The 115,343-nt window shown below is 64.5% G+C and carries 88 protein-coding genes, 1 tRNA gene, 4 pseudogenes and 2 riboswitches (1 of these 95 running past the window's edge); of the genes and pseudogenes, 35 read left to right on the top strand and 58 right to left on the bottom strand.

The window, feature by feature from the left end; translation table 11 throughout:
- Positions 1 to 511: pseudogene (locus tag YH64_RS15015) on the bottom strand (DUF1016 N-terminal domain-containing protein); the annotation flags it as partial.
- Here YH64_RS15015 and YH64_RS15020 point away from each other — a divergent pair.
- Positions 428 to 1,258: an integrase domain-containing protein gene (locus YH64_RS15020; RefSeq protein ID WP_082134493.1), complete on the top strand. Its 831-nt coding sequence runs from the start codon at positions 428 to 430 to the stop codon at positions 1,256 to 1,258. The pseudogene YH64_RS15015 and the gene YH64_RS15020 overlap by 84 nt on opposite strands.
- A 50-nt stretch (positions 1,259 to 1,308) precedes the next feature.
- On the opposite strand, the pseudogene YH64_RS15025 reads toward YH64_RS15020, so the two are convergent.
- The 19 genes and pseudogenes from YH64_RS15025 to betI form a co-directional block, all read right to left on the bottom strand.
- Positions 1,309 to 2,991: pseudogene (locus YH64_RS15025) on the bottom strand (DUF262 domain-containing protein); the annotation flags it as partial.
- A gap of 95 nt (positions 2,992 to 3,086) precedes the next feature.
- A pseudogene (locus tag YH64_RS15030) lies at positions 3,087 to 5,931 on the bottom strand (TrlF family AAA-like ATPase).
- A gap of 64 nt (positions 5,932 to 5,995) precedes the next feature.
- The gene (locus YH64_RS15035) at positions 5,996 to 8,029 is read right to left on the bottom strand and encodes an N-6 DNA methylase (RefSeq protein WP_046805046.1); all 2,034 of its coding nucleotides are present in this window, start codon (positions 8,027 to 8,029) and stop codon (positions 5,996 to 5,998) included.
- 47 nt (positions 8,030 to 8,076) lie between these two features.
- Positions 8,077 to 10,182: a DEAD/DEAH box helicase family protein gene (locus YH64_RS15040; protein WP_370512752.1), complete on the bottom strand. Its 2,106-nt coding sequence runs from the start codon at positions 10,180 to 10,182 to the stop codon at positions 8,077 to 8,079.
- An 87-nt stretch (positions 10,183 to 10,269) separates the two neighbouring features.
- Positions 10,270 to 10,623, bottom strand: a pseudogene (locus YH64_RS30785) (type I restriction endonuclease); the annotation flags it as partial.
- A 90-nt stretch (positions 10,624 to 10,713) separates the two neighbouring features.
- A complete protein-coding gene (locus YH64_RS15045; RefSeq protein ID WP_046805134.1) occupies positions 10,714 to 11,775 on the bottom strand; it encodes a Fic family protein in 1,062 nt (353 codons plus the stop codon).
- Between the two features lie 410 nt (positions 11,776 to 12,185).
- Positions 12,186 to 12,773 (bottom strand): site-specific integrase, encoded by a 588-nt coding sequence (locus YH64_RS30560; protein ID WP_255444476.1) that lies wholly within the window; start codon positions 12,771 to 12,773, stop codon positions 12,186 to 12,188.
- A 90-nt stretch (positions 12,774 to 12,863) separates the two neighbouring features.
- Complete coding sequence (locus YH64_RS30565; RefSeq protein WP_255444477.1) at positions 12,864 to 12,998, bottom strand: hypothetical protein; 135 nt, start codon at positions 12,996 to 12,998, stop codon at positions 12,864 to 12,866.
- A 76-nt stretch (positions 12,999 to 13,074) separates the two neighbouring features.
- On the bottom strand, positions 13,075 to 13,332 hold the full coding sequence (locus YH64_RS30570; protein ID WP_255444478.1) for an Arm DNA-binding domain-containing protein: 258 nt from the start codon (positions 13,330 to 13,332) through the stop codon (positions 13,075 to 13,077).
- A 213-nt stretch (positions 13,333 to 13,545) separates the two neighbouring features.
- On the bottom strand, positions 13,546 to 14,637 hold the full coding sequence (ychF, locus tag YH64_RS15055) for a redox-regulated ATPase YchF (protein ID WP_046805048.1): 1,092 nt from the start codon (positions 14,635 to 14,637) through the stop codon (positions 13,546 to 13,548).
- Between the two features lie 95 nt (positions 14,638 to 14,732).
- On the bottom strand, positions 14,733 to 15,512 hold the full coding sequence (locus tag YH64_RS15060; RefSeq protein WP_046805049.1) for a type II CAAX prenyl endopeptidase Rce1 family protein: 780 nt from the start codon (positions 15,510 to 15,512) through the stop codon (positions 14,733 to 14,735).
- Positions 15,509 to 16,108, bottom strand: coding sequence for an aminoacyl-tRNA hydrolase (gene pth, locus YH64_RS15065; RefSeq protein WP_046805050.1), 600 nt, complete (start codon positions 16,106 to 16,108; stop codon positions 15,509 to 15,511). The genes YH64_RS15060 and pth overlap by 4 nt, the downstream gene beginning before the upstream one ends.
- A 97-nt stretch (positions 16,109 to 16,205) precedes the next feature.
- A complete protein-coding gene (locus YH64_RS15070; protein WP_046805051.1) occupies positions 16,206 to 16,817 on the bottom strand; it encodes a 50S ribosomal protein L25/general stress protein Ctc in 612 nt (203 codons plus the stop codon).
- A gap of 148 nt (positions 16,818 to 16,965) precedes the next feature.
- The gene (locus YH64_RS15075) at positions 16,966 to 17,916 is read right to left on the bottom strand and encodes a ribose-phosphate pyrophosphokinase (protein ID WP_006227587.1); all 951 of its coding nucleotides are present in this window, start codon (positions 17,914 to 17,916) and stop codon (positions 16,966 to 16,968) included.
- Between the two features lie 140 nt (positions 17,917 to 18,056).
- Positions 18,057 to 18,133, bottom strand: a tRNA-Gln gene (locus YH64_RS15080).
- 1 nt (position 18,134) lies between these two features.
- The gene (gene ispE / locus YH64_RS15085; protein WP_046805135.1) at positions 18,135 to 19,034 is read right to left on the bottom strand and encodes a 4-(cytidine 5'-diphospho)-2-C-methyl-D-erythritol kinase; all 900 of its coding nucleotides are present in this window, start codon (positions 19,032 to 19,034) and stop codon (positions 18,135 to 18,137) included.
- A 32-nt stretch (positions 19,035 to 19,066) separates the two neighbouring features.
- On the bottom strand, positions 19,067 to 20,740 hold the full coding sequence (betA, locus tag YH64_RS15090) for a choline dehydrogenase (protein WP_046805052.1): 1,674 nt from the start codon (positions 20,738 to 20,740) through the stop codon (positions 19,067 to 19,069).
- A 78-nt stretch (positions 20,741 to 20,818) separates the two neighbouring features.
- On the bottom strand, positions 20,819 to 22,285 hold the full coding sequence (gene betB / locus YH64_RS15095) for a betaine-aldehyde dehydrogenase (protein WP_046805053.1): 1,467 nt from the start codon (positions 22,283 to 22,285) through the stop codon (positions 20,819 to 20,821).
- A 17-nt stretch (positions 22,286 to 22,302) separates the two neighbouring features.
- On the bottom strand, positions 22,303 to 22,926 hold the full coding sequence (betI, locus tag YH64_RS15100; RefSeq protein WP_046805054.1) for a transcriptional regulator BetI: 624 nt from the start codon (positions 22,924 to 22,926) through the stop codon (positions 22,303 to 22,305).
- Between the two features lie 286 nt (positions 22,927 to 23,212).
- On the opposite strand from betI, the gene YH64_RS15105 reads away from it, so the two are divergent.
- Complete coding sequence (locus tag YH64_RS15105; RefSeq protein ID WP_221935905.1) at positions 23,213 to 24,799, top strand: BCCT family transporter; 1,587 nt, start codon at positions 23,213 to 23,215, stop codon at positions 24,797 to 24,799.
- 90 nt (positions 24,800 to 24,889) lie between these two features.
- On the opposite strand, the gene lolB is transcribed toward YH64_RS15105, so the two are convergent.
- Both lolB and YH64_RS15115 read right to left on the bottom strand, forming a co-directional pair.
- Positions 24,890 to 25,492, bottom strand: coding sequence for a lipoprotein insertase outer membrane protein LolB (gene lolB / locus YH64_RS15110; protein ID WP_046805055.1), 603 nt, complete (start codon positions 25,490 to 25,492; stop codon positions 24,890 to 24,892).
- Entirely contained in the window at positions 25,492 to 27,378 is a 1,887-nt protein-coding gene (locus tag YH64_RS15115; protein ID WP_104141967.1) for a tetratricopeptide repeat protein, read from the bottom strand. The genes lolB and YH64_RS15115 overlap by 1 nt, the downstream gene beginning before the upstream one ends.
- Between YH64_RS15115 and mutM the strand changes: the two genes are divergently transcribed.
- The 4 genes from mutM (at position 27,377) to YH64_RS15135 (ending at position 31,310) form a co-directional block, all read left to right on the top strand.
- A complete protein-coding gene (mutM, locus tag YH64_RS15120) occupies positions 27,377 to 28,204 on the top strand; it encodes a bifunctional DNA-formamidopyrimidine glycosylase/DNA-(apurinic or apyrimidinic site) lyase (protein WP_046805057.1) in 828 nt (275 codons plus the stop codon). The genes YH64_RS15115 and mutM overlap by 2 nt on opposite strands.
- 136 nt (positions 28,205 to 28,340) lie before the next feature.
- The gene (locus YH64_RS15125; RefSeq protein ID WP_046805058.1) at positions 28,341 to 29,294 is read left to right on the top strand and encodes an MBL fold metallo-hydrolase; all 954 of its coding nucleotides are present in this window, start codon (positions 28,341 to 28,343) and stop codon (positions 29,292 to 29,294) included.
- Positions 29,295 to 29,410: 116 nt separating this feature from the next.
- Complete coding sequence (locus YH64_RS15130; RefSeq protein ID WP_046805059.1) at positions 29,411 to 31,090, top strand: FAD-dependent oxidoreductase; 1,680 nt, start codon at positions 29,411 to 29,413, stop codon at positions 31,088 to 31,090.
- Between the two features lie 19 nt (positions 31,091 to 31,109).
- Positions 31,110 to 31,310, top strand: a complete 201-nt coding sequence (locus YH64_RS15135) for a DUF2783 domain-containing protein (protein WP_046805060.1) — start codon at positions 31,110 to 31,112, stop codon at positions 31,308 to 31,310.
- A 38-nt stretch (positions 31,311 to 31,348) separates the two neighbouring features.
- Here YH64_RS15135 and YH64_RS15140 read toward each other — a convergent pair whose 3' ends face one another.
- Entirely contained in the window at positions 31,349 to 32,263 is a 915-nt protein-coding gene (locus tag YH64_RS15140; RefSeq protein WP_046805061.1) for a LysR family transcriptional regulator, read from the bottom strand.
- Between the two features lie 163 nt (positions 32,264 to 32,426).
- On the opposite strand from YH64_RS15140, the gene hmgA reads away from it, so the two are divergent.
- A complete protein-coding gene (gene hmgA, locus YH64_RS15145) occupies positions 32,427 to 33,725 on the top strand; it encodes a homogentisate 1,2-dioxygenase (RefSeq protein WP_046805062.1) in 1,299 nt (432 codons plus the stop codon).
- A 162-nt stretch (positions 33,726 to 33,887) separates the two neighbouring features.
- Entirely contained in the window at positions 33,888 to 35,207 is a 1,320-nt protein-coding gene (fahA, locus tag YH64_RS15150) for a fumarylacetoacetase (protein WP_046805063.1), read from the top strand.
- Between the two features lie 158 nt (positions 35,208 to 35,365).
- Here the strand turns inward: fahA and YH64_RS15155 are convergent, their stop codons facing one another.
- Positions 35,366 to 37,261, bottom strand: a complete 1,896-nt coding sequence (locus tag YH64_RS15155; RefSeq protein WP_046805064.1) for an LTA synthase family protein — start codon at positions 37,259 to 37,261, stop codon at positions 35,366 to 35,368.
- A 266-nt stretch (positions 37,262 to 37,527) separates the two neighbouring features.
- Positions 37,528 to 38,256 (bottom strand): FadR/GntR family transcriptional regulator, encoded by a 729-nt coding sequence (locus tag YH64_RS15160; RefSeq protein WP_046805065.1) that lies wholly within the window; start codon positions 38,254 to 38,256, stop codon positions 37,528 to 37,530.
- Between the two features lie 127 nt (positions 38,257 to 38,383).
- On the opposite strand from YH64_RS15160, the gene YH64_RS15165 reads away from it, so the two are divergent.
- The 5 genes from YH64_RS15165 to YH64_RS15185 all read left to right on the top strand — a co-directional run bounded on the left by YH64_RS15165 (position 38,384) and on the right by YH64_RS15185 (position 43,059).
- On the top strand, positions 38,384 to 39,232 hold the full coding sequence (locus tag YH64_RS15165; RefSeq protein ID WP_046805066.1) for an NAD(P)-dependent oxidoreductase: 849 nt from the start codon (positions 38,384 to 38,386) through the stop codon (positions 39,230 to 39,232).
- An 8-nt stretch (positions 39,233 to 39,240) separates the two neighbouring features.
- Positions 39,241 to 40,125 (top strand): SMP-30/gluconolactonase/LRE family protein, encoded by an 885-nt coding sequence (locus tag YH64_RS15170; RefSeq protein ID WP_046805067.1) that lies wholly within the window; start codon positions 39,241 to 39,243, stop codon positions 40,123 to 40,125.
- 111 nt (positions 40,126 to 40,236) lie between these two features.
- Positions 40,237 to 41,214 carry a TRAP transporter substrate-binding protein gene (locus YH64_RS15175; protein WP_046805068.1) on the top strand — a complete coding sequence of 326 codons (978 nt, stop codon included), beginning with the start codon at positions 40,237 to 40,239 and terminating at the stop codon, positions 41,212 to 41,214.
- Between the two features lie 7 nt (positions 41,215 to 41,221).
- Positions 41,222 to 41,785, top strand: coding sequence for a TRAP transporter small permease (locus YH64_RS15180; RefSeq protein WP_082134494.1), 564 nt, complete (start codon positions 41,222 to 41,224; stop codon positions 41,783 to 41,785).
- Entirely contained in the window at positions 41,776 to 43,059 is a 1,284-nt protein-coding gene (locus YH64_RS15185) for a TRAP transporter large permease (protein ID WP_046805069.1), read from the top strand. Before YH64_RS15180 ends, YH64_RS15185 begins: the two co-directional genes overlap by 10 nt.
- Here the strand turns inward: YH64_RS15185 and YH64_RS15190 are convergent.
- The 5 genes from YH64_RS15190 to YH64_RS15210 all read right to left on the bottom strand — a co-directional run bounded on the left by YH64_RS15190 (position 43,011) and on the right by YH64_RS15210 (position 48,150).
- Positions 43,011 to 43,832 (bottom strand): phosphatase PAP2 family protein, encoded by an 822-nt coding sequence (locus YH64_RS15190; protein WP_046805070.1) that lies wholly within the window; start codon positions 43,830 to 43,832, stop codon positions 43,011 to 43,013. The genes YH64_RS15185 and YH64_RS15190 overlap by 49 nt on opposite strands.
- 72 nt (positions 43,833 to 43,904) lie before the next feature.
- Positions 43,905 to 45,248, bottom strand: a complete 1,344-nt coding sequence (locus YH64_RS15195; protein ID WP_143215397.1) for a HAMP domain-containing sensor histidine kinase — start codon at positions 45,246 to 45,248, stop codon at positions 43,905 to 43,907.
- The gene (locus YH64_RS15200) at positions 45,245 to 45,958 is read right to left on the bottom strand and encodes a response regulator transcription factor (protein ID WP_046805072.1); all 714 of its coding nucleotides are present in this window, start codon (positions 45,956 to 45,958) and stop codon (positions 45,245 to 45,247) included. Before YH64_RS15200 ends, YH64_RS15195 begins: the two co-directional genes overlap by 4 nt.
- A gap of 49 nt (positions 45,959 to 46,007) precedes the next feature.
- The gene (locus YH64_RS15205) at positions 46,008 to 47,423 is read right to left on the bottom strand and encodes an FAD-binding oxidoreductase (protein WP_046805073.1); all 1,416 of its coding nucleotides are present in this window, start codon (positions 47,421 to 47,423) and stop codon (positions 46,008 to 46,010) included.
- Between the two features lie 97 nt (positions 47,424 to 47,520).
- A complete protein-coding gene (locus YH64_RS15210; protein ID WP_046805074.1) occupies positions 47,521 to 48,150 on the bottom strand; it encodes a BPTD_3102 family carboxylase-like protein in 630 nt (209 codons plus the stop codon).
- Between the two features lie 321 nt (positions 48,151 to 48,471).
- Between YH64_RS15210 and YH64_RS15215 the strand changes: the two genes are divergently transcribed.
- Positions 48,472 to 49,866 (top strand): phosphomannomutase/phosphoglucomutase, encoded by a 1,395-nt coding sequence (locus YH64_RS15215; RefSeq protein ID WP_046805075.1) that lies wholly within the window; start codon positions 48,472 to 48,474, stop codon positions 49,864 to 49,866.
- Between the two features lie 8 nt (positions 49,867 to 49,874).
- Entirely contained in the window at positions 49,875 to 51,428 is a 1,554-nt protein-coding gene (pgi, locus tag YH64_RS15220) for a glucose-6-phosphate isomerase (protein WP_046805076.1), read from the top strand.
- A gap of 94 nt (positions 51,429 to 51,522) precedes the next feature.
- Here the strand turns inward: pgi and YH64_RS15225 are convergent, their stop codons facing one another.
- The 10 genes from YH64_RS15225 to coq7 all read right to left on the bottom strand — a co-directional run bounded on the left by YH64_RS15225 (position 51,523) and on the right by coq7 (position 64,356).
- A complete protein-coding gene (locus tag YH64_RS15225) occupies positions 51,523 to 52,665 on the bottom strand; it encodes a glycosyltransferase family 4 protein (protein ID WP_046805077.1) in 1,143 nt (380 codons plus the stop codon).
- The gene (locus YH64_RS15230) at positions 52,662 to 53,819 is read right to left on the bottom strand and encodes a glycosyltransferase (protein WP_046805078.1); all 1,158 of its coding nucleotides are present in this window, start codon (positions 53,817 to 53,819) and stop codon (positions 52,662 to 52,664) included. The genes YH64_RS15225 and YH64_RS15230 overlap by 4 nt, the downstream gene beginning before the upstream one ends.
- Positions 53,816 to 54,931 carry a glycosyltransferase family 4 protein gene (locus YH64_RS15235; RefSeq protein WP_046805079.1) on the bottom strand — a complete coding sequence of 372 codons (1,116 nt, stop codon included), beginning with the start codon at positions 54,929 to 54,931 and terminating at the stop codon, positions 53,816 to 53,818. The genes YH64_RS15230 and YH64_RS15235 overlap by 4 nt, the downstream gene beginning before the upstream one ends.
- Before the next feature lie 3 nt (positions 54,932 to 54,934).
- Positions 54,935 to 56,866, bottom strand: coding sequence for an asparagine synthase (glutamine-hydrolyzing) (gene asnB / locus YH64_RS15240; RefSeq protein ID WP_046805080.1), 1,932 nt, complete (start codon positions 56,864 to 56,866; stop codon positions 54,935 to 54,937).
- Between the two features lie 44 nt (positions 56,867 to 56,910).
- Positions 56,911 to 58,053, bottom strand: coding sequence for a glycosyltransferase family 4 protein (locus YH64_RS15245; RefSeq protein WP_046805081.1), 1,143 nt, complete (start codon positions 58,051 to 58,053; stop codon positions 56,911 to 56,913).
- The gene (murJ, locus tag YH64_RS15250) at positions 58,054 to 59,403 is read right to left on the bottom strand and encodes a murein biosynthesis integral membrane protein MurJ (protein WP_046805082.1); all 1,350 of its coding nucleotides are present in this window, start codon (positions 59,401 to 59,403) and stop codon (positions 58,054 to 58,056) included.
- 1 nt (position 59,404) lies between these two features.
- Complete coding sequence (locus YH64_RS15255) at positions 59,405 to 60,430, bottom strand: SDR family oxidoreductase (protein ID WP_046805083.1); 1,026 nt, start codon at positions 60,428 to 60,430, stop codon at positions 59,405 to 59,407.
- A gap of 10 nt (positions 60,431 to 60,440) precedes the next feature.
- Complete coding sequence (gene tviB, locus YH64_RS15260) at positions 60,441 to 61,718, bottom strand: Vi polysaccharide biosynthesis UDP-N-acetylglucosamine C-6 dehydrogenase TviB (RefSeq protein ID WP_120156990.1); 1,278 nt, start codon at positions 61,716 to 61,718, stop codon at positions 60,441 to 60,443.
- A 99-nt stretch (positions 61,719 to 61,817) separates the two neighbouring features.
- The gene (locus YH64_RS15265; protein WP_046805084.1) at positions 61,818 to 62,924 is read right to left on the bottom strand and encodes a glycosyltransferase; all 1,107 of its coding nucleotides are present in this window, start codon (positions 62,922 to 62,924) and stop codon (positions 61,818 to 61,820) included.
- A gap of 754 nt (positions 62,925 to 63,678) precedes the next feature.
- On the bottom strand, positions 63,679 to 64,356 hold the full coding sequence (gene coq7 / locus YH64_RS15270; protein WP_046805085.1) for a 2-polyprenyl-3-methyl-6-methoxy-1,4-benzoquinone monooxygenase: 678 nt from the start codon (positions 64,354 to 64,356) through the stop codon (positions 63,679 to 63,681).
- 123 nt (positions 64,357 to 64,479) lie between these two features.
- On the opposite strand from coq7, the gene YH64_RS15275 reads away from it, so the two are divergent.
- The 4 genes from YH64_RS15275 (at position 64,480) to YH64_RS15290 (ending at position 69,084) form a co-directional block, all read left to right on the top strand.
- Positions 64,480 to 64,923, top strand: a complete 444-nt coding sequence (locus YH64_RS15275) for an OsmC family protein (protein WP_046805086.1) — start codon at positions 64,480 to 64,482, stop codon at positions 64,921 to 64,923.
- An 8-nt stretch (positions 64,924 to 64,931) separates the two neighbouring features.
- Positions 64,932 to 65,903, top strand: a complete 972-nt coding sequence (locus tag YH64_RS15280) for a thymidylate synthase (protein ID WP_046805087.1) — start codon at positions 64,932 to 64,934, stop codon at positions 65,901 to 65,903.
- Between the two features lie 385 nt (positions 65,904 to 66,288).
- Positions 66,289 to 68,352: a bifunctional diguanylate cyclase/phosphodiesterase gene (locus YH64_RS15285; RefSeq protein ID WP_046805088.1), complete on the top strand. Its 2,064-nt coding sequence runs from the start codon at positions 66,289 to 66,291 to the stop codon at positions 68,350 to 68,352.
- 237 nt (positions 68,353 to 68,589) lie between these two features.
- Positions 68,590 to 69,084, top strand: a complete 495-nt coding sequence (locus YH64_RS15290; RefSeq protein ID WP_046805089.1) for a dihydrofolate reductase — start codon at positions 68,590 to 68,592, stop codon at positions 69,082 to 69,084.
- 19 nt (positions 69,085 to 69,103) lie between these two features.
- Here YH64_RS15290 and YH64_RS15295 read toward each other — a convergent pair whose 3' ends face one another.
- Complete coding sequence (locus YH64_RS15295; protein WP_046805090.1) at positions 69,104 to 70,522, bottom strand: PLP-dependent aminotransferase family protein; 1,419 nt, start codon at positions 70,520 to 70,522, stop codon at positions 69,104 to 69,106.
- Positions 70,523 to 70,684: 162 nt separating this feature from the next.
- Here YH64_RS15295 and YH64_RS15300 point away from each other — a divergent pair, with 162 nt between their 5' ends.
- From YH64_RS15300 to YH64_RS15345, 10 genes are all read left to right on the top strand, one after another.
- Positions 70,685 to 72,010, top strand: a complete 1,326-nt coding sequence (locus YH64_RS15300; protein ID WP_046805091.1) for an aspartate aminotransferase family protein — start codon at positions 70,685 to 70,687, stop codon at positions 72,008 to 72,010.
- Between the two features lie 116 nt (positions 72,011 to 72,126).
- Positions 72,127 to 73,620: a CoA-acylating methylmalonate-semialdehyde dehydrogenase gene (locus tag YH64_RS15305; RefSeq protein ID WP_046805092.1), complete on the top strand. Its 1,494-nt coding sequence runs from the start codon at positions 72,127 to 72,129 to the stop codon at positions 73,618 to 73,620.
- Positions 73,621 to 73,753: 133 nt separating this feature from the next.
- A complete protein-coding gene (locus tag YH64_RS15310; RefSeq protein WP_046805093.1) occupies positions 73,754 to 75,262 on the top strand; it encodes a M81 family metallopeptidase in 1,509 nt (502 codons plus the stop codon).
- Between the two features lie 81 nt (positions 75,263 to 75,343).
- Positions 75,344 to 76,909, top strand: a complete 1,566-nt coding sequence (locus tag YH64_RS15315) for an ABC transporter substrate-binding protein (protein ID WP_046805094.1) — start codon at positions 75,344 to 75,346, stop codon at positions 76,907 to 76,909.
- A 27-nt stretch (positions 76,910 to 76,936) separates the two neighbouring features.
- Positions 76,937 to 77,878, top strand: coding sequence for an ABC transporter permease (locus YH64_RS15320; protein WP_046805095.1), 942 nt, complete (start codon positions 76,937 to 76,939; stop codon positions 77,876 to 77,878).
- A gap of 9 nt (positions 77,879 to 77,887) precedes the next feature.
- Positions 77,888 to 78,793 carry an ABC transporter permease gene (locus tag YH64_RS15325; protein WP_046805096.1) on the top strand — a complete coding sequence of 302 codons (906 nt, stop codon included), beginning with the start codon at positions 77,888 to 77,890 and terminating at the stop codon, positions 78,791 to 78,793.
- A gap of 5 nt (positions 78,794 to 78,798) precedes the next feature.
- On the top strand, positions 78,799 to 80,496 hold the full coding sequence (locus tag YH64_RS15330) for an ABC transporter ATP-binding protein (protein WP_046805097.1): 1,698 nt from the start codon (positions 78,799 to 78,801) through the stop codon (positions 80,494 to 80,496).
- A gap of 62 nt (positions 80,497 to 80,558) precedes the next feature.
- Entirely contained in the window at positions 80,559 to 81,968 is a 1,410-nt protein-coding gene (locus tag YH64_RS15335; protein ID WP_046805098.1) for an amidase, read from the top strand.
- Positions 81,969 to 81,995: 27 nt separating this feature from the next.
- Positions 81,996 to 83,471: a M81 family metallopeptidase gene (locus YH64_RS15340; RefSeq protein ID WP_046805099.1), complete on the top strand. Its 1,476-nt coding sequence runs from the start codon at positions 81,996 to 81,998 to the stop codon at positions 83,469 to 83,471.
- Positions 83,472 to 83,711: 240 nt separating this feature from the next.
- The gene (locus YH64_RS15345; RefSeq protein WP_046805100.1) at positions 83,712 to 85,670 is read left to right on the top strand and encodes a DUF945 family protein; all 1,959 of its coding nucleotides are present in this window, start codon (positions 83,712 to 83,714) and stop codon (positions 85,668 to 85,670) included.
- Between the two features lie 91 nt (positions 85,671 to 85,761).
- Here the strand turns inward: YH64_RS15345 and gcvP are convergent, their stop codons facing one another.
- From gcvP to YH64_RS15370, 5 genes are all read right to left on the bottom strand, one after another.
- The gene (gcvP, locus tag YH64_RS15350) at positions 85,762 to 88,635 is read right to left on the bottom strand and encodes an aminomethyl-transferring glycine dehydrogenase (RefSeq protein ID WP_046805101.1); all 2,874 of its coding nucleotides are present in this window, start codon (positions 88,633 to 88,635) and stop codon (positions 85,762 to 85,764) included.
- A gap of 71 nt (positions 88,636 to 88,706) precedes the next feature.
- Entirely contained in the window at positions 88,707 to 89,084 is a 378-nt protein-coding gene (gene gcvH / locus YH64_RS15355; RefSeq protein ID WP_046805102.1) for a glycine cleavage system protein GcvH, read from the bottom strand.
- Between the two features lie 102 nt (positions 89,085 to 89,186).
- Positions 89,187 to 90,287: a glycine cleavage system aminomethyltransferase GcvT gene (gene gcvT / locus YH64_RS15360; RefSeq protein ID WP_046805103.1), complete on the bottom strand. Its 1,101-nt coding sequence runs from the start codon at positions 90,285 to 90,287 to the stop codon at positions 89,187 to 89,189.
- 91 nt (positions 90,288 to 90,378) lie between these two features.
- A riboswitch (glycine riboswitch) is annotated at positions 90,379 to 90,502 on the bottom strand.
- Positions 90,503 to 90,535: 33 nt separating this feature from the next.
- A riboswitch (glycine riboswitch) is annotated at positions 90,536 to 90,632 on the bottom strand.
- 116 nt (positions 90,633 to 90,748) lie between these two features.
- Positions 90,749 to 91,642 carry a ZIP family metal transporter gene (locus tag YH64_RS15365; protein WP_046805104.1) on the bottom strand — a complete coding sequence of 298 codons (894 nt, stop codon included), beginning with the start codon at positions 91,640 to 91,642 and terminating at the stop codon, positions 90,749 to 90,751.
- 29 nt (positions 91,643 to 91,671) lie between these two features.
- Positions 91,672 to 92,286: a superoxide dismutase gene (locus YH64_RS15370; protein ID WP_046805105.1), complete on the bottom strand. Its 615-nt coding sequence runs from the start codon at positions 92,284 to 92,286 to the stop codon at positions 91,672 to 91,674.
- A 191-nt stretch (positions 92,287 to 92,477) separates the two neighbouring features.
- Between YH64_RS15370 and YH64_RS15375 the strand changes: the two genes are divergently transcribed.
- On the top strand, positions 92,478 to 93,962 hold the full coding sequence (locus YH64_RS15375; RefSeq protein WP_082134495.1) for an SPFH domain-containing protein: 1,485 nt from the start codon (positions 92,478 to 92,480) through the stop codon (positions 93,960 to 93,962).
- 12 nt (positions 93,963 to 93,974) lie between these two features.
- Here YH64_RS15375 and YH64_RS15380 read toward each other — a convergent pair whose 3' ends face one another.
- The 3 genes from YH64_RS15380 to YH64_RS15390 form a co-directional block, all read right to left on the bottom strand.
- Entirely contained in the window at positions 93,975 to 95,177 is a 1,203-nt protein-coding gene (locus YH64_RS15380; RefSeq protein ID WP_046805106.1) for an NAD(P)/FAD-dependent oxidoreductase, read from the bottom strand.
- A 23-nt stretch (positions 95,178 to 95,200) separates the two neighbouring features.
- Entirely contained in the window at positions 95,201 to 97,462 is a 2,262-nt protein-coding gene (locus YH64_RS15385) for an arginine/lysine/ornithine decarboxylase (RefSeq protein ID WP_046805107.1), read from the bottom strand.
- 241 nt (positions 97,463 to 97,703) lie between these two features.
- On the bottom strand, positions 97,704 to 98,156 hold the full coding sequence (locus tag YH64_RS15390) for a hypothetical protein (protein WP_046805108.1): 453 nt from the start codon (positions 98,154 to 98,156) through the stop codon (positions 97,704 to 97,706).
- Positions 98,157 to 98,293: 137 nt separating this feature from the next.
- On the opposite strand from YH64_RS15390, the gene YH64_RS15395 reads away from it, so the two are divergent.
- A complete protein-coding gene (locus tag YH64_RS15395; protein WP_370512751.1) occupies positions 98,294 to 98,788 on the top strand; it encodes an N-acetyltransferase family protein in 495 nt (164 codons plus the stop codon).
- Positions 98,789 to 98,810: 22 nt separating this feature from the next.
- On the opposite strand, the gene YH64_RS15400 is transcribed toward YH64_RS15395, so the two are convergent.
- A complete protein-coding gene (locus YH64_RS15400; RefSeq protein ID WP_255444485.1) occupies positions 98,811 to 100,103 on the bottom strand; it encodes a diguanylate cyclase in 1,293 nt (430 codons plus the stop codon).
- Positions 100,104 to 100,213: 110 nt separating this feature from the next.
- Between YH64_RS15400 and YH64_RS15405 the strand changes: the two genes are divergently transcribed.
- Positions 100,214 to 101,083, top strand: a complete 870-nt coding sequence (locus YH64_RS15405; RefSeq protein ID WP_046805109.1) for a GNAT family N-acetyltransferase — start codon at positions 100,214 to 100,216, stop codon at positions 101,081 to 101,083.
- A gap of 18 nt (positions 101,084 to 101,101) precedes the next feature.
- Here YH64_RS15405 and dcd read toward each other — a convergent pair whose 3' ends face one another.
- Genes dcd through apbC form a run of 4 tightly spaced genes read right to left on the bottom strand, consistent with a single transcriptional unit; the run spans position 101,102 to position 108,708 of the window.
- Positions 101,102 to 101,665: a dCTP deaminase gene (dcd, locus tag YH64_RS15410; RefSeq protein WP_006221748.1), complete on the bottom strand. Its 564-nt coding sequence runs from the start codon at positions 101,663 to 101,665 to the stop codon at positions 101,102 to 101,104.
- A gap of 42 nt (positions 101,666 to 101,707) precedes the next feature.
- Positions 101,708 to 105,724: a translocation/assembly module TamB domain-containing protein gene (locus tag YH64_RS15415; RefSeq protein ID WP_255444487.1), complete on the bottom strand. Its 4,017-nt coding sequence runs from the start codon at positions 105,722 to 105,724 to the stop codon at positions 101,708 to 101,710.
- Positions 105,721 to 107,616: an autotransporter assembly complex family protein gene (locus YH64_RS15420; protein ID WP_104141915.1), complete on the bottom strand. Its 1,896-nt coding sequence runs from the start codon at positions 107,614 to 107,616 to the stop codon at positions 105,721 to 105,723. The genes YH64_RS15415 and YH64_RS15420 overlap by 4 nt, the downstream gene beginning before the upstream one ends.
- 3 nt (positions 107,617 to 107,619) lie before the next feature.
- Positions 107,620 to 108,708 carry an iron-sulfur cluster carrier protein ApbC gene (apbC, locus tag YH64_RS15425; RefSeq protein WP_046805110.1) on the bottom strand — a complete coding sequence of 363 codons (1,089 nt, stop codon included), beginning with the start codon at positions 108,706 to 108,708 and terminating at the stop codon, positions 107,620 to 107,622.
- 101 nt (positions 108,709 to 108,809) lie between these two features.
- Between apbC and YH64_RS15430 the strand changes: the two genes are divergently transcribed.
- Both YH64_RS15430 and metG read left to right on the top strand, forming a co-directional pair.
- Complete coding sequence (locus tag YH64_RS15430; RefSeq protein ID WP_006221752.1) at positions 108,810 to 109,085, top strand: hypothetical protein; 276 nt, start codon at positions 108,810 to 108,812, stop codon at positions 109,083 to 109,085.
- A 202-nt stretch (positions 109,086 to 109,287) separates the two neighbouring features.
- Positions 109,288 to 111,408, top strand: coding sequence for a methionine--tRNA ligase (gene metG / locus YH64_RS15435; RefSeq protein WP_255444494.1), 2,121 nt, complete (start codon positions 109,288 to 109,290; stop codon positions 111,406 to 111,408).
- A gap of 76 nt (positions 111,409 to 111,484) precedes the next feature.
- On the opposite strand, the gene YH64_RS15440 is transcribed toward metG, so the two are convergent.
- From YH64_RS15440 to YH64_RS15450, 3 genes are all read right to left on the bottom strand, one after another.
- On the bottom strand, positions 111,485 to 112,222 hold the full coding sequence (locus YH64_RS15440) for a sulfurtransferase (protein ID WP_046805112.1): 738 nt from the start codon (positions 112,220 to 112,222) through the stop codon (positions 111,485 to 111,487).
- A gap of 114 nt (positions 112,223 to 112,336) precedes the next feature.
- Complete coding sequence (locus YH64_RS15445) at positions 112,337 to 113,134, bottom strand: META and DUF4377 domain-containing protein (RefSeq protein WP_046805113.1); 798 nt, start codon at positions 113,132 to 113,134, stop codon at positions 112,337 to 112,339.
- Positions 113,135 to 113,252: 118 nt separating this feature from the next.
- Positions 113,253 to 113,783, bottom strand: coding sequence for an META domain-containing protein (locus tag YH64_RS15450; protein ID WP_046805114.1), 531 nt, complete (start codon positions 113,781 to 113,783; stop codon positions 113,253 to 113,255).
- 305 nt (positions 113,784 to 114,088) lie between these two features.
- Here YH64_RS15450 and YH64_RS15455 point away from each other — a divergent pair, with 305 nt between their 5' ends.
- Positions 114,089 to 115,255, top strand: a complete 1,167-nt coding sequence (locus YH64_RS15455; RefSeq protein ID WP_046805115.1) for an acyltransferase — start codon at positions 114,089 to 114,091, stop codon at positions 115,253 to 115,255.
- Here YH64_RS15455 and YH64_RS15460 read toward each other — a convergent pair.
- Positions 115,236 to 115,343 carry the 3' end of a helix-turn-helix domain-containing protein gene (locus tag YH64_RS15460; protein ID WP_082134496.1) on the bottom strand. Its footprint extends 297 nt past the window's final position, so 108 of the gene's 405 nt are visible here — the last part of the coding sequence; its start codon lies off the right edge, out of view — the gene reads right to left on this strand; the stop codon is at positions 115,236 to 115,238. The two genes, YH64_RS15455 and YH64_RS15460, sit on opposite strands and share 20 nt — an antisense overlap.

The following is a 115,343-nucleotide window of genomic DNA, read 5'->3' on the forward strand; positions in this document are numbered from 1 at the left end:
GCAGAAAGTCGGTAACGTGCTGCACAAGCGCGTTTTCGATCTCGCGTTCCTGTGCCTCCTCGCCCAGGCCGAGGAAGTCAAAGCGGTAGGGATCTTTCAGCGACTCAATGGCCAGATCGGACTGCGGTGCAGGCAGACGCTGTTCAAAGTTGGTAACAGCGTTGCCCCTGCGTTCCAACAAGCGGGTTTCGATGTGGATGTTCAGCACGTTGCGCGACCAGCCATGTTCAATGGCGACGCGGGCATAAGCCAGACGCTCCGTTGGCTGTTTAAGCCGATCCAGTAGCACTAAGTTATGCCCCCAGGGCAATTGTGCAGCAGCCTGCTGCACAATTTCGGCATCCGGCCAAGCCTCGGCAAACGCCCGCATGTACTTAAGGTTGCGTGGCGAAAAGCCCTTCATATCCGGGAAGGCGGCACGCAGGTCATGCGCCAGCCGGTCGATCACCTTTGCACCCCAACCCTGCTCGGCTTGTCGTGCAAGAATGTCGCGACCGATCTGCCAAGCGAGGCCGGCTTCCGGCAGATGAAGGCCTCGTCACTCAAGGGCAAGCACGCCCAGGCGCTGCTGGATCGCTGGCAGGGAGAAGGCTTGTCGTCCGGCACCATCAAGAATCGGCTCTCTCACTTGCGCTGGTGGGCCGAAAAGATCGGCAAGGCCGGCATCCTGCCGGCGGACAACACGCAACTCGGCGTGGCCGAGCGCCGCTATGTGACCAACATCAGCAAGGCCCAAGAACTGGGCACAGGTCTTGAACAGGTCACCGACGCGCACGTACGCATGAGCCTTCAGCTACAGGCCGCCTTCGGATTGCGTCGGGAGGAAGCGATCAAGTTCCAGCCCAGTTACGCGGATCGGGGCGACCACATCGCCCTCAAGGGATCGGGGACCAAGGGCGGTCGGGAGCGAACTGTGCCCATCACCACGACAGAGCAACGCGACGCACTCCACGCAGCACACCACCTGGCAGGCACAGGGTCATTGATCCCGGCAAACAAGACCTACATCCAGCAACGGCACGTCTACGATGGACAGTGCAAAGCGGCGGGTCTGAATCATATGCATGGCCTTCGCCATCAGTACGCGCAAAACCGTTATGAGACGTTGACGGGGAGGCCGCCGCCAACGGCAGGTGGACCATTAGTCACGGAGTTAAGTCCAACGCAGCGCATAGAAGACCGCCATGCTCGTCAGACCATCAGCCGTGAGTTGGGACACGAGCGCGTTCAACTCACTGCCATCTACCTCGGTAGCTAGGTCAGGCAGTATGGCCCCCCCTGGCCTACATACACAACCCTTCCACCGGCTCAATCTGCAGGCCCAACAAACGTATTCAGCGCCTTTGCGATTCTCTTACGTCGCTCAAGCAAGAAAGCCTTGTAGCTTTCCACTTCCAGCAGCGATGCCTCAACCGGGATGCACTGTGCCGCGAACGCTGGCTCGCCAAGCTGGTCCACCAGCGGGGGCGGGTAAACCGCCGGGGCCTTATCGCTGATCGCGCGATTCGTCTTGCCGCCGATGAAGGCCAGATTGGCGATGTCATCCGCCTCGCGGGCAGTGAAGCAGGTCTTCAGTACGGCTTTGGGAAAGATGTGATGGAACTGCAAGCGATGCTGGGCGCCCGAATGATCCAGAGCAATGGTCAGATGGATGCGCCAATCTTTCGCACCGGCAGCGCGGAAAGCCAGGAACATGGTCTTGAACAGCGCGCTGCGCTGATTTCGGCCTTCCAGTTCCTCTGCGGTGATATCTAGACGGCCAAACTGCAGGCGCAGCCGGTCGATCAGCTCGCTCACCGCTCCGCCCTGACGAATATTTGCTAAATCCTGATCCAGGATGGTTTCGCTGGAGCCTCGGGAGAAGCGGCCTTTGGCATTGGCCATCAGCGCCCAGTAGCGCAGTTGGCGGGCCTCATGGTTGCTCAGCGCATAGTTGCGGCTATGCCCGAAATACGCCAGCACCACCAGCAGGAAAGGCGACGACAACAGTGCCGGGCTATCGATGCCAAGATTGCTGCGCAGGAAGTTGAGCGCGAACTCCATGCCATCGCAAGCTTCTTTCCATGCCTTCTGCAGCTTCTCCACATTCAGGCTACCCACGATCTGAAAACGTGATTGACCGGTGGCAAACGCCATCAGATTCTTTAAGTGCAAACCGAGATCAAGGTCAAAGCCCGTCTTGGCGCATGCCTTCTGGAAATCCTGGAACGTCTGCAGCGAGTGCCGCCACTTGGCGGTGATCTGAGCCAGAGCCAAGTCGGAACTGCGCAGCTTGGCTCCCAGTGAATTGACCCGGACGAAGATTTCCGTGACTTCATCGTAGGAAAGCGTGCGTTCCAGCACGTCCATCCGATAAACGTACTTGCGGATGCCACGTAGCCGGGCCAGGCGCTGGCTGTACTTCTCGTACCGCGGATCGTCAAAACCACTGATACCGGCACGTTTGAGGAAAGGCGCATCGTTGTCGGTCTTGAACACTTCCGACACTTTCACCCAATGCGGCAACTGCTCCAGCTTCCTCGTGGCCACCACGAAAGTCATCTTGTTGAAGCGCTTGAGCAGTTCGTCCTCGGTCGAGTCCGTCTCATCGCCAATCAGTTCGCTATCGTCGTCGGCATCGTCCTCGTCGTCGCCGTTCTCTTCCACTTCGGTCACGACCGCCAACTGGTCGGGATGCTCCAAGTTGAACAGCAAGTCGATAGGCCGACGACGGCCGCGCACCGATACTGGCTCGCCGCGAATGACGGCAGAGAGCGATGTCAGACGCTGCTGACCATCCAGCAGAAGCCGCGTGCTCTGGTAAGGATTCGTGCTCTGGCTCACCGCGAAATCCTGCAGCGGCACAGCTTCATCTGTTTCCCAAAGCAGGATTGCGCCCGATGGGTAGCCGCGATACAGCGAATCCAGCAGATCGCGCACTCGCGTGGAGCGCCACACGTACTGGCGCTGCATCTCCGGCAAGCGCAGTTCGCCGCGCTCGATCATGGATACTAGCTCTTCAACGCTGGCTTTGGCCTTGGCCGTGGTTGTTCCTTATTGCGTCACTCTTATCAAAGCGAATCTTGTCGATCAAAACTGCGACGTTATCAAACATCTTTACCTAAGCGCTTATAACGCCGCTCAAACGCCTCTTCACCACCCTCCATCACCTGGCAGACTTCGCTGCGCATAGACTGATTCTGTAATGAGCCGGTCTGCTTCACATGGCACTGATGGTTGAAGTCCAGCACGTGGATCAACTCTGCATCACCATTGACCACGATGTTGGGGTTATGGGTCACGATAATGAGCTGCCGGCGCAGTTTGTTGCTGCGAATCTGCTGAACCACCAGTCCGTAGATTAGGTGGTTGTCCAGATCGTCCTCGGGCTGGTCGAGCACCAGCGGCTCTTTGCCATGGGCTAACAGGAAGGCCAGCATGGCGGCTGCACGCTGACCGGCCGAAGCCTGGCCAATGGATTGAAAGTCCCGGCCATCGCCCTTGCGGCTGTATTCCACCTGCAAGCCGTCTTCGGGGAACCAGCACAAAATGTGGTCGGTAAACTCGGGGCGCTTGTCGGCTTCAGCTTTCAAGAATTTGTTGAACCAGCCACCGAACTCCGCATTACCACGACATGCCTGCACCAGACGCCTTTTCTGGGCCAGTAACGCCTGCTCGAAGGCTGTCGCGTCCCATGTTCCGGGCTCCTCGACAAGGTCAGCAGCGACCAGCAGGTCTGCCACGAGGCCCTTGGAAGGGGCACCATCCTGTTCCTGGTACAGGTCGTCCACATATTTGCCGTCCGCAGCCCCGAGCACTTCGCGCAACGAGCGCTCGATCCACTGAGCATCCCGGCTGTAAGGAATCAGCTCGATCCGCACAAAGGGGTTGCCTTGCAGCGTTACCTGCAGGAATGCGCTGCGCTGCGCGCTGATGGCGCGGCGGACGGACTGCACCTGCTCCAGTAGCGCTTTGGCTTTTTCGCGCAGATCGGCGCGTTGCTTCTGCAAAGTCTCCAGCCGCTTGAGCTCGGCTTCCAGCCGCTGCTTTTCCTGCACCAGATGGCCGTACTCATTGGGATCGCTGACGCCCTGTTGCTGCAAATCGGTCTTGAGCTGATCGTAGGCTGCTTTGGCCGCGCCGATCCGCGCAAACCAGGGCGATGCTTCGAGCTCTCCTCGTAAGGCTTGCCCGCGCTCCTGCAGCGCGACAGCCGCGATCTCGACCTCCTCCCTGGCCTTGCCGATGGACGCGTGCAACGCCTCCATGAGTGTGAGTGCAGGACGATCTTCGTCGGCATCGAACAGCCCTTCGGCCAAGTCTTCTGCCACTAAGTCTGCAGCCACGTCCTTCAAGCGGACAGCCAATTCGGAGGATGCTTCAAACTGGCGTTCCAGCTCGCGACTTTGCCGGTTGCTGCGCTGGTAGTTCTTCAGCACCGCTGCATGGTCGGCGCCATCGAAGCGGGCCAGCTTGCGCTGGATGTCTTGCAGAGAAATCGTCAACGACTCGCGGCCTTGCAGCTTGCCTTCCAGATCGCGCATCTGCGCCCGAGAGGCCAGAAAAGCACGTTTGGCCTCCTCGAAGGCCGCTTGCTGCGATTGTGTGCCAGCCGCATCGTCGATCACCTTCAGCAGCGCCTGCTGGCTGTCGCCAGCCAAGGCCGCGATCTGCCCCTGGCTGAACAAGCGCACCGGAAACCGTTGTTCGGTAATGGCCTGGCTGGCCGAGGGCTTGAAGCTGTCTGCGGCGGCATCCCATTCCTCCACCGCATGCCCTTGGCCGTCCTGCCGCCAGATTAGGCGATAGGACGTGCCATCGCGATGCACTTGGACATAGAGAGCTGTCTCCGTGCGCAGGCCGCCTTCGTCGCTGCGGGTCTTGGCGACCTTGTTGAATCGGTTGAAGGTCTGCCCGGCTTCTGAGGCGGACGACAGCTCCTTTTCCCGCTTATAGGCCAGGCGTAGGGCATGCACGACGGTCGATTTACCAGTGCCACGCCCACCGATCAGGGCATTGAAGTAGGGATTTAGCGGCAAGCTGGCGACCGTTCTTCCCCGCCCCATGTAACGCGCGTCGCGGATTTCAATCGACTCGATAAAATGCTCTGGCGTATCGAAAGGGGCGAAACCGCTGCTCTCATCGCTACGCCGAACGGAGACATCTTGCCCATCCAGCAACGCAAGGCGCAAGCCTTCCAAGCTGGGCGTGGCCATTTTGATCCAGGTGTATCGTGAACCGGGCACGGCAACTCCCTGAAAGCTGTGGCAATCGCTGCCAACAACGTTGGCGAAGCGCAGTTTCAGTTCGTCCAGCACCATCGGTGCAGGACTCGTGGATGCTGCCCACTCCAGAGCCAAAATGCCAGGTTCCTGCAATACCTGCTTGACCGTAGTGGTATCCAGCAAGCATTTTCGTGTGCCGGGCTCGACCTGCAGCAGTCCCTTATCACTCTCGACGTGTGCCGGAATAGCAAGACCACCCGTCGCCAGAATGCGCTCCACCACCTTGGCTGCCCCTTCGCGGGTGACGCCATCACTGTCACCGCGCGTGCCGTCGTAGCCCGCCCTAGCCAGCAGATCGCTGATCGTTTGGCTGGTGGCGGACGGATCGAAGATCGCCAACAGATGAAAGCCGCCCTGTACCGAAATTTCCACGCCGGGGAACAGGTGCAGTTCGCGAAAACCGGCCGGCGGCGCGCCGGCATCTGCCTCGCGCTTCATCTGTGCATAGGCCGCCTTGAGCTTGTCGATCCACTCGCCGGTGTTGTGGTCGGTGACCGCCACGCAGTCGATTTCGGCAGCCATGTACTAGCAGCCATGTCTGCGGTGTCAGCTCGTTGGACGTGCCGATGGCGGCTTGCCAGGCACCCGTGTCCCTGGAGGCAGGGGTATGGGTATGGAAATCGAACTTCCACCAGCGTGCGCCGGGATAAGGCCAGGGTTGGCTCATGTTCTTCTCCTGATTGGGGCCATCACTCCTCCGCCTTGATCTCTGACCTAAAAAACAAAACACATCATGAAATGCCTAATGAAGGGGATGCTTCTCGAATAGCGAGCAGCTTTTCAATCTGATTCTTGATCTCCGAAACAATTTCTTCGGATGAATTGATACCAAAACCGATCTCTTCCCCAATGGCTTTCAGCTTATCAGCGGCGTCCTTCGCAAGGATTCCCCGAACAATGCTTCGCTGCTCGTCGATGGGCGGCAAAGGGATGAGAATCTTCTTTAGGTCGCTCTCGTCCAAGGTAACGTTTGTGGCCCCGCACATCATTGGTACTAAAAGTTCATCTTTGAACTTCGACAAGTACTCGTGGATATATCTCATCTCCACTTCTTCTGGGTTTTTTGCTTCGAGGCAACACATCGTATCTGCGAGAGCAAACTTTCCCTCCTGATAATGGAGACGCTTAATGTCAGCTTTGCCGTGCCCAGAAGAGGATACAAGCGGTATGCAACTCGCATTGAAGTCAAAGGAATAATCGGTTGATGTTTTTCTATCAGTCGCGGGAACCACAAGTGGAAAGTCTCCGGGCGGAGAACTCATGTTTGAGTGTTGCCCCCGGTGGATATGGCAAATCTCGCCCAGCTCTCTCGCGCCAGGCATGCGCTGTCGAAGCTCCTGAAATGTTCTCTCGAGCATGTACCACCGACCAACTAAGTGGCATCCGGCTGACGCAAGAATGTGCTCTCTTTTAACTGTGATGAAATTCGGTGGTGAGAGGGTTCGGACGCTTTCCAACTGATTACGCTTGAAATTTGCAATTAAATCCAACGCCGCAGGTAGCTCGTTCTCATCAACTGCTTGCCTGGTATCTGTCTGCGTATACCCATCAACACCAATATTGATAAAAAGGACATCATCGAGACTCTTGGCTATCCCCTTGTCGATAATCAAGATATGAGTTTTAACGCTGGCGTACGGTTTGAATACACCATGAGGCAATTCAACGACAGCAATTAGAGATCTTTCTTGAATCAATCGCTTTCGCATTCCAACGTAGGCTGATTGACCGACAAAAACGATACCTTCGGGTACAACCACTCCCGCCTTCCCTGTGGGTGACAAGTGTTCAGCGATGTAGTCAAGAAAAAGCAATTCGGCTCGTTTTGACTGCAGGCTAAATTTTTTGTGCGGCTTGATTCCACCCTTTGGCGTCATAAACGGCGGATTGGCTAATATCGTGTCGTAACTCTCTTGCCAGTGATCCTCTTGAGTCAAGGAGTCATACTCTTCGATCAACGGGGACCGGAATCCATGCAAGTAAAGATTTACCAATGAAATCCTCACCATATCCGGCGAAATATCGAATCCCTTAATGTTTTCATGAACTCTTTGGCGCTCCGTCGGGGTCAGAAGACTCCCGCTATAGTGCATTGGACTCTCAATTGATGTTTCTGCGACTGAAGCACCCTGTTGTAGTTGCCAGCTACTTCGCTCTTCGATTGGCGAGTTCTCTCTAAGGATGTGTTTGTATGCGGAAATTAGGAATCCAGCAGTGCCGCAAGCTGGGTCCAAAACTCTGTCGTTTTTTTTCGGCCCAACAGCTCGAACCACGAAATCAATAATGTGACGGGGCGTGCGAAACTGGCCGGCGTCGCCCTGGCTGCCCAGCACCGATAGCAGGTATTCGAAGGCGTCGCCGAGTCGCTCGGAATGGTCATAGGAGAAGCCGTCGATTTCCTTCAGAAATGCCTTAAGCGTTTCCGGGTCGCGGTATGGCAGGTAGGCGTTTTTGAAGATGTCGCGGAACAACGTCGGCAGGTGCGTGTTCTCGGTCATCTTGCCGATGGCCTCGGAGTAGAGGTTCAGCGTGTCCTGGCCGCCCATGCTGGGCGCCAACAGCTTGCTCCAGCTGTATTTCTCGAAGCCATTGACGAAGAAGCTGCGTTTACCGCCGAACTCTTCAGATTGTGCATCCATGTCGTCCATGAACTTGTAGATGAGCGCGATGGTGATCTGCTCGACTTGGCTTTTGGGGTCGGGCACTTTGCCGACGAGGATGTCGCGGCAAGAGTCGATTCGGCGTTTGGTGTCTGTGTCCAGCATGGTGTTGTTCTTCTCACTCGGCAGCCTAAGGCAGCCTCAAAAATGACTTACATGAATTGATTCAGCGGAACGTAGTCTTTGACGTACTCGGGTATGCCTTCGCGCCACTCGGGCGGTACGGCGCGCAGGTCACCCACGCCAAAAGCCGGGTTGACGTTCAGCTCGCCAAAGCGCTTGTCGTCGATGATGGCGCGCAGGGCCGCGTCGGCGGAATACGCCTTGAAGAAGTACTTCATCGCCAGCACCGCTGTACCCTGGTCTTCTGTCAGCTTGCTTTGGTTAGCGAGCAGGAACTCCTGGAACTCGTCTTCCAGCAGCTCGTCCTTGCTCTTGAAGTACGGGATCAAGCCGAAGATTTTCTGCAGGATTTCCTTCAGACTCAGGCGACGATCCACACCGGCTGCACGACGGAGCTTGTCCAGGTTGAAGTACTCATTGGGTTTGTCGAACAGGTGGCTGGTCACATAGTCGATGGCCAACTCCCATTGCTCGTTTTCCACCTGCTGCTGCAGCGTGGAGTCCGCCTTGACCTGATCCTCGAATTTCTCGAAAAACATCCGGTCGATCTTCATGCCTTCGTAGCCGATTTGCTGCTCGGCCACGTGGAACATGGCATCGGTGCCGGTGTGCTCGTACATTCCGCCCGTTGGTGGTGGCTCGCCCCTCTGGCCGTCCCCCTCACTGCTGCGCGCCGGCAGCTTGAGCACTTCGTCGTAGTCGAATTTTTCCTCAAAATACTCACAGTTGGCGAAGAAGTCGAAGAACTTGAAACGGACCTTCTCAGGCTCGTTGACCAGCGGCGTCAGATCGTCATCGAACAGCTGCTCAAGAAAGTTGTGCTTGCGCGTGCCGCGCCCCTTGATCTGCACGAAATCGGACGGCGAGTACACCGGCCGCATTAGCGCGAGATTTAGAATGTCCGGGCAGTCGTAGCCGGTAGTCATCATGCCCACGGTGACGCAGACCCGCGCCTTGCTGGTCTTGTACAGAGCGTTGAAGTTGGCCGAGCCCAACAGGTTGTTGTTGGTGAAATTGATGGTGTATTGCTGGGCGTCCGGCACGCTGGAGGTCACTTGCACCGCGAAGTCTGACTGATACTTGCCAGGCCACAGCACGTCCGCCAGTTCGTTCAGGATTTGGGTCAGCTTGGCGGCATGGTTCTGGCTAACAGCGAACACTAGGCCCTTACCGAACTCACCAGTTACTGGATCGCGCAGACCGTTCTTGATGAAGGTCTGGCTGAACAACTCGTTGGTCGCCTTGGAAAAGAATTTCTTCTCGAAGTCCTTGGAGACAAAGCTCTGCTCCTGCTGCCCGTCCTCACCGACAGGCGCCATCACGGCATAGCCCTGCTCGGATAACAGCTTGGTGGTGATGTCGGTTCGGGCATCTACCACTACAGGGTTGATCAAGAACTCGTCCTTGACGCCATCCAATAATGAGTACCGGAAGGTCGGTTGCCCGGAGTCGCAGCCAAAGGTGCGGTAAGTGTCCAGCAGCAGGCGGCGTTCCTGCTCGCGCGGGTCGCGGGTAGTTGGCTTGGTGGCGTCGAAGCTCTTCAGATAGTCGCGGGGCGTTGCCGTCAGGCCCAGCTTGTAGCCGACGAAATATTCGAAGACAGCACGCGCATTACCGCCGATCGAGCGGTGTGCCTCATCGGAGATGACCAAGTCGAAGTCTGTGGGCGAGAACAGGCGCCGGTACTTGTTGTTGAACAGCAGCGACTGCACCGTGGTGACCACAATCTCGGCCTTGCGCCAGTCATCGCGGCGCGCTTTGTAGATAACCGTGGCGTAGTCGTTCTTCAGGTAGTCCTTGAATGCCTTGGCGGCCTGCTCTTCGAGTTCCAGACGATCCACAAGGAACAGCACGCGGCGGGCGTTGCCGGTACGCAGGAATAGCTTGATAACTGCCGCCGAGGTCAAGGTCTTGCCGGTGCCGGTCGCCATTTCGAACAGGAAGCGTGTCGAGCCTTCGGCCACGGCGTCCAGAATCGCGTTGACCGCTTTTTTCTGATAATCGCGCAGAAATCGGAGCTTGTTCTTCGCGATGAAAGCCGGACGTTCGTCAGCTTTAATCCAGCCCGCTTCTTTCTCGTAACCTGGCAGTTGAGTCTGGACGATGTAATCGCGCCCGACGGCTTCGGTGATCAAGCGCTTCTGATCAGGTTCGAACTTCTGATAGCTCTTGAGCGAGTCCGGCGTCGGGAAGGCGGTGATGATGTGCGGGTTGCCCTGCCGCAGGTCCCAGAAGTAGTGTAGGTTGCCATTTGACAAGATCACGAATCGGCAGTTGAGCGACTTGGCATACTTGCGCGCCTGCTCCTTGCCGACCAGCGGGTTCTTGTCTTCGGACTTGGCTTCCAGCACCACCAACGGAAAGCTCTTTTCATCTAGCAGTAGAAAGTCAACAAATCCGTTCTTGGTCGATTCGAAGTTATCACCCAGATCGTTGATCTGATCCTGGCTGAGCTTGACGTTCGGCTCCAACGTTACGTTCGCCTTGCCCTTCGCATTGTTGAAGAACTGCCAGCCGGCACTCTCCAGCAGTTTGTTGATCTTGATGCGTGCTTGCGCTTCCTTCGCGTTCGCCATCTCAGGCTTCCCCCTCCGCTGATTCACCGTGAGAACCCAGCTTCAGGTTCTGCGCGCAGGCGTATTCCAAAACCGCCAGGAATTTGAACATTAGCTTTGCCCCTCTGCCTTTATCTTTAACCACTTCGCACCTCGCCCCTTGCCAGTCGATTCGATCAACCCCTCTGATTTCATCGCTCGCAGCACTAGTCGAACCATGTCCCGGCTCACGCCCGGGCAGGCTTCTTCAATCTCGGAAATCGAGAACGGCAGGGTGCGCCCCAGAACTTCCGTCCGCACTCGGTCGCCTTTACTGCCACGGCCACGCTCGATGGTGCCGACACGCTCCTCGAACTCGCGATAGGCCCGTAGCAAGGCACCCCAGAAGTAATCAAGCCAGGGCTTTACGTCGTGCTGCCCCTGGTGCCATCCCTGAGAACTGGCTTCCAGCGTCTCGTAATAGCCTTCCTTGGTGTCCTCGAAGATGCGTTCCAGACTGATGTAGCGACCCACTGCGTAACCGAAGTGGTAGAGCAGCAGCAGGGTCAACAAGCGCGACATGCGACCGTTGCCGTCCGGGAAAGGATGGATGCACAGGAAGTCGAGCATCGCCAGTGGCACCAGTACGAGGGGGTCGGCCAGGTGCTGATCCAGCGCGGTGGCGTAGCGCCCACTCAGATCAGCCATGGTCATCGGCGTGAGATGCGCAGCGACTGGCTGGAAGCGTAGACGTGACGTGCCGTCCGGGTGACGTTCGATGATGTCGTTATTGGTAGCCTTCCAGCGCCCGCCCGCCTGCGGCATATAGCGGTACAGCAGGGTGTGGAGTTGCAGCACTACGCCCTCGCTGAAGGGCATGTGCGCGGCCGATTCGTGGATCAGCGCCAGGGCGTCACGGTAGCCGGCGATCTCCTGTTCGGAGCGGCTCTTTGGTGTTGCGTTGCGGATGACCAGAGACTTCAGGCGCGAAGGCGCTACGACAACACCTTCCAGCCGGTTGGACGACTCGGTGGACTCCACCACCGCGATCTGGCGCAGGCCCTTAAGGGCTTCGGGCGACTGTGCGGCGTAGAGTTGCTGCTTACCCTGATACTCGCCCAGTGTGCGCAACGTGGCGGCCTGAGTGCCATCGAAGCGAAGCGCGGCAAGGTACTCGAGTGTAAGCGAGTGCATGGAAATGTAAGCCAATGCTGTGTAAATTGGGCTAATCATAGCCTTTAAATGGGGCATTGTCTCTAGAAATACCTCATTAACAGTGTTTGACTACCCCATTTCCTGAACATTGGACCGGTCGCGAGGGGTTGGCATGGCCGACCAAGAAGGAGATGAGCGACATGAGCCACAAAAGGGCAATCAATTCAAAATTACCCCATTTATTCCATTGTTTACCCCATTCCCAGCACCCAGCCTTGAGCAAAGGCAAATGGCAAGGGAACGGCACTCAAGGGACAACGGCCCTATCCAGGACAGGAAAAGGCCGCTCCTGTCCATTCGTTCTACAACACCCGGTCAAATCGCCCCTATGCCGTGCCGCTGCCCTCCGCCGCACCCAGATAGTCCGCCCAGTCCTGCAACAGCGTCCTTCACTGATCCAGCAACAGCGCCTTGTTGTAGGTCGCCCGAACCTTGTTGCTTTCCACATGGACAAGCTGCCGCTCAATCGCATCAGGCCGGTATCCGTTCTCATTGGCCCAGGTCGAAAAGGTCGTCCGCCAGCAATGCGGCGTCGTGCCCCGGCCCAGGCTCATGTCGCGCATCGCGTAGGTCAGCCGGTTGGGTGTGGTGAAGCCCTTGCCGCTCCGGTGCGGGAACAAACAGCGTCCACCACCCGTGATGGACTGCAAATCCTTCAGCACGGCAATGGCCTGCACAGACAACGGGCTGACATGGTCACGCCGCGCTTTCATCTTCGCCGCAGGCCGACGCCACAGCGCATCCTCAAAGTCGAACTCATCCCACTCGGCATCCGCTGCTTCCCCTGGACGGCAGGCGGTCAGCGCAATCAGCCGCAGGCACAACGAGGTTTCCGGATAGCCCCGGTAGCCACGCAACTCCTGATAGAACTTCTGGATTTGCTCTCGCGTCATCGCCGCCTTGCACTCGCTGAACGGCACGCGCAGCAGCCCGCGCAGGCTGGGAATTGGATTTGCCTCGACCAGCCCCCGCACCACCGCAAACTCAAAGATTGCCGAAAGATCGCCCTTGACGTGGATGGCCGCCCACGCGCCATGTGCCTTGCATTCCTCCAGCAGCGGGCGGATCTACTTCACGCTGATGTCACTCGTCGGCAACCCATCAAACTTCGGCGACAGGTACTTCCTGATGCGGGACTCTTTCGTGCGGTAAGAACTGAGCGCAAAGACAGGCTTGATCTCCGCCAAGTACGCTTTCGCCACCTTGGCGAACGAGCTTTCCCTTGCACGTTTGCGTTCCTCCAGCGCCTCCAGGTTGCGCTGCTTGACCTGCTGCCGTTCATGGGCAGGGGATACCTTGCTTGACGAGGGTCCACGCTTTCTCCCGGGCCGCTCGCGCCTCTGCAAGGCTTACCTGAGGAAAACCGCCAATGGCAAAGAGGTTCTCCTTGCCTTGCAGGCGATACGTCCACCGCCAGAGCTTGCCGCAGGTGGGCTTGAGCAGCAGGAACAAGCCCCCGCCGTCTGAAAGTTTCCAATCCTGATCAGTCGGATTGGCCGACCTGACCTTGGCGCCAGTGAGTAGATTCTCGGGCATCGTTGGACTCCACTGCAGGGGAAAGTACCCCCACGGTTGAACACGAGTACCCCCAACGCTACCCCCGAATTTTCTGGACCTCGATGAACAATAGGAACGCTCAGCAGACCGTATTGTTTGGCAAGCCTTTGATTTTCAAAGGCCCGCCCAGTCCAGCGGACGCTCCCAAGCGCTCCTGAGTTCCGAAAAATTCGTCAGACGTCGATCACACGTTTAAACGTTAAACAAGAAATTCATCACATCGCCGTCCTGCACGATGTATTCCTTGCCTTCGGCGCGCATCTTGCCGGCTTCCTTGGCGCCTTGCTCGCCCTTGTACGTGATGAAGTCTTCGTACGCGATCGTCTGCGCGCGGATGAAGCCGCGTTCGAAGTCGGTGTGGATCACGCCGGCGGCTTGCGGGGCGGTGGCGCCGATGGGCACCGTCCAGGCGCGCACTTCCTTCACGCCTGCCGTGAAGTAGGTTTGCAGGCCCAGCAGCTTGAAGGCGGCGCGGATCAGGCGGTTCAGGCCCGGCTCTTCCATGCCCATGTCGGACAGGAAGGCCTGGCGATCGGCGTCGTCCAGGTCGACGATTTCGGACTCGATGGCGGCGCAGATGGCGACGACCGGTGCGTTGCGCGCGGCGGCGAATTCGGTCAGGCGGTCAAGCAGCGGGTTGTTGGTGAAGCCGTCGTCGGCCACGTTGCCCACGTACATCGCGCGCTTGGCGGTGATGAAGCACAGTTGGGCGATGTCGGCCTGTTCTTCGGGGCTGAGGTCCAGCGCGCGAATCGGCTTGGCTTCGTTCAACTGCGCCACGCACTTTTCCAGCACGGCCACGATGCGCTGCGATTCCTTGTCGCCGGAGCGGGCGGTCTTCTGGTGACGCAGCAACGCTTTTTCAGCGGTTTGCATGTCGGCCAGCGCCAGTTCGGTTTCGATGACTTCGATGTCGGCGATGGGGTCGATCTTGCCGGCCACGTGGATCACGTTGGGGTCTTCGAAGCAGCGCACGACGTTGACGATGGCGTCGGTTTCGCGGATGTGCGACAGGAACTGGTTGCCCAGGCCTTCGCCCTTGCTGGCGCCGGCAACCAGGCCGGCGATGTCCACGAATTCGACGGTGGCCGACAGGATGCGCTCGGGCTTGACGATTTCAGCCAGCTTTTGCAGACGCGGATCCGGCACTTCGACCACACCGACGTTGGGCTCGATGGTGCAGAACGGATAGTTCTCGGCGGCGATGCCGGCGCGGGTCAGAGCATTGAAGAGAGTCGATTTGCCAACGTTGGGCAGGCCGACGATGCCGCATTGCAGAGCCATGGGAATCCTGTGTAAGTACGGTATTGATCGTTAACGTTCTAGTTTACCCCGGGTGCGCCCCGTGGCAGTTTCGCCTGCGCGGCGATGCGACCCCGCTATTGGGCGATGGACGGCGCCCAGCGCATCACGGCCCAGATCATCAAAATGGGGCCGGCGTTGAACGTGGCGTGCAGCAGGATGGCCGCGCCGATGCCGCGACGCACGCGCATCCAGCCCAGCACCAGCCCGGTCAGCCACTGCGGCAGCACCAGCAGCGGCATCAGCCAGTACGGCGTCTTGCTATAGACAAAGTTGGTCAGGTGCACCGCCGCGAACGTCAGCGCGACCAGGTGAAACACCAGGCCAAAGTGCTTCAGGTAATAGCGCCGCCACGTCGTGTCCCACCCCGTCAGCAACGTTGCGCGTTGGCGCACGCCCCAGCATGCCAGGATCACGAAGGCGGCCAGCAGCAGCCCCGTCCACAGCTTCGGGCCATACAGCACGACCGGCATCAGCGCGGGCACCAGCCACAGCACTTGCAACGGTCGGCGCAGACCATAGCGGAACAACATTTCTTCGACCAGCGGCGCCCAGATCACTGCCGTCAACCACGGCAGGTTGGTGGGGTCGATACGGTGGGTGGCGCCGCCCAGGCCGGCGGCCATCACGGCAACGGGGCCCAGTGCGAAAAGATTCAGCGCCCACAGCAGCCCGGCCCAGGCCAACAGGCGCCCGGGGCGTATGCCCGGCCACCAGTCGGCCAGCAAACCACTGCCCGCCGCGCGGCCCGGCACGCGCGACAGCGAGCGTGGGTGCCGGATATACCGCCAGAAATCCGCGACTTCTGTTCGAAAGCGGGTCTTGGCGACGGGCTGGGACGGTGCGGGGTGGCTCATCCCGCGACGTTGCCGCTGTGCAACTGGCGCGTGGCCAGCGCGAAATCGCCCGCCAGCATCGCCGGCACGACGGCGCGGCAGCGGTCGATGACGGCTTCGATTTCCTTTTGCTCGTCGCGGCGCGGCGGGTGCAGCACGAAGTCGGCAACCTGTTGCGCCAAGCCCAGCGTGCGCGGGTGACCGATGCCGATGCGCAGCCGCCAGAAGTTCGGGCTGCCCAGCACGGCCTGGATATCCTTCAGGCCGTTGTGGCCCGCATGGCCCCCGCCCTGCTTGAGCTTGACCTGCCCGGGAAGCAGATCCAGTTCGTCATGCAACACCAGCACCTGTTCCGGCGCCAGCTTGTAGAAGCGCGCCAAGGCGCCAACAGCCTGGCCCGACTTGTTCATATAAGTGATGGGCTTGAGCAGCAGCACGTTGTCCGCCCCCAGGCGCGACTTGGCGACCATGCCGAAAAAAGATTTTTCAAGCGCAAAAGAAGTGCGCAGATCGTCCGCCAGATGGTCGGCCAGCCAAAAGCCGGCGTTGTGCCGGGTCGTTTCGTAGTCGGGACCGGGGTTACCCAATCCCACAATGAGGCGTATGGGAATAGACATGATGGAGGGTGTTTAAACCAAAAAACCCCGCGCATGCAAATGCACACGCAGGGTTTCGGGCACAAGCCGCGGAAAGCCCGAAGGCTTTCCAGCAGACTTAGGCAGCCGGAGCAGCTTCTTCGGCTTCGTCGGCAGCGGCAGCGCCGCCCTTGACGATGGCGGCAGCCAGCAGCGGGTTGTCTTCACCGCCGTGGGGCACGTACGTCACGCCCATGGGCAGCTTGATGTCGGCCAGGTGGATCGAAGCGCCGGCCAGGATGTTGGTCAGGTCAACTTCGATGAACTGCGGCAGAGCCTTCGGCAGGCAGGTGATTTCCAGTTCGGTCGTCACGTGGCTGATGATGGCGCCGGCCAGCTTCACAGCGGGCGAGATTTCGGCGTTGACGAAGTGCAGCGGCACCTTGGTACGCAGAGCCTGGTTGGCGTCCACGCGCTGGAAGTCCACGTGCAGGACTTGCGGCTTGTAGGCGTGCCATTGAACCGAACGCAACAACACTTGCTCATCCTTCGAGCCTTCGAGCTGCATTTGCAGGATCGATGCGTGGAATTCTTCCTTACGCAGGGCGTGATAGATCTCGTTGTGGTCGAGTTCGATGTTCAGGGGGGCAGCCGTACCACCATAGACAATGGCGGGAACGCGGCCCGCGCGGCGCAGGCGGCGGCTCGCACTCGAACCCTGGACGCTACGCGCAGTGGCGATGAATTTCATGGAAAACTCCAAAAACAAAATAAGGTGAAGAGGCTTCACCAGTTAACGGCACGGCGCGCAACATGCGCGCCGTGTTGATTGCGCCTTGCCGCGACCAGCAAGGTGCAAAAACTAAAGGTAGGCTGTGGCCTGACCGACGCGAATCGCGTCAGTCGACGAACAGCGAGCTGACCGATTCCGCGTTCGAGATACGCAGGATGGTCTCGCCCAGCAGCGCGGCGCACGACAGCTGGCGGATCTTGCCGCTGGCCTGGCCTTGCTCGGAGAGCGGGATGGTGTCGGTGACGACCAGTTCGTCCAGTTCCGACGCTTCGATGCGGTCAATGGCGCCGCCCGACAGCACGGGGTGCGTGCAATAGGCGTAAACGGCACCGGCGCCGCGGTCTTTCAGGGCCTGGGCCGCCTTGCACAGCGTGCCGGCGGTGTCGACCATGTCGTCCATGATGATGCAGGTGCGGCCGTCGACTTCACCGATGATGTTCATCACTTCCGACACGTTGGCGCGCGGACGACGCTTGTCGATGATGGCCAGGTCGGCTTCCAGCTGCTTGGCCAGCGCGCGGGCGCGAACCACGCCGCCGATGTCCGGGGACACCACGACCAGGTTCGAGAAATTGCGGCGCCAGATGTCGCCCAGCAAGATCGGACCGGCGTAGATGTTGTCCACGGGGATGTCGAAGAAACCCTGGATCTGGTCCGCGTGCAGGTCCATTGTCAGGACGCGGTCAACGCCAGCCACTTGCAGCATGTTGGCCACAACCTTGGCCGAGATCGCGACGCGCGCCGAACGCGGGCGGCGGTCTTGGCGGGCATAGCCAAAGTACGGAATCGCGGCGGTGATGCGGCCGGCCGACGCGCGGCGCAGGGCATCGACCATGACCATGATTTCCATCAGGTTGTCATTGGTGGGCGCACAGGTGGGCTGCAGGACGAAGACGTCCTTGCCACGCACGTTCTCGTTGATTTCGACCATCACCTCGCCGTCGGAGAAGCGACCGACGGTCATCTTGCCCAGGGACATATCGAGGTGGTTGACTACGTCCACGGCCAGCCGAGTGTTGGCCGTGCCCGTGAAGATCATGAAGCTATCGTTTGCCATGATGGATGATGCGATGGTCGTTGTAAGACACTAACGAGTGATGCGGGGTGAAAACACCAGCGAATCCGGAAAATAAAAAAGCTGCTGAACCCGGGCCAGTGTCTTACAGGCGTGTTCAACAGCTTTTTTATGTATTCGGTTGGCTGGGGAGGAAGGATTCGAACCTTCGCATGCCGGAATCAAAATCCGGTGCCTTAACCAGCTTGGCGACTCCCCAACTATCTTGCAATCCAATTCCGCAACGGATGTTCAGTTAAACCAGTACAAGCCTGCACTAACCGAAACCGTGGATGCGTTGTGCTGTTTGTTTTAACAGCGCCGCGCATTATAGCGGATATTTCTGTTTTCGCCAAAACGGCTTCGGAGAGTTCTGAGAATTCGGCGAATAAACATGCGCCTGATCCCGACATGCGTACAGGATAACCCTGTTCTGCAAGCCACCGCGATGCCCTGAATACTTCAGGATAAAGACGGTGAACCACCGGCTCCAAGTCATTTTTCCCGAAGGAAAAAGTTGGCGAAGCAAGAAAGTCCGCTATTGTGATGTAAGAAGAATCCCTTGTCAAATCGGGCGCCGAAAATATGCCAACAGTGGGCACGCTGGTGTCAGGTTGCGCTACCAGATACGCGCGTTCAGGCAGCGTCACAGCGGTCAGTGCTTCGCCCACGCCTTCGGCAAAAGCGGATTGCCCGAAAACGAATACCGGCACGTCGGCGCCCAACGGCAAGGCCAGGTCCATCAGCTGGCGCCGCGTGAGGCCGGTGTTCCACAGCTTGTTCAATGCGATCAACACCGAGGCCGCATCGCTGGAACCGCCGCCCAGCCCGCCCCCCTGTGGAATGCGTTTTTCAAGGCCGATCTGCACGCCCTGGCGTGTGCCGGTGGCGCGTTGCAAAGCGTGCGCGGCCCGCAGGGTCAGGTCGTCGGCTTCCGACACGCCGGCAAGCTCGGTGGCGCGGCTGATGATGCCGTCGGCGCGCACGTCGAAATGCAGCGTGTCGCAAAGGTCGATGAAGCGGAAGACCGTTTGCAGCAGGTGGTAGCCGTCAGCGCGGCGGCCCACCACATGCAAGAACAAATTCAGCTTGGCGGGAGCGGGAACATCGTACAGAGTCACATCAGGCAACCGGTGCGGGACAAGCCCACATTCTAGCTACGCGCGGGGCCCTGCGCCGTGTAGTACGGCACGTTGGCGCGCGCCAGCGGCTCGCGGCCACGCAGATGGTCGGCCAGCTTTTCGGCCATCATGATGACCGGCGCGTTCAGGTTGCCCGTGACGATGTCCGGCATGATGGACGCATCGATCACGCGCAGGTTTTGCAGCCCGTGCACACGCCCGTAGCCGTCCACAACCGCCATCGGGTCCGACGATGCCCCCATCTTGTTCGAACAAGACGGGTGATACGCGGTCTCGGCTTGCGCGCGCACAAAGGCATCCAGGTCCGCATCGCTTTGCAGGGCAGCGCCCGGCGAAATCTCGCGGCCCGCATATTGCGCCAACGCGGGTTGCGCGAAGAGTTCACGCGTGATGCGCAGCGCCGCGCGAAATTCGCGCCAGTCCTGCGCGTGCGACATGTAGTTGAACAAGATGCTGGGATGGTCATGCGGCGAGCGCGACCGAACGTGCACGCGCCCCCGGCTGGGCGAACGCATGGAGCCAACATGCATCTGGAAGCTGTGCGCCTTGATCGGGTTGGACCCGTTGTAATTGATGGCCACCGGCAAGAAGTGATATTGCAGGTTCGGCCACGGGAAATCGTCGTGGCTGCGTATGAATCCGCCGGCTTCGAACTGATTGCTGGCGCCGATGCCCGTCCCCATCAACAACCATTCAGCACCGATCGCCGGCTGATTGCGCAACTTGAGCGCGGGGGCCAGCGACACGGGCTGCTTGCATTCAACCTGCACGTAAAGCTCCAGGTGGTCTTGCAGGTTTTCGCCCACGCCCGGCAGTTCATGGCGCACGGCGATGCCCAGGCGGCGCAGCAACTGCCCCGCGCCCACGCCAGACCGTTGCAGGATTTGCGGCGACGCGATGGCGCCCGCGCACAGCAGCACCTCGCGCCGGGCAAAGCTGCGGTGCTGCTGGCCGTGCTGCTCCCACGCCACGCCTTCGGCGCGCTGGCCCGAAAACAGAATCACGTCGGTCAACGCCCGGGTCACGATGGTGAGGTTGGCGCGCCCGCGCGCCTGATCCAGATAGCCGCGTGCCGTGCTGGCACGACGCCCGCGCGGGGTCACGGTGCGGTCCATGGGGCCGAAGCCTTCCTGCCGATAACCGTTCATGTCAGGCGTATGCGGATAGCCTGCCTGCGTGCCCGCCGCGACCATGGCATCGAACAACGGGTTGTTGTCCAGCTTGGGCGTGGTGACGCTGACGGGCCCGGCGCCGCCGTGATAATCGCAAGCGCCCACGTCGCGGCTTTCTGCCTTCTTGAAGTACGGCAGGCACGACAGGTAATCCCAATGCGCCAGGCCTTCGACGCGCGCCCAATGGTCGTAGTCCAACGCGTTGCCGCGGATGTAACACATGCCGTTGATCAATGACGAACCGCCCAGGCCCTTGCCGCGACCGCAGTCCAGCCGGCGCCCGTTCAGGTGCGGCTCGGGGTCGGTTTGATAGCCCCAGTTGTAGCGCCTGCCTTGCAAGGGCATGGCCAGTGCGGCCGGCATCTGCGTGCGGAAATCGAAACGATGATCCTGCCCGCCCGCTTCCAGCAGCAGCACGGTGGTGCCCGGGTCCTCGGTCAGCCGCGTGGCCAGCGTGTTACCCGCTGATCCCGCGCCCACGATGATGTAGTCGTACTCCCGCTTGATCGACATGCCCTTCCCCCCTACACGTACAGAAAGCGGGCGGCCCGGCCTCACGCCCGGCGCCCGGTGCGATGTGCGACGGCGCCGTCAGAACACCGAGGCGAACTCGCCAAGTTCGACCTGGACCGACTTCGTTTGCGTGTATTGGGCCAGCGCCTCCAGGCCGTTTTCGCGGCCCAGGCCCGACTGCTTGTATCCGCCCACCGGCATTTGCGCGGGGGATTCGCCCCACGTGTTGATCCAGCAAATGCCCGCCTGCAAGCGATGCGCGATGCGGTGGGCGGCAGCAAGGTCGCTGCTGACCACGCCCGCCGCCAAGCCGTAGCGGCTGTCGTTGGCGCGCTGCACGACTTCGTCCTGGCTATCGAAAGACAGGATGGTCATGACGGGACCGAAAATTTCTTCCTGCACGATTTCCATGCTGTCGTCGCAGTCGGTGAACACGGTGGGGGCCACGTACGCGCCCTTGGCCAACACGCCGTCCGTCAAGCGCACGCCGCCGGCCAGCAAGGTGGCGCCTTCGCGCTTGCCGATTTCAATCCAGCTCAGCACGCCGTCCATGTGCGCGGCGCTGACCAGCGGACCGAAGTTGGTGCGGGGGTCGAAGGGGTCGCCAACGCGAATGCGCGCCACGCGCTCCAGCACGGCGGCTTCGAATGCCGCCTTTTGCGATCGGTGCACGAAGACGCGCGTGCCGTTCGTGCACACCTGCCCCGAGCTGAAGAAATTGGCCATCATGGCGATGTCAGCGGCGCGTTCAACCGAGGCATCGGGCAACACGATCAGGGCGGACTTGCCGCCCAGTTCCAGTGTCACGCTCTTGAGCGATGCCGCCGCCACGCCCATGACCTGCTTGCCCGTATCCACGCCGCCCGTGAAGGACACTTTTGCGACGCCCGGGTGGCCGGTCAGCCAGTCGCCGATGTCACGACCACTACCCAGCACCACGTTGAAGACGCCATTGGGCACGCCGGCTTCGGTATAGATTTCGGCCAGCCGCAGCGCCGTCAGGGGCGTGATCTCGGCGGGTTTGAACACCATTGCGTTGCCCGTGGCCAGCGCGGCGGCCGACTTCCACATGGCGATCTGAACCGGATAATTCCACGCGCCGATTCCCGCGATCACGCCCAGCGGTTCACGCCGCGTGTAAAAGAAGCTGGACTCGCGCAGCGGCACCTGGATGCCTTGCACGGCAGCCGCCAACCCCGCGTAGTACTCGATGACGTCCACCCCCGTGGCGATATCCACGGTGCGCGTTTCGGACAGCGGCTTGCCGGTATCCAGCGTTTCCAGTTCGGCGAGCTCGTCATTGCGTTCGCGCAGCAACTGCGCAGCCCGCAGCAGTACCTGGCCGCGTTGGGCGGGGGACCGCGCCGCCCATGCCTTCTGCCCTTCTTGCGCGCTGGCCACCGCGCGGTCGATATCCTGGCGGGCGGCCACCTGCACTTCCGCCAACACCGCGCCGTTGGCGGGGTTCACCGTGGTGATGGTCTTGCTGCTGATGGCGTTGGTGCGCCGACCGTGGATGTAGAGTTGCTGGATGGGCAAAGGCATGGAAGTCCGTCCTATTGTCAAAGTGAGGGCGGGCCCAGGGCCGGCTCCCCCACCAATTGGCTGCGAGCTAGCAGCAGGTCTACATAGTCGTAAGCGACGGCGCGCGCTTGTTCGCCCGCGAAATCCGCGCCCATCAGACCACCGCGCAACCACAGCCCGTCGATCATGGCGGCCAGGCCGCGCGCGGCTTCTCGCGCCTGGGCAAGCGGCAGCACGCGCTGGAATTGGCAGCACAGGTTGGAATGCAGACGGCGGTCATTGGCGCGTTGCAGGCGGCCCAGGCGCGGCTGGTGCATGCTGGCTGCCCAGAACGTCAGCCACGCGCGCATCGCGCTGCGCGAGACCTGCGTGGGCACGAAGTTGCCGTCGATGATGGCGTGCAGTTGCGCACGGGCGTCTGACGCGGCGGCGACGCGCGCGCGCGATACGGAATCGCGCAGGTTGCGCAGCAATTCCCGCATGGACGCTTCCAGCAAACCGTCCTTGTCGCCGAAGTAGTGGCTGATGATGCCGGTGGACAGTTTGGCCGCGCGGGCGATGTGCGCGATGGAGCTTTCCGCCAGGCCGACCTGGTCGATGGATTCAAGCGTGGCCTGAATAAGTTGATTGCAACGGATGGGCTGCATTCCGACTTTTGGCATGTTGCGCGGAGTTCCTGGGTGACATAAAGAAAGCGACGAGAAAGCGCCGAGAAAGCGACGAGAACGGCCGACGGCAATGACGGTAACGAGCTGTCGGCCGGGTGCGGTCGAGTCTAATTTATATTGATTGATCGTTCAATATAAAAACGGTAAGGTGCCGCAGACACATCGCCGACGGCCACATCGCTGGCAACACACATCGACGGCAAGTACGCGCACAGCACGAACAGCGCGAACAACGACACATCGGTAGCACCAGGCAGCATCACCACACGGGGAGACAGCGGTGCGGCATGAACGGATCACTTCGACGCGGTCATCGGCAAGCGCACCGGCCCGGCGCAGCTGGCTGGCGCATACCAATCCCATCGTTTTCCTCAGCGCGGCCGTCTCGGTGCTGGGGTTCGGCGCCCTGCTCATCTGGCAGCCCGATGCCGCGCAGGCATGGCTGCAAGCCGCGCAGTTGCTGGTGGCATCGCACTTTGGCTGGTACTACATGCTGGCCATGACCGTCAGTGTCGGCTTTGCCCTGTGGCTGGCCCTGTCGCGCCACGGCGCGCTGCGCCTGGGCGATGACGACGAGTCCCCGGAATTCAGTTATCTGTCTTGGGTGTCGATGCTGTTTTCATCCGGCATCGGTATCGCGCTGGTCTATTACGGCGTCTACGAGCCCCTGGACCATTTCCTGTTGCCGCCCACCGGCGCGGGTGGCACGCAGGACGCGGCGCGCAACGCGTTGACGCTGACCTTTCTGCACTGGGGCATCCACGGCTGGACGCTTTATGCCCTGACCGCCACCGCGCTTGCCTATTTTGCGTATCGCCACAAGCAGCCGCTGGCGCTGCGTTCGCCCTTGCAGGGGCTGTCGGACAAACCGCTGCCCAAAGCGGTCGGCCATGCGGTGGATGGGTTCGGCGTGCTGGCCACGATCGTCTCCATGGTCACCAATCTGGGCCTGGGCGCCTTGCTGCTGCACGCCGGGCTGACCTACCTGCTGAACGTTCCGAACACCGCTGCCGCCCAGGTGCCCATCGTCATCATCATGATGGTGGTGGCCACCGGCGCGGCCGCGCTGGGCATCAAGCGCGGCATCGCCGTGCTGTCCAACGTCAACACCGCACTGATGTGCCTGCTATTGCTGTTCGTGTTCCTGGCCGGACCCACCCGCTTGCTGCTGGACGGCATGGTGCAGAACCTGGGCGACTACCTCAACGCGTTCCTGGGCAAGAGCTTCGACCTGTACCTGTACGACATGAAAGCCGTGCGCTGGACCAGTTCCTGGACCATCTTCTATTGGGCCTGGTGGATAGGCTGGGCGCCCTTTGTCGGCATGTTCATCGCGCGTATTTCACGTGGTCGGCGGATACGGGAATTGATCTTCGGGGTGATGCTGGTGCCGCTGGGCTTCACGCTGGCGTGGCTGTCAATCTTCGGCAACACCGCCATCAACCTCGTGATGAACGAGGGCGCGGCGGGGCTGGGCGACATGGCCTTGGCCAACCCGCCCATGGCGTTCTACACGCTGATGGAATACCTGCCGCTGACGCAGTGGGTGGCCGGCGTGGGCGTGGTGATGTCATTCATGCTGTTCTTGACGCCGGTCGATTCCGGCACGCTGATGATCGCCAACCTGTCCGCGCGCAACGCGGACGCCGGGCACGATGCGCCCATCTGGCTGCGGGTATTTTGGGCGTCGCTGACCACGATGCTGGGCGTGGGGCTGCTGCTGGCCGGCAACTTCAACGCAATGCAAACCGCGGTCGTGCTGTGCGGCCTGCCCTTTTCGGTGATCTTGCTGTGCTACATGGCCAGCCTGTACCGGGCACTGGTCCGAGACAACCCCGAGCCCAGCTCCCAGGCCGTCGCGCGCTGAGTGGCAAGCGCACAGGCCTGCCGCGCTTCCGGCGTGCCGACTGGCCGACTGGCCGACTGGCCGACCCGCCTCGTGCAAACAGACCCGGACTCAGGGCTGGTTGACCACCAGCCGAACCATGATGCGGCGACCCGGTTCCTGGCGTTGCAACACCAGCATCTGCGGGCCCAGGTTGTCGTAGCGCGACAGGTTGGCGCGCCAGCCGCCTTGCTCGAAGGCGGTAGGCCGGCCCCGGTCGTCGCGGGTGATGTCCGATGCTTCCGGGTCGGCGGGCAACTTGCCGCGCAGCCAGTCACGCAAGCCCGACACGGGCATGCTGCTGCCCAGGGCTTCTTCGGCCAGGGCATCGGGGTTATCGGCTTCCAGGCGGGTGCCGTCGGCCTTGGTCAGGGTGGCCGCGCCGGGCCGCCCTTGCACGCGCGCTTCGGTTGAACCCAGCGGGTTGGTCAGGTCCAGCACATAGCGCTGGCCGTCATCCGACCACGAAAACCCGCCCTGCACGGCGTTTTGCTTGCCGCCTTCTTCGTTGACGGTGATCGCAAAGCGGCCGATGCGCGAGAACGCGTCGGCGCTGGCGCCTTCAATGGGTTTAGGCGTGGTGGTGCAGGCGGCAAGCGCCGTCGCCAGCAACGCCAAGAACGCCAGGCGCAGCCAGGCAGCCATGCCAGGCAGGCGTCGCAATGCCAAAGCCATCACAGATTGACTCCCAGCCGCCGGACGACGTCCTGGACGGTCTTGTTCTTGGGGTCTTTCATCAGCGCCACGCGCAGCAGTTCAATAGCCTGATCGCGCTTGCCTTGGCTCCAGAGCACTTCGGCCAAGTGGGCGGCGATGTCGGCCTCGGGGCGCACGCTGTAAGCCCGGCGCAGATACTGCGCGGCGGATTCGGATTCGCCCATGCGGTACTTGACCCAGCCCATGCTGTCCAGAATGAACGGGTCGTTGGGCGACAGTTCAAGCGCCTGGGTGATCAGGTCCAGCGCTTCGGGCAGGCGCTGGTTGTGGTCGGCCAGCGTGTAGCCCAATGCGTTGTAGGCGTGGGCGTGGTCCGGGTCCAGCGCGATGACCTGGCGCAGCATGCGCTCAAGATCGGCCAGGCGGTTCTGGCGTTCGTACAGCATCGCCAGTTCGTATTTGATTTCGACCGTGTCCGGCAGCGCCTGATCGGCGGCTTCCAGGGTGCTGACCGCTTGCGGCACGCGGTCCGCGTCGCGCAGGATCTGCGCCTTGGTCAAGACGCCCAGCGTGCGCTCTTCTTCGTCTTGCGGGCCGGCGGCGTCGATCATGGCCAGCGCATCGTCCACGCGGCCGCTCTTGGCGCGCAACGCGGCTTGACGCATCTGCACGGAATAACGCAGCGTCGGGTCGTCGATGCGGCCCAGTTCGCGGATGGCTTCGTCGTAGTTGCCCTGGTCTTCGGCAATGCGCGACAGCAGCACGTGCGCGTCGGCCGCGGCGGCGCCGGCATCGGTTGCGCCCGGCACCGTGGCGCGCTGGCGCTGCTGCTGCACGTCCAGATACTGTTGCAGCAAGGTCTTGGCTTGCGGCAGTTGGCCCGCCTTGTAAGCCAGTTGCGCCTGCATGAAGAGCAGGTCGAAGTCTTCCGGCGACCGGCGCGACATGGCTTGCAGTTCGGACAGCGCGCCGTTGTAGTCACCGCTGTCGGCCAACTGGCCCGCCAGCATCAAGCGCACCTTGCGGGCGTTGGGATTGCGGTTGATATAGGCGCGGGCCTCGGCCTGGGCGCGCTGCGGGTCCACCTTGGAACCGTATTCCAGCAGGCGCTGGGCGGCGGGCTCGGATTTCGGGTCGCCGGCCAGGGCCGCGCGGGATTCCTGCGTGGCGCGTTCGTAGTCGCCAGCGGCCGAGGCCACGTCGGCCAGGGCCAGGTGGGCGGCAGGCAGCTTGCGTACGCTGTCGCTCAGGGATTCGTCAAGGATGCGCAGCGCCAGACGGCGGTCGTTCAGGCGGCTGAGCACGGCCAGCGCCTGGCCGATGGCGGCCGGCTTGTCGCGCGAGGCGTCGATGCGGTTGCGCAGCGCCTGGGCCAGGCCCTTGGTCTGGCCGTTGGCGGCCGCCAGAGCAAGCTCGGTGGAGCTGGCTTCGACGTCGTTGGGAGACAGGCGCGCCCACACGCGGGCGGCGTCCAGCGCACCGGCAAGATTGCCGCCGGCCAACTGGAATTCCAGGCCGCGTCGCGCCAGGCGAGGGTCGCCCGTGTCGCGGGCGAGGCCGACCATGGTGGTGGCCGCCGTGCCGTACATGCCGCGCTGGGCGGCGATTTCTGACGCGAGGACGCGGTAGAAGATGTCGGCGGTCAGCGAGACATAGGGCAACTGACCCGGCCGCAGGCGGATCACCTCGGTTTCCGGCTGGCGGTTCTGCGGGGCCATGCGAGGCCCGGTCGCATCACGCGTCCGGCTGTCGGCCGCCTGGGCCGGCAGCGAAAAACCTGTTGCCAGCGCAAGCGCCAACACGGCGATCCCGATATTCATTTGTTTGAAAGACGACTTCACGCGGCCCGTCCGGTTGATGGCACAATCTTCGTACACGCAATTGATGATCTTACACTGGCTCATGCCGGAACTGCCTGAAGTCGAAACCACGCGTCGAGGAATCGACGCCGTCATCACCGGCCGGACGCTCTTGCGACTGGTCATCCACGAAGCCCGCATGCGCTGGCCCATCTCCGCCGACCTGCCGACGCTGATCGGCGGGCGCGACGTGCTGGAATGCGCCCGCCGGGGCAAGTACCTGCTGCTGCGGTTCGAGCACGGCACCCAGATCGTGCATCTGGGCATGTCCGGATCGCTGCGCAGCGTGGCCCCTGGTGAATTTCTGCGCAAGCACGACCATGTCGAATGGATCTTCCAGGACGCGGTGCTGCGCCTGCACGACCCCCGCCGGTTTGGCGCGGTGTTGTGGCACGACCATGCCGACGGCCCCATCGACGCGCATCCGCTGCTGGCCAAGCTGGGCATCGAACCCTTCGACCCGCGCTTTGACGGCGCCTGGCTGCACCGGCATTTCAAGAACCATGGCGCCGCCGTCAAGCAGGTGCTGCTGGCGGGCATGGCGGTGGTGGGCGTGGGCAATATCTACGCATCAGAAAGCCTGTTCCGCGCGCGCATCAACCCCAAGACCCCTGCCAACAAACTGTCATTGGCCCGCTGCGAACGGCTGGCCGACATGGTGCGCGCCACGCTGGCCGACGCCCTGACCTCTGGCGGCAGCACGCTGCGCGACTACGTGGGCGCCACCGGCGAACCCGGTGCGTACTTCGAGATACACGCCGCCGTCTATGAACGCGAAGGCCGCCCCTGCCGCGTGTGCGAAACCCCGATACGGCGGTTCGTCCAAGGCCAACGAGCCACGTACTACTGCCCGAAATGCCAAAGGAATTAGCTCTAAGGCCCTGAAATCCCTGGGGAAATCCCTGCATGCCCTCGGCCATTTGTTTATAGCAAACGTATTGCACAAACACTAACGCCACGCTATATTCCTTCCACACACTATTCCTATAACAGTGGAAGGAGCCTCCATGAGCAAGCAATTCGCCTCGCACGCCGACATGGACGACAAGGTCGTCTCGTTCGAAAAACTGTCTGACAACGCCTATGCCTACACGGCCGAAGGCGACCCCAACACGGGCGTGATCATCGGCGACGAGGCCGTCATGGTGATCGACACCCAGGCCACCCCGGTCATGGCGCAAGACGTCATCCGCCGCATTCGCGAAGTCACCGATAAGCCGATCAAATACATCCTGCTGTCGCACTATCACGCCGTGCGCGTGTTCGGCGCGTCCGCCTACAACGCCCAGGAAATCCTGGCCAGCCGCGACACCTATGACCTGATCGTCGAACGCGGCGAACAGGACAAGGCCAGCGAAATCGGCCGCTTCCCCCGCCTGTTCCGCAACGCCGAATCGATTCCGCCGGGCCTGGTCTGGCCGACGATGACGTTCAAGGGCGAAATGACCGTCAACCTGGGCAACCTGGAAGTCAAGCTGCTGCAAGTGGGCCGTGGCCACACCAAGGGCGACACCATCGCCTGGCTGCCCGAGCAGAAGATCCTGTTCGCCGGTGACCTGGTCGAATACCAATCCACCCCGTATTGCGGCGACGCCTACTTCCGCGACTGGCCCACCACGCTGGACGCGCTGTCAGGCTTTGAAGCCGAAAAGATGGTGCCCGGCCGCGGCCCCGCGCTTAAGAACGCCACCGAAGTGCGCCAGGGCCTGGCCGGCACCCGCGCGTTCCTGACCGACCTGTACGGCGCCGTGAACCGCGGCGTGGCCGAAGGCAAGGACCTGAAGACGATCTACCGCGAGGTCTACGACTTCATGAAGCCGCGCTACAGCGACTGGGTCATCTTTGACCACTGCATGCCGTTCGACGTGTCGCGCGCCTATGACGAAGCCTCGGGTCACACGCACCCGCGCATCTGGACCGACAAGCGCGACCTGGAAATGTGGGCGCAGCTGGAAGGCTGACCCCGGCGGGCCGGCAGCCCCGGCCCGATTGATTGCAGCAAGAACCGAAGGCGCGCGTCGCAAGGCGGCGCGTGGCTACGCGCATAAAAACAAAATGACCCACACAGGAGACAACCGTGGGAGACATCGACTTTCAGGCGATGGAGTTCGCCTATGAAAAGCACGCCGACCAAAGCGCCGGCACGCCCCCCCGCCATCAGGTAGTGGTGGTGGGAGCCGGCCCGGTCGGCCTGACCACCGCGCTGGACCTGGCGCGCCAGGGCGTGCGCGTGGTGGTGCTGGACGACGATTACCGATTGTCCACCGGGTCGCGCGCGATCTGCTTTTCCAAGCGCACGCTGGAAATCTGGGACCGTCTGGGCGTTGGCCAGCGCATGATCGACAAGGGCGTGTCGTGGAACGTGGGCAAGGTGTTCTTCCGTGAACAGGAAGTGTGGCGCTTTGACCTCTTGCCCGAACCCGGCCATCGCCGCCCCGCTTTCATCAACCTTCAGCAGTACTACGCCGAAGGTTATCTGTACGAACAAGCCCGCCAGGAACCGAACATCGACCTGCGCTGGAAAAACAAAGTCGCCGGCGTCACGCAGACGGACGACGGCGTCACCCTGACCATCGACACGCCCGAAGGCGCCTACACGCTGCACGCCGACTGGCTGGTCGCCTGCGACGGCGCGCGTTCGCCCGTGCGCAAACTGATCGGCCAGGAAAGCCATGGCCGCATCTTCCGCGACCGCTTCCTGATCGCCGACGTGAAGATGAAAGCCGACTTCCCGACCGAGCGCTGGTTCTGGTTCGATCCGCCCTTTCATCCGAACCAGTCCGTACTGCTGCACCGCCAGCCGGACAACGTCTGGCGCATCGATTTCCAGCTGGGCTGGAATGCCGACCCCGTCGAAGCCGTCAAGCCGGAAAACGTGCTGCCGCGCATCCGCGCGCTGCTCGGGCCCGATGCGCAATTCGATCTGGAATGGGTCAGCGTCTACACCTTTGCGTGTGAACGCATGGACAAGTTCCGCCACGGGCGCGTGGTGTTTGCGGGCGACTCCGCGCACCGTGTCTCGCCCTTTGGCGCGCGCGGCGCCAACAGCGGCGTGCAGGATGCCGAAAACCTGGCCTGGAAACTGAAGCTGGTGCTGGCGGGCCTGGCCCCCGACACACTGGTCGACAGCTACAGCGTTGAACGCGAATACGCGGCCGACGAGAACATCCTGAATTCGTCGCGCGCCACGGATTTCATCACCCCCAAGAGCGACATCAGCCGCAGCTTCCGCAATGCCGTGTTGAACCTGGCCAAGACGCATCCGTTCGCCCGTTCCCTGGTCAATAGCGGCCGCCTGTCCCTACCCGCAACGTATGCCGCGTCGCCGCTGAATACGCCCGATACGGACGCGTTCGCGGGCCGCATGGTGCCCGGCGCCGTCGCGCTGGATGCGCCGGTCACGCAGCACGGCGACAAGGACTGGTGGTTGGCGCAGCTGGATGGCGGCTTCGTGCTGGCCGTGTTCTGCGGCAACGCGCTGCCGGACGGCGACACGCAGCGCGCGTTGCTGGCGATGCGCATGGGCCCCGTGCCCGTCAAGGCGGTGCTGGTGCTTGATGCGCAATGCGATGGCTCGGGCCTGGCTGCCGACCTGCCCGTGGTGACGGACGTGGAAGGTTGCCTGGCCAAGCGTTACGACGCGCAAGCGGGCACGGCTTACCTGATCCGCCCCGATCAGCACATCGCCGCGCGCTGGCGCGCCTTCAACGCCGACGCGGTCGCCGCCGCCGTCAAGCGGGCCACGGGCCACGCGTGAAACAAGAGGTCATCCCATCATGCTGATTACCGAAACCAATCTGAGCTCGCCCGACGACTTCTACGAAGCGCTGATCGAAACGCACCGCGACCTGAGCAACGAGCAAAGCCAGGAGCTGAACGCGGCGCTGATCCTGCTGTTGGCCAACCACCTGGGCGACGTGGCGCTGCTGCGCGAGGCCTTGCAGCAGGCCCGCGCGTCGGTAGTGGAACGCGCGTAACGGCGCGCCGCCTGCGCGGCGGCGCCCGCCACTTCCCCCTACCGCCCGCCGCCCACGCCGAACGTATCCACGATCAGCGCACGCAGCCACTGATTGCCGCTGTCGCGGTCAACGCGGCGTTGCCAATAGAGATTCGTCTGTAGCGCGGGCACCTTCACCGGCGGCGTCATGAAGCGCAGCCCGAAAGGCGGCGCGGCGCTGGCGGCCAGTTTTTCGGGCACGGTAGCCAGCAGATCCGTTGCGCTGACGATGTACGGCACCGCCGAAAAATGCGGCACGCTGAAGTGCTCGGCCAGCACGATGCCCGCGCGCTCCATCGACTGGTTCACCTGCCCGTAAGGCGCGGCGCGCGACACGATCAAGTGGCGCTCGGCGCGAAATGCCTTGATGCCCATGCCCGCGTGCGCCGTCGGGTGCGCTTGCCGGAACAAGGTGGCGTAGCCCTGGCGAAACAGCATGCGCTGCAATGTGCCCGCGCCCATTTCATCGAACGCGCCAATCGCCAGATCGACACGGCCGGACTCCATCTCGCGCGGCAGGTCCGGCCCCTGGACCCGCACGGAATCGATGCGCACCTGCGGCGCCACCTGCACGCAGACCTCCATCAGGCGCGGCATGAAGTGGATTTCGCCCACGTCCGTCATCGCCACGCGAAAGCGACGGCTGCTGGTGGCGGCATCGAACACGTCCTGGTCTTGCAACGCCTGCGTCAGCATGGTCAGCGCCTCGCTGACCGGGCCGGCCAGCCGCTGCGCGCGCGGCGTGGGCAGCATGCCCTGGCCGGTACGCACGAACAACTCATCGCCAAAGGCGTCGCGCAAGCGGCGCAGGGCGTTGCTGACGGCAGGCTGCGTCAGGTCCATGCGGCGCGCCACGGCCGACAGGCTGCGGTCTTCCAGCAAGTGCTGAAACAAGATCAGCAGATTCAAATCGACGTTGCGCAGTTCGGCCATGCCGCCCCCCTTTCTACTATTCACAAAATTTATAGTCTGTATTTTTGCATTCCCGTAGCCGTATCGGGGGTTTTTTCCGACAATGACGAATCGCCGCCGGTTTGCACGGCGGCACCCCATACCGAACGCGCGGCCATGCACCGCGCCACCACAGGAGGATTCCATGGAACTGCAATACCTGACCGGGTTCGGCAACGATTGCGCCACCGAGGCTTTGCCCGGCGCGCTGCCCGTGGGCCGCAATTCGCCCCAGCAATGCCCGTATGGCCTGTATGCCGAACAACTGTCCGGCACCGCCTTCACCGCCCCGCGCAATGAAAATCGCCGTTCGTGGCTGTACCGCATTCGCCCGGGCGCGCAGCACAAACCGTTTGAACCGTTTGCTGGCGCCGCCGGCTGGGAAAGCACGTTCGGCCACGGCCCGGTCACGCCCAACCAGCTGCGCTGGAGCCCGCTGCCGATTCCCGATGCACCCACCGACTTCCTGGAAGGGGTGCAAACCTGGGGCGGCAACGGCGGCCCCGACGAGCAGGGCGGCGTCGCCATCCACCTGTACGCGGCCAACAAGTCCATGCAAGGCCGCTACTTCTACAACGCCGATGGCGAACTGCTGCTGGTGCCGCAACAAGGCCGCCTGCGCCTGGCCACCGAGTTGGGCCTGATCGACCTGGAACCACTGGAAATTGCCGTCATCCCGCGCGGCGTGCGCTTTCGCGTCGAGCTGCTGGACGCCGAGGCGCGCGGCTACATGCTCGAGAACTTCGGCGCGGCGCTGCGCCTGCCCGAGCTTGGCCCGATTGGCTCGAACTGCCTGGCCAACGCCCGAGACTTCAAGACGCCGGTGGCCTGGTACGAAGACATCGAAGGCGACTTCGAACTGATCGCCAAATTCACCGGCGGTTTCTGGCGCGCCCCGATCGACCATTCGCCGCTGGACGTAGTGGCCTGGCACGGCACGCACGCCCCGTACAAGTACGACCTGCGCCACTTCAACGCGATCGGATCGATCAGCTTCGACCATCCGGACCCGTCTATCTTCACGGTGCTGACCGCGCCGTCGGACACCCCGGGCACGGCCAACATGGACTTCGCGATTTTCCCGCCGCGCATCCTGGCCATGGAAGACACCTTCCGCCCGCCCTGGTTCCACCGCAACGTCGCCAGCGAATTCATGGGCTTGATCCAGGGCGTGTACGACGCCAAGGCCGAAGGCTTTGCACCCGGCGGCGCCAGCCTGCACAACTGCATGAGCGGTCACGGCCCCGACGCCGAAACGTTTGAAAAAGCCTCGCACGCCGATACGCACAGCGCGCACTACATCCGCGATACGATGGCGTTCATGTTTGAAACGCGCCGGGTGATCCGTCCGACCGCGCAGGCGCTGGCCTCAGGGCAATTGCAGAACGACTACTACCGCTGCTGGCAGGGCATCGTGAAGCACTTCAACCCGAACCAGGCGTGACGGCGAACCCCCGCTGATCCACGCTCACGGCGATGCGCGCAAGCGCATCGCCGTTTGGTATTTGATTTTGGTATTTGATTTTGGCATTTGCTTTTGGCGCACACCCGCCGGCGTTCATCCGGTTTACGGCCATCCACACACACATCAACGAGACACGCAGCCATGACCACCACCATCAACGAAACCCACGACCCGTCCTTGAAAAGCTGGGTTGCCAGCGCCAACACCGGCACGTCCGATTTTCCCGTGCAGAACCTGCCCTATGGCACCTTCCGCCGCAAGGGCACGAACGAATCGTTCCGCCCCGGCGTGGCCATTGGCGACCAAATCCTGGACCTGGCCGCGCTGGCCGCACAGAAGCCATTTGAAGGCCTGGCCGCCGACGCCCTGGCCGCCTGCAACAGCGACAGCCTGAATGCGTTGATGGCGTTGGGCCACGCCCACTGGAGCGCCCTGCGCCTGGCGCTGTCGCGTGCCTTGCGCGAAGGCGCCGCGCTGCGCGCCACCGTCGAACCGCTGCTGGTGCCGCAAGCCGACGCCGAGCACACCACCCCCGCGCGCATCGGCGACTACACCGACTTCTACATCTCGGTGCACCACGCCACCGCCATCGGCAAGCAATTCCGCCCTGACAACCCGCTGCTGCCCAACTACAAGTGGGTGCCCATCGGCTACCACGGCCGCGCATCCAGCATCGGCGTCGACCAGAAGTTTCCGCGCCCCGTGGGCCAGACCCGCCCGGCCAACGAAGGCGACACGCCGCAGTTCGGCCCGTGCGCCCGCCTGGACTACGAGCTTGAGCTGGGCATCTTCGTGGGCACCGGCAACACCCAGGGCGACCGCATCGACCTGGCCGACGCCGACCAGCACGTCTTCGGCCTGTGCATCCTGAACGACTGGTCCGCGCGCGACATCCAGGCTTGGGAATACCAGCCGCTGGGCCCCTTCCTGTCAAAGAACTTCGCCTCAACGATTTCGCCGTGGATCGTCACGATGGAAGCGCTGGAGCCCTTCCGCACGCAATACAACCGTGGCCCGGCTGAACCGCAGCCGATGCCGTATCTGGCCTCGGACGCGAACCGCGCCAAGGGCGCCTACGACGTGCAGCTGGAAGTGCTGATGACCACCGCGCAGTCGCGCGAGGCCAAGGCGCCGCCGGTCACGCTGTCGCGCAGCAACTTCCGCGACGCCTACTGGAACGTGGCGCAGCTGATCACGCACCACACGGTGAACGGCTGCAACCTGCAACCGGGCGACATGCTGGGCACGGGCACGCTGTCCGGGCCGCAGCCGTCGGAAGCCGGTTCGCTGTTGGAATTGAGCCAAGGCGGCAAGACGCCGATCGACCTGCCCTGGGGCGAAAAGCGCACGTTCCTGCAAGACGGCGACCAGATCATCATGCGCGCCGCATGCCAGAAGGCGGGCTATCCGAAGATCGGTTTCGGCGAAGCCTCCGGCGTGGTGTTGCCGGCCAAGCTGTAAAGCAAACTCCGACGCAAACCCAGCGCGGCGCAAGCGATCACGCACCCACTGCGCCGCGCGGGGCACATCGTCAAAACAAGAAAGGCCGCTCCGTTTACCGGGCGGCCTTTCGTTATTTCATGCCATCGTTGCCCAGGCATCAGGGCTTCAACGCGCCATCAAGGCAGCCGGTATTTTTCTTCGCGGTAAACCCAGCTTGCCCACAACGCATGCGCCAGCGCTTCTTCAGTCAAGGCCGGGTCTGCGGGCTCGACGGGCGCATAGACTTCGTCCTTGCCCACCGGCGCGGCTTCGTATCGGAATTCGCGCGGCGCTTTCTGTGGCTCCAGCACCAGCAGCTTGTCACCTTGCAAATAGCCGAAGTTGTCGGCGTACTGCATCATTGCGCGGTTCGGATCGCGCTGCGTCAGGTCGGCGCCCAGCATCGGGTTGATGTTGTCCAGCCCGATCAATGACAGCAGCGTGGGCGCCATGTCGATCTGGCTGACCAGGCGCTCGTCCTGGCGCGGCGCAATGCCGGCGCCCAGGAACAGCGCGGGAATCTGGAAGTGGCGTACCGGCACCGGTATCGACCCATACACGCGCGAATCGTGATCGGCAATCACCAGGAACACGGTGTTGTCCCAGTACGGCGCCTGCTTTGCCTTTTCAAAGAACTGCCCCAACGCCCAGTCGGCGTATCGCACCGTGTTATCCACCGTGGCCGGGTCGCCCACCGGCTTGATGCGACCTTCGGGGTATTCCCACGGCGAATGGTTCGACACCGAAAACGCCAGCGTGAAGACCGGCTTGTCGCCATCCGCGCGCAGCAGGCGGTCGACCTGATTGAACATGTCTTCGTCGGACGCGCCCCATGACCCTTCGAACACCGGGTTCACGAACTTGGGCCGGTCCACCACTTCATCAAAGCCGTTGCCCAGGAAGAACGCGCGCATATTGTCAAAGTGCGACTCGCCGCCATACACGAAGCGCGAGTGGTAGCCGTGCTTGCCCAGCACCTGCGCCAGCGTGAAGAAGCCGGTTTGCGAACGTGGCAGCTTGACCACCGCGTCAGCCACGCTGGGCAGGAAGCCCGCCGTTACCGCTTCGATGCCGCGCACCGAGCGCGTGCCGGTGGCGTAGGCGCGATGGAACATCCAGCCTTCCTTGGACAGGCGGTCGATATTGGGTGTCAGGTCGCGCCCGCCCAGGCTGCCCACGTACTGCGCGCCCAGGCTTTCCTGCAAGATGATCACCACGTTCAGCGGCTTGTCGCGCCGCACCGTGGCTTTTTGTTCGTGCAGGCTGGGATAGCGCGCATCCAGCGGCGCCCCGGTCAGGCCGGCTTTCTCGCGCACGATGGCGTTCATCTGGTCCACCGGCATCCGTGGATACATCGCGGCCGACGAGCGTTCGTCGCGCATGCGATAGGCCGCGTCGAACACGCTGTACAGCGAATTCAGCGCCAGGGCATTGACCATGGAATCTGAACTGAACGCCACCTTGGCCGGGTTGATGGGCCGGTGTTCCAGCGTGCCGCGCGCGCCCAGCACCACCAGCGCCAGGATCACGAAGGACGCAATCGGCCGCTTCCACCACGCCATGAATCCATCGCGCGAACGCGTCGGAAACAGCTTGAACGCCAGCCATGCCGCCACCACCAGCACCACAAATGCCGCCAGCAGCACGCCCTTGTAGCCCTGCCACAGCATCGACCCCACTTCCTTGGGATTGAGCAGGTAAATGAAGTAAAGCCGGTTCGGCCGCGTGTCGTATTCCGCGATGAACTGCGGCGTGGACACTTCCAGCAGCACATACAGCATCCACCAGACGCGGAACCACCACGCGGTAATCGTTGCGGCCAGCGGGCGATGCCCAAACCACGGCGACAGCACCGCGGGCAACGCAATCACCATGGACAACAGGCAGACGTCGATGCGCAGCCCGCCCAGCAGCACCGGCCCCAAGCCGCCGGCCGCTTGCACGCGGTCCCACATCCAGAATGACAGCCCCAGCCGCGACAAAGTCAGCAGCACCAGGACGGCCAGGATGAATCGAAGTGTCAGGCGACGCATGCGGCGGCCCTCCGCAAGAGGCGAAGCGCGTTCGCCACCGGTGATGAAAGAATGCCGCTGTTGATGCCGAGCAAAGCCATGCCGTCTCGTAGTCCGAAATGAAAACGGGCAAAGATTAACGCGGTTTTGGGTACACGGCCGGTAGATTCGCAACGGTTCGCGACGGCTGGCAATGGCCGGCAATCGCTTAAACGTTGTACGACATCGTATTTCGCGCTACGTCGCGCGGTCGGCTTCCCGTACGGGCTGGTCGGGTACGTATCTCTCTACTGGGCGCGGCGCAGGCGTTCGCGGCTGTTGCTCAGGTGCGTGCGCATCGCCGCGCGCGCGGCTTCGGCATCCTGGCGCATGATCGCGCTGTAGATGTCTTCATGTTCCAGGTTCACGCGGGCCAGATAGGCCGCGCGGTCTTCGTGCGCGAACTTGGCGGAATTGATGCGGGTGCGTGGAATGATCGCCGAGCCCAGGTGCGACATCAGGTCGGCGAAATAACGGTTGTCGGTGGACTGCGCCACCAGCAGATGAAACTGGAAGTCGGGCGTGATCGTGTCGCCGCCGACGTCCAGCGCGGCTTTGAACAGGTCAAGCGCGCGCCGCATTTCCTGCAACTGCACGTCGCTGCGCCGAATGGCGGCAAGGCCCGCGGCCTCGCTTTCCAGGCAAATACGCAGCTCTAGCAGCACCAGCACATCGCGCACCGTGGCGATGTCGGCCGGGTCCACCCGAAAGTCGACGCTGCCGCTGGGCTCCAGCGCATACGTGCCCACGCCGTGATGCGTTTCGACCAGGCCCGAGGCCTGCAAGCGCGACAGCGCTTCGCGCACAACGGTTCGGCTGACGCCAAACTGACGCATGATCTCGGATTCGGTGGGCAGCTTGTCGCCAGGGCGGATTTCGCCACTGCGTATGCGTTCGGAGATGCTCTCGACCAAGCCTTGAGCCAGATTCCGGGGACGACGCTGCGGCAAGACAGGAGTATCGACAGGAGCGTTCATCAGGGTTAATCCGAAAATGAGTACAAAGGCTTGACGCTGAAATTTGCGGCTAATTATACTTTGCGCAAGTTGTACGACAACGTACCAGATACGTTCCCACTCCGCACCTTCTACCGAGCGTTGCGACATGAGCAGAACCGTCAACCCGCCGCCAGCGACCACCCGCTGCCAGCGTCTATTACTCACCGGCGCCGCCGGGGGCCTGGGACAAGTGCTCCGTCCCCGACTCAAAGCATTCACCGACCTGCTGCGCATATCCGACGTGGCACCCATGGCCGCCGCGGGCGATGGCGAAGAAGCCGTCCCGTGCGATCTGGCCGATGCCGCCGCCGTGTCGTCGCTGGTGCAGGGCGTGGATGCCATCTTGCACCTGGGCGGTGTATCGGTTGAACGCCCGTTCGAACAGATTCTTCCGGCCAACATCCAGGGCGTCTACAACCTGTACGAGGCCGCCCGCGTGCACGGCGTGCGGCGCGTGGTGTTCGCCAGCTCGAACCATGTCATCGGCTTTTACGAACAGGGCCAACAACTGGACGCCAACGTGCCGTTGCGGCCCGACGGCTATTACGGCCTGTCCAAAGCCTATGGCGAACATCTGTCGCGCTTTTACTTCGACCGCTACGGCATCGAAACCGTGTGCCTGCGCATCGGTTCGTCGTTCCCCGAACCCAAAGACCGCCGCATGCTGGTTACCTGGCTCAGCTACGACGACCTGACCAACCTGGTCACGCGCGCGCTGTTCACGCCCGACGTCGGGCACTTGATCGTCTATGGCGCGTCCGCCAACCGAGACAGCTGGTGGCGCGACGACGCCGCAAAGGTGCTGGGCTTTGTGCCCAAGGATTCCTCCGAGGTCTTCCGTGCGCAGGTCGAAGCGCAGCCGCCGCTGGCCGCCGACGATCCGGTTGCGCGCTACCAGGGCGGCGCGTTCGTCAAGGCCGGCCCGTTCCCCTTCCCCCCGGTTTCCACCAAGTAGGCGTCCCCATGCCCGCAATCGCCGAACGCGTTGGAGACATGCTGTGCGGCGTCGGAGAAAGCCCGGTCTGGCGCGCCAGCGACCAGACCTACACCTGGACCGACATTCCCAACAAAACGCTGTGGCGCTGGTCGCCCGCCAGCGGCGAATTCGCGCAATGGGCGCTGCCGCGGATGGCGGGCTGCATCGCCATGCGCGGCGCGGGCTGGCTATTGGGGATGGAAGACGGCGTGTACGAATGCGACGCGCTGCTGCCCGACGCACCTTGCCACCCGCGCCTGCTCGCGCCGGTGGCACACGCCGCGCCCGGCATGCGCTTTAACGATGGCCGCAACGATCGGCAAGGCCGCTTCGTGGCGGGCACGATGGTGATGGACATGGGCCGCGCGCTAGCGGCCGGCCGCCTGTATCGCTATAGCGCCAGCGCGCGCGACCTGACCGTGCTGGTGGATGACCTGATCGTGCCCAACGGCCTGGCATTCAGCCCGGACGGCAAGACGATGTACCTGTCCGATTCGCACCCGTCGCGCGCCATGGTGTGGGCGTTTGATTACGACGTGGACAGCGGCACGCCCCACAATCGCCGCCCGTTCATCGCCGCCTTGCCCGCCGGCCGCCCCGACGGCGCCGCGGTCGACGCCGACGGCTGCTACTGGATTTGCGGCAACGACGCCGGCCGCGTCTACCGCTACACGCCCGACGGCCGGCTGGACCAGACCTACACCGTTCCCGCTCGCAAGGTCGCCATGTGCGCCTTTGGCGGCGCGGGCATGGACACCCTTTTCATCACGTCGATACGCCCTGCCGACGCCGCCCCCGGCGCGCTGGACGGCGCCGTGTTTGCCCTGCGCCCCGGCGCGCGGGGCCTGGAGGAAACCGCAAGCGCCGGCTAGCACCCGACCGGGGCGGCATTAACGCGCCCCACGCAACGTAGGTCTGTACACGAAGAGCTTCGAGGCCGTCCTGGCCCATAACGAAACGCCGTACTCCAACCGGAGGTAGACATGCTGCGCCCCACCCTGACCCGCGCCATCCTGGCGGCGGCTGCCTTGCTGACCCTTGTTCCCCTGGCCAACGCGGCCGAGCTGCGATCCGCCGACATCCATCCCGACGACTATCCCACCGTGCAAGCCGTGCGCCAGTTCGGCGAACTGGTCAAGCAACGCACCAACGGCCGCATCACCGTCAAGGTCTATGCGGGTGGCGCGCTGGGCAACGAAGACGATTCGATCGAACAGGTCAAGCTGGGCGCGCTGGCCATGGCGCGCGTGTCCAGCGCCGCCATGCACAACATCTGCCAGACCACGCGCGTGCCGTCGCTGCCGTTCCTGTTCCGTTCAAAAGAACATCTGCACAAGGTGCTGGACAGCGAGATCGGCGATCAGATCCTGCGGTCTTGCGAGGCGGCCGGCTTTGTCGGGCTGGCCTGGTACGACAGCGGCTCGCGTTCGATGTACACGCGCAACAAGCCCGTCAAGACGCTGGCCGACGCCAAGGGCATGAAGATCCGCGTGCAGCAGTCGGACCTGTCCGTCGCCATGGTCGAGGCCATGGGCGCCAACGCCACGCCCATGCCGATGGGCGAGGTCTATACGTCGTTGAAGACGGGTCTGGTGGACGCCGCCGAAAACAACTTCCCCAGCTACGAAAGCGCGCATCACTACGAAGTGGCGAAGTACTACGCGCTGACCGAGCACACCATGACGCCGGAGATCCTGATCTTCTCCAAGCGCCAGTGGGACAAGCTGGCGCCCGAAGACCAGAAGATCCTGCGCGAGGCCGCGCGCGAATCGGTGCCCTTCATGCGCAAGCTGTGGGACGAACGCGAACAAAAGTCGCGCGCCATCGTCGAGAAGGCGGGTTCGCAGATCGTGGACGTGGACAAGGCGTCTTTCCAGGGCGCGATGAAGCCGGTGTACGACCGCTTTGTCACCACGCCAGAAATGAAAGACCTGGTCGCGAAGATCCAGGCTGTCCAGTGAGGGCGACATGTTGGCCACACCCACGAATGAAACCGGTGTAGCAGCGGTGGGCCGGGCGCAAGCCCTGGCCGGCCCGCTGGACGCCTACACGCGCGGCTGCGCCCTGCTGGCGCGAGCCTGCATGTGGACCAGCGTGTTCGGGCTGGTCTGCCTGATCATCGCGGTCAGCTTGCAGATCTTCGGCCGCCACGTGCTCAACAGCACGCCCACCTGGGCCGAAAGCCTGGCGCTGCTGCTGGTGCTGTACGTCACCATGCTGGGCGCGGCGGTTGGCGTGCGCGATGCGGGCCATATCGGCTTCGAGTCGCTGCTGGAAGCGCTGCCTGCCGGCGGGCAGCGGCGCTTGCGCATCTTCATCCACCTGCTGGTGCTGCTGTTCGGCGTGCTGATGGCCTGGAACTGCGGCGTGCTGGCGGAATCCGTACACGCCTACAAGATCCCCAACCTGGGCATCTCGAACGCCTGGAAGTACATCCCCGCAACCCTGTCGGGCACCTTGATCGCGCTCTTTTCGCTGGAGCACATCATCGCGATCCTGCGCAACCATAAGGTGGTACCGGCATGGCGCTGACACTGCTTTCGTTTACGTTCATGGGCTTTTTGGTGATCGGCGTGCCGGTGGCCTTCGCCATCGGCCTGTCGTCCATCACCGCGATCATGGTCGAGGACCTGCCGCTGGCCGTGGCGTTCCAGCAGATGACCTCGGGCATGAACGCGTTCTCGTTCCTGGCCATTCCCTTTTTCATCTTCACGGGCGAGCTGATGCTGTATGGCGGCATCGCCGACCGCATCGTCAACTTCGCCAAGTCGCTGGTGGGGCATGTGCGCGGCGGGCTGGGCATGTCCAACGTGGTGGCTTGCACGCTGTTCGGCGGCGTGTCGGGCTCGCCGGTGGCGGACGTGTCGGCCATGGGGTCGGTGATGATCCCGATGATGAAGCGCGAGGGCTATCACGCCGACTACGCGGTCAACGTCACCACGCACGCGGCGCTGGTGGGCGCGCTGATGCCGACCAGCCACAACATCATCATCTACACCCTGGCGGCGGGCGGCAAAGTATCCATTGCCGCGCTGATTGCCGCCGGTGTCGTGCCCGCGTTGATCCTGACGCTGTGCAACCTGGCCGCCGCGTATTTCGTGGCACGCAGCCGGGGCTATCCGGCGGGCACCTTCCCCGGCTGGCACATCGTGTTGCGCTCGCTGGTGGCCGCCACACCGGGGCTGTTCGTGGTGGTGCTGATCATCACCGGCATTCTCAGCGGCGTGTTCACCGCGACGGAATCGGCTGCGGTGGCGGTGTTGTACGCGTTGGCGCTGACGGTGTTCGTGTATCGCTCGTTGACCTGGGACCAGTTCGTGCGCGCGGCCAGCAAGGCGGTGAAGACGACGGGCGTGGTGTTGCTGCTGATCGGCATTTCGGCCACTTTCGGCTATCTGATCAGCTTTTACGGCGTGGCCGAAAAAACCGGCGAGTTGATGGCCTCGATATCGACCAGCCCGTGGGCCATCTTCCTGATGGTCAACATCATCCTGTTCGTGCTGGGCACGTTCCTGGACATGGCCGCCACCATCCTGATCTGCACGCCCATTTTCCTGCCGATCTGCATGCAGTACGGCATGGGGCCGGTTCAGTTCGGCATCGTCATGTTGCTGAACTGCGCGCTGGGCTTGAACACGCCGCCGGTGGGCACCACGCAGTTTGTGGGTTGCGCCATCGGCGGGGTATCGGTGGGGACGGTCATGCGAACGATCTGGCCGTTCTATGGCGCGCTGCTGGCCGCGCTGGCGCTGGTGACCTACGTGCCCGCGTTCTCGCTGTGGCTGCCGGGCGTATTGCTTAACTGATCGCGCGACAAGCGGGACGGGCCGGATGGACCGGGCCGTTCCGCATCGGCCCGGCCGCCGGCATGCCGCCTGACGATCAGCGGCATGAAGAACAGCGCGGCCAGAAACCACAGCAGGGTCGCCGACCACAGCGTCTGGCTCAGGAAATGCGCGCCCTGCAAAATGCGCACCACTGAAAACAGCACGCCGGCCGACACGCCCATCGCCAGGCCCCACCAACGCCATGCAGGCCGTTTCAGCGCCCAGCCGAAAAAGTACAGGGTCAACATTGAATACCCCGCGCCCGCATGGCCGCTGGGCAAGGCGCCGCCCGCCCTGGCGCGTACCCACGTCCACCAGTGCAGCGGATACGGCGTGTAGCCGCCCAACGTCTCCAGGTCGTAAGGACGCGGCAGCGTCGTGTGGTGCTTGAGTTGATTGACCAGTACCTGTCCGACCAGGCATGTGGCCGCCAGCGCCAGCGCGGCGCCGCGCCACTGTCGCCACGCCGGCACGCGAAAGCTGGCGGCGACCACACCGACAGCGGCCAGGGCCACGCCGATGGGCAGCACCAGCACCAGGCGATGGCCCAGCATTTCCAGCAATCGGTTGGTGTGTAGGGGGAAATCGTTCAGCACCGGGCTGAACAGCGCATGCGCAATGCGCAGATCCAGTCCCGACACGTTGGTCCACCAGGCGGCGGCCGCCAAGGCCAACGTCACGCCGATCAGTTGGCTGCACAAATACCAGGCAAGCGTGGGCGCACGCGCCGGGAACAGCGGTGGGGACGGCATGGTGGCAAGGACCAGGGGACGGTTCGGGGAATCGCTGAGGTTAGCGCCCCGAAGGTCGAATAATCGTCAAATTCAGGTCTGTGTTTGCGGCGCAACAGCGGTGGAATGCGCGTCGAACCGCAGCAGGAACCGGGTGCCGCGCGATGCCGGCTCGCGCGACGATTCCACGGTAAGCAGCCAGCCCTGCATGTCGCAGACGCGCTTGGCGATGGCCAGCCCCAGGCCGCGCGCCGTCTCGTGCTGGCCGGCGGCGACCGTGTCGCGCATGCGGCCGCTGTAATAGCGGCGGAACAGGAAAGGCAGGTCGTCCGGCGCGATGCCCTTGCCGTCGTCGCTCAGTTCCAGCACGTCAGGCGCGCGAAACGTGGCGGTCAGCGTAGCCGGCGCGGCATGCTCGACGGCGTTGCGCACCAAGTTGCGCAGCACCGTCAACAAGGCGTAGCGATCCAGTGTCAACACATGGCCGGAGGCAATCTGATTGTCGAAACGCAGCTCGGCCAGCGCGCCCTGCGCCTCGTAGCCGCGCCAGGCGTCCTGCATGCATTCGGCGATGTCGACGGGCGCGGGCGGAAGCAACTGATCGCGCGCCATGGCGCGGGCGCTTTCCAGGCACACGATCACGTCGTCGACGTTGTCCACTACGCGCGTCAGGCGCTCGCGTTGGTCGGCCGTCAACGCCTGGGTCAGCAGCATCAGCTCGCTGTCCGAGCGGATGGCGGCCAGCGGCGTGCGCACTTCGTGGCTGAGGTTGCCGGCGAATTCTCGCTCGCGCGCGATGGACCGGTCGACCTGGTTCTGCACGCGGTTAAAGGCTTCGATCAGGCGGCCGGCCTCGTCATCGCGGGTCACGGCCATGTCTGGCGCACCCGGCGCCCAGGTGGCCAGCCGGTCGGTCAGGTCCAGCAGCGGACCCACCGCCACCCCCGCCACGCGGCGCGACAAGGCGTACGCGCCCACGACGCAGATGGCGCCCACGCCCAGCACGATCAAGCCGAAATCATGGACGCGTTCTTCGTTGTCGGTGGCGTCGTACAGCAGGTACACCTTGCCCCGCCCCGTATCGGCCACCATCACGTGCCAGGTGTAGGCTTCCGGTTCGATCAGGTGCAGCCCGTTATCCAGTTCCAGCACTTCGTCGGGTATGCCGGCCGGGCGCTGCCCAGCCACGCTCATCCAGGCGCGCATCGACCCGCCCAGCTCGCGCACGCCGCCGCGCGGCAGGAAGTCGTCGCTGCTGCGCGCATGCTGCACCAGGCGGTCCATTTCGGTGTTCAGGATGTCGTTGACCAGGTCGTCTTCCATCTGGTCAAACGTCAGGTAGGCCAGCAGCGCCAGCGCCGTCACGAATAGCGCGACGGTGCCAGTCAGCGCCCACACCACGCGCTGGGTCAATGTGCCGCCCGTGGCGCGCGTCATGGACATATTCCGTTCAGCGTCAGACGCCAGCCAGTGCCGTGCAGCGTTTCGATGCCGTCAAAACCGGCGTCCGCCAACGCGCGGCGCAACAGGTGGACCTGGCTGCGCAACGCGTCCGACGACGGGGGTTCGTTGCCCCACAACAGCGATTCCAGTTCTTCGCGCGCGACCACGCGGCCGGGGTCCCGCATCAGCGCGTCCATGATCAGGCTGGCCTTGCGCGTCAGATGCACGGGCTGGCCGTTGACCAGCACGCCCCGGCTGCGCGTGTCGTACTTGAGCGGACCGAATTCGCGCACCGCGTCCACCGTCGCCCCCTTGGCGCGCTGGATCAGCGCCAGCAGGCGGGCTTCGACTTCAAGCAGCGCGAAAGGCTTGGTCAGGTAATCGTCGGCGCCATGGGAAAACCCCGCCAGCTTGTCTTCCAGGCTGTCGCGCGCGGTCAGCATCAGGACGGGCACGTCGGCGCGCATGTCGGTGCGCAGCGTGTGCAGCACCGCGTTCCCGTCCATGCCCGGCAGGCCGATGTCCAGGATCAGCGCATCGAAGCGCTGCGCCTTCAGGCGTTCCAGAGCAGCGTGGCCGGTGTAGGCCACGTCGGGCAGGAAGCCGCGCGCCTCCAGGAATGAATACAGGTTGCCGGCGATGATGTGATCGTCTTCAACGATCAACACCCGGTGATTTGCTCCCGCCGCGGGGCTGACTGCCATGTTGTGGGCTCCCTGTTCAGTAGATCGCAAGTGGCGGCGCAAGCGCGCGCTAGGCTTGCAGGACCTTACCCGGATTCATCAGCCCTTGCGGGTCCAGCGCGCGCTTGATGCGGCGCATCAGCGCAAGCTCTACCGGGCTTTTGTAGCGCGGCAATTCGTCGCGCTTGAGCTGCCCCACGCCGTGCTCGGCGCTGATGGAGCCCTGATGCGCATGCACGCTGTCATGCACCACGCCATAGATCTCGCTTTGCAAGGCCAGTAGCTCGGCTTCGGTCTGGCCGGGCGCATTGGCGACGTTGTAATGCAGGTTGCCATCGCCCAGATGGCCGAAGATGACGTGCCGCACGCCGGGAAAGCGCGCTTGCAGCAGCGCGTTGGTCTTGTGCACGAAGCCGGCGATGGACGAGATGGGAATGGACACGTCGTGCTTGACGGACTTGCCCAGCTCGGCTTCGGCCAGCGGGATGCTTTCGCGCAGGTGCCACAGCGCCCGGCTTTGCGCGACGTTGGCGGCAATGGCGGCGTCGTGGATCAAGCCGGCGTCGATGGCCTCGCCCAGCACGGCCTCGAAGCGTTCGCGCGCGTGGGCCTCGCTTTCGCTATCGGACAGTTCAAGCAGCGCGAACCACGGCGATTCGGCGGAGTCGCCTTCGAAGGGCAGGCGCTGTTGCGGGAACAGGCGCACCACGGCTTGCAGGCAGGCGTTGCTCATCAGTTCGAAACCCGTCAACGCGGCGCCAAAGCCAGCCCGCGCGCGGGACAGCACTTCAACCGCCTGGTCGATCGTGTCCAGGGTCAGCAGCGCGGTGCAGCTGGCAACGGGCCGGGGAAACAGTTTCAACGTGGCGGCGGTGATGATGCCCAGCGTGCCTTCGCTGCCGATGTACAGGTCGCGCAAGTCGTAGCCGGTGTTGTCTTTGCGCAGGCCACGCAGGCCGTGCCAGATTTCGCCTTCGGCCGTCACCACTTCCAGGCCCAGCGTCAGGTCGCGCGTATTGCCGTAGCGCAGCACCTGCGTGCCGCCGGCATTGGTGGCCAGGTTGCCGCCGATGGTGCAGCTGCCTTCGGCGGCCAGGCTCAGCGGAAACAGCCGGTTCGCGCCCGCGGCAGCCTCTTGTACGGCTTGCAGGATGCAGCCCGCTTCGACCGTGATGGTGTCGTTGTCGGTATCCACATTGCGCACTGCTGTCAGGCGGCCCGTGGACAGCACGACGGCGCGGCCGGTGTCGTCCGGCGTGGCGCCGCCGCACAGGCCGGTGTTGCCGCCCTGGGGCACCACCGGCACGCCGTGGCTCAGGCACAGCTTCACGGCGTCGGCCACTTCCTGAGTGGAGCCGGGCCGGATCACCGCCAGGGCCGACCCGCGATAACGGCGGCGCCAGTCCAGCACATAGGACGCGGCGTCCTCGCCGGTCAGCACATTCGTGAAACCCAGCAGGGACTGAAGATCGCTCAACAATGTCATAGGCGCCGCACAAGAAGGGGCCTGGGCGCGCCCAGGCACGGGTCTAGGGATGTGCGGGCTATTGTAGGGGTTCAAGGGCGCGGGCTGAAGCGCCGCGCTAGCCGACGGCCTGATCCAGACGCGTGCCCGTCAGGCCGGAACAATAGGCGCGCGAGGCGATGCGGTTCATGAGGAAGGCGCGGTCGGTGCCGGCCGGGCCGGGCATTTCAGACAACGCCCGGTAGGCGCGGCGCAATGCCTCGCCCCGCGTGTCGCCGCAGACCAGCAGGCGGGTGCAGGGCAAGCGGCGGTCGACGCAGCCGTCGATACGCATTTCAAGCGCATGCGCGCCAACGGCGTCCGGGCTGGCCACGATGGAGCCGGCATGCGGTTGCGCTTCGGCGCCAATCACGCGGAACACGCCGCTGCGGTCGTCCAGGGAAAATGCCACGGCGCCCATGCCTTGCCAGTTGCGGTCTCGGGCGACGTCGGCGGCAATGGTGCGCAACGCGGTTTCAATCGAAGACGGCAGATGTGGCGCCGGGCATTCGGCGATCAACACGCGGGCCTCGCGCCAGACGCAGCGTTCCCACGCGCGGCCGGCGACCATTTCGCCCGCCTCGGAAACAAATACATGGATATCAAGCCGGCGTTCACGGCCCGCGGCCGGCCCGGCGTAGTCCGTGGGAGGACCGCGCCGGCTGCTGGCGCCCCCCGATGACATCACAGTAGAAACTTTGGCACCCATGGCCTCTCCCGGTCTTTCTGCTTGCAGCGCAAGCGTATCACCTTCCCATGACAAGCAATTTGTGGGCCATGCCGCCGCAGCCCGTCGCAGATTCGAACCGACCCCGCCCGCGCACCGGATCAAAGCGGCACGCTACGTGCTACGCACCATTTCAGGGCGGGCGCCACCCTTAAGACGCCCTACTGCTCCCGTCGGATGAGGCGCATGCGCCGATGGGGGATAATTCACTTTTCTTGCTTAACCCGGTCGGGTTTTGATATACGGGTTTACCACTAGACCCATCAAAACCAGCGCTGCAACCTTCTTCTTCAAGGAATCGTCGTGGGCAACAACAACACGCAATTTCCCGCTTCCGTCTTCAAAGCGTATGACATTCGCGGCACTGTGCCGGACCTGATCGATGCAACGTTCGCCCGCGCGCTAGGCGTGGCGCTGGCCGCCCGCGCACGCGAAGAAGGCGTGCAGACCCTGGTGGTGGGCCGCGACGGCCGCCTCAGCAGCGAAATGCTGTCCGATGCCTTGCAGGAAGGCATGCTGGAAGGCGGGGTCGATACGCTGGATGTCGGCATGGTGCCCACGCCGCTGGTCTACTTCGCGGCCAACATCATGCAGACCGGTTCCGGCGTGGCCATCACCGGCAGCCACAACCCGCCCAAGTACAACGGTTTCAAGATGATGATGGGCGGCCGCGCGCTGTATGGCGACGAGGTACAGGCCTTGGGCGCCGCCATGAACGGCGCGGCCTCGGCCCCGGCTGAACGCGCCGGCGTGCGCCGCCAGCTGGACCTGGTCGCCGCCTACATCGCGCGCGTGGCCTCGGGCGTGAAGCTCGCCCGCCCCATGAAAATCGCCATCGACTGCGGCAACGGCGTGGCCGGCGCCGTGGCGCCGCAGCTGTTCCGCGCGCTGGGCTGCGAAGTGACCGAACTGTTCTGCGAGGTGGACGGCACGTTTCCCAACCACCACCCGGACCCGGCCGAACCCAAGAACCTGCAAGACCTGATCAAGTGCGTGGCCGAAACCGACTGCGAACTGGGCCTGGCCTTTGACGGTGACGGTGACCGCCTGGGCGTGGTCACAAAATCCGGACAGATCATCTGGCCGGACCGCCAGCTGGTGCTGTTCGCGCGCGACGTGCTGGACCGCAACCCCGGCGCCACCATCATTTACGACGTCAAGTGCAGCCGCCACGTGGGGCTGTCCGTGGAAGCCGCTGGCGGCGTTCCGCTGATGTGGAAGACGGGCCATTCCCTGGTCAAGGCCAAGTTGGCCGAGACCGGCGCGCCGCTGGCCGGCGAGATGAGCGGCCACATCTTCTTCAAGGAACGCTGGTACGGCTTTGACGACGGCCTGTACACCGGTGCGCGCCTGCTGGAAATCGTGTCGCGCCAGGCCGACGCCTGCGCGCCGCTGGAAGCGCTGCCGCAGGACGTATCCACGCCCGAGCTGAAGCTGGAAATGGAAGAAGGCCAACCCTTCGCCCTGGTCAAGGGTTTGCAGGACCACGGCCAGTTCCCCGACGCCCGCCGCGTGCTCACCATCGACGGCGTGCGCGCGGAATACGCCGACGGCTTCGGCCTGGCCCGCCCGTCCAACACCACGCCCGTTGTCGTGCTGCGTTTCGAGGCGGAAAACGCCGAGGCGCTGGCGCGCATCCAGGCCGACTTCCGACGCGAACTGGGCAAGCTCGCACCGGAAGCGACATTGCCGTTCTGATTGCGTCCATGTCGCTATCCAACAGCCCGGCCTGGCAACAATTCTCGGCAGCCGCCAAGGCCGCGCCCTTGCGCGGCGAGCAGCTCAGGGTCATCAACGCCCCGGGCCTGCGGCTGGACCTGAGCACCCAGCCGCATTCGCCGGCCTTGCACGCGGCGTCCGAGGCGCTTCTGGCGCAGCAGAACTTCGACGCCGCCCGCGCCTTGTTGTTCGACGGGGGTCACGCCAACTGGACCGAGCGCCGCGCGGCCTGGCATACCGCCCTGCGCGCGCCCAACCCGCCCGCCCCGGTGGCCAAGATGGTGCAGGCCGAACGCGACCGCTTGCGCGAATTTGTACGCGAAGCGGATCGTGCCGACCGCTACGGCTACGTGCTGCACCTGGGCATCGGCGGCAGCGACTGGGGGCCTCGCCTGGTGACGCGTGCCTTGCGCCATGGCGGCGCCCGGCGCGAAGTGCGATTCGCATCGAATGTGGATTCGCATTCCGTCGCCGACGCCATGAGCCGCCTGGACCCGCACGACACGCTGGTCATCGTCGCGTCCAAATCGTTCACCACGACCGAGCCGCTGGCCAACGCCGAAGTGGCCATGAACTGGCTGCGCGAAGCCGGCGTGGCAGACCCGATCAAGCAAGTGGTGGCGATTACCGCCAACGTGGAAGCCGCGCTGAACCTGGGCATCCTGCCCGACCACATCTTTCAGATCTGGGACTGGGTGGGCGGCCGTTATTCGTTGTGGTCCGCCATCGGCCTGCCCATCGCGCTGGCGCTGGGCAACGACGCGTTTGACCAGTTGCTGGCGGGCGCGGCGGCCATGGACGAACATTTCCGCACGGCGCCCCTGGCGGAGAACGCGCCGGTGCAGATGGCGCTGGCGGGCGTCGTCAACCGCAGCGTGCTGGGCTATGACTCGTTGGTGATCGCGCCGTACGATTCACGGCTGTATCACCTGGTGCCGTGGGCGCAGCAGTTGGAAATGGAGTCGCTGGGCAAGGTCGCAACGGCCGACGGCAGCCCCGTCGACGTGCCCACGGGGCCCGCGATCTGGGGCATGTCGGGCACCGACTGCCAGCACACGTTTTTCCAGTGGATGCACCAGGACGCGATGGGTGCGCCCGTGGATTTCATCTTGTGCGAACAGCCGGACCACGCCTACGCCCGCCATCACGAACTGCTGATTGCCAACTGCCTGGCGCAACGCTCGGCGCTGCTGCGCGGCAAATCCCTTGACGAGGCGCTGGCGGAAACGTCCGCCACCGAAAGTGATCCGGCGCGCGCGCGATGGCTCGCGCAACACCGCGTTCATCCTGGCGGGCGCCCGTCTACGCTGATCGTGTTGCCGCGCCTTGAGGCCTACACGCTGGGCGCGTTGCTGGCGATGTACGAACACAAGGTGTTCACGCAAGGCGTGATCTGGGGCATCAACCCGTTCGACCAGTGGGGTGTGGAATTCGGCAAGGCGCTGGCCAAGGGCATCATGCGCGAGCTGGATTCGCCGCAGCCCAGCCAGCAGGACCCGTCGACTCGCTTCTGGATCGACGCGATCGCGCGGCGGCAGTAGGCGGACAGCGCGGCAGCGCGGGACGCTGCCGGCGCTAGACATGGCACGGGCTGGGATTGCCGGATACTGGCCGCGCGTCGGTGGCGGCCTTGGGCTAGCCGCCAGCCGCGCGACGCCCCAGCGCGTCGTACAGCTCAACATGCACGCGCGCAACCTGACGGATATCGAACTCGCGTTCGGCCAGCTCGCGCCCCGCCGTGCCCATCGCTTGGCGCAGCACGGCATCGTCCGCCAAACGCGCGATGGCGTCCGCCAGCGATGCGGCATCGCGCACCGGCACCAGCAAGCCGGTCTTGCCGGGGTCGATGGCATCTCGGCAACCGGGCACGTCCGTCGTGACCACCGCGCGCCCGCAAGCCGCGGCTTCGATCAGCGATTTGGGCAGCCCTTCGCGATACGACGGCAGCACGGCGATATGGCTGGCGGCGTACAAATCAGCGATGTCCGAGCGCTCGCCCAACGCCTGCACCGCGCCTTCGCGCTGCCAGGCCTCCACCTCTTCTTGCGTGGCCGACGTGGGGTTGCCCGCGTCCACCCCGCCCACCAGCTGCATCGTGACGGGCACGCCGCGCTTGCGCAGCAGCGATGCCGCATCGACAAATTCACGCACGCCTTTGTCGCGCAACAAGCGCGCCACCATCGTGACCACGACGGGCGGCGACGGCGGTTCGGGCGACGCGCGATAGGCATCCAGGTCCACCCCCGCGCCACGGATCATGACGACCTGCTCGTCGCGCACCGCGCCCAGGGACTTGAGCAGGTCGCGATCATTGGCGTTCTGAAAAATCACGCGGCTGTTCGGATGGCCCAGCGCCACGCGGTACAGACGCGCCACCACGGCGCGCACCAGGCGCATCTTCAATGAGTTCGACAGGAACACGAAGCCCAGCCCGGAGATCGCCGCCACCATGCCCGGCACGCGGGCCAGCCGCGCGGCAATGCCGCCGTACAGCACCGGTTTGATCGTGACCAGGTGCACCACGTCCGGGCGCACGCGGCGAAACAGGCGCACCAGCGCGCGCAACGTGCCCAGTTCCTGCAAGGGATGCTTGCCGCTGCGCGTCATGGGGATGGCGTGATGCGTCATGCCCAGCGCCTGAATGTCGGCCACCGCCGGGCCATCCATCGTGGCCACGTGCACGTCATAGCCCGCCTGCTGCGCCGCCAGCGCCACCGGCACGCGGTGCGACATGAAAAACGCGGGGTTGTTGACCACAAACATCAGGCGGCGACTCATGCGTTGGCTCCAGAAATACGGCGCCATACGGCGATGTAACGTTGCACCATGCGTGCCAGATCAAAGTTTTCCAGCACGCGCGCGCGGCCGGCTTCCCCGGCGCGGCCCGTGCCTCGCGCGGCGACATCGCACAGCGCGGTTTCGATGCCCCGCGCCAGCGCTTCGGCTTGTTCGGGCGGCACGACGACGCCGGTGTCGGCAACGATGTAGGCGGCGTCGCCCACGTCGGTCACCACGCAATAGACGCCGCACGCCATGGCCTCGGCCACCACATTGGGAAAGCCTTCGGCGCAGCTGGACAGCACATGCAGGTCCAGCCCGTTCATCACGGCGGGCACGTCGTCGCTGGGGCCGGCCAAGATGAGGCGGTCGCGCAGGTTCAGCTTGTCGATCAAGGCAGCCAGTTCGGGGTTGTCGGGCGTCATGCCGCGTCCGACCAGCACGCAGCGCAAGCCGCCGTCACGCCCGTCGCGCACCAGCGCGGCCACGGCGCGCAGCAGGTTGGCGTGATCTTTCAACGGGTCCCAGCGGGCCACGCTGCCGATCACGGGCGCGTCTTCGGACAGGCCCCATTGCGCGCGCATGCGCGTGCGGGCCTGGGCGTCCGGCGCATAACGCGACAGGTCATAGCCATTGGAAATGACGACCATGCGGTCGCGCCGGTAGCCCTTTTCGGCATGGCGTTCGGCGGCGTTCTGCGCCGCGCACACGATGGCGCGCGGCACGCTGCCGGACAACAACGCGCAAGCGCGCAAGACGATGCGCGCCGACCGGCTGCTGCGTTCCAGGTGTTCGCCGGAATTGCGGATGCCCCAGGCAATGGCGCGCACGCCGGCCAGCCGCGCGGCCAGGCCACCGATCAGGTCGGCGTGATACATCCAGGTCTGCACAACGTCGGGACGCGTGTCGGCGATCAAGCGGCGCAGCGCCATGAAACCGCCCAGGCTGACGCGACCGCGCTTCATGCCCAAGGCATGCACCGCGACGCCGGCATCGCGCAGGCGCTGGCCGTAGATGCCTTCATCGGTCAAGGACACGACGGTGTGCGACACACCCGCTTCCGGGTACGTCGCCAGACGCAGCAGCACGGATTCCGCGCCGCCCTGACCCAGGCCGGTGATCACGTGCAGCACATGTAATGCCGGGGTGCTCATCGCCCCTCCCGCACCGCGTCGAACAGTTCGTCCCATTCCGACAGCACGCTGGAAAGCGCATAACGCTGGCGTACGGCGGACGCGCCGCGGTCGCCCAATTGCCGACGCAAGAGCGGGTCGCTCATGATGCGTTGCAAGGCGTCGCGCAAGGCATCGCGGTTGCCGGTGGGCACCAGCAAGGCGTCCTGCCCGTCGCGCGTCATTTCGCGCGGGCCGCTGGGGCAATCGAAGGCCACACACGGCAAGCCCAGCGACATGGCTTCCAGCAGCACGTTCGGAAACCCTTCCACCAGCGAGCTAAGCACGAAGGCCTGGCCACGCGCCAGTTCTTCCCACGGAGTTTCGGTACGGCCTGGCAGGCTGACCCGCGCTTGCAGGCCCAGCTTGGCAACCTGCGCTTCCAGCGCCGCGCGTTCCGGGCCTTCGCCCCAGATGCGCAGATTCCAATCGGGATGCGCTGGCGCTAACTGCGCGAACACGTCGATCAACAGATCGAAGCGCTTATCGGTCACCAGGCGGCCCATGGCCAGCAGTTCGCGTGGGCCGTCACCGTCGTGCTGCACCACGCGCGGTGCTTCAAGCAAGGGCGCGGGCAAGGGGTTGGGGATGACAGCCAGGCGCTTGATGCCCGGCACCTGGCGCGAGAACGGGCCGGCGGTGTCTTCGGCCTGCACCGTCACCATGTCGGCGCGCGGATACAGCAGCCGGCGCAGCCGGCGCCACACGGTGCCCGTCGTGGTCTCGGCCACGGGGTTGGTACGTTCGCAGACGATCAGGGGCACGCCCAGGCCCCGCGTGGCCAAAATGGCGGCCACGTTCACGTTGGTCAGGAATGACACGACCACATCGGGCTTGGTGTCGCGGATGTGTTTGCGCAGGGCCATCAAGCGCTTGAACGCCGCCATCGCGCCCGAGGCGCGGGTGCCGGCGATATCCGCCAGCCAGGCCAGCTGGACCTTGTCGGACAACGGATAAAAGCACGTGCCCTTGGACGAATAAGTGGGCGTCAACGTGACGGTATCCCCGCGTTCGGCCCATGCATTCACCAGCGTGGCGGCCACCCGTTCGGCGCCGCCCGCGTGCATGGAACTGACCAACATCAGAATTCTCATACGTCAACGACTCCCAATCGTTCCCCCTTGATCCGGTGCTGCACGATAACGATCCAGCCAGGCCTGCATCATCAACACGCCCCACAGGTGGCTGTCCCAGTTGCGGTGGCCCGAGGTGTGTTCACGCCATTTGCGCAGGATGGGCTCGGGTTCGAACCAGCCTTCCTGGCGCAGCCGCGCGGGGTCCAGCAACGCATCGGCCCATTCGCGCAAGGGGCCGCGCAACCAGGCGGCCAGCGGCACGGCAAAGCCGCGCTTGGGGCGGTCCACCAGCGCCTGCGGCACATGGCGATGCAGCACCTGGCGCAGCAGCCACTTGCCCGTGTTGCCGCGAACTTTGTATTGATGCGGCAGGCTCCAGGCAAATTCATACACGCGGTGATCGATCAGCGGCACGCGCGTTTCCAGGCTGACGGCCATGGCCGCGCGGTCAACCTTGACCAGGATGTCGTCCGGCAGATACGTGACCGTGTCCAGCTTCATCATGGCTTCGAAGGTTGACCCTTGCATGTCGCGCGCGAATTCCGACACGGGCTCCACGCCGCCCTTGACCACCTGCGACGGCTCCGGCCAGTACGACACGAAGTGGCGATAGAAATCCCCGCGCGAATCGGTGCGCAGCAGCTCGCCCAGCTTGCCGACCTTGCCACGCCAGGCGCCGCGCCCGGGAAGTTGGGCCGAGGCGGACAGCAGCGCGCCGGCCGGCTTGCGCAGCATTGCGGGCACACGCTCGCATTGTTGCCACCAGTTGTTCACGCGGAAATAGCGCGAGTAGCCGCCGAAGAGCTCGTCGCCGCCGTCGCCGGACAGCGCCACGGTGACGTGCTGGCGCGCCATCTTGGTGACCAGCGACGTCGGGATCTGCGAGGAATCCGCGAACGGTTCGTCGTACATATCGGCCAGCGACGGCACCACCGCCAACGCATCGTCGGCGGTCACGTAAAGCTCGGTGTGATCGGTGCCCAGGTGCGTGGCGACGGCCTTGGCGTGCTGCGCCTCGTCATAGCCTTTTTCGTGGAAACCGATGGCGAAGGTGCGCACGGGCTTGGCGCTTTGCGCCTGCATCAATGCCACGATGGTCGACGAATCGATGCCGCCCGACAGGAACGCGCCCAGGCTGACGTCTGACAGCATCTGGCCGCCGACCGCCTTGGACAGCACGCCTTCGAGCGCCTCGGCGGCTTCGGCATCGGTGCCGAAGGACAAGGGCGCGCGCGCCGCCGCGTCGGCGGCTTCACGGGCGGACCAGTACACGCGCGGTTCCGGCATGCGGCGGCTGCGAGTGTCGTCGGCGGTGAATTCGATCCACGTTCCGGGGGGCAGCTTATTGATGCCCTGGTAGATGGATTGCGGCGCGGGAATGTAGTTGTGGCGCATGTACGAAGCCAGCGCATTGCGATTCAGGTCGCGGCCGAATCCGGGGATGGGCATCAAGCCCTTCAACTCGGACGCAAACACCAGTTCGGCGCCCGAATAGCCGTAGTACAGCGGCTTTTCGCCCATGCGGTCGCGCGCCAGCATCAGCTTGCGCGATGCGCGATCCCACAGCGCGATGGCGAACATGCCAACCGCCGCTTGCAGCGTGGCTTCGATGCCCAGCGCGGTAAAACCGGCCAGCAGCGTTTCGGTATCGGAATGGCCGCGCCAGGTGGGCGCCAGTGCCGATTGCTCCAGCTGCTTGCGGATGTCCATATGGTTATAGACCTCGCCGTTGAACACCATCACGTAGCGGCCGCAAGCGGACGTCATGGGCTGGTGGCCGGCTTCGGTCAGGTCCAGGATGGCCAGGCGCACGTGGCCCAGCGCCACTTCGGCTTCCGGGTCTTCCCAGAAGCCGTTGCTGTCCGGCCCGCGATGGCGGATGCGGCGGCAGCTTTCGGCCAGCAACCGTTCCTTGTTCCCGATGGGGCCCCAAATTCCGACTATTCCACACATGATGAGGTTCTCGTGGTCACCGTAGCAACGGCGTGCCGCAGGGCCTAGCGGCCCGATTCGCGCACGCCGTCAAAAAGTTCTTTCCATTGCTGCAACACGCGCGCGGCCGAGAAACGGTCGCGCACATCGGTTGCCGCTTGCGCCATCCGCTGGCGCCTTGCGTCATTTTCCATGACTTCGGACAGCGCCTTGCACAGCGCCGGCACATCGCCGTTGGGCCGCACCAGCACGCCGTCGATGCCGTCGCGCACAATCTCGCGCGGGCCGGTATCGCAATCGAACGACACCGCCGCCAGGCCGCTGGCCATGGATTCCAGCAAGGTGTTGGACAGGCCTTCAAAGCGCGAAGTCAGCACGTACAGGTCGGCGCTGTCGTACCAGTCGCCCACGTTGCCGGCGCGGCCGGGCATCGAGATGCGCTGGCCCAGGCCCGCCTGGTCGATCTGTGCCTGCAACGCGCCGCGTTCATGGCCTTCGCCCAGGATAACCAGATCCCAGTCCGGATGCGACGGGGCCAGGGTGGCGTAGGCCTGGATCAACAGGTCGAAACCCTTGTCGGCGTGCAGACGGCCCACGGCCAGCAGACGCTTGCGATCAGGCGCCGCGTTGGGCGCCAGCATGGGCTCGGCACGCGGCAGCGGCCAATGCACCGGGTTGGGGATGACGGCCAGGCGCGAGCCCGGCACGTGGTGTTCGATCCAGTCGGCCGTGCCACGGGTCAATGCCACCACACGGGCGGCGCGCGGATAGGTCATGCGGCGCAGGCGCTGCCACAGGCCAGACAGCGTCTGCGACGGCGGATGGGTGTGTTCGGTGGCGATGACGCGGCAGCCCAGCCCCGAGGCGGCCAGCACCGACAGCACGGACGCCGTGGTCATCATGCCCAGCACGATGTCCGGCCGAAATGCCTTAATGACGCGGCGCAACGCGCGCACGCGCTGCACGTTGCTCCAGATGCCGCGCAGCCCGCCGCCCTCGCCCGCCGTGTTCAGCACTTCGCGGCGCACTTTGGGGTGCAGCGCGTAGACGTCGCCGTCGGCGTTGGCCTGCGTTACGACCATGACCTCGCGGCCCATGCCGGCCCAGTGCGCGCTCAGGTCGGCAGCAACCCGTTCAGCGCCCCCGCCATGCAGCGAATGGATAAACAGCAGCACGCGCAGCGCGCGGCCGGAGTCGGCTTGCGACATTCAATCGGCCTCCTTGGGTTCAGCCTTGCGCATCGCCACCACCAGGTAGCAGGCGAAGGACAGCACATACATGAGGCTGGTTGCCAGCATGATGCCGGCCGCGCCCATCTTGGGCGCCAGCACGGTGTTCAACACGGCCTTCAGCGCGAAGTTGGCCACGGCGATGGCGGCCATGATGCGGTAGCGATTCTGACTGGCCAGCAATTGCACCAGGATCAACACGCCAAAATAGAAAGGCAGTTGCAACAGGCCCCAACGCAAGACGTGCGCCACGGCCTCGGTGTTCTCGGCGGTGAAGGCGCCGCGCTGGAACAGCACGGACACGCCCCAGGGCGCCAGCACCCAGCCGATAGCCACGGCCACCGCGCCCGCGCCCACCATCAGCACGGACCATTTCAATGCCATGCTGCGCGCGCGGTCGGTATCGCCGCGCGCCTGCACATCGGCCAGCACGGGCAACGCGGCGCGCCCGACCGACACCGCGCCGATGCCCAGCAGCAGCGACAGCAGCCGGCTGGCGTAACCCAGCGTGGCGTTGGCGTTGGCGCCCAGGTTGGCGGCGGCGTATTGGTCCAGCGGGCCGACAAAGCTCATGGCCACCTGGCCGATCAGCATCACGCCGGCCGCGCCCATCAGTTCGGGCCAATGCGGCGAACGCAGCGTCAGGCGCGGCGCGCCCCAGAAGCCGCCATCGGCGCGCGCGGCCAGCCAGGCCAGCCAGACGGTCTGGATGGCGTAGCCCACCAAGGTGCCCCACAGCAGCGGGCCCACGCCGTCGGCGCTGACGGCCAGCATGACCCAGGCCAGCGTGGCCACGGCGGGCACGCTGTCCAGCAAGGTGTTGACGTGGCGCTCGTGCGCGCGCAGGCGCGCGGCACTGATGCCCGCGATCAGCAGCAAGGCGGACACCGGGGCGAAGGCCACCAGCAGGTCGCCCGTCATGCCGCGCACGCGCTCGGGCAAGCCCTTGCCCAAGGCGTCCACAACGTACGGCCAGGCAAACCAGGTGGCTATCGCCAGCGCGACACCGGCCGCGGCAACCCAGCCTTGCAGTTCTTTGATGAATTGGTCGCGCTCGGCATCATCCGCGCGGCGCAGTCGCACCAGCACGGGGATCAGCACCACTGACAGCACGCCCACGATGGTGACCGGCAGCCAGGTGGCCATGGTCATCGTGAATTGGTAGGCGTCCACGGCGTCGCTGACGCCGTAGCGGTACGCCACCGCCATCTCTTTGATGGCGCCGGCGGCCTTGCCCAGCAGAAGGAACACCGCCACCCGGAACGCGCCCTTGAAAATGCGCTGATGGTCCGGGTGGATGTTGCCGAGTTTGCGGACGAGTGCTTTCAAATCAACGCAGGAATTGCGTGTACCAGGGCATGGCCACTTCCAGGCCTTGCAGCACGGTGTGCGACGGCACGTAGCCCAGCAGACGGCCGGCCTTGCTGACGTCGGCCTGCGAATGGCGCACGTCGCCGGCGCGGAAGTCGGCGTAGACCGGCTTCTTGGCGTAGTTCACGTTCTGGTTGCCCAGCGCCGTGACCAGGAAGCCGAACAGGTCGTTCAAGGTGCTGCGGCCGCTGACGGCCACGTTGTAGACCTGGTTGCGCGCTTCGGGCGAGGCCATCGCGCCAAGCAGATTGGCCTGCACGGCGTTGTCGACGAAGCAGAAGTCGCGGCTGGTTTCGCCGTCGCCGTTGATGGTGACGTCTTCGCCCTTGATCATGGCGGCGGTCCACTTCGGGATCACGGCGGCGTACGCGCCGTCGGGGTCCTGGCGCTTGCCGAACACGTTGAAGTAGCGCAGGCCCACGGTCTCGAATCCGTACGAACGCGCGAACACGTCGGCGTACAGTTCGTTCACGTACTTGGTGACGGCGTAGGGCGACAGCGGCTTGCCGATGTTCTCTTCCACCTTCGGCAGGGCCGGATGGTCGCCGTAGGTGGAGCTGGAGGCCGCATAGACGAACGACTTCACGCCCGCGTCGCGCGCGGCGACCAGCATGTTCAGGAAGCCACCGATGTTCACTTCGTTGGTGGTGATCGGGTCTTTCAGCGAACGCGGCACCGAGCCCAAAGCGGCCTGGTGCAGGACGAAATCAACGCCTTCGGTCGCGCGCTGGCAGGCGGCCAGATCGCGGATGTCGCCTTCCACGAAGGAAAAACGCGCCCACTGTTCGGGCGACACCGAGTCGCGCACTTCATCCAGATTGCGCTGGTGGCCGGTGGCGAAGTTGTCCAGGCCGGTCACGGTCTGGTTCAGCTTGAGCAGCGTTTCCAACAGGTTCGAGCCGATGAAGCCGGCGCAGCCGGTCACCAGCCACTTGCGCGGCTGGGCGGCGAGTTCTTGCTTGATGGTTTCAAATCGCGTGGTCATAGCGGAATCCTTACAGACGCAGGTCGGATTCGGCGGGCGACAGCACGTACTTCAGGTCGTACAGCACGTGTTGCGGCTTGCCCAGCTTGCGGATGCCTTCGGCGCCCATGGCCTTGAACTGGTTGTGCGCCACCGCCAGGATCACGGCGTCGTACTTGCCTTCTTCAAGCTTGGCCACCGGGGTCAGGCCGTATTCGTGCACGGCTTCTTCCGGGTCGACCCACGGGTCGTAGACGTCCACTTCCACGTTGTAGTCGCGCAGTTCGCCAACGATGTCCACGATGCGGGTGTTGCGCAGGTCGGGGCAGTTTTCCTTGAAGGCCAGGCCCATGACCAGCACGCGCGCGCCTTGCACATGGATGCGCTGCTTGGTCATGCACTTGACCAGCTGCGACACCACGTAGCCGCCCATCGAATCGTTCAGGCGACGACCGGCAAGGATGATTTCGGGGTGGTAGCCGATGGACTGCGCCTTGTGGGTCAGGTAGTACGGGTCCACGCCGATGCAGTGGCCACCGACCAGGCCCGGGCGGAACGGCAGGAAGTTCCACTTGGTGCCGGCCGCTTGCAACACGGCTTCGGTGTCGATGCCCATCTTGTTGAAGATCAGGGCCAGTTCGTTGATCAGCGCGATGTTGACGTCGCGCTGCGTGTTCTCGATCACCTTGGCGGCTTCGGCCACGCGGATGCTGGAGGCCTTGTGCGTGCCGGCGGTGATGATCTGCTTGTACAGCTGGTCGACCAGTTCGGCGACTTCGGGCGTCGAGCCGGACGTGACTTTCTTGATGGTGCTGACGCGGTGATCCTTGTCGCCCGGGTTGATGCGTTCGGGGCTGTAGCCGGCGTAGAAGTCCACGTTGAACTTCAGGCCCGACACGCGTTCCAGCACGGGCACGCAGTCTTCCTCGGTGGCGCCGGGGTACACGGTGGATTCGTAGATGACGATGTCGCCGCGCTTGAGCACGGCGCCAATCGTTTCGCTGGCCTTGACCAGCGGGGTCAGGTCGGGCTGCTTGTATTCGTCGATGGGCGTGGGCACCGTCACGATGAACACGTTCGCCTTGCCCAGTTCGGCGCGGTCGGCGGTGTAGGTCAGCTGAGCGGCTTCGGCCAACTCTTCGTCGCTGACTTCCAACGTGTGGTCGTGGCCGGCCTTCAAAGCGTCGATACGGCGCGTGTTGATATCGAACCCGATGACCGAGCGCTTCTTGCCGAACTCCACCGCCAAGGGCAGGCCAACATAGCCCAGGCCCACGACGGCAAGTTTCACATCCTGAATTTGCAACATAACTCTCCCTTCACCGTAGAACGTTTACGGCATCTTAAATATGGTCGGGTGATCGATGACTAACGAGCCCCCGGCGGTGATCGCCGGGGCGCTCAACTCTTAATCCGAGGTCTTCAAAACGGACGGCAGCAGCAGCCAGCCGGGGCGGCGCCACGACACCAGGCGCGCATACAGCCAGACATAGACGCTGGCGAACACCAGCAGGCTGGCGCCCAGCGCCCACGCGTTGTCCCACCAGATGGTGGCCGGCACCAGGCCGATCAGCGCCAGCACCCACATGTAGGGCGACGCCATCGCGTTGCACAGCGCCGGCACGGCATGGCGGCGACCACGGCTGAAGGTCACGCGGACCAGGCGGCGGAACACCAGTTGGTGCAAGTGCAGCGCATCCGGCTGGTCGACCGGCACGCCGCGCTTGAAGCGGCGACGCCAGATCGAAAAACCGGTTTCGAAGACGGGGTAGAACAACACGGCAAGCGCGTAGAACGGCGACACCGACGGATTGCGCACCACCAGCAACACGGCCAGCTCAGCCAGCATGAAGCCCAGGAAGTACGCCCCGCCGTCGCCCAGGAAGACGCGGCCGAACGGAAAATTCCAGACCAGGAAACCCAGTGTGGCGGATGCCAATGCGGCGGCGATCATGAAGATGGGCACGTCGCCCACTTGCAAGGCCACCAGGCTGATCGACACCGCCATCAGCGTGGCGACCATGCCGGCCAGGCCGTTCATGCCGTCAACGATGTTCAGCGCATGGGTACAGCCGCCCACGGCAAACATGGTGAACAACAGCGATACGGGCCAGTACGACAGCACGTAGTCCACAGGCGCCATGCCGACACGGCTGACGCCGCCCAGCAGCCACCAGGCAATCGCCGCCGACAGGAAAGCCGCCAGCAAACGCTTGCTGGCGCCGATGTCTTTCGTGATGTCTTCCAGCAGGCCCGCGACGAACACGGGCAGCGCGGCAACGAACAAGGCGGGCCACAGCCACGTCAGGGTCATGTTGGCCGGGCCAAGCACCAGCAGGCCCAGCAGCGTGCCGGCCAGAACGGCCAGGCCGCCAACGCGGGGCGTGGCGCGGGAATGGTTCGCTTGTGGTTTATTGAGGTCGCTGTCGCCGGTGAAGCGGCCATGCCAGCGCTCCGACCACACGATGAGTCCCCCCACCATGAACGCGACCACGCAGATATACAGCCAGGTCACTGGATCACCTTTGGTTGGTCTATCGAGACAGGCCCGCCATTATGGGAGGCAGGTGTAACGCCCATATATGTGAGGGATAAGGAAGTGCAATTCACGGGCACGAAACGTAACGCCCCTGCCGGGGCCGTTCGTGCGCGCAGAAGTACGGATTTCATGCTGGCGATTGTAGAGCTTTCCGCCTTGGCGCATACGAAATATCCAAGGGAAAACACGGACGCGTCCATAGGGAGGATGGCCGGGCTTGCCGCGCGGGCCGGGTCGCAAATGTCAATAAATAGGGACGGATTATTTCCAGGCAAAAAAAAGCCCGAGATCGTGAGATCTCGGGCTAAATCCACCAAAGGAGGAGGGTGGAGGAGACAACCGTGGCATGTTGGGAGCTGGCTTTCTGCTCGCTGCGCTGTCGGGGTTTTGCACCGCGCCGACTGCGTTTCAACATCCGATGAATGAATAGTACCGAGGTTTTTTGTGCGATGCAAGAATTTTTTTGATCTCTTTAAAAGGTCAAATTCGACGTTGCATTTTCGCCGCAAATTTCGCGACCGCCGCCTGGAGAGCCATAGCTGGCAACGACTTGGTCCAAAAAAGGGTTTTTGCCGAACGGGTAAACCCCTTGCGGATTTACCCTTGGCGGTTCCGGGTAATCCCACCCCGCAAACCGCACCAATTCAGTGCGCCGCGCACCACGATGCGGCCAAATTGGCGCAGTGCAACATTTCCTTAAAGACCCTTAAAGATCGATTCGGGCCGGCATTCAGATCCAGTACGCCGTGGTGGTCATCACCTTGGACATCGCCCGCATGGCCGTCTTTACAGGCCCCGGCAGCGGTACGCCCCCTGCCCGCTCGGCGCTGGCGCGGTGCTCGGCCTCGTCGTCTTTCATCTTTCGGACGACCTCGCGCGAGCGTTCGTCTTGCACCGGCAAGGTGCGTAAATGTTCGTCCAAATGGGCCTCGACCTGTTTTTCGGTCTCGGCCATGAAGCCTAGATTGCGGGGCACGCCGGCGTAGCTGGCCAACACGCCCAATGCAAAAGAACCGGCATACCAGACCGGGTTCAGCAGGCTGGGCCGGCTGTTTAGCTCGGTCAGCCGTTCGTTGCACCAGACCAGATGGTCGACTTCCTCGGCGGCGGCATTGAGCAGCAGCGCGCGGGGGCCGGGTTCGCGGCAGACCGAGGCCTGGCCGCGGTACAGCGCCTGGGCGCAGATTTCGCCCACGTGGTTCACGCGCATCAGGCCGGCGGCGTGGCGCTTGTCCTGCTCGGACAGCGCGCCCGGCGCGTCGGGCGTCGTGGCCGGATATGGCCGGCCTGCCGTGGCGCTGTTGGACAGCACGCGCAATGCGCGGTCGGCCTCGGCCAGCAAGGCATCCAGCGGGCCGATGCGGCGGCGAATGGAAACGGGTCCGGATTGAGACAAAGCAGTGGACATGGGCGGCTCCTGGGCAAACTGGCGCCACACACCCCTGATGCGGGGCGGGGCTCTCATGCCTGGAATTGTACGCAACAGGTATCATCGACCATTGACTGCGCTCAATGCGGAAGGACACTCAAAATGGAATGCACGATTGACTGGGGCGGCCCCAACGGCATGCTCTTTACCGCCAGCACCGGCAGCGGCCACGTGGCCGTAATGGACGGCGCCGTGGACGGCGGCGGACACAACCTGGCGCCGCGCCCGATGGAAATGCTGCTGGCTGGCACCGGCGGCTGCACGGCGTACGACGTGGTGCTGATCCTGAAGCGCGGCCGCCACGCCGTCACCGGATGCAGCGTCAAGCTTCAGGCCGAACGCGCCGAGTCCGACCCGAAGGTCTTTACCCGCATCCATTTCGCCTTCACCGTCACGGGCCGCAACCTGCCGCAGGCCGCCGTGGAGCGCGCCGTGCAGTTGTCGCACGAAAAATACTGCTCGGCTTCGGCCATGCTTGAAAAGACCGCGGCGCTGACCTTCTCGGTCGACATCGTCGACACCCAGGAAGCGCCGGCCGCCGCCTGAGAACCGCCATGAAACAATATCTAGACCTCGTTCAATCCATCCTGGACACCGGCTCGTGGCAGGAGAACCGAACGGGTATCCGCACGATCAGCATGCCGGGCGCCTCGCTGCGCTTTGACCTGCAGCAGGGCTTTCCCGCCGTCACCACCAAGAAACTGGCCTTCAAGTCCGCCATCGGCGAAATGGTTGGCTTTTTGCGCGCCTCGCGCAGCGCGGCCGAATTCCGCGAGCTGGGCTGCAAGGTCTGGGATCAGAACGCCAACGAAAACAGCCAATGGCTGGCCAACCCGTACCGCGAAGGCCCGGACGACCTGGGCCCGGTCTATGGCGTGCAATGGCGCCAGTGGCCCGCCTACAAGCTGCTGGATGCCGGCAACAATGGCCAGCTTGAAGACGCGCTGTCCCGCGGCTACACCAAGGTGGCCGACCTGCAGGAAGGCGGCGTGGACAAGGTGCTGCTATATAAAGCAGTCGACCAGCTGCGCCAGTGCCTGGACACCATCCACGAACGCCCGGGCGACCGCCGCATCCTGTTCCACGGCTGGAACTGGGCGCAGATCGAAGAAATGGCGCTGCCGCCCTGCCATCTGCTCTACCAATTCCTGCCCAACGCCACCACCCGCGAGATCTCGCTGTGCCTGTACATTCGGTCCAATGACGTGGGCCTGGGCACGCCGTTCAACCTGACCGAAGGCGCGGCGCTGCTGCACCTGGTGGGTCGTCTGACGGGTTACAAGCCGCGCTGGTTCACGTATTTCATTGGCGACGCCCACATCTACGAGAACCACCTGCCGATGCTGCGCGAGCAGCTCACGCGCGAACCCTTTGAATCGCCCCAGCTGGTGTTGTCGGACCGCATTCCCGACTTTGCCGTCACCGGCCGCTACGAACCCGAGTGGCTGGAAAAGGTCGAGCCCGGCGACTTTTCATTGTCCGGCTACACGCATCACGCTCCCCTGACCGCGCCCATGGCCGTGTAGGAAAGCCCCCCGGGGCCGCCCCTTCGTCGGCCTCGGGCGCCCGCGATCAGCGGCCATAAGTGAAGATTGGTGAGCTTCTGGAAGCGCGATTTCGGTATAACCCATCCCTTAGCCTCGGACGCGCGTCCGGCACTACGCGCGCATCCAGGAGTTCGACCGGCCCATGCCGCGCCGAGCCCGCCGCCTGTCGCCGATCCCGCGACGTGCCCGGCAGCGCCGACCGCAGGCATTGCTTGCCCCTTCCCCCTTCCCGACAAGAGAGTACGAAAATCGCCAGCGTCGACAGCAGCAATCGTCTTACGACGGAATTGCAACTGTTGACTACCAATTGATTTGATTTGAGGCCGGCGCGACGGCAGTAAGCGCTTAGGACAGGACCGCACAAATGCTCGTTGGAACTTATAACCCTTCGCTCGTCCTCGTATCTCTAGGGGTCGCCATCCTGGCGTCATACACGGCGCTGGGCATGGCCAATCGTGTGCGGGCCTCGCACGGGCTGCCAGCGGCGCGCTACTGGCTGGCGGGCGGGGCGTTCGCGATGGGGGTGGGCATCTGGTCCATGCACTTCGTGGGCATGCTGGCGTTCAACCTGCCCATCCCGATGGGTTATGACTTGTCATTGACCGTGCTGTCCCTGGCCATCGCCGTCGGCTGTTCGGCGTTCGCCCTGTGGATCGTCTGCAAAGACGAATTGCCGTGGCGCCGCCTGCTTATCGGGGCGCTGCTGATGGGCGCCGGCATTGCCGCGATGCACTATCTGGGCATGGCCGCCATGCGCATGGCGCCCGGCATCGTCTACGACGCGAAATGGTTCGTGCTGTCCATCGTGATCGCGGTGGCCGCCTCGGGCGCTGCCCTGTGGATCACCTACCGCCTGCGCCATGACGGCCCGCGCGTGGCGTTTTCGCGCCCGCTGGCCTCGGTCGTCATGGGCATCGCCATTGTCGGAATGCACTACTCCGGCATGGAAGCCGCCGGCTTTCCGGCGGGCAGCATCTGCATGGCGGCCGACGGCGGCATCTCGGCGGGCTGGCTGGCCATCGCCGTCACCGCCGTCACGCTCAGCGTGCTGGCGATTGCGCTGGTGGTGGCCGTGCTGGACAACCGGCTTGAAGCCCGCACGTCCGCGCTGGCCTCGTCGCTGGCCGAAGCCAACGAAGAACTCGTGCAACTGGCCTTGCACGACACCCTGACCAAGCTGCCCAACCGCATCCTGCTCGAAGACCGCATGGAGCAGGCCATTGAAAGCGCCAGCCGCCGCAAGGGCTATTTCGCGGTGCTGTTCTTTGACCTGGACGGGTTCAAGGCCGTCAATGACGCCTATGGGCATCACACCGGCGACGCCTTGCTGATCGACCTGGCCCAGCGCATTCGCCAGGCCCTGCGCACCCAGGACACCGTGGCGCGCCTGGGCGGCGACGAATTCATCGTGCTTAGCGAAGTCATCGAACCCACCGATGCCGCCAATGTGGCGGACCGTCTGATCGAAGCCATTGCGCGCCCGGTCATGGTCTATGGCCACGAAGTGCTGGTGACTTCCAGCGTGGGCATCGCCGTCTACCCGAACGACGGCGAAGACACGCACGCCCTGCTGACCAACGCCGACGCCGCGATGTACCACGCCAAACGCCTGGGCGGCACCGGCTACAGCTTCTTCGAGCCGTCCATGAACGCGGACGCGCATGAACAGATCGAGCTGCTGCACGACCTGCGGCTGGCCCAGGAGCGCGACCAGTTCGTGCTGCACTACCAGCCCAAGTACGAAGCACCGGCCGGCCCCATCATGGGCGCCGAGGCGTTGCTGCGCTGGAACCACCCCACGCGCGGGCTGGTCGGCCCGGACCAGTTCATTCCCACGGCGGAAAAGACCGGGCTGATCCTGTCGATCGGCGAATGGGTCATCAACGAAGCCTGCCGCCAAATGCGCGAATGGATCAACGCCGGCCAGGGGCACTGGACCATCGCGGTCAATATTTCCGCCTTGCAGTTCGCCCACGCCAGCCTGGTCGAAACGGTGCGTTCCGCGCTTGCCCGGCACGACGTGCCGCCCGCCTGCCTGACGCTGGAAGTGACGGAATCGACCGCCATGCGCGACGCCGAGGCCAGCCTGACCGTGCTCAAGCGCCTGTCGGGCCTGGGCGTCACCATTTCTATCGACGACTTCGGCACCGGCTATTCCAGCCTGCTGTACCTGAAGCGCCTGCCGGCCACGGAATTGAAGATCGACCGCGGCTTCGTCAACCAGCTGGAAAACGACAACGAAGACGCGGCCATCGTGTCGGCGATAGTCGCCCTGGCCCAGCAGTTGAACCTGCGCATCGTGGCCGAAGGCGTGGAGACCGCCGCGCAGCAGAAATTCCTGACGGGCCTGGGTTGCGATTCGCTGCAAGGCTTCCTGTTGGGCCGGCCGATGCCCGCCACCGAATTCCTGGAACACGCGGCGACCTGAACGGAAACAAGGCGAAGCGCCAAGGGCCGAACGGCAACAAGGCTGAACGGCAAGATTCAACGGCGCGGGTCGAACGGAAAAAAGGCTGAACCGCAAAAGGGCTGAACAGCAAAAGGGCTGAACCGCAAACATCGGCGCTGCCCCAAGCGCCCTTCTTCAGACCAGCGCCCGAATTTGCTACGCTTACGCCGTTCCGCGGGCCGACTTCCGGCCGCGCATCCACCGTAGCCAGCCCGAATGCCCGCCAGCCTTACCCTGATCGTCGCCTACTCCACCAACCGCGTCATCGGCCGCGACAACACGCTGCCCTGGAAGCTGCCGGGGGACCTGGCGCATTTCAAGCGCAGCACGCTGGGCCATCCCATCATCATGGGCCGCAAGACCTGGGATTCGCTGGGCCGCCCGCTGCCCGGCCGCAGCAACATCGTCATCAGCCGCAACCCTGATTTCACCGCAACCGGCGCCACGGTCGTACCCAGCCTGCAAGCCGCTATCGACGCCTGCGGCGAGGTAGACGAAGCGTTCGTGATCGGCGGCGCACAGATCTACGCCCAGGCGCTGCCGCTGGCGCAACGCGTGCTGGCCACGGAAGTGCACGCCGACGTTGGCGGCGACGCGTTCTTTCCGTTGCTGCCCTCGTTCCAGTGGAAGGAAACGGCGCGCGAACCGCAGCCCGCTGAAAACGGCTACGACTACGACTTCGTGACGTATCAGCGTCAGGCCTTGCGATAGGGCCTATTCCCGCCCCCCTTCACGCCGCGCCCGCGTTCCTGATGAAGCGCCACAACGCCGGTGCTTCCGAATACGCCACGTTAAAGCGCACCCAGGGCGTGTCGGCTTCGTCCACCTCGAAGTAAGACCCCGGCGCCAGCCAGATACCGTCTTTCAGTGCCAGTTCGGCCAGGCCGTTGGCGCCGCGTTCGCGCCAGGCGCCCGCCACCTTGGCCCACAGGAACAGCCCGCCCTGGGGCCGCCCATGGATTTCAAAACCGTGTTGGCGCATCTGCTCGGCCACCACGACGTGCGCCTGGGCCAGCCGTTCGCGAGTACGGGCGATGTGCGCGCGGTAGCGGCCTTCGCGGATCACCTGGTGCACGATGCGCTCCATGATCTCGGGCGAGGTCAGCCCCACCGCCATCTTGGTGCGCGCAATGTCGCGCACCAGATCGCGGTGCGCCACCACGTAGCCCACCCGCACCGACGGGCTGATGACTTTGGAATAGCCACCCAGGTAGACCACGCGCTGCCCGCCGTCCAGCGCGGCCAGCATGGGCGTCACGCCGGGCGCCAGTTCGCGCGAGATATCGTCTTCGATCACCCATAGCCCATGGCGCTCGGCCGCCTGCAAGATGCGAAAGGCGTTGGCCATGCCGATGCTGGCGCCCGAGGGGTTCTGCAATACGGTGTTGATGAACAGCGCGCGCGGCCGGTGCTGCGCCGCCACCGCTTCCAGCGCCTCGCAATCCAGGCCATCAACCGTGCGCGGCACCGACACCACGCGCAGGCCCGCCAGGCGCAGCAGCTGCAACAGGTTGGCGTAGGCCGGCTGCTCGACGACCACCGTGTCGCCCGGCCGCAGCAAGGTGCGGATCACCATGTCCAGCCCGTGCGTGACGCCCTGCGTCAGCAGTACCTGCGAGGCCTCGACCTCCATGCCTTGCGCGCTGAGGCTGGCCGCGATGGTTTCGCGCAGCGGCGCGTAGCCGTACGGGTGCCCGTAATTGGCGATGCGCATCGCCGGCACGCGCCCCATGTGGCGCAGCGCAACGTGCAGGCCTTCTTCGTTCAGCCATTCGCCGGGCAGCCAGCCGCAGCCGGATTTGATGGGGATGGAGTGGTCGGCAAAGATGTCCGACAGCAACCAACCGGCGTTCAGGCGCGGGGGCTCCCAGGACAGTGGCTCGCCTCGGCGCGCAGGCGCATCCGGCGAGGCCACCCGGTAGCCCGCGCCCGGCCGCGCCGCCAGCCAGCCCAGCGACACCAGCCGGCTATAAGCGCTGGCAACGGTGAAGGTGCTGACGCCGTACTGGCGCGCGAACTCGCGCACCGACGGTAGGGACATACCCGGACGCAGGGTTTGTTCCTCGATGGCGCGCAGGATGGCCGCCACCAGCTGTTCCACCAGAGTGGGCGCCAGTCCGCGAGCGCGGTTGGGCTGGAAATCGATCACGGGGATAACTGTACAGTTGAACCACTCGTGACTATACAGTTAGCGGGCTTTGCGCAGATCGTATATTTTCATTCCTCGTGGGACAGACCAGAATCATTGAATCCCGGCGGCCGCGCTTTCCCTTCTGTTGCGGCGCCGCCGTTTCGTTCTACTGGAGCCGCCATGAACGCCCCCGCCAATTTGCCCGACCTGTCCCATCTCTGGATGCCGTTTACTGCCAACAAGCAGTTCAAGGCTCATCCGCGCATGCTGGCAGCGGCCAAAGGCATGTACTACACGTCGGCCGATGGCCGCCAGATCCTGGACGGCACCGCCGGCCTGTGGTGCGTGAACGCCGGCCACGGCCGCCAGGAAATCGTCGAGGCCATTTCCCGCCAGGCCGGCGTCATGGACTACGCCCCGGGCTTCCAACTGGGCCACCCGCTGGCGTTCGAGGCCGCCACCGCCGTGGCCAGCCTGATGCCGCAGGGCCTGGACCGCGTCTTCTTCACCAACTCGGGTTCGGAATCGGTCGACACGTCCCTGAAAATCGCGCTGGCTTACCACCGCGCGCGCGGCGAAGGCCAGCGCACCCGCCTGATCGGTCGCGAGCGTGGTTACCACGGTGTCGGCTTCGGCGGCATTTCGGTGGGCGGTATTTCCACCAACCGCAAGACCTTCTCCGGTGCGCTGCTGCCCGCCGTGGACCATCTGCCGCACACCCACAACCTGGAACAGAACGCCTATTCCAAGGGCCAACCCGCCTGGGGCGCCAACCTGGCCGACGAACTGGAACGCATCGTGGCGCTGCATGACGCATCCACCATCGCCGCCGTGATCGTCGAACCCATGGCCGGCTCGACCGGCGTGCTGATCCCGCCCAAGGGCTACCTGGAAAAGCTGCGTGAAATTACTTCCAAGCACGGCATCCTGCTGATTTTTGACGAAGTCATCACCGCCTACGGTCGCCTGGGCGCCGCCACCGCGTCCGAGTTCTTCGGTGTCACGCCCGACATCATCGCCATGGCCAAGGGCGTCAGCAACGCCGCCGTGCCGGCCGGCGCGGTCGCGGTCAAGCGCGATGTGCACGACGCCATCGTCAACGGCCCGGCGGGCGGCATTGAATTCTTCCACGGCTATACGTATTCGGCCCACCCGCTGGCCGCCGCCGCCATTTTGGCGACGCTGGACATCTACCGCCGCGAAGATCTCTTCGGCCGTGCCCGCAAGTTGTCGGGCGCCTTCGAGCAAGCCGCGCACAGCCTGAAGGGCGCGCCGCACGTCATCGACGTGCGCAACCTGGGCCTGGTGGCCGGCATCGAACTGTCGCCGCGCTCGGGCGCACCCGGCGCACGCGCCGGCGAAGTCTTCCAGAAGTGCTTCGACAGTGGACTGATGGTGCGCTATACCGGCGATATCATCGCCGTGTCGCCCCCGCTGATCATCGACGAAGCCCAGATCGGCCAGATCTTCGACCAGATCGGAAAGATCCTGAAAGAAGTCGCCTGACCCTGATGACGACGCAGCCCTCGCGGCCGCGCCGCGCTTGATGTGACACCTCTTGCGGGCGGCCATGTGCCGCCCGCAAGAAGTTTTGAAGAATCCCGCAGAGAAGCCCCCGCACCATGAAGAAGATCCCCCATTTCATCAACGGCCAGCATTTCGATGGCCGCAGCAGCCGCTACGCCGACGGTTTCAACCCCGCCACCGGCGAAATCTGCTCGTCCATTCCGCTTGCGTCCAACGAAGACGTGGCGCTGGCCGTTGCGGCCGCCAAGGCCGCGTTCCCGGCCTGGTCCGAAACCCCCGCGCTCAAGCGCGCCCGCATCCTGTTCAACTTCAAGGCGCTGCTGGATCAGCACCAGGACGAACTGGCCGAGCTCATCACCCGCGAACACGGCAAGGTGTTCTCGGATGCCAAGGGCGAAGTCATGCGCGGCATCGAAATCGTTGAATTCGCCTGCGGCATTCCGCAGTTGCTCAAGGGCCAGTATTCCGACCAGATCGGCGGCGGCATCGACAACTGGAGCATGCGCCAGGCACTGGGCGTGGTGGCCGGCATCACGCCGTTCAACTTCCCGATGATGGTGCCGTGCTGGATGTTCCCCGTGGCCATCGCCTGCGGCAACACCTTCGTGCTCAAGCCCTCCGAACGTGACCCGTCCGCGTCCCTGCGCCTGGCCGAACTGCTCACCGAAGCCGGCCTGCCTCCCGGCGTGTTCAACGTGGTGCACGGCGACAAGCTGGCCGTGGACGCGCTGATCAATCACCCGGACGTTGAAGCGCTGTCGTTCGTGGGCTCTACCCCCATCGCCGAATACATCTACGCCGAAGGCACCAAGCGCGGCAAGCGCGTGCAGGCGCTGGGCGGCGCCAAGAACCATCTGGTCGTCATGCCCGACGCCGACCTGGACCAGGTCACCGACGCGCTGATGGGCGCCGCGTATGGTTCGGCCGGCGAACGCTGCATGGCAATCTCGGTTGCCGTGGCGGTGGGCGATGTGGCTGACAAGGTGGTCGAACGCCTGACCCCGCGCGTCAAGGCGCTGATCGTCAAGGACGGCATGAACGCCGACGCCGAAATGGGCCCGCTGGTCACGGCGCAGCACCGCAACAAGGTCATGGGCTACATCGAAGACGGCATCGCGGCCGGCGCCGATCTGGTCGTGGACGGCCGTGGCCTGACAGTGCCCGGCAACGAAAAGGGCTACTTCCTGGGCGGCACGCTGTTCGACAACGTCAAGCCCGCCATGAACATCTATCGCGAAGAGATCTTCGGCCCGGTGCTGTGCATCGTGCGCGTGCCCGACTTCGCCAGCGCCGTTGAACTGATCAACGCGCACGAGTTCGGCAACGGCGTGGCGTGCTTCACGTCCGACGGCGGCGTGGCCCGCGCATTCGCACGCCAGATCAAGGTCGGCATGGTCGGCATCAACGTGCCGATTCCGGTACCGATGGCGTGGCATTCGTTCGGCGGCTGGAAGCGTTCGCTGTTTGGCGACCACCACGCCTACGGCGAAGAAGGCATCCGCTTCTACTCGCGCTACAAGAGCGTGATGCAGCGCTGGCCGGACAGCATCGCCAAGGGCGCCGAATTCACCATGCCCGTGGCGAAATAAACCCGCCCGCTTCACGACTTCAACCCTCCGTTTTCCAGAAGGACGCATTACCCGGCTTTGCAAGGGCGCGGCTTCGGCCGCGCCCGGCCAGTACCACGACACAGCAACATCACATGACACAAGGGGATGCCCGATGCGCATCGGTATAGGCGGCTTTCAGCACGAAACCAATACGTTCGCGCCTTCGCGCGCGACGTGGGAAGATTTTGCCGAGAAAGGCGGCGGCTGGCCCAAGCTGGTCAGCGGCCCCGCAATGTTCCAAGCCGTGGCAGGCGCCAACATTCCCGTGGCAGGCTTCATCGAAGCCATGAGCCAGCACACGCTGGTGCCCACCACCTGGGCCGCGGCCAGCCCGTCCGGCCTGGTCACCAAAGACGCGTTTGAACGCATCAGCGCACTGATCTTGCAAGGGCTGTCCGACGCGCTGCCGCTGGATGGCGTGTACCTGGACCTGCATGGCGCCATGGTCACCGAACACCTGGACGATGGCGAAGGCGAACTGCTCAAGCGCGTGCGCGAGCTGGTCGGCCCCGACGTACCCGTGGTGGCCAGCCTGGACCTGCACGCCAACGTCACGCGCGCCATGGTGCGCCATGCCGACGCGCTGGTCTGCTATCGCACGTATCCCCACATCGACATGGCTGAAACCGGCCAACGCGCCGCCGCGCTGCTGTCCCAGCGGCTGGCCGGCGTGCCGCGCCCCTATGCGTCGTTGCGCGCCCTGCCCTATCTGATTTCGCTGTGCTGGCAATCGACCGACATCGAACCGTCGCGCAGCCTGTATGCGCTGGTGGGCGAGATCGAAGCGCGCGGCGCCACCAGCCTGTCTTTCGCCACCGGATTCCCCGCTGCCGACTTCCCGGAATGCGCGCCCACCGTATGGGCCTACGGCACCACGCAAGCCGAAGCCGACGCGGCCGCCGCCGAAATGGCGCGCGCCGTGCTCAATGCCGAACGCGACTTTGGCGGCAAGCTCTACACGCCCGACGAAGCCGTGCAGGAAGCGATGCGAATCGCGCACGATGCGGACAAGCCGGTCGTGATCGCGGACGCGCAAGACAACCCCGGCGCGGGCGGCAGCTCGGACACCACCGGCGTGCTGCGCGCGCTGATCCGCCATGACGCGCGCGACACCGCCATCGGCTTGATCGTTGACCCCGCCGCCGCGCTTGCCGCGCACCGCGCGGGCGTCGGAAACAAGGTACGGATTGCACTAGGTGGACACTCGGGTATTCCCGACGACGAACCGCTGGACACCGAGTTCATCGTCGAGAAAACTTCAGATGGACGCTTCGATACGCACGGCGCTTTCTACCGCGGATTCCACATGGATCTGGGCCCCAGCGCCTGCTTGCGTATTGGTGGCGTGCGCATCATCGTCGCCTCTAACAAGGTGCAGATGGCGGACCAGGAAATGTTCCGGTTCGCGGGCGTCGAACCCACGCGCGCCGCGATTCTGGTGGTGAAGAGTTCCGCGCATTTCCGCGCGGATTTCACATCCATCGCGCAAACGATCCTGGTGTGCGCCGCCCCCGGCTCCATGCTGATGGATGCGGCAAAACAACCATGGACACGGTTGCGTCCCGGCATCAGAATGGCGCCTTGCGGACCGGTGTTTTCGGGCCGGCCCGCAACCGCCTGACCCTCCCACGCCGCCATCGAGCGGCGCGTTAACGACGTAGCGGCCAACCGTGCCGCTCACACCGCTTCAAGGGGAATCTCCATGCTCAAGTTTGTTCGAGCGGCCGCGTTGGCCGGTGCAACGTTGATGATGGCTCACGGCGCTTACGCCGAAACCGTCATCAAGTCCGTCATGCACTCGCCGTTGCGCTTGACCGACCCGCACGCCACCACCGCGTACATCACGACGTGGCACGGCTACATGATCTACGACACCTTGCTGGCCACCGACGCCGACAACAAGATCCAGCCGCAAATGCTTGAGAAGTGGAAAGTCTCGCCGGACGGCAAGACCTACACGATGACCTTGCGCGACGGCCAGAAGTGGCACGACGGCAAGCCCGTCACGTCCGAAGACTGCGTGGCCTCGATCAAGCGCTGGGCCGCCGGCGACGGCATGGGCCGCACGCTGCTCAAGTTCACCGACAAGATCGAAGTCATTGACGACAAGAATTTCCGCATCGTCATGAAAGAGCCCACGGACCTGGCGCTGCGCGCGCTGTCCAAGCCGACGGGCACCGCGCCGTTCATGATGCCCAAGCGCATCGCCGAACAGGCCATCGGCCAGCCCATCACCGACATGACCGGCTCCGGTCCGTTCAAGGTGATCGAATTCAAGCCCGGCGTGAAAACGGTGTATGCCAAGAACGCCGACTACGTGCCGCGCAAGGAACCGGCCAGCGGCCTGGCCGGCGGCAAGGTCGTGAACGTGGACAAGGTCGAATGGGACGTCATGCCCGATGCGCTGACCACCGCCAACGCGCTGCTGGGCGGCGAAATCGACTTCGTCGAACAGTTCCCGTATGACCTGTTGCCGATGATCGAAGGCAACAAGGACTTGAAGGAAGAGTCCCTGAGCCCGGTCGGCTACTTCACGATGTACCGCTTCAACTTCAAGTACCCGCCCTTCAACAACAAGAAGATCCGCCAGGCCGCGATGTACGCCATCGGCCAGGAAGACGTGATGAAGGCGCTGGTGGGCAATCCCAAGTACTGGAAGACGTGCGCGTCGCTGTGGGGCTGCGGCACGCCGATGGAAAGCGACATCGGCAAGGAAGTCGTGGTGCCGTCGAACATCGAAAAGGCCAAGGCCTTGCTGAAGGAAGCGGGCTACGACAACACGCCCATCCTGGTCATGCACGCCACCGACGTGGGCACGCTGTCCGCGCAACCGGTGGTGATGGCGCAGGCGTTGCGCAAGGCCGGCTTCAACGTCAACCTGGCGGCCATGGACTGGCAAAGCGTGGCCACGCGCCGCGCCTCCAAGGCCGCACCGGCCGAAGGCGGCTGGAACATCCACAACACCAACTGGTACGCCACTGACGTGATGGACCCGGTGCGTTCCGCGCCCGCCGCCGCCAACGGCGACAACGCCTGGTTTGGCTGGCCCGACATGCCGCAAGTGGAAGAACTGCGCACCAAGTTCGCGCTGACTTCCGACCCGGCCGAGCAAAAGAAAATCGCCGACGAATTGCAGCGCATCGGCATCGACGAAGGTCTGTACGTGCCGCTGGGCCAGATGTCCGTGCCCACCGTCTATTCGACCAAGCTCTCGGGCCTGGTGCATGCACCGGTCTTTGCGTTCTGGAACGTCAAGAAAGCTCCTTAAAGGGGCAAGCAGTTCAGGGGGAAATACATGCTGGCATTTGTCTCACGCCGGCTCCTCGCGACCATCCCCGTTCTGGTGATGGTCGCGGTGGTGGTCTTCGCGATATTGCGTTTCAGCCCGGGCGACCCGGCCATCATCATGGCGGGCGACGGCGCCACGCCTGAGCGTATCGTCCAGATACGGCAGACGATGGGCCTGGACCAACCGGTCATCAAACAGTTCTTCATCTGGGGCGGCAAGCTCCTGCAAGGCGATCTGGGCACCTCGCTCATGTCCGGCGTGCCGGTCACCAAACTGATCGCGCAACGCCTGGAACCGTCCATGAGCCTGGCGGTGCTGACCCTGGTCTTCACGCTGCTGGTTGCCATTCCGCTGGGCATCCTGGCGGCATGGCGGCAAGGCCGCCTGCTGGATCGGGCCGTGATGGGCTTTTCGGTGCTGGGCTTTTCAGTGCCGGTGTTCGTCACGGGGTACCTGCTGATCTGGCTGTTCGCCATCAAGCTGGGGTGGTTCAACGTGCAGGGCTATGCGCCGCTGGACAAGGGTTTCTGGCCCTATCTGCACCGGCTCATCCTGCCGTCACTGGCCTTGTCCACGGTCTATGTGGCGTTGATTGCGCGCATCACGCGCACCAGCGTCATCGAGGTCATGGGCGAAGACTTCATCCGCACGGCGCGCTCCAAGGGCCTGGGGGAAACCGGCGTGCTGCTGGGCCACGCGCTGCGCAACGCCGCCGTGCCCATCGCCACCGTCGTGGGCCTGGGCATCGCGCTGCTGATCAGCGGCGTGGTCGTGACTGAATCGGTGTTCAACATCCCCGGCCTGGGCCGGTTGGTGGTGGAAGCCGTGCTGGCGCGCGACTACCCCGTCATCCAGGGGCTGACGCTGTTCTTCGCGTTCGTCTACGTGTTCATCAATCTGGTTGTCGATTGCGCCTACACGGTGTTCGACCCGCGCATCCGCTACTAGGGAAGAGCCATGCACACGCCAACCGATGCCGCCGTGCAGGCGGCCGCCGACCTCCCCGGAGGCGGCAACCCTCAAGTCACCGCCTGGCGCCAAGTGCGCCAGGGCCTGAAAAGCTGGCCGGTCATGCTGGCGCTGGTGGTGCTGGTGACCATCGTCGCCATTGCCGTGTTCGCGCCGCTGCTGGGCACGGTGGACCCTACCTTCATCAACCCGGGCGCGCGCCTGAAGCAGCCCTTTACCGACTACCTGTTCGGCACCGACGCCTTTGGCCGAGACGTCTGGTCGCGCGTGGCCTACGGCGCGCGCATCTCGCTGATCGCGGGCCTGGGCGCCGCCGTCGTCAGCGTAGCCATCGGGCTGGTCATCGGCGTCATTGCTGGCTGGTTCCGTTCGCTGGACGGGCTGATCATGCGCACCATGGACGCCATCATGGCCATTCCCGGCATCCTGCTGGCAATTGCCCTGGTGTCGGTTACCGGCGCCAGTATCACGACCGTGCTTGTCGCCATCACCATCCCGGAAATTCCCCGGGTGGTGCGGCTGGTGCGCGGGCAGATCCTGACGGTGCGCGGCGAACCCTATGTAGAAGCCGCGCTGGCGTTGGGCACGCCCTTGCCGCTGCTGCTGTGGCGCCACATGGTGCCCAGCACCATCGCGCCGCTGACGGTGCAAGGCACCTACGTGTTCGCCTCCGCCATGCTGACCGAGGCCATCCTCAGCTTCCTGGGCGCGGGCATCCCGCCCGAGATCGCGTCGTGGGGCAACATCATGTCCGAAGGCCGCATGTATTTCCGCATGCTGCCCGGCCTGATTCTCTTTCCTGGCCTGCTTCTGTCGCTGACCGTGCTTAGCGTGAACATCCTGGGTGACGCCCTGCGCGATGCGCTGGACCCGAAAATGGTGCGCAGGATCTGATGCCGATGACCTACTCTCCTACTCCCCCCGCGGGCGACACCTCGTCCGCCATCCTGGCCATTCGCAACCTGTCCGTGGAAGTGGCCGGCGCCGGCAACCGCGTCGTGCGCAATCTGAGCCTGGACGTGCATGCCGGCGAAACCGTGTGCGTGGTTGGTGAATCCGGCTCGGGCAAATCGGTCACATCGCTGGCCGTGATGGGCCTGTTGCCGCAAGGCATCCTGTCCATCAGCGCCGGTTCCATCCGCGTGGAAGGCGAAGACGTCGCCACCGCGTCGCAACGCCGCCTGCGCGAGATGCGCGCGACCCGCATGGCCATGGTGTTCCAGGAACCCATGACCGCGCTGAACCCCGTGCATACGGTGGGCAAGCAGGTTGACGAAGTGCTGCGCCTGCACCGCAAGGGCATGAGCGCCGCCGACCGCCGCGCCAAGGTGCTGGACATGTTCCAGTCGGTACACCTGCCCGATGTGGAACGCATCTTCGAGGCGTATCCGCACCAGCTGTCGGGCGGCCAGCGCCAGCGCATCGTGATTGCGATGGCGCTGATCCTTGAACCCAAGCTGCTGATCGCCGACGAACCCACGACCGCGCTGGACGTCACCACGCAAAAGCAGATCCTGGCGCTGATCAAGGAATTGCAGGTCAAGCACAAGACGGCCGTGCTGTTCATCACGCACGACTTTGGCGTGGTGGCCGAGATTTCGGATCGCATCGTGGTGATGAACCGGGGCGACCTGATCGAAAGCGGCACGCGCAACGAAATCCTGGCCGAACCCAAGCAGTCGTACACGCGCCGCCTGGTGTCGTCCGTGCCCAGCCTGGTGCCCAACCGCCGCGACGCGCCGGATGGCCAGCCCGTGTTGCACGTCAAGGGCCTGGGCCGCACCTACGCGGGCAAAAGCTCGATGTTCTCGCGGCGCGCCGCGCAACATGTGGTGGCCGCTACCGACGTCAACCTGACGCTGCGCAAAGGCGAAATCCTGGGCATCGTGGGCGAATCCGGGTCGGGCAAGTCCACGGTGGCGCGCTGCATCGTGCGCCTGATCGAGCCCACCGCCGGGCACATGATGATGGGCGGTGAAGACTTGAGCACGTTGTCGGGCTCGGCGCTGCGCCCCGTGCGCCGCCGCATCCAGATCGTGTTCCAGGACCCGTACCGGTCGCTGAACCCGCGCCGCACCGTGGGCGAATCCATCATCGAAGGCCTGCTTAACTTTGGCATGCCGCGCGATCAGGCGCTGAAGCGCGCCGGCGAAACGCTGACCGTGGTGGGCCTGAGCCCCGACGCCATGCAACGCTACCCGCACCAATTTTCGGGCGGACAGCGCCAGCGCATCTGCATCGCGCGCGCGCTGGTCATGGACCCGGAGATCCTGGTGGCCGACGAAGCCGTATCGGCGCTGGACGTGTCGGTGCAGGCGCAGGTGCTTGAACTGCTGGAGCAAGTGCGCCAGCGCACCGGCGTGGGCGTGCTGTTCATCACGCACGACTTGCGCGTGGCCGCGCAAATTTGCGACACCATCATGGTCATGCAGCGCGGCAAGGTGGTTGAGACCGGTTCGGCCGAAACCGTGCTGACGGAGCCGCGCCACGAATACACCCGCGCGCTGATCGACGCGGCGCCCGGGCGCGACTGGGACTTCCGCAACTTCCAGCCCGTCGCCACGACCTTGGCGCAAGCGGCGGCCGCCGCATCATGATGGGCTGATGTGCTGATGCCCTGAATACCCGAATTGCCTTCCTTTGCAACACAGGAACCCAGATGTCACAACCGCACGAATTGTCCGCCCAGGAACTGCTGCAAGCGTATCGCGACAAGACCTTGTCGCCCGTTGAGGTCACGCGCTCGGTGCTTGACCACATCCAGCGCTGGGAACCGCACCTGAAGGCCACCTACGCGTTGGACCCCGAAGGCGCGCTGGCAATGGCGCGGGCCTCCGAAGCCCGCTGGATGAAGGGCCAGCCGCAATCAGCGGGCGGCTACAGCCTGGATGGCGTGCCCGCCACCATCAAGGAAAACATCGCTACACGCGGCACGCCCGTGCCGCTGGGCACCGCCGCCACCGACCTGACCCCGGCCGCCGCTGACGCGCCGCCCGCCGCCCGCATGCGCGAAGCGGGCGCCGTGCTGCTGGGCAAGACCACCATGCCGGACTTCGGCATGCTGTCCTCGGGGCTGTCCAGCTTTCACGAGCTGACGCGCAACCCCTGGGACCTGAGCAAGAACCCGGGCGGCTCCAGCGCCGGCGCGGGCGCGGCGGCGGCGGCGGGTTATGGCCCGCTGCATATCGGCACCGACATCGGCGGCTCGGTGCGCCTGCCGGCCGCCTGGTGTGGCATCGCCACGCTGAAACCCAGCCTGGGCCGCATTCCCATCGACCCGCCTTTCATGGGCCGCTGCGCCGGCCCCATGACGCGCACCATCACCGATACCGCGCTGATGATGGGCGTGCTGTCGCAGCCCGACGCGCGCGACCACATGAGCTTGCCTTTCCAGGACTTCGACTGGCTTAACCTGGCGCAAGACGTTAAAGGCCTGCGCATCGGCCTGCTGATGGATGCCGGCTGCGGCCTGCCGCTGGACCCGGAAGTGCGCGACGCCGTGCAGGCGGCCGCGCAAGCCTTCGAAGCCGCCGGCGCCATCGTCACGCCGATGCTGCCCTGGATGACGCCCGACATGCTGGATGGTGTGGACCGTTTCTGGCGCACGCGTTCGGCCATCGACCTGGCCGCGCTGCCCGAGGCACGCCGCGCCAAGATCCTGCCGTTCATTCGCACGTGGGCGGAAAGCGGCGGCGGCCAAAGCGGCGAAGCCGTCTTCAAGAGCTACTACGAAACGCTGAACGTGCGCGCCAAGACCGTGGCCGCCTGCGCGCCATTCGACTACGTGCTGTCGCCCGTGGCGCCCGTGGTGGCCTACAACGCCGAGTGGCCGTCGCCCACCAATGAAGTGGCCACGACCATGCACCACATCGGCTTCACCTTGCCCTTCAACATGAGCGAACAGCCGGCCGCCTCGGTCAATTGCGGCTATACGCGGGCGGGGCTGCCCATTGGGCTGCAAATCGCCGGCGCGCGCTTTGACGACCTGGGCGTGTTGCGCGTGGCGCGCGCGTGGGAGCAGATGCGTCCCGCGCAACACCCGTGGCCGCAGCCGCCCCAGACGAACTGACTTTCCACAGCAACCACAGGAATTCCCATGCGTTGGCTATTGGCAATGATCAAGCACGAGACGAATACCTATTCGCCCGTGCCGACCCCGCTTGAACGCTTTTTCCGAGGTAGCCCCGACATCCTGGCCGGCGATCTTGCCATCAAGGCCTACGAGAACACCGACAGCGGGCTGGGCGGCTATATCGAAGTGGCGCGCCGCGAGGGCGCGGAAATGGTCGTGCCCGTAGCGGCCGAGTCCTGGCCCAGCGGCCCCACCAGCGCCGAGACCCACGAACGCCTGTGCAAGCTGGTGCTGGACCAGGTCAAGCTGGGCGGCTTTGACGCCATCTTGCTGGACCTGCACGGCGCCATGGTGGCCGAAGGCGTGGAAGACGCCGAGGGCGACCTGCTGCGGCGCCTGCGGGAAATCGACCCGACCACGCCGGTGGCCGTCACGCTGGACATGCACGCCAATATCTACGACGACATCGTGCGCAACGCCACCGTCATCAGCGGCTTTCACACGTATCCGCACGTGGATATCCGCGCGGCCGGGGTGCGCGCCGCCAACGTCATCGCGCGCACGCTCAAGGGCGAGATCAAACCCGTCATGACGTGGGCCAACAAGCCCATGCTGCCGCACATCATGTGCCAGGGCACCCATGCCGCGCCCAACGGCCCCTTGCAGGAACGCTGCAAGGAACTGGAAGCGGGCGGCGTGCTGGCGGCGTCCGTCTTCGTGGGGTTTCCGCATGCGGACATCCGCGAAGCGGGCCTGAGCGCCGTCGTCTGTACGGACGGCAACCTGCAAGAGGCCGAGAAGCACCGCGACGAACTGCTGGAACGCGCCTGGGCAGGTCGCGCCGATTGGGTGTTCCACCCCGAGCCGCTGGCGCCCACCATCGCGCGCGCCAAGCAGATCGAGCAAGGCCCCGTGGTGCTGCTGGACCACTACGACAACACGGGCTCGGGCGGCACCATGGACACCACGGCCGTGCTGGCCGAAGTGCTGCGCCAGGAATTGGACAACGTGGTGTTCTACGCCATCTGCGACCCCCAGGCAGCAGAACAGGCCGCCGCCGCGGGCGTGGGCAAGACCATCACCCTGACGCTGGGCGGCAAGCTGGCCATGCCGGCTATCAAGGAACCCAGCGAATCGTTGCAGGTGACAGGCCGCGTCAAGCTGGTGTTCGACGGCGTGTACCTGAGCCGGGGCCCGATGTACCGGGGCGTGCGCAACGACACCGGGCTGACGGTGGTGATCGACACCGGCCGGGTCGAAATCGTGGTGGTGTCGCGCCACCAGGAACCCTTCGACATCAACTGCCTGTTGTCCGTGGGCGTTGACCCCCTGCAAAAGCGCTATGTGGTGCTGAAAAGCCGGGTGCACTGGCGCGCGGGCTTTTCAGCCATGGCCACCGAGGTCATCGAATGCACCGGCGTGGGCGTCACCACGTCCGACTACAGCCAGCTTGAGTTCAAGCACGTGCGCCGGCCGATCTACCCGCTGGACCCGCTGTAACGAAATCGGGTCGCAAAGTTGTCGACAAAACGGCCGGCGCCCTGCGCCGGCCTTTCATTTTGAAATCTTCAGTAACTGGGCGCACGGTCGAGCGTCACAGCGCATCGGTATACTCCGGCGCGGGCCCTTACAGGCCGATGAATACGTGTATGCCGGCAGCCGCGCCTGGGAGACCAGCCGCGACGGCGCAATGCCCTGTCTGCCGGATATAACTCGATAATCAACGAAAAAAGCACAACGATGAAAAAGAGCGTAGCGATCACCCTCGGCGTGGTCATAGTGGGAGCGGGAAGCTGGATAGGCGCCACGTGGTATACCGGCAAACGCATTGAGGAAAGCTCGCAACGCCATCTGGCCGAAGCCAACGAAAAGCTGGCCAAGCTGACGCCGCTGTTCGGCCTGCGCATCGACCAGCTCAAGTACGACCGCAGCCTGTTCTCGACCCAGGCCCGTTATGGCCTGTCGCTGGTCAAGAACGACAAGAGCCCGGACGCCATGCCCGCCGGCATGATCGAATTCGATGCCGTCATCGAACACGGCCCCTTCCCCAAGACCGCGCTGTCGCGCGGCGCGATTGCGCCCAAGCTGGCGTTCGTGCACGCGGAAGTCGCCAAGACCGACAACCTGAAGGAAGTGTTCGCGCTGACCAAAGACATCTCGCCGCTGATCAGCGACGCGATGGTCAGCTACAGCGGCACGACCACCTCCACGGCCAAGATCGCGCCCGTGTCGACCGCGCTGCAAGGCAATTCGATCGACTTCAGCGGCATGGTCATCACCGGCAGCTTCGACCGTACGCTGCAAGGCGTCGTCGCGCATGGCGTGATGGACAAGCTGGCCATCGACGGTTCCAAGAGCAACGACCCCGTCATCATGTCGATCGCCGGCCTGACGATGGACGTGAACAGCCGCATGGGCAAGTTCGGCGTGTCGATGGGCGATTCGGACCTGAAGATCAAGCGCATCGACGTGACCCGCAAGGGCGACGACGTCAAGCTGTCGCTGGATAACTTCGGCTACGGCGTGAAGCTGTCCGAGGACGACAAGTCCATCAACATGCAGGCCGCCTATCAAACCGGCGACATCACCGTCAACGACGTGCCTCTGGGCAATGGCCAGGCCGTAATCAAGCTGGCCAAGCTGGACGGCCAGGCCGTCAAGCAACTGTCGGACACGTACAACCAGCTGCTGCGTCAATACATGGCGCAAACCGAAGACGAGGGCCTGAAGGACGAGCAGTTCCAGGCGATGCTGGACAGCGCCGGCAAGCTGCTGGCGGGCAACCCGTCATTCAGCATCGACCCGATCAGCTGGAAAACCGGCAAGGGCGAAAGCAAGTTGAACTTCACGCTGGACTTGGCCAACCCGCCGGACGTCAAGAACCTGACGCCGCAGGAAATTGCCGCCAAGGCCATCAAGCGCATCGACGCCACGCTGATCATTTCCAAGCCGATGGTGCAGGACCTGGTCGCGCAATACGCCGTCAAGAAAGAAGGGCTGACCCCGGAGAAGGCCGCCGAGGACGCCGACCAGACCGTGCGCCAGATGTCGGGCATGGCTGAAATGTTCAACGTGGGCAAGAACGACGGCGACAACATCGTCGGCAAGTTCACGTTCGCGGACGGCATGGGCAACCTGAACGGCAAGGAAATTCCCGCCGACGAATTGTTCAGCGGCCTGCTTGGCGCCGCCGGCATGAATTCCATGGGCGACGACGAAGAAGAGTCCATGCCCGGCATGAGCGAGCAAGAGCCGGCTGAAGGCGCAACGCCCGCCGTCGGCGTGATGCAGGACTTCAGCCTGGATACCGTCAGCGCCCTGCTGGACGACATGGGCATTACCGCCAACAAGCAGGATGGCGACGAAGGCCCCGTGCTGATCCTGGACCCGGGCACCACCGGCGCCAGCGACCTGCGCCTGGAATTCCTGTGCAACGACTTCACTGAAAAGTGCCTGGACCTGGTCATGACGGCCACGTACAAGACCAAGAAGCCGATGTCGCTGAAGACCATCAACAGCTGGAACCAGGAATACCGCTGGACCCGCGCCTACCTGGACAACAAGAACCAGGCCGTGCTGCAAATGGACATGAACGCGGAAGGCGGGATCGGCAAGGACAACCTGCAAATCCTGTTGAACACGTTCATCAGCATCGCCGAAGACTTCAACGAGGCGGCCCAGGCGGCGCCGGCCAAGTAAGGCGTACGGCCGATACCGATACGGGCAAGCGCCCAACAAAAAGCCTCCATCGCAAGATGGAGGCTTTTTTGTCGCCGCTACGCGTAATGCCCTACGCGTAGGCTTCGATCGGCAAGCACGCGCAGACCAGGTTGCGGTCGCCGTAGGCGTTGTCCACACGGGCCACGGGCGGCCAGTACTTGGCCTCGCGCAGCGACGCCACCGGGTAGGCGGCCTGCTGGCGCGGGTAGTCGTGCAGCCATTCTTCGGCCAACAGCATCTGCGCGGTGTGCGGCGCGTTCTTCAGGACGTTGTCCTCGCGATCGCGTTCGCCGCGCTCGACCTGGGCGATTTCCTCGCGGATGGAGATCATCGCGTCGATGAAGCGGTCAAGCTCGGCCACGCCTTCGGATTCCGTGGGCTCGACCATCAGCGTGCCGGCCACCGGGAAGCTCATGGTGGGCGCGTGGAAGCCGTAGTCCATCAGGCGCTTGGCGATGTCCTCGGCGCTGATGCCGCTGGTTTCCTTCAACGGGCGCACGTCCAGAATGCACTCGTGCGCCACGCGGCCATTGCGGCCCGCGTACAGCACCGGATAGTGGTCGCGCAGGCGGGTAGCGATGTAGTTGGCGTTCAGGATGGCCACTTCGGTGGCGCGGCGCAGGCCATCAGCACCCATCAGCGCGATGTACACGAACGGAATCGGCAGGATGCCGGCCGAACCGAACGGCGCGGCCGACACCGGGCCGACCTTGGCTTCGCCGGGCAGCTTGCCCTGTTCGTTCACCACGCCCGGCAGGTACGGCGCCAGGTGCGCGCGCACCGCTACGGGACCCACGCCGGGGCCGCCGCCGCCGTGCGGAATGCAGAACGTCTTGTGCAGGTTCAGGTGCGATACGTCGGAGCCGAACTTGCCCGGCTGGGCCACGCCGACCATGGCGTTCATGTTGGCGCCGTCCAGGTACACCTGGCCGCCGGCCTGGTGGACCATGTCGCAGATTTCAGTGACGGCTTCCTCGAACACGCCGTGCGTGGACGGGTAGGTGATCATCAGCGCGGCCAGCTTGTCGCCGACCTGCTCGATCTTGGCGCGCAGGTCGGAAAGATCGACGTTGCCGTTGGAATCGGACGCCACCACCACCACGTCCATGCCGGCCAGCTGCGCCGACGCGGGGTTGGTGCCGTGGGCCGAGGCCGGGATCAGGCAGACGTTGCGCTGATGCTGGCCGTTGGCCTGGTGGTAGCCGCGAATGGCCAGCAGGCCGGCGTATTCGCCCTGCGCGCCCGAGTTCGGTTGCAGGCTGATGTTGTCATAGCCGGTGATTTCGCACAGCGCGGCGGACAGGCGGTCGATCAGTTCGTTGTAGCCCTGGCTTTGCGAGGCGGGGGCAAATGGGTGGATCAGCGCGAATTCGGGCCAGGTGATGGGGATCATCTCGGCCGTGGCGTTCAGCTTCATGGTGCACGAACCCAGCGGGATCATCGTGCGGTCCAGCGCCAGGTCCTTGTCGGCCAGCTTGCGCAGGTAGCGCAGCATGTCGGTTTCGGATTGCACGCTGGAGAAGACGGGGTGCTTGAGGATGGCGCTTTCGCGCGCGACCGATGCGGGAATGCCGCCGGCGGCGGCCGCGTCCAGCGCGTCGATGTCCAGTTCGACATCATCGCGTTCCAGGCCGGCGGCAAACACGTTGACCAGCGCTTGCAGGTCGGCGACGGTAACGGTTTCGTCCAGCGACACGGCCAGGCGCGCGCCGTCGACGCGGCGCAGGTTGATGTGCTCGCACTCGGCGGCCGTCAGGATGGCCGGGGTGGCCGCGCCCGTTTCCAGCAGCAGCGTGTCGAAGAACGTGTCGTTCACGACCTTCACGCCCAGCTTGATGAGTTCAGCGCGCAAGATGGCGGTGCTGCGCTGCACGCGCTGGGCAATGCGGCGGATGCCTTCGGGGCCATGCCACACGGCGTACATGCCGGCCATCACGGCCAGCAGCACCTGCGCGGTGCAAATGTTGGACGTGGCCTTCTCGCGGCGGATGTGCTGTTCGCGCGTTTGCAGCGCCAGGCGCATTGCCGGGTTGCCTTGTGCGTCTTTCGACACGCCGACCAGGCGGCCGGCCATGTTGCGCTTGAAGGAATCCTTGCAGGCCATGAAGCCGGCGTGCGGGCCGCCAAAACCGAACGGCACGCCAAAGCGTTGCGCCGATCCGATGGCGATGTCCGCGCCCCACTCGCCCGGGGCGGCCAACAGGGCCAGCGCAAGCAGGTCGGTGGCGCAGGCAACCACGGCGCCTTGCGCGTGGGCGGCTTCTGCCAGCTTGCGGTAGTCGGACACCGAGCCGGTGCTGTGCGGGTATTGCAGCAGCACGCCGAAGCATTCCGGCAGGCCCTGGGCTTCGTCGCCCACGGTGATTTCCAGCCCCAGGCCTTCGGCGCGCGTGCGCACGACTTCGATGGTCTGCGGATGCACATGGCGCGAAATGAAGAACACCGGGCTTTGCGACTTGGCGCCACGGCGGGCCAGCGTCATGGCTTCGGCGGCGGCCGTGCTTTCGTCCAGCAGCGAGGCGTTGGAGATGTCCAGCCCGGTCAGGTCGGCGACCATGGTCTGGTAGTTCAGCAGGGCTTCAAGACGCCCTTGCGAGATCTCCGGCTGATACGGCGTGTAGGCCGTGTACCAGGCGGGGTTCTCAAGAATGTTGCGCAGCACGACGTTGGGGGTCTGCGTGCCGTAGTAACCCTGGCCGATGTAATTGCGAAAGACCTTGTTGCGGCCCGCGATCTGCTTCAGTTCGGCCAGCACGTCGGTTTCGCTGCGCGAGGGCGGCAGCGCCAGCGGGGCCTGGCTGCGGATCTTGGCGGGAACGACTTCGTCGATCAGGGCGTCCAGGCTGGCGCTGCCAATCACTTGGAGCATGGCGGCCTGGTCGGCGTCGGACGGGCCGATGTGGCGGGGGATGAAGTCGGTATGGGTGTCTAGGGCGCGCGACATGGGAACTCTCGGGTGGTGGTGCATCAGGCCGGCGCGCCAAGAGGTCGGCGCGCCCGGCTCGAACCGGCTTCTTAGCCGTTGGCGACGGCTTCGTAGCCGGCGGCGTCCAGCAGCTTGTCGGCATCTGCCGCGTTGACCGGCTTGATCTTGAAGATCCAGGTGGTGAAGGCCGATTCGTTGATCAGGCTGGGGTTGTTTTCCAGCTCGTCGTTGAAGGCAACGATTTCACCGTTGACGGGTGCGTAGATGTCCGAGGCGGCCTTGACCGACTCAACCACGCCGGCGGTTTCGCCCGCGTTCAGCTTGGCGCCAACCTTGACGTCGCCAACGAAAACCAGGTCGCCCAATTGGTCCTGGGCGGTATCGGTGATGCCGACGACAAACACGTCGCCTTCAGCTTTGACCCATTCGTGGGACTGGGTGTACTTGCGATCGGTGGGCAGGCTCATGGGAAATCCTCTAGGGAATACGGGTAGATGAATGGTGTTGCGCGCCTCGTGCGAGCGGCGTGTGCGTCAACTGGCAGCGGCCGTTCGCGCGAAGCTTCGAGTTTACGAGTGTTCGACGGCTTTGCCGTTACGCACGAAGGGCAGCTTGCAGACCAGGGCGGGCACCCATTTGCCGCGGATGTCGACTTCGACGGTGTCGCCCGGACGCACGCCTTGCGGCAGGCGGGCAAAGCCGATCGACACGCCCAGCGTGGGCGACATGGTGCCGCTGGTGAGTTCGCCCGTGCCTTGCGCGCAGCGCACGGCCATGTGGGCGCGCATCACGCCGCGCTCTTGCAGCTTCAGGCCGACAAAGGCGGCGGGGGTGGCGAATTGTTCCAGCGCGTCGCGGCCGATGAAGCGGCGCTCGGCATTCTTGAGCGACACGGTCCAGGTCAGGCCGGCCTGGTCGGGCTGGGTCAGCTCGTCCATGTCCTGGCCATACAGGTTCATGCCGGCTTCCAGGCGCAGCGTGTCGCGCGCGCCCAGGCCCGCCGGGCGCACGCCCTGGGCAGCAAGGTCGCGCCACAGCTGCACGACGTCGGACGCAGGCAGGACGATTTCAAAGCCGTCTTCGCCGGTGTAGCCGGTGCGGGCGACGAGCGTGTCGTCGCCCACGCGGGCGGCAACGAAGGGGGTCAGTGCTTCGGAGGCGGCTTGCCAGGCCGGGCGCGCGGCCCAGACCTTGGCGCGGGCGTTCGGGCCCTGCACGGCTACCATGGCCAGATCGCGGCGCGGGGTGATGGCAACGTCGAAACTGCCGGCCTGCTTCACGCGCTGCATCCAGGCCACGTCTTTGTCGGCGGTGCCGGCGTTGACGACCACGCGCCATTCGTCAGCGGCAAAGAAATAGATGATCAGGTCGTCGATGACGCCGCCCTGCGGGTTCAGCATGCACGAATACAGCGCCTTGCCGGGCACGGTCAGCTTGGCGACGTCGTTGGCGACCAGGCGTTGCAGGAAGGCGTAGGCATCGGGGCCGGCCACATCCACGTTCAGCATGTGCGACACGTCGAACATGCCGGCGTCCTGGCGCACCGCGTGGTGTTCCTCAAGCTGCGAGCCGTAGGCCAAGGGCATGTCCCAGCCGCCGAAATCGACCATTCGGGCGCCGGAGGCGATGTGTTCGTCGGCCAGCGGGGTGCGTTTGAGGGTTGCGGACATGCGCGGAAACTCCGGGACGGCAATGGCTTGCCAGGGTTACGGAATGCCGGTCGTGACAAGCGGATTGCGCCCGCACGGCATCGGCTGAATCTTCCGCCCCTCTGTCCTTTTGCCTGAGAGTTGCCCCGCGCTGGGCGGGTTTGCACCTTCGGCGCCTGGGCTGCTCGCTGTGTCCCGAATTCGGGGCGGCGCCAGGTCTCTCCAGAGTACTGTTTTGCCGCATCCACACGGTAAAAACCGGGACGGGGCAAGCATGTGCGGTATCGGTTACCTGAGCGATTCTGGGCGAATTGCGCCTTCGGCGGCGACCCTGGTGAAAGGGGCGCTCTCTCCCGCAAACATGCGTGACAGCGGCGCCAAGCATACAACGAAAACCAGCCCTGGAAAAGCGCGATTTCCGGGCGCGGCCCGGCCACAAACCGCTGCCGCGGACCACGCCAAACCGGACACCAACCCCCGGGCTAGCCCAGCGCCGTGTCCAGCAACATCATCAGCACAAAGCCCAGCATCAGCCCGCACGTGGCGTAGACCTCGTGCCCCTTGCGGTGCGATTCGGGAATGATCTCGTGGCTGATGACAAACAGCATGGCGCCCGCCGCAAAGCCCAGCCCCCAGGGCAGCAGCAAGACGGACCAGCCGACGATGGCGGCGCCCAGCACTGCGCCCAACGGTTCGACCAGCCCCGACAACATGCCCAGCGCCACGGCGAAGGCCCGCTTATAGCCGGCGGCCAACAGCGCCACCGCGACAACCATCCCCTCGGGAATGTCCTGGATCGCGATGCCCGTGGCCAACGCGGTGCCCGCCACCGGATCGCCCCCCGCGTAACCCACGCCGATGGCCAGGCCTTCGGGCAGGTTGTGCAGCGTGATGGCGATAACGAACAACCAGGCGCGTCGCATGCGGCGCGCCTCGATGCCTTCGCGGCCCTTGATGAAATGTTCGTGCGGCAGCGTGCGGTCCATGATGAGCAGCACCGCCGCGCCCAGCAGAATGGCCGCCCCCACCGTCAGGCCCGCGCCCCAGCGGCCCATGCCCTGGCTTTCGGCCGCCGCGATGCCCGGCACCACCAGGGAAAACGCGCTGGCCGCCAGCATGACGCCCGCGCCGAACCCGAACATGCTGTCCTGGACCTTTTGCGGGATGGTGCGGGCGAACAGGATGGGCACGGTGCCCAGCGCGGTGGCGCCGGCCGCTACCAGCCCGCCCAGCAGGGCGTCGGCCACGTGCGGCGCGCGCACGTCCAGGTACGCCCACAGCTGGTGCATCGCCAGGCAGGACACCAGCACGGCCAGGGTCCAGACGCTGATGCTGGTGGCCGCGGGACGCACGCGGTGACGGCTGAATGTGTTCATGGGGCCGATGCCTCCATCACAAAGCGGGCTTAACCCTTTGCGGCCGCATAACGGCGCGCCACCTCGGGCCAATTCACGACATTGTAGAAGGCGCCAATGTATTCAGGGCGACGGTTTTGGTACTTGAGGTAATAGGCGTGTTCCCAGACGTCCAGGCCCAGGATCGGCGTATTGCCGTGCATCAGAGGGCTGTCCTGATTAGCGCTGCTTTCCACCACCAGCTTGCCGGCCGGCGTGACCGAGAGCCAGGCCCAGCCGCTGCCAAAGCGGGTCAGGGCCGCTTTGGTGAAGGCCTCGCGGAAGGCGGCCAGACCACCCAGTTCGGATTCGATAGCGGCCGCCAGCGCGCCATCGGGCTCGCCGCCACCCTGGGGCGACATCACCGACCAGAACAAGCTGTGGTTGGCGTGGCCGCCGCCATGGTTGCGCACCGCGCCGCGTATGGCTTGCGGCAATTGGTCCAGCCGCGCGACCAGGGCTTCAACGGGTTCTTCCGTGCTGATGCCGGCGCCATCCAGCGCCGCGTTCAGGCTGGTGACATAGGTTTGATGATGCTTGCTGGAGTGAATCTCCATCGTCATGGCGTCGATGTGAGGCTCGAGGGCGTCATAGGCGTAGGGCAGCGTCGGAAGGGTGTAGGGCATGAGCGTCTCCGTGGAACTGGCCCCTTTTCATCGAAAGCAGCCAGTCGAAATCGAAAACATAAATGATATGTATTTTTATTTGATAAAACAATAACGACATTGTCATAAGTCGCGGAATGGTCGCGTCCTATGATCCCGCAGTCCAAGGGCGCCCACCCCGGACGCCTTAACTTCGAGTATCCGCCGTAAACATGATCGAAATTTCCACCACGAGCATCGCAAGCGCCCTGGTTGCTCTGTTTCCCCTGATCGCATTTGTCATCGTTTCCCTTCGCCGCGTTGTGCCCACCAACATGGTGCACATCGTTCAATCCAGCAAGCAGACCACACCCTACGGGCGCGGCAAGTTGGGGGGCAACACCTACTACCACTGGCCAAGCTGGCTGCCGGTGTGGGGCGTGGCGGTATCCAAGTTTCCTGAAAGCAACTTCCAGGTCGATCTGAAGGACTACGCTGCCTATGACGCCGCACGGCTGCCGTTCGAAGTCGACGTCACTGCGTTCTTCCGCATTGAAGACGCCTCGCTTGCTGCCCAGCGGGTGTCGACCTTTGATGTCCTGGTCGACCAGCTTCGCAACGTAGTCCAAGGGTCCGTACGTAGCGTGTTGGCAACGAACAAGCTGGAAGACATCATGCAGGCGCGAAGTACGCTTGCCGACGCGTTTACTGCAGCAGTGGACACTCAACTAGCCGAGTGGGGCGTCAAGACCGTCAAGACCATCGAGTTCATGGACATCCGCGACAGCGCGAACAATAAAGTGATCGACCAGATCATGGCTCGCGAGAAGGCGCGCATAGACCGCCAGAGCCGCGAAGAAGTCGCCGAACACAATCGCGCGGCAACCGAAAAAGAAATCGCCATGAAGCGGGAAATCGACCTTCAACAGCAGAACGCTCGCCAGCAGGTCGGCATGCGCAACGCGGAAACCGAACGCGAGGTTGGCATCGCAGAGGAACAGTCACGCCAGGCGATCGCGTTCGAATCCGTCACCACGGCTCGAAAGGACATGGAGGTCCAGCGCGTGCGCGACGTACAAGCGGCCGAAATTTCGCGTGATGTCGCTGTCGTCAGGGCCGAAGAAAACCGGCAGATAGCCGTGGTTGCCGCACACGCCGAAAAAGAAGCCCAAATTGCCAAGGCGGAAGGCGATCTGATCTCGGCAACCCGGGAAGCCGAGGGTGTAACGGCGCTTGGCGCCGCAAAAGCGTCCGCCGAGCAAGCCATGCAGGTGGCGCCCGTTGAAGCGCAAATCAAGCTGGCGAAAGAAATCGGGGGCAACGCGGGCTACCAGGAATATCTCATCCGCATCGAACAGGTAAGGTCAGGCAAGGATGTCGGCATGGAAATGGCCCGCGCCCTGCAACAAGCGGACTTGAAGGTCATCGCCAATTCGGGCGATATGCAAAATGGCGTCGCCTCACTGGGCGACATGTTCACGCCCAGTGGCGGCACGCGCCTTACGGGCATGTTGGCCGCGCTAGGACAAACGCCGGAAGGCGCGGCCCTGATTGAGAAATTAGGCGTCCCAGTGGTTGCCGGCAAAGCATTAAAAGAAGTTTCCCATAGCGCCACACTTGGCGCGGTGGCAACGGCTGCCATGGCGCACGACACCATCATGGCGCCGCCGCCTGCCGCGACGGCTTCAACCGACGGATCAGTATGGCGGCAGCTCTGATCCCGGCGAGGCCTACAGCGCCTTGCCGCAGGCCACGCCCGAAGCCCAGGCCCATTGGAAGTTGTAGCCGCCCAGCCAGCCGGTCACATCCACCGCTTCGCCGATGAAGTACAGCCCGGGCGTGGTTTTGGCTTGCATGGATTTCTGGTCCAGGCCGCGCGTGTCGACGCCGCCGCGCATCACTTCGGCTTTCTTGTAGCCGGCGGTGCCGCTGGGCACCAGCGTCCATTGGTGGATGTCTTGAGCCAGCGCGCGCAGCGTTTTGTCGGGCGCGTCGGCCAGGCGCATCGCGGCCAGGCCGGGCTTGCCGCCCTGCTCTGCCAGATGCAGCCAGCGATCGGCCAGGCGCTTGGGCCACAGGCCCGCCAGCACGGTATGCAGCTGCTGCCGGTTGCCCGACTTGGACGCCAGCAATTCTTCGGCCAGGTCGCGGCCCGGTGCCAGGTCGATCACGATGGGTTCGCCCGGCTTCCAGTAGCTGGAAATTTGCAGGATGCCCGGGCCTGAGAGGCCGCGATGGGTAAACAGCAGGTCTTCCAGGAATTCACCCCGCGCCTTGCCCTGCCCCGTCTGCAGGCCCACTTCCAGCGCCACGCCCGACAGCTCGGACAGCGGCTGCCATTGTGCGGAGTCAAAGGTCAGCGGTACCAACGCGGGTCGCGGCTCGACGACTTTCAAGCCGAATTGGCGCGCGATCTTCAGGCCGAAGTCGGTGGCGCCCAGCTGCGGAATCGCCATGCCGCCCGTGGCCACGACCAGCTTGGCCGCGCGGATCACGCCCTGGCTGGTGCGCAGTTCGAAGCCCTGCTCGCCATGGCCGATATCGGCCACCGAACAGCCCATGCGCCATTGCACATCGCCCGCGTCGCACTCGGCGCGCAGCATGTTGATGATGGATTCGCTGGAATCGTTGCAGAACAGCTGACCACGGTGTTTCTCGTGCCAGGCGATATGGTGGCGCTTCATCAGCGCCAGAAAATCCTGCGGCGTGTAAGCCGACAGTGCCGAGCGGCAGAAATGCGGGTTGTCGGACAGAAAATTGGCGGGCCCGGTCCCGATGTTGGTGAAGTTGCAGCGGCCACCGCCGGAGATGCGGATTTTTTCGGCCAGGCGCTCGGCATGGTCGACCAGCACCACGCGCAAGCCGCGCTGCCCGGCCACCGCTGCACACATCATGCCAGCGGCGCCGGCGCCGAGGACGGCTACATCAAACATCAGGACTCCAGACCCGCCGGGTCTTATTCTTCGATCAGGCAATCAACGTAGTAGCGCTTTTCGCCATCCGGACCCAGTTCGTCGGCCAGGCCGTGAATATAGGTTTCGAAGCCGGGGAAGCGCTCGTTGAATTCGCGCGCGAATTGCAGGTACTGCACGATCGTGCGGTTAAAGCGTTCACCCGGGATCAACAGCGGAATGCCCGGGGGATACGGCGTCAACAGCACGCCCGTGACGCGGCCTTCCAGCTTATCGATGTCGACACGCTCGACCTCGCGGTGCGCCATGCGCGCAAAGGCGTCCGACGGCTTCAGCGCCGGCACCATGTCGCTCAGGTACATCTCGGTGGTCAGGCGGGCGACGTCGCGCGCGCGGTAGGCTTCGTGGATTTCCTGGCACAGATCGCGCAGGCCCATGCGTTCGTAGCGGCGATGCACACGGCAGAAGTCGGGCAGGATGCGCCACAGCGGCTGGTTACGATCGTAGTCGTCCTTGAACTGCTGCAACGCGGTCAACAGCGTGTTCCAGCGGCCCTTGGTAATGCCGATAGTGAACAGGATGAAGAACGAATACAGGCCGGTCTTTTCGACCACGACGCCGTGCTCGGTCAGGTACTTGGAGACCAGCGCGGCCGGGATACCCGTTTCGCCGAAGCTGCCCGACATGTCCAGCCCCGGCGTGATGACCGTGGCCTTGATCGGGTCCAGCATGTTGAAGCCTTCGGCCATTTCGCCGAAGCCGTGCCAGTGGTCGTTGGCTTCCAGGATCCATTCGTCGCGGTTGCCGATGCCTTCGGACACCAGGCGGTTGGGGCCCCAGACCTTGAACCACCAGTCGTTCTTGCCGAATTCGGATTCCACCTTGCGCATGGCGCGGCGGAAGTCCAGCGCTTCGCGGATGCTTTCCTCGACCAGCGCGGTGCCTCCGGGCGGCTCCATCATGGCGGCGGCCACGTCGCACGACGCGATGATCGCGTACTGCGGCGAGGTCGACGTGTGCATCAGGTACGCCTCGTTGAAGACGTTGCGGTCCAGCTTGCGGGTCTCGGATTCCTGCACGATGATCTGCGAGGCCTGCGAAATGCCGGCCAGCAGCTTGTGCGTGGAGTGCGTGGCGAAGACCATCGCGTCCTGGCTGCGCGGGCGGTCCTGGCCGATGGCGTGCATGTCCTGGTAGAACTCGTGGAACGAGGCGTGCGGCAGCCAGGCTTCGTCAAAGTGCAGCGTATCGACATAGCTGCCCAGCTGCTCCTTGATCATTTCCACGTTGTAGATGACGCCGTCGTACGTGCTTTGCGTCAGCGTCAGGATGCGCGGATTCTTGTTCACCGCTTCGCGCGCGAAGGGGTTGGCCTCGATCTTCTTGCGGATGTTGTCCGGGTGGAATTCTTCCAGCGGGATCGGCCCGATGATGCCCAGGTGGTTGCGCGTGGGGCGCAGGAACACCGGGATCGCGCCCGTCATCGTGATGGCGTGCAGAATCGACTTGTGGCAGTTGCGGTCCACCACGACCACGTCGCCGGCGGCCACGTTGGCGTGCCACACGACCTTGTTGGACGTGGACGTGCCGTTGGTCACGAAAAAGCAGTGGTCGGCGTGGAAGATGCGCGCGGCGTTCAGCTCGGACTCGGCCACGGGGCCGGTGTGGTCCAGCAACTGGCCCAGTTCGTCCACGGCGTTGCAGACGTCGGCGCGCAGCATGTTTTCACCGAAGAACTGGTGGAACATGCGGCCCACGGGGCTCTTCAGGAAGGCGACGCCGCCCGAGTGGCCCGGGCAGTGCCAGGAATACGAGCCGTCTTGCGCGTACTTGACCAGCTCGCGGAAGAACGGCGGCGGCAGCGAATCCACGTAGCTGCGCGCTTCGCGGATGATGTGGCGCGCCACGAATTCGGGGGTGTCCTCGAACATGTGAATGAAGCCGTGCAGTTCGCGCAGGATGTCGTTCGGAATGTGTTCCGACGTGCGCGTCTCGCCATACAGATAGATGGGAATGTCGGCGTTGCGAAAGCGCAGTTCGCCAATGAACATGCGCAGGTTCTTGATGGCGCTGGCCACGTCTTCGGGCGAGTCCACGTCGAACTCTTCATCGTCAATCGACAGGATGAAGGCGCTGGCCCGGCTTTGCTGTTGCGCGAACGAACTCAGGTCGCCATAGCTGGTCACCCCGATCACCTCGACGCCCTCGGCCTCGATCGCTTCAGATAAGGCACGAATACCCAAACCGGACGCGTTCTCGGAACGGTAGTCCTCGTCGATGATGAAAATGGGGAAGCGAAATTTCATGCAGGCGCTCCTGGGGGCATGGCGGGTTCGGTCGCATAACGCGGCGCGAGTGTACTGCTAGTAAAAATCCGCCTGATGACAGACGGCGCGAGCCCCCGCCCAACAGGCGGGAATGGCGGAATTGTAGGGCTGTTTTTCTTTCAGTCCTACGGGAAATCCCCAGATAGGCCGAACAGCCGTTGTCATCGCGCCAAAAGCCGGGCTTTCAGCACAGCGACAGCAACGGCGGCACGGAGCAAACCTAGCGGATGGTGCGGGCTTCGCCGGCTTCCAATGCCAAGGTGAACTGCTCGAAGTAGGCGGGGATGGACTCGGTGGCCCCGTCCCGGATCCGGCGTTCTACCTTGGCGATGGCGCCAAAGCAGACTTCGGCCCCGGGTTCGCCACAGACGAGCACGACCGGGTCTTCGTCGTCGCAGACCTCGTACAGCCCGCCATGCGCCCGGCGACCAACCTCGTAGAGGTAGGCGGCGGCGCCAACGGTTTGCATGGGGGTAAGCGGCAAGGTGCCCAGGTGGGCGGCTTCCAGCGCGGTATCGAGCGCGTGGATGCTGGACAGGGAGTAGTCCAATATGGCGCCGGTGGATTCGGCGGCTTGTACAAAGTCTTGCGCGGCGTCTGCCACCCGTTCGACAAATGCGTCCTGCACTTCATCAAGGGTGGCTTCCTGGTTTGTCTTGAGGAAACCGAACATCGTTGGCTCCTTTGTGAAAACCGCAAGCGGCAATAGGACCATTATAGGCAAGCGTGTTACCTATAATCGGCGGGAAACCCCTCAACGTTTCCTATTCCCAACACTTGCCGCCCATGACCGCACCGCTAGTCAGACGCATGACCGCCCTTGACGCCCCGTCACTACGACGTTTGCGCCTGGACGCCCTGGTTGAAACGCCGGAATCGTTCGGATCGAGTTACGAAGAGGAACACACGCTGACACTGGACGACATCAAAGGCTGGGTCACGCCGCAGGACGACAGCGCGATGTTCGGGGTGTTCGTGGGTGATGACCTGGTGGGCATCATCGGCGTGGGCCGCCAGCGCAAGTTGAAGATGCGGCACAAGGCGCATATCTGGAGCGTCTACGTGGCGCCCGAACACCGTGGCCGCGGGCTGGGGCGGTTGCTGTTGCAAGCCGCCATCGCGCATGCCCGCACCATGCGCGGCATTCGTCAGGTGCAGTTAAGCGTCACGTCTAACAACACGTCGGCCGCCGCCTTGTATGCCGGCCTGGGCTTCGTGGAATACGGGCGCGAGCGCGAGGCGCTATGCGTCAATGACCAGCTTTACGACGAAACGCTGATGGCGCTGCCGCTAGCGGAAAAGTAAACGACAAAGCGGGCGGAGCGCCCTACGCCGCCGCCCCGCGCCGCCGCGTGCCGTAGGCGCACACCTGATTGCGGCCACCGTCCTTGGCCTTGTACAGCGCCTGGTCGGCCGCCTTGATGACCGCGTCCGGCGCACGCAGCGCGTCGCCCCGCTCGGCCACGCCGATGCTTACCGTTACCCGCAGCGGACGCGGATTGCGCGCACCACGCGCACCGCGCCGGCGCTGGCCCAGTTGATCTGCCTTGGGCCGCGCGGGCTTGTCACGCAGGCGCATCTGGTAGGCCTCGATTGCGCGGCGCACCGCTTCCAGGTGCGGCAGGCTTTCCGCCGCCGTCTTGCCCGGAAACACCAACGTGAATTCTTCGCCGCCGTAGCGATACGCCTGCCCACCGCCCGGCACGCGCCGCAGCTGCGACGCCACCATGCGCAGCACCTGGTCGCCCACGTCGTGCCCGTGCGTATCGTTGAATGCCTTGAAATGGTCCACGTCGGCCATCGCCAGCGTGTAGACGCGGCCCATGCGTTGCAGGCGTTCGTTCAGCGCGCGCCGGCCCGGCAAGCCGGTCAGCTCGTCGCGAAACGCCATGTGAAAGCCTTCGTGGGCCAGCGAAATGCACAGCGCCGTCAGCGCGGCGGCGGACATCAGGGCCAGTTCGATCGGATGCTGCGCGCCGCGCGGCAATGCCCACGCCATGCACACAAACCCCAGCCATTGTCCGGCCTGTTGCGGGCGGCCATAACGCAGCAGCAACAGGGTCAGCGTCAGGCCGGTGCCCAGCAACGCCACCAGCGCCTCGACCGGCACGCCAAGCCGCGCCAGCTTGCCTTGCAGGGCCAGCGTGCCAAACACTTCCACCAGCCCTTCTTTGCCGACCAGCGCAATGCCGGCCATGCCGACGGCAATCAGGCCGATGCGTAGCGCCAAGTCCAACAGCATGCTGGATCGTTCGGCCCACAGCGCGTTGATGGTGTAGGCAATGGCCCACCACGCCAGCGCGGGGCCCAACGCCCATGGCGCCTCGCGCGCCAGCGTCGGCCATACCGCCGTGGCTGCCAGCACGCACAGCATCAGCGCCATGGTTTGCGAACGCTGATACATCAAACAGATGGCCGCGCCGATCAGCGCCATCACCCACGGCACGAACGGCACGATCAAAGTCAGCGCGGGCGGCCACTCGCGCCACAGCATCAGGCCTACCGCGGCGGCCACTGGCAACGCGGGGTAGAACAACAGGGGCAGCCAGGGGATATGGGGGTAACGCACGGTGGGGGCCTTGCTCGCTTGCAGAGATGACGTCGCCAAATCGGCAAACATATATATCCTTTTTACGGTCGCCGGCGGGGGTTCTTTAGCGCGGTTACCGCTGTGTCGCCGGCCCGTGGCGCGCGTGATATGTTTTCATCCCCCGCCGAAGGAATGCCGCCATGCAGCTGCTTGTGAATATCGATGTGCCCGATCTTGAACACGCCATCGTCTTCTACGAACGCGCCTTCGGGCTGACGCTGCACCGGCGCCTGGGGCCGAAAGCGGCTGAAATGCTGGGCGCCAACGCCCCCATCTATCTGCTGGAAAAGGCGGCTGGCACCAGTGCGGCGGGTGCGTCGGGGGCCGCGGGCGCGGCGGCGCCATCGCGCGATTACGCCCGCCATTGGACGCCCGTGCACCTGGACGTCGTCGTGCCCGACGTGGACCGGGCCGTCGATCAGGCCGTCGCCGCCGGCGCCATCCTGGAAGGCCCCGCTGCCACTCACGCCTGGGGCCGCATCGCACACCTTAGCGACCCGTATGGCCACGGCATCTGCATCCTGCAATTCTTGGGACGCGGCTATGACGAAATCACGAGCGATCAGGTGCGCACCCTGCCCGTCTCGGCATCCGACTTCGATGCGCTGGCCGACATCCGCGTGCAGGCCATGCGCGACAGCCTGGAACGAGTGGGCAGATTCGACCCGGCGCGTGCCCGGGAACGGCTGCGCGCCAATTTCCACCCGGATTGCACCTGGTGGATCGAACATGCCGGAAAACGGGTGGGGTTCTATGCCCTGCGGCCGGACGGCCAGGGCCTGCGGCTGGACCACCTGTACCTCGCGCCCGCCGCGCAGGGACAGGGCCTGGGCGGCCGCGTCCTGCAAAGGATTCTGGGTGACGCCGACAGCCAGGGGCTGCCGGTCAGTGTGGGCGCGTTGCGGGGCAGCGATTCGAACCAGTTTTATCGCCGGCACGGGTTTGTGCAGACGGCCGAGTCCGAATGGGATATCGACTACCTGCGCCCGGCGCCGGGGCACGCGGCCTAAGCCGCCGGCGCCCCCCGATCAGGTGCGCGGCAGCGTCACGCCGCGTTGGCCCTGGTATTTGCCGCCACGGTCCGCGTACGAGGTCTCGCACACTTCGTCGCTTTCCAGGAACAGCATCTGCGCGCAGCCTTCGCCGGCGTAGATCTTGGCGGGCAGCGGCGTGGTGTTCGAGAATTCCAGCGTGACGTGGCCTTCCCATTCGGGTTCCAGCGGCGTCACGTTGACAATGATGCCGCAGCGCGCGTAGGTGCTCTTGCCCAGGCAGATGGTCAGGACGCTGCGCGGAATACGGAAGTATTCCACCGTGCGGGCCAGGGCGAACGAGTTCGGCGGGATGATGCAAACATCACCCTTGAAGTCCACGAACGAGCCTTCGTCGAAGTTTTTCGGGTCGACGATGGTGGAATTGATGTTCGTGAAAATCTTGAATTCATCGGCGCAGCGCACGTCGTAGCCGTAGCTGCTGGTGCCGTAGCTGACGATGCGCCCGCCATTGGCCGTGCGGACCTGGCCCGGTTCAAAGGGTTCGATCATGCCGGCGTCGGCCTGGCGGCGGATCCAGCGGTCGCTTTTGATGCTCATGGTGGGAATGGTGCTAAAGGGGTGAAGTGGCCGTCATTTTACTCAGTTCCCCCAGAACGTCCGGTACACCAGCGCGATGCCGTTGACCGACCCGCCCTTCAAGTCCACGGAAAGCCCGCGCGCCAGACGGTAACTGGCCCGGCCCACGGTGTCGCTGCCGGCCAGCGCCTGCTCCACGCTTAGCGTGATGCCGTTGGCGAAAGACTTGCTGGCCACCAGGAACTGGGTTGCCAGCTGGCTGTCACTGTCCCGGTTTACGTCGCCGGCCACCGTGCGGTCGGGCAGGATGCTGCCCGAACTGCCGATATTGCCGGTGCGCACGCTGACATCGTCCAGCCCGAACTGCTTGTAGAACGGCTGGCCGCCGCCCAGCAGCGCGGTGCCCACCGACACCAGCAAGGCCGCGTCGCTGCCGCTTTCGTCGGGTCCGCGCCCCAGCAGCAGCCAGGACAGCTTTTCGACATCGCTGACGTCCGGGTAGGACACCAGGTCGATACGCGGGCGCTGCGCGGTGCCGACCACCTTGACGCCGGCCTCGACCTGTTCGCCCGTGCGCAGGGCTTCGATGTCCAGCAGCGGGTTGTCCAGCCGGCCCTGGAACGTCAGCGTGCCCCGGCTGAGACGCAGCTTCTGGCCATAGGCCTCGATGCCGCCGCCCCGCGTGCGCAACGCGCCCACGCCGGTCAGCCGGCCGTCATTGAGCAGAATCTGGATGGAGCCCAGCAGCCCGGCGTCCAGCCCCATGCCCGTAATGTAGAAACGCGGCCCCATGTCGAACTTCAGGTTCATGCTGGTTTGCAGCGGCGTGGACACCGTGGCGCGATCCTGGCCCGGATGAATGACTTTGACGTCGTCATCCAGCGACGGCACGCCCTGCAGGATTTCCAGGCTGAACCACCCGGCGTCAGCCTTGAGGTCGCCCACGATGTCGATGCGCGGCATGGCGGCCGTCAGCGTGACCGTGCCGGAAACCATGGCGTAGCGGTCCGAGCGCTGCAAGGCCGGAAAGCGGTACAGCGTCAGCTTGATGTCGCCACCGCCGTCCATGATGTTCCACTGCCCGCGCGCCTCGGCGTAGCCGCCCTTGGCCTCGGGGTTGGTCGTGATCCATTCCTTGGTGCGCCATTCGGCCGGCATCACGCGCAGCGATGCCGGAAAGCGCAGGCTGTCCAACACCAGCCGCTGGCCATCCAGCCGCGCCGACAGCGTGCCGTCCACCAGGCGCACGCCGTCGTCAATGCGGACCAGGCGCAGCTTGTCGCCCCGGATGTTGCCCGTGGCCGACCATTTTCCGGCCAAGGTGCCTTGCACCTCGACGTTGGCCTTGACGGCGCCGCCCACTTCCATCGAATCGCCCACAAACAGGCCGACCCAGGCCAGATCGGCAATGTCGGCGTCCAGCTTGGCACGCAGCGGCTGGCGCTCGTCCAGCGCCATGCCGCCCTTGGCGTCCACGCGCAGCACGGCGGTGCCGGTGCCGTTCACCGTGCCCATCTTGGCGGTAGCCAGGTCGATTCTGGCGTCCAGGCGGCTGGTGTTGGGCGACGTGGGCGTGGCCGTCAGGTCCAGCACAAGCGCCTTCAATCCCAGGGGGACGGGCGGGTCGCCCGGGATCAGCAGGTCGCCTTCACGGCGGGCAATGCGCGCCTTGCCCGCCAGGCGGCCGTCAAATTTCAAGTCCCAAAGCAGGTCCAGGGCGATGCGGCGCTGGCCCTCGGGCACCATGGCGTTTACGCGCGAGGGGCCCTTGCCCAGCTTGGCGGCGGCCTCGGGGTCCAGCGCGCCGATCACCTGGCGGGCCATGGCGGCCGTGATGACCAGGTTGTCGGCCTGGCCGGTGGTTTCCCAGCGCTTGCCACCGCCGCGCGAGCCTTGGTGCGCCAAGGTCAGGCGTTCCTTGCCCGGCAGCGTCACGCTGAGAACGGTCTGGCCCACCTGCCATTGCCATTGCGGGTGTACGGCCGACGGCAGATAGGCCAAAGAGACCGGCCGGTCAGCCGCCACGACAAACCCGGCGCTATCGGCCGTCAGCTTGGAAAAGGTGCCGCGCCAGCCCACCAGCGCTGCGTCGGGCTGGCCAGCCGGGCCCTTGCCCCAGCCGCCCGCAAAGACGATATTGGCTTTGGCCGGCGCTTGGCCCAGCACGCCCGTGCGGGGCTTGGCGGGGGTGTAACCGGCGTTGAGCTCGCCGCGATGCGCCGCGATATTGCCGGCCAGCTTGCCCTTGAGCTCGGCGCCGCCCGGGATGCCGGGCCAGAAGGCGTCCAGCTGCGGCGCCTGCGCGTCCAAGGTCAGCGCGCCGTCGGTGGCGTCCATCTCGCCCGATGCGCGGATGCGGTTGCGACCCAGCTTCAAGTCCACGTCCAGCCCGTGAATGCGCAGTCCGGACAGCGGGTCGGAGTAGGCGGCGGGTGCGGTCGTTGGCGCCGTTGTAGAGCCCGCCGGTGCGGGTGCCGGTGCGGGTGCCGGTGCGGGTGCCGGTGCCGCGGCCGGTGCCGATCCGGGCTCGGTTGCGGCGATGTCCACTTGCGCTTTCACGCCGCCCGTCAGCGGCTGCTTGTTCCAGCGGGTGCCCTCTTCGAAACGCAGGTCAATGGCGGCATGGCGCAACTGGCTCAGGTTTTCAATGTCGGCCTGCACGTCGCCGCGCACCGTCAGGACTGCCGGGGGCACGTCCTTGCCCAACCACGGCGCCAGATCCAAACGCTGCGCGCTGATCGTGCCGGTGATGCGGTCGCGGCCGGCGACTTGGCCGGCGCCCGATTGCAGGTCGAACTGGGCGGCCAGGGTCGACTTATCCGGCAGCTGCGCGTTGGCGCGGGCGCTGCGCAGGATAAGCGCGGTGCGCGGGGCCAGGTCGGCCACCACGTCCAGCAGCATCCCCGACCCGGCACCGTCCAGCTTGGCCTGGATGCCATCCATCGACCCCGCCGCATCGGCGCGCAGCACGACCTGGCAGGCGGGCGCGGGCGGGCCGGCGATCTCGGAAGTAGCGGCTTTGGAGCCGGCGCTCGCGCCCGGCCCGGCGGCCACATTGGCGTTCCCCGTGGCTTTGGGATTTACCTGTGCGCTTGCTGTGGTCGTCCGCGCATCGGCTTTGTTGCGGCCCTGATTGGCTTTGGAGTTCGCCTGCGCGTCGGCTTTGGAGTTCGCCTGCACGTTCGCGTCGGACGCCGGCGCATTGGCTTTGGAGTTCGCCTGCGCGTTGCTCGGTGCGCTGCCGCGCGGTTTCGCCGATGTTCCCGATTGCGGCGCAGTCCGCGCGCCCGGTTGCGCCGTGCGTTCGGCGCCGGCGGCGCGCTTGGCTTGCGACGTCGTGTCCCCTTGCTTGCCCGTCGCGGCCGGACCCGCCGCGAATACGCCCCCTAATCGGTCCGCCTGACACAAGGGAGATTCGGGGCCGGACCCTCGCGCCGTCACATCCAGGCGCGCGGCGAACGGCCAGGGGTCGGCCATGCCTTGCAGCTGCGCTTCGCCCGACACCTGCGCCTCGCCCACCTCGTGGCCGACCCGCAGCGACGCGATGCGCAGCTGCGCGCCTTGCTTGCCGGCCGCGAACGTCGCGCTAAGGTCGCCCAGCGTGACCGGCAACGGCTGGCCGTCCTGCTCCAGTTGAAAGTCACCCAGGGCCAGGCGGTCCACGGCAATATCCACGGGCAGGGACGGCAAGGAAAACGGCTCGTTATCGTCCGGCGTGGCGGGCGCCTCGGCTGACGGGGCCAAGGCCACGCGCACCGATTCCGCCGACACGTCGCGCACATGCAGCCGCCGCTGGCCCAGCGCGCGCCAGTCCACATTCAGATGTAGCCGGCTGATATCGACGCGCGTGCCGCCCGCGTCCAGGTCCAGCTTGCCCACGGTCACGCCGCGCAACAACGATCCGTTCACGTCCAGCGCCTGGCCGTTCAACTGCTGGGCGGCGGTGGTCAGCAACAGCCGCGTGCCACTTTGCGACCCCACCAGCCAGAACAGGAAGCCGGCGGCCAGCAACAGCAGCATCGCCAAACCCGGCAGCCACCACACCAGCACCTGCCGCAGGAATTTGCGCAACAGCTTCAAAACGCGATCCCCAACGAAAAGTGCAGACGCAGGTCGCGCTCGCGCTGGCCGTAGGCCACGTCCAGGAACAAGGGGCCGGCGGGGGTGCGCACCCGCGCGCCGACGCCGTAGCCCACCGCCAGGGACATGTCGCCGAAGGACTCGGCGGCATCGCCCGCGTCCACGAACACGCCCATGCCCCAGCGTTCGTTGAAATAGTGGTCGTATTCGACGCTACCTACAACCAGCGTCGGCGCGCCCACCACGGCGTTGTCGCGTTGCACGCCGATGCTTTGATATTTGTAGCCGCGTATGGACCGCGCGCCGCCCGTGCGAAAGCCGAAGTCGTCCGGCACCTGCACCTTGCTGCTGGACCACACGCGGCCGACCTCGCCGCGCACCGTCAAGACGTCCAGCTTGCCGATGGGCCACCATTTCTGCGCACGCAGCCGGGCGCGGGTATAGGGTTCGCCAGTGTCCAGCGTCACGCCCACGCCGCCGCCCACGGCAATCAGGTTGCCTTCGCGCGGGTCATATTTGTTGTCGACGTCGCGGCGCAGCCATTCGGCCGTGGCGGTCAGCGTGGGCAACGTATATTCGTCGCCGCCGTCGATTTTTACGTGGTCCTGTGCCAGCAGCAGGCCCCAACGCGTTTCATATTCGACGCGGCTGTCGCCCGCGCCCTTGCGCTCTTGCAGACGCGTGGCGCCCAGGGCATAGCGGGTTACATCCAGGCCCTGGATGTCGGAATGGTCGGCCAGCACGCCAAACGAATCCTTGTAGCCGCGCTCGGTGGGCGGCAGCAGGAAGTCGGCGTAGGCGCGCTGACGCAGACGGTCCACGCTGAAACCGGTTTCCATGGTGACGGGTTGGCCGAAGACCACGTTCTGGCGGTATAGCGATTCCACGCGTACGCCCGCCTCGTCGTCCACGCCGATCGACGCCGTGAACCGCTTGGGCGGCGCTTCCACCACGCGCACCTGCACGGGCAAGGTCACTTCGCCGTCCGAGTCATAGGCGGGCGGCGGCGGCGGCACCGCGCCCGACACGGTCGGGTCGCCCGCGGGCGTGGCGGCGGCCACATCGGCAGAGCCGGGCGCGCGGGCGCGATCGGATTTCACGTCGGCCGCCTGCGGCGGCGTGCTGCCGGGCGGCTCCAACGACACGAAGGCGCCGCGAAAGAAGGCCGTTGATTGCAGGTCCTGCTGCCAGGTATCCAGCCGGTTCTGATCGTAGGCGGCCCCGACCGAATAGCGCACGTAGCGCTGCACCAGCTTGTCCGGTACGCGTTTCAGGCCTTCGGTGGTCAGCTCGCCCATGCGGACCTGCGGCCCGCTGTCCACGGTCACCTGCAAGGCGGCGGTGGCCGTATCGGCCATGATTTCCGCCTGCGATGCCGTCATGCGCGCCAGCATGAAGTCGCGCGTCGAAATCTCATCCAGCAGGTTCGACTTGGCCCGATTCCAGTCACTATTGATAAATGGCTGTCCGGCCTTGAGCTGCCAGTCGTCGCGCAGCTTTTGCACACGCTGGGCGAATTCCGGACGCGTGATGCGGCCGGTGAACTTCAGGTCCACGGACGAGACGGTCGTGCGCTTGCCCGGCACGATGCCGATATCCCAGGTTTCCCCGCCGATATCGGTGCCGGATTCCAGCGTTACCGTGGGTGAAAAGTAACCCTGCGTAGCCAACGCGGCCAGCGTGGCGTCGCGCGCACGGCGTCGCAGCCGGTTGATTTCGCCCCCGTCCTGGTCTTCAGCCAGCCGAGCGATGGCATCAACGGCCTCGGTAATGGCCGTCAGCGCGGCCGGCGGCACGCCGCCCGGGTCCACGATGACTTCCGGCCGCTTGGCCAACGCCTCGGCTGAAAACACGCATAGTCCTGCCAGAATGGCGCGGGCTGCCCATTGCATGTGTCAGGTCGGCTGCTGGACGACAATAGACGGGAATTTTCCGGCCAAATCACGCGGTAGCGCGGCCACCCCGGCGGCCAGCTTGCGGGCAATGGCACGATAAAGCCCGGCGGCTTCGCTACCGGCATCCGACACCACGGTGGGCTTGCCGGCGTCGGTTTGTTCGCGGATGGCAAGCGTCAGCGGCAGGCTGCCCAGCCAGGGCGTTTGATACTGCTCGGCCATGCGCTGGCCGCCGCCTTCACCAAAAATGTGTTCGGCATGACCGCACTGCGAGCAGATGTGAATGGCCATGTTTTCGACCACGCCCAGAATCGGCACTTCAACCTTCTGGAACATGCGCAAGCCCTTGCGGGCGTCCAGCAGCGCGATGTCCTGCGGCGTGGTGACGATGACGGCGCCCACCACCGGCACCTTCTGCGCCAGCGTCAACGCCACATCGCCCGTGCCGGGAGGCATGTCGACGATCAGGTAATCCAGGTCGCGCCAATTGGTCTGGCGCAGCAACTGTTCCAGCGCCTGCGTCACCATCGGGCCGCGCCAGATGGCGGGGGAATCGGCGTCGATCAGGAAGCCGATGGAATTGGCCTGCAAGCCGTGGCCCGTCAGGGGTTCCATGCTTTTGTTGTCCAGGCTTTCCGGGCGGCCCGAAATGCCCAGCATCGTGGGCACGCTGGGGCCATAGATGTCGGCGTCCAGCACGCCGACCTTGGCGCCCTCGGCCGACAAGGCCAGCGCCAGGTTCACGGCGGTGGTGCTCTTGCCCACGCCGCCCTTGCCCGACGCAACGGCAATGATGTTGCGCACGTTGGGCAGCGGCTTCAAGCCCTTCTGCACCGCGTGGGCCGCAACCTTCCAGGTGATGTTGATGCGGGCGTCGGGAACGCCGGCCTGGGCCAGCGCCGCGGCCGCCACGGCGGCCACCTGTTCCCGCACGCCGTCGGCGGGATACCCCAATTCCAGGGTGACGGCCACGCGGCCGCCTGTCAGGTCGATGTCACGATCTTTTACAGAAACGCCCAGGTCCAAACCCGTGTTGGGGTCGCGCGCCGCGCGCAAAGCGGCGCGGATGTTTTCTATCGTTATACTCATGTCACTATGGTTCCGTAGGCAGCGCGGCTTCTGCGGGCCGCCATCCCCTAAAGGATAGCGGATACGCGGGAACCTTTCGCTGCGTTTTGCATCCGACCTTCATGACCAACACACTTATCCGCTTCTTCCGTGCCGTCCTTTTCGCCGCCCTGGCCTTGATCGGTATGGCGATGGCGCTGGTCTTCATGCTGTCCACGGCGCTTGCCGTGGCGATCCTTTACGTGGTCGCCAAGGTGCGCGGCAAACCTTTCGGCGTCCGCGCCTACTGGAGCCAGCGCCAAGGCGCCCGACCGGGACCCTTCCAGACCGCCACCGCCCCCTTCGCCACGCAGCCGCGCGGCGATGTGATCGACGTCGAAGCTCGCGAAGTTCGCTAACGTCGGCATGACGTAAACGCTTGCGCCGCGTGCGGCGCAAGCTTGCCGTTGCCTTTGCCGTCGCCCGGTACGACCGCCCGGCCTGCCCGCGCCGGGTACCGCCACCGACTGCCGGCCGCCACCCATTCCAACCCGCCCGAATCGCGCCCGCGCGATCGGCGGGTTGCGTCGTTATCGGGCCGCGACGGGGCAAGTCCACGCCATTGTCCTAAAATGGCCCGCCAAACCCTTTTTCCCTCCCCCTCTGTCGACAACCATGTCTCGCACCCTATTTGTCACCACAGCGCTGCCCTACGCCAACGGATCCTTCCACATCGGCCACATCATGGAATACATCCAGGCTGATATCTGGGTGCGTTCGATGCGAATGGCGGGCCACACGGTGCATTTCGTGGGTGCCGACGACGCGCACGGCGCGCCGATCATGTTGAAGGCCGAAAAAGAGGGCATCACGCCGCAGGCGCTGGTGGCCCGCTATGCCGCTGAACGCCCGCAGTACCTGAACGGCTTCCACATCCGTTTCGACCACTGGCATTCCACCGATTCGGCGGAAAACGTCGCGCTGTCGCATGACATCTACCGCGCGCTGCGCGAGCAGAACCTGATCGAAACGCGCTCCATCGAACAGTTCTACGACCCGGTCAAGGGCATGTTCCTAGCCGACCGCTACATCAAGGGCGAATGCCCCAAGTGCCACGCCAAGGACCAATACGGCGATTCCTGCGAAGTGTGCGGCGCCGTGTACGCGCCCACCGAACTCATCAACCCGTATTCGGCGCTGACCGGCGCGACGCCGGTGCTGAAGTCGTCCGACCACTTTTTCTTCAAGTTGTCCGATCCCCGTTGCGTGGAATTCCTGCAGCAATGGACCACCGGGTCCAACGCCAACGGCGGCAAGCACTTGCAGCCGGAAATGCTGGCCAAGACGCGGGAATGGCTAGGCGCCGAAGACGGCGAGGCCAAGCTGGGCGACTGGGACATCTCGCGCGATGCCCCCTACTTCGGCATTGAGATCCCCGACGCGCCGGGCAAGTACTTCTACGTGTGGCTGGACGCACCGGTGGGCTATCTGGCGTCGCTGAAGTCGTACTGCGCGGTCAAGGGCCTGGACTTCGACGCCCTACTCGACCCCAACGGCACCACCGAACAAGTGCACTTTATTGGCAAGGACATCGTGTATTTCCACGCGCTGTTCTGGCCCGCCATGCTGAAATTCGCCGGGCGCAAGACGCCGGACGCGGTCAATGTGCACGGTTTCATCACCGTCAGCGGTGAAAAAATGTCCAAGAGCCGCGGCACCGGCATTTCGCCGCTGCGCTATCTGGAGCTGGGCATGAACGCGGAATGGATGCGCTATTACATCGCCGCCAAGTTGAACGCCCGCGTCGAGGACGTGGACTTCAACCCCGAGGATTTCATCGCGCGCGTCAATAGCGACCTGGTCGGCAAATACGTCAACATCGCCAGCCGCGCCGCCAGCTTCATCACCAAGCACTTTGACGGCGTGCTGGGCTATTCCGGCGACACCGCCGCGTTGTCGGCCGAATACGCCGAACAGGCCGAGTCGATCCGCGCCGCTTTCGAGGCACGCGAATACAACCGCGCCATTCGCGAGATCATGGCTTACGCCGACCGCATCAACCAGGCGTTCGACACCGCGCAGCCGTGGGTGCTGGCCAAGGGCCTGGCCACCGCCGACGACGCGCAAAAGGCCGCGTTGCAAGACATCTGCTCGCGTTCGCTGGCCGGCTTCAAGGCGTTGTCGGTGATGCTGGCGCCGGTGCTGCCGTCGCTGGCCGAGCGCGTCGCGCTGGAGTTGTTTGGCGCCCAAGCGCCGTTCACCTGGGCCGATGCCGCCGTGCTGCCGCAGCGCGTGGCACCGTTCAAGCACCTGATGCAACGCGTGGAACCCCAGATGCTGGAAGACCTGTTCGAACCGCCCGCCGCCCCCGTCGTTGTGCCCGGTGGCGAGACCGTTGCCGAAACCATTTCCATCGACGATTTCGCCCGCGTGGATCTGCGCATTGCGCAGATCGTCAACTGCGAACACGTCGAAGGCTCGACCAAGCTGCTGCGCCTGACGCTGGACGTGGGCGAAGGCCGCCACCGCAACGTGTTCTCGGGCATCAAGTCGGCCTACAAGCCCGAAGACCTGATCGGCAAGCTGACCGTCATGGTGGCCAACCTGGCGCCGCGCAAGATGAAGTTCGGCGTGTCCGAAGGCATGGTGCTGGCCGCCAGCCACGCGGACGAAGCCGTGGACGCCGGCATCTATGTGCTGGAGCCCTTCCCCGGCGCCAAGCCCGGCATGCGCGTGCGTTGATCGGCGTATCCGCCTGACGCAAAAAAGGCCCGCCGGTAATGGCGGGCTTTTCTTTGGCAGACGGCCCGGGCCAGGGCTACGGCTGGGTGGGCGCCAGCTCCGGGTCCAGCGAATGGCGTTCGTCGAAGACGAAGCATTTGCCGTCATACCCGACGCCGCCGGTTTCCTCGAAATACTTCAGGATGCCGCCGTCCAGCTGATACACGTTGGGAATGCCCGCCTCGTTCATGTAAATGGCGGCTTTTTCGCAGCGGATGCCGCCCGTGCAGAAGCTGACCACCGTCTTGCCTTCCAGTTCGGCGCGGTGCGCCTGTACGGCGGCCGGAAACTGCGTGAAGCGTTCGATGCGCCAATCGATGGCGTTCTTGAACGTGCCTTCATCGACTTCAAAGGCGTTGCGCGTGTCCAGCATGACGACGGGGCGGCCGGCATCGTCGGCGCCCTGCTCTAGCCAGCGCGCCAGCGTCTGGGCGTCCACCCCCGGCGCACGGCCCGCTTCAGGGCGGATGGTGGGGTGGTCCATGCGAATGATTTCGCGCTTGATCTTGACCAGCAGCTTGCGAAACGGCACGCCTTCGCTATGGCTGAATTTCACTTCCAGGTCTGCAAAGCGCGCATCAGCGCGCAGCGTTTGCAGGAAGCTGTCGATGCCCTGGGCGGAACCCGCCAGGAACAGATTGATGCCTTCTTCGGCCAGCAGGATGGTGCCCTTGAGCCCGCAGTCGCCAGCCACGGTCAGCAGGTGGGCGCGCAGGTCGGGCAGGAGATCCAGCGAAACGAATTTGTAGGCGGCGATATTGACGACGGCAGTCATGGCAAAGCAATGCAAAGCGGTGGGCGAAGGCCGTAATAGTAAACGCTGGGCGGATCGTTCCGCAGGCGCGAGCGCCGGGCAGGCCACGCCGCCCAGCGCCCGGCTTGATCCGTATCAACGGCTGACGATTTCCTGCTCGATCACCGCGTCCAGCACCCAGCGCGTGGTTGAAGCGCCCGGCGGCGGGTTCGGGTCGGTCACTTCAACCACGCGCAGCCGGTAACGGATGCCCGGCTGAAACTGAAAGCCCGTGATGTCGCCATACCAGTACTGCCACGGCTGCGAGGCGCTGTCGCGCACCTGATAGCACAGCGCGCGACCGGCGCCCCCGTTGCAGGGCACGCGCTCGGCATTCACATAGACCAGCTTGGTCGGCCCGGCTTGCCCGCCCGCCACCGGGTCCACGCGGCGGCCAAAGTCCAGCGTGTCGCCGCTGGCAAGCACCCACGTCATGCGCTGCGGGTTGTTGGTGTTGTCCAGCGACGTCGCGGTGATGCGCGTCAGGCCGGCCAGGAAGTCCTGCTCAAGCTGCATGTTCTGCGGCGCGCACGCCATCATCGTGGCGACCGGATTCGCTTGCACGATCAGTTGGCCGTTAGCCACGGTATAGGGCGCGTTGTATTGGTTGCAACCCGCAAAGCCCGATACCCGCGGCGCACCTTGTACATGGACGAAGCTGACAGTCAGGGGACGCGAATTCGACGAGGGATGCGGAATCGTCCGCAAGCCGCCGCCCGGCAAGGTCCAGCGCGCCAGGTCCCAGCTGGTCTGGGCCAGGATGTCGGAGGCGGACGCGGGTTGGAAGCGGCGGTCTTGCCCATCGGCGGCGCGATGGGACGGGCCGGCGCAGGCGGCCAGGGCAACGGCTAGCGCGCATGGCGCCAGGCAGCGCAGGGTAGCGGTAAAGGGCATGGGCGGTCTCCGCACGTAAACACGTCAGCACGTCAGCAAGTCAGCACGTCAGCAAGTCGGACCGCGCCACGGCGCGATGCCGGGCGCGGAAAGGCGACATTATCGCGCTGCCAGGGGCTTACGGCGTGGGCGGGTCCTGACGGCGTTCAAATTCCAGCACGTCGCCGCCGCGCAAGTTGAACGTCAGGTGCCGGGGCGCGCCACCGCTGTCCAACGTGAAGGTGTCGATGGCGGTCAGGCCGCGCAGGTAGTCGGCTTCAAGCTTGGCGCGTTCGGGCGGCACGCAAGCCATGCGAGTGGTGGCCGGGGCGTCGATAAACAACTTGCCGCTTTGCAGCTTGTACGACCCCATATAGCGGTTGCAGCCGGAAAAGCCGTTGACGCGGTACTGCTTGCCTTGCGCCAGAAAGGTCAGCTGCACGGGCTCGCCATTATCACCGTGGGGGATGTCGCGCTGGGCGCCGCCCGTCTGGGTCCAGCGCACCAGTTCCCAACTTGTCTGGGCCAGGGAATCTGCACTGGTGGCGGCATTGGCCGCGGCGGCGCCTTGCGGGCGCGCGCCTCCGGTGGACCCCGCGCAACCCGCCAATGCCAGGGTCAGCAGGCTCAGGCACAGCAGCCGGCAACGCGAAGACAGAGGGGTAGGCATGAATAGGTCTCCTAAAGGTTTCATAGCCCCGACTGTAACCGGCACAGGCCTGTAACGTCCTGCTCTCTAAACCCTACAGCCGTATCCAAAAGCAGCACGATGGCCCGATTCCATCACGCCGAAGATGCAGGGTGCTGCATCGAATGCCGCATGGCGGCGCCTGTGTCCGACGCGCAGAATCATTCCAGACCACGCATCTGGCCACCCTGGCAGCACAGGGCAAACAAGCCGATCGCAACGTAACGAACGACGCATGCGTCGGCCGCTTCTGGCCGGCCATAAAAAGATTACCGGGAGACACGGCGATGGGCTTCTTGAGAACTCTACTGGCGCTATCAGTGGTGCTGGACCACCTGGGCGGCGGCTATGCCGATCACCTTGTCGGCGGGCGGCTGGCGGTGCAACTGTTTTATGTGATTTCGGGCTTTCTGATTTCATATGTGCTGACCGCCACGGACAACTACCAGGGCGCCACGGGCAAGTTCTACGCCAATCGTTTCCTGCGCCTGTTCCCCATCTATCTGACGGTGGCGGGCCTGACCCTGCTGGCGCATGTTTTAAGCGGCGGCGCGTTCTTCCGCTTCTATGCAGCCCTGCCCTTCTCGGCCGATCTTTTCCTGGTGCTGTCCAACCTGTTCATCTTCGGACAGGACTGGTTGATGTTCTTCGGCATCGAACACTCGGCGCTGGCGTTCACGGGCAGCTTCGCCAATAGCGAAGTGCCGCTCTACCAGGGATTGCTGGTGCCGCAGGCCTGGACGCTCGGTGTCGAAATGAGCTTCTACCTGGTCGCGCCTTTTGTTCTGGGATCGCCGCGCAGATTGTTGGCCCTCTTGGCCGCATCGTTGGCGCTGCGCGGCGTCTTGATCGTGACCGGCGTCGGCGTGACGGATCCCTGGACCTATCGGTTCTTTCCCACCGAACTGGCGTTGTTCCTGATCGGTTCGCTATCGCACCAGGTACTGCTGCCGCGCTTCAAGGCCTGGACGCGCCGGTTTCACCGGCTGCCTGAAGCGGGCACCGTGGCGCTGTTCATCTACACGCTGCTGCACTTTTCCATCGGCATCAATCCGACGGTGCGTGATGGGTTGGCGGTGCTGCTGTTTGCCGCGCTGTTGCCGCTGGCTTTTCTGTTTCAGTCGCGCCACCGCCTGGACAAGGCCATCGGAGAACTCAGCTACCCGATCTATATCTGTCATTCGCTGGTGATCCTGTTCTTCAGCTGGTTGCTCAACGACGTTGAAATGCACCAGCCCATGTTGTTCGCGGCATTGGTGATCGCGGGTTGCATCGGGTTTTCGGCGCTATTGAACGGCTTGGTGGCGGACCCCGTGGAACGCTTGCGCAGCCGCCTGCGCCGCAAGCCGCAGCCGGGCGAATTCATGCCCGCGCCGGACCCGCATCGCCGCCCGCAAAGCGCGGTGCCGCCCAGCCCGGCTCAACCCATGGGGCCTATTCGCCGCGTGCCTTGATGTAGGCGGCAAGCACGAGTTCGATCTGCCGCTTTTCCTGCGAGCTCAAGCGTGAATAGGTGGCGTAGGACACCGATTCGAAGGGCCA

Origin of the sequence: Achromobacter sp. LC458, assembly GCF_001005835.2 — a bacterium.
Taxonomy (GTDB): Bacteria; Pseudomonadota; Gammaproteobacteria; order Burkholderiales; family Burkholderiaceae_B; genus Achromobacter; species Achromobacter spanius_B.

Bases quoted from the DNA above. Each gene is read 5' to 3' on its own strand.
- YH64_RS15070 (WP_046805051.1), bottom strand. From the start codon at position 16,817: ATGAAATTCATCGCCACTGCGCGTAGCGTCCAGGGTTCGAGTGCGAGC.
- YH64_RS15285 (WP_046805088.1), top strand. From the start codon at position 66,289: ATGCTCGTTGGAACTTATAACCCTTCGCTCGTCCTCGTATCTCTAGGG.
- YH64_RS15060 (WP_046805049.1), bottom strand. From the start codon at position 15,512: ATGAGCCACCCCGCACCGTCCCAGCCCGTCGCCAAGACCCGCTTTCGA.
- YH64_RS30570 (WP_255444478.1), bottom strand. From the start codon at position 13,332: ATGCCCGAGAATCTACTCACTGGCGCCAAGGTCAGGTCGGCCAATCCG.
- YH64_RS15305 (WP_046805092.1), top strand. From the start codon at position 72,127: ATGAAGAAGATCCCCCATTTCATCAACGGCCAGCATTTCGATGGCCGC.
- YH64_RS15390 (WP_046805108.1), bottom strand. From the start codon at position 98,156: ATGTTCGGTTTCCTCAAGACAAACCAGGAAGCCACCCTTGATGAAGTG.
- YH64_RS15255 (WP_046805083.1), bottom strand. From the start codon at position 60,430: ATGACCACGCGATTTGAAACCATCAAGCAAGAACTCGCCGCCCAGCCG.
- pgi (WP_046805076.1), top strand. From the start codon at position 49,875: ATGTCGCTATCCAACAGCCCGGCCTGGCAACAATTCTCGGCAGCCGCC.
- YH64_RS15180 (WP_082134494.1), top strand. From the start codon at position 41,222: ATGTTGGCCACACCCACGAATGAAACCGGTGTAGCAGCGGTGGGCCGG.
- YH64_RS15420 (WP_104141915.1), bottom strand. From the start codon at position 107,616: ATGCAATGGGCAGCCCGCGCCATTCTGGCAGGACTATGCGTGTTTTCA.
- YH64_RS15275 (WP_046805086.1), top strand. From the start codon at position 64,480: ATGGAATGCACGATTGACTGGGGCGGCCCCAACGGCATGCTCTTTACC.
- asnB (WP_046805080.1), bottom strand. From the start codon at position 56,866: ATGTGTGGAATAGTCGGAATTTGGGGCCCCATCGGGAACAAGGAACGG.
- betA (WP_046805052.1), bottom strand. From the start codon at position 20,740: ATGTCGATCAAGCGGGAGTACGACTACATCATCGTGGGCGCGGGATCA.
- YH64_RS15325 (WP_046805096.1), top strand. From the start codon at position 77,888: ATGCACACGCCAACCGATGCCGCCGTGCAGGCGGCCGCCGACCTCCCC.
- YH64_RS15290 (WP_046805089.1), top strand. From the start codon at position 68,590: ATGCCCGCCAGCCTTACCCTGATCGTCGCCTACTCCACCAACCGCGTC.
- lolB (WP_046805055.1), bottom strand. From the start codon at position 25,492: ATGGCTTTGGCATTGCGACGCCTGCCTGGCATGGCTGCCTGGCTGCGC.
- apbC (WP_046805110.1), bottom strand. From the start codon at position 108,708: ATGAGTATAACGATAGAAAACATCCGCGCCGCTTTGCGCGCGGCGCGC.
- YH64_RS15370 (WP_046805105.1), bottom strand. From the start codon at position 92,286: ATGCCCTACACCCTTCCGACGCTGCCCTACGCCTATGACGCCCTCGAG.
- YH64_RS15405 (WP_046805109.1), top strand. From the start codon at position 100,214: ATGCAGCTGCTTGTGAATATCGATGTGCCCGATCTTGAACACGCCATC.
- YH64_RS15430 (WP_006221752.1), top strand. From the start codon at position 108,810: ATGACCAACACACTTATCCGCTTCTTCCGTGCCGTCCTTTTCGCCGCC.
- betB (WP_046805053.1), bottom strand. From the start codon at position 22,285: ATGCCTTTGCCCATCCAGCAACTCTACATCCACGGTCGGCGCACCAAC.
- YH64_RS15075 (WP_006227587.1), bottom strand. From the start codon at position 17,916: ATGGCAAACGATAGCTTCATGATCTTCACGGGCACGGCCAACACTCGG.
- gcvT (WP_046805103.1), bottom strand. From the start codon at position 90,287: ATGTCCGCAACCCTCAAACGCACCCCGCTGGCCGACGAACACATCGCC.
- YH64_RS15300 (WP_046805091.1), top strand. From the start codon at position 70,685: ATGAACGCCCCCGCCAATTTGCCCGACCTGTCCCATCTCTGGATGCCG.
- dcd (WP_006221748.1), bottom strand. From the start codon at position 101,665: ATGAGCATCAAAAGCGACCGCTGGATCCGCCGCCAGGCCGACGCCGGC.
- coq7 (WP_046805085.1), bottom strand. From the start codon at position 64,356: ATGTCCACTGCTTTGTCTCAATCCGGACCCGTTTCCATTCGCCGCCGC.
- YH64_RS15205 (WP_046805073.1), bottom strand. From the start codon at position 47,423: ATGACATTGTTGAGCGATCTTCAGTCCCTGCTGGGTTTCACGAATGTG.
- ychF (WP_046805048.1), bottom strand. From the start codon at position 14,637: ATGGCTCTGCAATGCGGCATCGTCGGCCTGCCCAACGTTGGCAAATCG.
- YH64_RS15395 (WP_370512751.1), top strand. From the start codon at position 98,294: ATGACCGCCCTTGACGCCCCGTCACTACGACGTTTGCGCCTGGACGCC.
- YH64_RS15245 (WP_046805081.1), bottom strand. From the start codon at position 58,053: ATGTCGCAAGCCGACTCCGGCCGCGCGCTGCGCGTGCTGCTGTTTATC.
- YH64_RS15365 (WP_046805104.1), bottom strand. From the start codon at position 91,642: ATGAACACATTCAGCCGTCACCGCGTGCGTCCCGCGGCCACCAGCATC.
- YH64_RS15035 (WP_046805046.1), bottom strand. From the start codon at position 8,029: ATGCTGGACACAGACACCAAACGCCGAATCGACTCTTGCCGCGACATC.
- betI (WP_046805054.1), bottom strand. From the start codon at position 22,926: ATGCCAAAAGTCGGAATGCAGCCCATCCGTTGCAATCAACTTATTCAG.
- YH64_RS15310 (WP_046805093.1), top strand. From the start codon at position 73,754: ATGCGCATCGGTATAGGCGGCTTTCAGCACGAAACCAATACGTTCGCG.
- YH64_RS15330 (WP_046805097.1), top strand. From the start codon at position 78,799: ATGACCTACTCTCCTACTCCCCCCGCGGGCGACACCTCGTCCGCCATC.
- YH64_RS15455 (WP_046805115.1), top strand. From the start codon at position 114,089: ATGGGCTTCTTGAGAACTCTACTGGCGCTATCAGTGGTGCTGGACCAC.
- YH64_RS15200 (WP_046805072.1), bottom strand. From the start codon at position 45,958: ATGGCAGTCAGCCCCGCGGCGGGAGCAAATCACCGGGTGTTGATCGTT.
- YH64_RS15125 (WP_046805058.1), top strand. From the start codon at position 28,341: ATGAGCAAGCAATTCGCCTCGCACGCCGACATGGACGACAAGGTCGTC.
- YH64_RS15230 (WP_046805078.1), bottom strand. From the start codon at position 53,819: ATGAGCACCCCGGCATTACATGTGCTGCACGTGATCACCGGCCTGGGT.
- YH64_RS15235 (WP_046805079.1), bottom strand. From the start codon at position 54,931: ATGAGAATTCTGATGTTGGTCAGTTCCATGCACGCGGGCGGCGCCGAA.
- YH64_RS15445 (WP_046805113.1), bottom strand. From the start codon at position 113,134: ATGCCCTTTACCGCTACCCTGCGCTGCCTGGCGCCATGCGCGCTAGCC.
- YH64_RS15170 (WP_046805067.1), top strand. From the start codon at position 39,241: ATGCCCGCAATCGCCGAACGCGTTGGAGACATGCTGTGCGGCGTCGGA.
- YH64_RS15165 (WP_046805066.1), top strand. From the start codon at position 38,384: ATGAGCAGAACCGTCAACCCGCCGCCAGCGACCACCCGCTGCCAGCGT.
- YH64_RS15175 (WP_046805068.1), top strand. From the start codon at position 40,237: ATGCTGCGCCCCACCCTGACCCGCGCCATCCTGGCGGCGGCTGCCTTG.
- YH64_RS15340 (WP_046805099.1), top strand. From the start codon at position 81,996: ATGCGTTGGCTATTGGCAATGATCAAGCACGAGACGAATACCTATTCG.
- pth (WP_046805050.1), bottom strand. From the start codon at position 16,108: ATGTCTATTCCCATACGCCTCATTGTGGGATTGGGTAACCCCGGTCCC.
- YH64_RS15320 (WP_046805095.1), top strand. From the start codon at position 76,937: ATGCTGGCATTTGTCTCACGCCGGCTCCTCGCGACCATCCCCGTTCTG.
- YH64_RS15115 (WP_104141967.1), bottom strand. From the start codon at position 27,378: ATGAGCCAGTGTAAGATCATCAATTGCGTGTACGAAGATTGTGCCATC.
- YH64_RS15375 (WP_082134495.1), top strand. From the start codon at position 92,478: ATGATCGAAATTTCCACCACGAGCATCGCAAGCGCCCTGGTTGCTCTG.
- YH64_RS15385 (WP_046805107.1), bottom strand. From the start codon at position 97,462: ATGAAATTTCGCTTCCCCATTTTCATCATCGACGAGGACTACCGTTCC.
- YH64_RS15225 (WP_046805077.1), bottom strand. From the start codon at position 52,665: ATGAGTCGCCGCCTGATGTTTGTGGTCAACAACCCCGCGTTTTTCATG.
- YH64_RS15280 (WP_046805087.1), top strand. From the start codon at position 64,932: ATGAAACAATATCTAGACCTCGTTCAATCCATCCTGGACACCGGCTCG.
- YH64_RS15160 (WP_046805065.1), bottom strand. From the start codon at position 38,256: ATGAACGCTCCTGTCGATACTCCTGTCTTGCCGCAGCGTCGTCCCCGG.
- YH64_RS15400 (WP_255444485.1), bottom strand. From the start codon at position 100,103: ATGTTTGCCGATTTGGCGACGTCATCTCTGCAAGCGAGCAAGGCCCCC.
- gcvH (WP_046805102.1), bottom strand. From the start codon at position 89,084: ATGAGCCTGCCCACCGATCGCAAGTACACCCAGTCCCACGAATGGGTC.
- YH64_RS15140 (WP_046805061.1), bottom strand. From the start codon at position 32,263: ATGGCCGAACTGCGCAACGTCGATTTGAATCTGCTGATCTTGTTTCAG.
- mutM (WP_046805057.1), top strand. From the start codon at position 27,377: ATGCCGGAACTGCCTGAAGTCGAAACCACGCGTCGAGGAATCGACGCC.
- YH64_RS15135 (WP_046805060.1), top strand. From the start codon at position 31,110: ATGCTGATTACCGAAACCAATCTGAGCTCGCCCGACGACTTCTACGAA.
- YH64_RS15335 (WP_046805098.1), top strand. From the start codon at position 80,559: ATGTCACAACCGCACGAATTGTCCGCCCAGGAACTGCTGCAAGCGTAT.
- gcvP (WP_046805101.1), bottom strand. From the start codon at position 88,635: ATGTCGCGCGCCCTAGACACCCATACCGACTTCATCCCCCGCCACATC.
- YH64_RS15020 (WP_082134493.1), top strand. From the start codon at position 428: ATGCGCCAGCCGGTCGATCACCTTTGCACCCCAACCCTGCTCGGCTTG.
- tviB (WP_120156990.1), bottom strand. From the start codon at position 61,718: ATGTTGCAAATTCAGGATGTGAAACTTGCCGTCGTGGGCCTGGGCTAT.
- YH64_RS15185 (WP_046805069.1), top strand. From the start codon at position 41,776: ATGGCGCTGACACTGCTTTCGTTTACGTTCATGGGCTTTTTGGTGATC.
- YH64_RS15380 (WP_046805106.1), bottom strand. From the start codon at position 95,177: ATGTTTGATGTAGCCGTCCTCGGCGCCGGCGCCGCTGGCATGATGTGT.
- YH64_RS15315 (WP_046805094.1), top strand. From the start codon at position 75,344: ATGCTCAAGTTTGTTCGAGCGGCCGCGTTGGCCGGTGCAACGTTGATG.
- YH64_RS15345 (WP_046805100.1), top strand. From the start codon at position 83,712: ATGAAAAAGAGCGTAGCGATCACCCTCGGCGTGGTCATAGTGGGAGCG.
- fahA (WP_046805063.1), top strand. From the start codon at position 33,888: ATGACCACCACCATCAACGAAACCCACGACCCGTCCTTGAAAAGCTGG.
- YH64_RS15155 (WP_046805064.1), bottom strand. From the start codon at position 37,261: ATGCGTCGCCTGACACTTCGATTCATCCTGGCCGTCCTGGTGCTGCTG.
- YH64_RS15450 (WP_046805114.1), bottom strand. From the start codon at position 113,783: ATGCCTACCCCTCTGTCTTCGCGTTGCCGGCTGCTGTGCCTGAGCCTG.
- YH64_RS15440 (WP_046805112.1), bottom strand. From the start codon at position 112,222: ATGACTGCCGTCGTCAATATCGCCGCCTACAAATTCGTTTCGCTGGAT.
- YH64_RS15190 (WP_046805070.1), bottom strand. From the start codon at position 43,832: ATGCCGTCCCCACCGCTGTTCCCGGCGCGTGCGCCCACGCTTGCCTGG.
- YH64_RS15045 (WP_046805134.1), bottom strand. From the start codon at position 11,775: ATGCACTCGCTTACACTCGAGTACCTTGCCGCGCTTCGCTTCGATGGC.
- YH64_RS15195 (WP_143215397.1), bottom strand. From the start codon at position 45,248: ATGACGCGCGCCACGGGCGGCACATTGACCCAGCGCGTGGTGTGGGCG.
- hmgA (WP_046805062.1), top strand. From the start codon at position 32,427: ATGGAACTGCAATACCTGACCGGGTTCGGCAACGATTGCGCCACCGAG.
- YH64_RS15210 (WP_046805074.1), bottom strand. From the start codon at position 48,150: ATGGGTGCCAAAGTTTCTACTGTGATGTCATCGGGGGGCGCCAGCAGC.